Origin of the sequence: Bradyrhizobium sp. sGM-13 (assembly GCF_018398875.1) — a bacterium.
In the GTDB taxonomy this organism is placed as follows: Bacteria; Pseudomonadota; Alphaproteobacteria; order Rhizobiales; family Xanthobacteraceae; genus Bradyrhizobium.
In genome coordinates this window covers 1-115,034 of record NZ_JAGWDK010000004.1, presented here as the reverse complement: position 1 = coordinate 115,034, position 115,034 = coordinate 1, and the positions used below count along the sequence as shown (strand labels likewise).

Genomic DNA, 115,034 nt, shown 5'->3' with positions numbered 1-115,034 from the left:
ATGACACGGGAACCGCGGGCTTCAACATCGCCGTCGGCGTCGGCAAGATGATGAAGGACAAATACGGCACCGATGTCCGCGTGCTGCCGGCCGGCAACGACGTGGCGCGACTGGCGCCGCTGCGCGCCAAGCGCGCGGCCATGTCCGCGATGGGTTCCGGCACCTATTTCGCTCAGGAAGGCGTGTTCGAGTTCGGCACCAAGGAATGGGGTCCGCAACCGTTGCAGCTCGTGCTGTCCACGGTCGACTGCAACGCCGCCACGCTCGGCGTCGCCAAGGATACCGGTGTGACCGAGATCAAGCAGCTCAAGGGCAAGCGCGTGGGCTTTGTGGTTGGTTCGCCGGCGCTGAACCAGAACGCGCTCGCCATCCTGGCTTTCGGCGACCTCAAGCAAAGCGACGTCAAGGTCGTCGAGTTCTCGAGCTACGGCGCGATGTGGAAGGGTATGATCAACAACGACGTCGACGCTGCTTTCGCCACCACCATCACCGGCCCGGCGAAGGAACTCGAGACATCACCGCGCGGCATCATATGGCCGCCCTTGCCCCACAACGACAAGGCCGGCTGGGAGCGCGTGAAAAAGGTCGGCTCGTTCTTCTTCCCGCACGTCGCGACCTGCGGCGCCGGCATCACCAAGGACAAGCCGATCGAGCTCGGCAACTATCCCTACCCGATTTTCATGGTGTACGGGTCGCTGCCCGCCGACGAGGTCTATGCCATCACCAAGGCGATGATCACGGGCTACGATGCCTATAAGGATTCCGCGCCGGGCGCGGCCGGTCTTGCGGCCGACCGCCAGACCAAGAACTGGGTCGTTCCGGTGCATCCGGGCGCCGCCAGGGCGCTGAAGGAAGCCGGTCAATGGACCGACGCACAGGAAGCCTACAACAAGGAATTGCTGAAGCGCCAGCAAGTGCTGGCCGCCGCATGGACGGACTACGGCAAGTCCAGCCCGCCGTCGGATGACAAGGCGTTTCTCGACGGCTGGATGAAGGCGCGCGCCGCGGCGCTGGCAAAGGCGAATATGCCGAACGGCTTTGAATAGCGCTGCCGCACTCGCCTGGGGTCCAAGGCGAATACCGTCTAGGGGGAATGATGTCACCTGCTGCGAGTGATAGCGTAGCTGCGCCTGCAAAACGAATTGAGTTCGACGACCCGCATGCCAACATGCAGGAAGCCGAAGTCACGCGGGTGCGGACATTGCGCGGGGCGTGGCGCTGGACGCTGGTGGTTGCAACCGCGGTAACCATCCTGCTGTGCATCAACCAGCAATTCTCCCTGCGCTTCTTCCTCGGCTACACCCAGCTCAACACCGAGTATTTCTATCTCCTGATCGCGCTGATGCTGCCGTTCACGTTCCTGATCTTTCCGGGAACCGGGAGCGCGCCGCTCGATCGAATTCCCTGGTATGACATCCTGCTGTTTGTCGCCAGTTTCGCCTGCGCAATCCTCCTGATGCGCAGCGTCCGCAAGGCGGCAGAAGCCGGCTGGGAATTCGGCGGCGCGCCGACCTACGTGATCGTCGCCGGCGTCATCATGTGGGTCGTGCTGATGGAAGCGTTGCGGCGCACCGGCGGCTGGAGCCTGCTGCTGAGCGTGCTGCCGTTTACGGTGTACCCGCTGTTCGCCGACGCGACGTGGCTGGGGCCGTTTCGCGGCACCCAATCGACACTCGAACAAGCGACGGCGTATCACGTGCTTTCGGGCGAAAGCCTGCTCGGCATTCCGATCCAGGCCTTTGCTGATACCGTGATCGGCTTTCTGGTGTTCGGTACGGCCCTGATGATGACGGGCGCCGGGAAATTCTTCATCAACCTGTCGTTTGCGATGTGCGGCACCTTCCGCGGCGGCGCCGCCAAGGTCTGCATCTTTGCTAGCGGCCTGCTCGGCATGATGTCGGGCTCGATCATCTCCAACGTGCTGACCGCCGGCACTATGACCATTCCCGTCATGAAGAAGAGCGGCTTCCGCGCGTCCTATGCCGCTGCGATCGAGGCCTGCGCCTCGACCGGTGCGGTGCTGGCGCCGCCCGTGATGGGCGCGACCGCGTTCGTCATCGCGCAGTTCCTCAATGTCAGCTATGCCGAGGTCGCAATTGCCGCGATCATTCCGGCGACGCTCTATTATGTCGGCCTGTTCATGCAGGTCGACTCCTATGCCGCCCGCCACGGGCTGAAGGGCATTCCGCGCGCCGAGCTGCCGAAGGTATGGGATACGATCAAGGAAGGCTGGTACTACGTTTTCGTCATCGCGCTGCTGATCGTGATGCTGCTCTACTTCAAGCGTGAGAGCCACGCGCCGTTCTACGCCACTGCGCTTCTTTTGGTGCTGAATCAGCTCTTCTCCAAGGATACCCGCTGGACGCTTGGGACGATCAGCAAGTTCCTCGAGGTCAACGGCCGCACATTCGTCGAGCTGGTCGGTATCCTTGCCGGTTGCGGGCTCTTGATCGGCGCGTTCTCGATGACTGGCGTGGTCTCGAGCCTCGCCAACGACCTGTTGCGGATCGCCGGCGACAACGCGCTCCTGCTGCTCGTGATGTGCGCCTTCACCAGCCTCGTGCTCGGGCTCGGGCTGACGACGACGGCCTGCTATATCTTCCTCGCCATCCTGGTGGCGCCGGCGCTGGAAAAACTCGGCCTCAACCGCATGGCCGTGCACATGTTCATCTTCTATTGGGGCATGCTGTCCTCGATCACGCCGCCGGTCGCCATCGCCTCCTTTGCCGCGGCCGGCATCGCCGGCTCGCCAGCAATGAAGACGGGGTGGGAATCGATGTGGGTCGGCAGCATCATCTATTTCATCCCGTTCTTCTTCGTGCTGAACCCAGCGCTGGTGCTGCAGGGACCAAGCCCGTATCTCGAAGGGCTCGGACTGATGGCGCTGGCAGGCTTTGGCACGCTGTTCATCTGCGGCGGCATTCAGGGCTACCAGGTCTTTGTCGGCGATCTCAGAGCCGCCGGCGCGTTGGAATGGCCGCTTCGGGTGTTGTTCGTAGTTGGTGGCTTCGTGGTGGCGACGCCGGGCGGCGGGATCATGCCGCTCTCACAATGGCAGATCACCTCTCTTGGATTGGCGATCCTGATCCCGACCGTTCTGATCGCGCTCGTGCTGATACGGCGCCAAACCCTGGTGTCGGACCAGTTGCGCGCACCCTGATTGCGTTGCACAAGAGGAGGCGATGAAACCATTGCCTCTTCCGTTCACCGCAGGTCCCACGACTTGGACCAGCTCGAAGCCGCCCTTGCTGCGGTTCCTGCACGCGTGCCACGCCGAATTCGCTGACGAAACCAGTGGCGCGGTCGCCGATTACATCCCTGAACTCGGCAAGGCCGATCCTGCCCATTTCGGCATCGGCCTCGCCACCCTCGACGGCCATGTCTACGAAGTCGGCGACACGCAGGTCCCCTTCACCATTCAGTCGATGTCAAAGCCCTTCGTGTTCGCGCTGGCGCTCGACACGCTGGGGGCGGCACGGGTCGAGAGCGTCATCGGCGTCGAGCCGTCAGGCGATCCCTTCAACTCGATCCGCCTCAACGCCGAGAACCATCCCTTCAACCCGATGGTCAATGCCGGCGCGATCTCCTGCTCCGGCCTGATCCACGAGGCCAAGGGCGAAGCGGCATTCGAATACATCAGGCAGGCGCTGGGCCGGTTTGCCGGACGCGAGCTCGACGTCGACGATGCCGTCTATGCTTCCGAAAGCGCGACCGGCGACCGCAACCGGGCGATCGGCTATCTCCTGCGCACCAACGCGGTGATCAAGGAGAACGTGGCCGCCGTGCTGGAGGTCTATTTCCGGCAATGCGCCATCCTGGTAACGGCGCGTGATATCGCGGTGATGGCGGCGACGCTCGCCAACCGCGGTATCAATCCCGTGACCGGCGAGCAGGTGATGACGCCGTATGCCATCTCGCGCACGCTTTCGGTGATGACAAGCTCCGGCATGTATGATTATGCGGGAGAGTGGATCTACCGGATCGGCATCCCCGCCAAGAGCGGGGTTGGCGGCGGCATCCTCGCGGCGCTCCCGGCGCGGCTCGGGCTTGGCAGCTATTCGCCGAAGCTCGACAAGCACGGCAACAGCGTGCGCGGCATCAAGGTCTGCGAGGCGCTGTCGTCGCATTACGACCTTCACATGCTCAACCGCAGCGACGACGCACGCAACAGCATCATCGCCGACTACGACATCGGCAACAGCCCCTCGCGGCGCGTGCGGCGCCCGCAGGAGCAGAACATCCTTGCCGCGCACCACCAGGATGTCCGTGTCATCGAGCTGGTCGGGACGCTGTCGTTTTCAAACGTCGACTACGTCTCGCGCCAGCTTGCGGCTAGGCCGCGCCCGCAATTGGTCATTTTTGACCTGCGCCGCGTCACCGCCATGACCCGCGCCGGCGCCCGCCTGCTCGCCGAGGAATTCCGCGAGCTCGCCGCGCACCACGTCACGGTGGTTCTGTCCGGCATCAGGCGCTCGTCGCCGGACTGGAAAGCGATCGCGGAATGGACCGAAGGTCTCACCAACATCCGCAACTATTATCTGCTCGACGCCGCCATCGAATGGGCGGAAGACCAACTCGTCTATCGCTACGGCGGCGCTATCGATTTCTTCGAGGCGACCGAACTCTCCGAGCAATCGCTGCTGGCGGGACTGACGGAGGAGGAATTGACCGATCTCGCCTCGCTCGCTTCGATCGGGACCTATCAGGCGAGCGAAAAGATCATCACCGCCGGCGATCCCGCAACGTCGCTGTTCTTTCTCAGGAGCGGCGTCGTGCATGTCACCCTGCCCGACGGCATCCGCCTGGCGACGCTGACGGCGGGAATGCCGTTCGGCGAGATGGCGCTATTGGAGCCGCGCCGCTCCGCCGATGTGCTGGCCGATATGGCGGCCACCGCGTATGAGATCCCACTCCGCGATTTCGAACGTTTCCGAAAGCAGCATCCGCGCGCCGGCGAGCGGATCATGCGCAATCTCGCGCAATTGCTGGCCGATCGCCTGATCCTTGCCAATGCCCGCCTGAACCTGCTGACGTCGGGGTAGTCTTCCGTGTCCCGGACGCGATGCAGCGTGAAACGCTGCTCCGCAGAGCCGGGACCATCAACCGCAGGATGGACCCCGGATCAGCAGCGCACCGCTTTGCGCTGCGCAGCGTCCGGGGAACGCCGCGTGGCTTTCTCCCGTGCTACGCCCCCGCTTTGCCCCGCCCATTCTTTTCCGCGGCGCGGCGCAGCGCCTCCGCCAGCGCGCCGCCCTGTTCCTGCGGCTTGCGCGGCGACGACGACGTCATCGACGCCTTGGAATACTCGCGCATTTTGCTGTCCGACAGCTTGGGGCCCTTGTCGCCGATTTCGTCGTCGAGCCGCAGCGTCAGCGCGATGCGCTTGCGGGCGACTTCGACCTCCAGCACCTTGACCTTGACGATGTCGCCGGGCTTCACCACCTCGCGCGGATCCTTGATGAAATTTTTCGACATCGCCGAGATGTGCACCAACCCGTCCTGGTGGACGCCGATATCGACGAAGGCGCCGAACGCCGCGACATTCGTCACCGTGCCTTCCAGGATCATGCCGCGCTTGAGATCCTTGATCTCCTCGACACCCTCCTTGAACACCGCGGCCTTGAACGCCGGGCGCGGGTCGCGGCCCGGCTTTTCCAGTTCGCGAAGGATGTCAGTCACCGTCGGCAGGCCAAAGGTTTCGTCGACAAAGGCCTGCGGCTTCAACTGGCGCACGACATCGGCATTGCCGATCAGCGCCTTGATATCGCTCTTGGTCGCGGCGAGAATCCGGCGCACCACCGGATAGGCTTCGGGATGCACGCCGGAGGAATCCAGCGGGTCCTCGCCATTGTTGATGCGCAGGAAGCCGGCGCATTGCTCGAACGCCTTGGGCCCGAGCCGCGGCACTTCCTTGAGCTGCTTGCGCGACTTGAACGGCCCGTTGGCGTCGCGATGCTGCACGATGCTTTGCGCGAGCCCCGCACCGATTCCCGACACCCGCGCCAGCAGCGGCGCCGAAGCGGTATTGGCATCGACGCCAACGGCGTTGACGCAGTCTTCGACCACGGCATCGAGCGAACGCGCCAGCTTGGCCTCGCCGAGGTCGTGCTGGTACTGGCCGACGCCAATTGCCTTCGGATCGATCTTGACGAGTTCGGCGAGCGGGTCCTGCAGGCGCCGCGCGATCGACACCGCGCCGCGCAAGGTAACGTCGAGCTCCGGCAGCTCTTCTGAAGCAAAGGCCGAGGCGGAGTAGACTGACGCGCCGGCCTCCGACACCACGATCTTAGACATCTTGAGGTCCGGCAGCAGCTTGACGAGCTCGGTCGCCAACTTGTCGGTCTCGCGCGAGGCGGTGCCGTTGCCGATCGCGATCAGCTCGACGCGGTGCGCGACCGCGAGCTTTCCGAGCGTCGCCAGTGCCGCATCCCATTGCCGCTGCGGCTCGTGCGGATAGATCGTTGTGGTCGCCACCACCTTGCCCGTCGCATCGACGATGGCGGTCTTGACGCCGGAGCGGTAGCCGGGATCGAGCCCCATGGTGACGCGGGCGCCGGCGGGGGCCGCCAACAGCAGGTCGCGCAGATTCGAGGCAAAGACCCGTACGCCCTCGGTCTCGGCCGCGGTCCACAGCCGCATCCGCAGGTCGATGTTGAGATGCACCTGGATCTTGGTGCGCCACGCCCAGCGCGCGGTCTCCACCAGCCAGCGGTCGCCCGGGCGCTTCTGATCGGTGATGCCAAAGCGCTGCATGATCTTCAGTTCATATGCGCTGGGAACGCCGGCCTCGGGCACATTGGCCTCGGGCTGGATCTGCAGCTCCAGAATCTCTTCCTTCTCGCCGCGGAACAGCGCAAGTATCCGGTGTGAAGGCAGCTTGTGCAGCGACTGGTTGAAATCGAAATAATCCTTGAACTTCTCGCCTTCGAGCTTCTTGCCCTTGCGCACCGTGGAGAGCATCAGCGCGCTGGTCCACATCTCCTCGCGCAGCCGTCCGATCAGGTCGGCGTCTTCGGCGAATCGCTCCACCAGAATGGCGCGGGCGCCTTCGAGGGCGGCTGCGACGTCCGCCACCTGCTTTTCGGCGTCGACGAAGCCCGCCGCTACAACCGTTGGGTCGTTCTGCGGTTGGGTCAGCAACAGCTCGGACAACGGCTCGAGCCCAGCTTCCTTGGCAATCTCGGCCTTGGTGCGGCGCTTGGGCTTGAACGGCAGATAGATATCTTCTAGGCGGCCCTTGGTGTCGGCCGCCATAATCTGTGCTTCCAGCGCGGCATCGAGCTTGCCCTGCTCGCGGATCGAATCAAGGATCGCGACCCGGCGCGCTTCGAGCTCGCGCAAATAGGTCAGGCGCTCTTCCAGGGTGCGCAACTGCGCGTCATCGAGCCCGCCGGTGATTTCCTTGCGGTAGCGCGCCACGAACGGCACAGTGGCGCCGCCGTCCAGCAGTTCGACCGTCGCCGCGATCTGCTCCTCGCGAACGCCAAGCTCTTGCGCAATCTGTCGGTTGATATTTGCCACGCGACCTCTTTCCAAAGCCGATTGCGGCGGGACGACCGGCCGCGGGGACGCAGCTTATGGACCATCTCGGATTGATTTGCCAACCCGCCGCACGAAAGAAATTGATCTGTGGATCGGCCCATCGGTCAACAACGCGCATGCGGGATTCGCAGGGGAAAGCACGCCGAGATAGGGGTGGATTGATGGCCTTGTAATGTGTAAACGGGCGCTCCCTCCCGGAGCTCCCATGTCGATCTGCGGTCTTGATTTCGGAACGTCGAACACGACGCTCGGCACCATGGAAGGCCGGGCGCCGGTTCTGGTGGCGCTGGAGGCGGCGCACAGCACGATTCCCAGCGCGATCTTCTACGAGGCGGATGGCGGCGTTCTGATCGGCCGCAGGGCCATGGAATCCTATGTCGAAGGCACGGCCGGCCGCCTGATGCGCAGCCTCAAATCGGTGCTCGGTACCTCGCTGATCGAGGAAACCACCCGGCTGGGCCGAGCGCGGGTCAGCTTCCGCGATGTGATTGCCTATTACCTCGGCGCAATCAAACGTCGCGCGGAACAGGCCACAGCCCGCCAATTGCGCCATGTCGTCCATGGCCGTCCCGTGCATTTCGTCGATAATGCGCCAGACGCCGATCGCAAGGCGGAACAAACCCTGCGATCGATTGCGCAGGGGATCGGTTTCGAGGAGGTCACGTTTCAATTCGAACCGATTGCGGCGGCGCTGGACTATGAGCGGCAAATCACTTCCGAGGAACTGGCATTGATCGCCGATATCGGCGGCGGCACGTCGGACTTTTCGATCGTGCGGCTGGGTCCCGAACGCCACGGCAAGTCCGATCGTACAGCCGATATTCTCGCCAATGATGGCGTCCGCATCGGAGGCACCGATTTCGACCGTCAGCTCAGTCTCGGCGTGGTCATGCCGCTGTTCGGATTCCGCAGCGCTATGAAGCGCGCCGGGCTCGACGTGCCGTCGAGCTATTTTCACGACCTCGCCACCTGGTCGAACATCAACCGCATGTATGAGCCGCGCGTGATGGCCGATATCCGCCAGGTGCGGCAGCAGGCGGCCGAGCCGGAACTTCTCGACCGGCTGATCCGCGTGGTCTACGAGCAGCGCGGCCATACGCTGGCAATGGAGATCGAAGATGCCAAGATCGCCCTGTCCGAGAAGCACCGGGCGGACATTCCGCTGGAGTGGGTTGCCCCCGGTCTCAGCGCCAACATCGGCCGCCCCGACCTTGTCAGCCATACTAGGCAGTTGGCCGATCGCATCGCGGCGCGCATCAGGAACTGCCTCGTTCAGGCGGAATTGGCTGCTGAAGATATCGACTCCGTATTCCTGACCGGCGGCTCGGTAAAACTCGCCCATGTCCATAAGGCGATCACCCAAGCCGTGCCGTCAGCACGCATCGTCGAAGGCGACATCTTTGGCGCCGTCGGCAAGGGGCTGACGCTGGAGGCGCTACGGCGATACGGCCCCGCGAATTGAGATCAGCGGTTCGCGGACCCAACCGCCGCTCACCCCACCACTTCCGTCACGGGCTGCATGTCGATGGCAAAGGTTTCCAGAAATTTCGACGTCATGATGTAGAAGCCGACCGAAAGCTGCAGTTCGACCAATGCGGCCGGCGTCAGCTTGGCGGCAATCGCGTTGAAAGTTGCGTCCGTCGGCTTGTGACGCCTGACGATCTCGTCGGTGAAGGCGAGCGCGGCGCGCTGCACGTCGTTGAAGCAGGTCGCCGCTTCCCAGTTTTCCAGCGCCTCGTTCTGCTCGTCGGTCACGCCGACGTTCTTGCCAATTCGCTTATGGGCGACGATCTCGTAAGGCGCCTCGCACAGGATGCCGGTGCGGGTGATGGCGAGTTCGCGCACGATCGGGTCCAGTTCGCCCTTGTGCCTGATGGCCCCGCCCAGCCGGCAGTATTGTTCGAGGTAGCTCGGCGAGTGCGCCATCATCCGGAAGATGTTCGCATTGCGGTTTTTGCCGAGCAGTTCGCGGGTGCGATCGTTGTGCTTGGCAGGATCGCTGTATTCGATGCGGGCCATTCGTCACCTTGGGCTTTGGATTTTCTGATTTGCTGGCAGAGAGATCATGCACTGCAGCAGGGTGCCGATCAACCGTCGAAACGTTGCGGTAGCAGGTTGGACCTAGGCTCCAGCCGTCAAACACGCTCCAAAAAACTCCCTTTCTCGTGCACAAACCGGCTGCGAGCGAGCCAAATTGCCGCCTCAATGCTGGTCGATTCTCAGGACTGTCGATATTCGCTGAGTGGGGACTCAAAGGAGCGAATACTCGTCGCGGGGTGTTCCGAGTAAACCAAACTGAGCTCATCAGGCCTTCACGGGCAAGGATGACTCATGCCCAAGTCTAGGGAGTTAGGCATGAAGGAAGCCACCAGGAAGGCGGCCTCGGAAGCGCTTGCGCAGATGCTGGCGGTGACAGCGATGCTCGTCATCGCCAGCGTTGTGTTCTACTGGCACTGAATGTTGACGCGTCGAAGCACTCAGATTTTTTACCCGTTCCGCGTAATTCTGGGTTGCTTCGTTGCGTGAGCATTGCGCCTGACACTCACCTCGTTTTCTCGAAATACGGGACCAGCCTTCCCGCAAACAGCCGATAGCTCGCTGTAACTTCGTCGCCGATCGCGAGATCATTGGCGCCATGGGCCATCATGCGAAAGCCCTCGGCCGTATCAACCAGCACGATATTGTGGGGAACGTGCGCGCGGGTTTCCGGCGTCGCGGCGCGGCAGACCAGCGAGGTCGCATAGACCATCGCTCTCCCGCTGGCGCGCTTCTCGACCGGATCAGGTGCGCCACAGGCGGCGCAGAAGCTGCGGTGGAAATACTGCGCCTTCCCGCAAGCGCGGCAGGATTGATAGACGATGGCCTCAGCGCCCTTGGTCCAGTCGGCGAGTTTTTCGTTCATCGCACCCGCTCCAGGAACATACTGACGTGTGACGACAGCACGCCGCCATCGCCATGCAGCAGCGCGATCGAGGCATCGCGGACCTGCCGGGGGCCGGCACGCCCGGTCATCTGCAGATGCGTCTCGACGAGATGCGCCATCGCGCCACCGACGCCGCAATGGCCGTAGCTCAGTAGCCCGCCATGGGTGTTGAGTGGCATGGCGCCGTTGCGGCCAAAATGCCCTGCCCGCACGCGCGCGGCCGCCTCGCCGCGCCGGGCAAGGCCGAGATCTTCCAGCAGCATCGCCAGCGTGATGGTGAAGCTGTCGTAGACCGCGGCGTAACGCACGTCCGAGATCGCGAGACCGGATGCGGCCTTGGCCTTGGCGACCGCGATTTCGGCGCCGAGTTCGCTTAGAGCGGGCATGGCCGTGACGTGCTGATGGGTATGCGCCTGCGCGCAGCCGCGCACGCGAATGCCGGTCGAGCCGGTGCGTTCGCGGCTGACGACGAACGCCGCGCCGCCATCCGACACCGGGCAGCAATCCAGCAGCTTCAGCGGCATCGCCACCGGCTTTGAGGCCATCACGTCCGCGACCGTGATCGGCTCGTGGAACTGCGCACCGGGATGGGTCATCGCGTGGGCGCGCATCAGAACCGCGAACTCGGCGAGATCTTCCTCGGTGACGCCGTATTCGTGCATGTAGCGCGAGGCGACGAGGCCGTAATAGGCGGGGATGGTCGGCCCCAGCGGCACCTCGTAATCGGGGTGGCCGACCTGCGCCAGCGCCTGGATCGAGGCATCGCGGCTCTGGCCGGTGAGACGGTTTTCTCCGCCAACCACCAACACGTGCTTTGCCACGCCGGCGTCGACCAGATGGTGCGCCAGCATCGTCATGGCGAGCCCGGTGGCGCCGCCGACCTGCACGGCATGTGCGTAGGACGGCTGGATTCCAAAATGCTCGGCGAACACGGTTGCGAGCATGATGTGCGGCGACACTGTCGAGTAGCCGCAAAGAACGCCGTCGATCTCGGATCGCTTCAGCCCGGCGTCGGCGATGGCAAGCTCGGCCGCCTTGCTCATGAGATCGAGCGAGGACGAACCTTCGTGCTTGCCATAGGAGGTCAGTCCGACACCGGTGATGAAGCTCATAGTTGTTCCGTTTCCCTCACCGGACCATCTGAGCGCTTGCTTCCATCCTCAATACGACTTCGGCAGCCCCAGCACCTTCTCGGCAATAAAACTGAGAATGAGCTGCGGGCTGATCGGCGCGATGCGCGGGATCAGGGATTCCCGCAAATAGCGTTCGACGTGATATTCCTTGGCGTAGCCGAAACCGCCGTGCGTCATCACCGCCTGCTCGCAGGCGTGGAAGCCGGCTTCGGCGGCGAGATATTTCGCGGCGTTGGCGGCCGGACCGCACTGCATGCCCTGGTCGTATTGCCAGCCGGCCGAGAGCACCATCAGCCACGCAGCTTCCAGTTCCATCCAGTTCTTCGCTAAGGGGTGCTGGATGCCCTGGTTCATGCCGATCGGACGATTGAACACGATACGGTTCTTCGCATAGGCCGCGGCCCGCGACAGCGCGACTTGGCCGAGACCCACCGCTTCCGCCGCGATCAGGATGCGCTCGGGGTTCATGCCGTGCAGGATGTATTCGAAGCCACGGCCCTCTTCGCCGAGGCGGTCCTCGACCGGAATTTCAAAATTCTCGAAGAACAGTTCGTTGGAATCGACGGGCTTGCGGCCCATCTTTTCGATCTCGTGCACGGTGACGCGCTGCTTGTCGAAATCCGTATAGAACAGGCTCAAACCGTGGGTCGGGTTCTTCACCTCTTCCAGCGGCGTGGTGCGCGCCAGCAGCAGGATCTTGTTGGCGACCTGCGCGGTGGAAATCCAGACCTTCTGGCCGTTGACGACATATTTGTCGCCCTTGCGCCCCGCTCGGGTTTTCAACTGCGTGGTGTTGAGCCCGGTGTTGGGCTCGGTCACCGCAAAGCAGGACTTGTCGCGGCCGTCGATAATCGGCGGCAGCATGCGCGTACATTGCTCCTTGGTGCCGAACACGACGACGGGATTGAGCCCGAACACGTTCATGTGCACGGCAGAGGCACCCGACATGCCGGCCCCGGATTCCGCAATCGTCCGCATCATGATTGCAGCGTCAGTGATGCCTAACCCCGACCCGCCATATTCCTCAGGGATACAGATGCCAAGCCAGCCGGCGTCCGCCAGCGCGCGGTGGAAGTCGGCGGGGTAGCCGCCTTCCTTGTCCTTCTTCAGCCAATAGGCATCGTCGAAGCGCGAACAGATTTTGCCGACCGCATCGCGGATCGATTCCTGATTGGCGGATAGCGCGAAATCCATGTGTCCGTCCTATCTGTTTGGCACGGCCTTGGTGACACCATCGCGCACCAAAGCGGCAATTTCGTCCGCCGAGAAACCCGCTTCGCTGAGGATTTCGGCGCTGTGCTCGCTGAGGCGCGGCGCCAGCCGCTTCGTCTCAACCGGCGTTTCGGAAAATCGTGCCGATGGCCTCATGTTCCGGATGCGGCCCTCGGTCGGATGATAGACGACCGGGAAGAAATCGGTCGCGACGATGTGGGGATCGCCGAGCAGGCTCTCGAGATCATGCATCGGCATGACCGGCACGTCGGCCTTCTCCAGGATCGCCGACCATTCGGCGGTGGTTTTAGTCTCGAGGATGCGCGCCAGCTCGGCATAGACAGCGTCGATATTGGCGGCGCGGCCGGCGAACGTCGCAAATTTCGGATGGACGCGAAGGTCGTCGCGCCCGGTGGCATCAAAGAAATTCTGCCACTGCTTGTCGTTGTAGACGATGACGCAGATATAGCCGTCGGAGGTCTTGTAGGGCCGACGGTCCGGCGACAGGTGCCGGGCATAGCCGCCCTTGTCGAGCGGCGGCTCATAGGTGAGCCCGCCCATGTGGTCGCCCATCACGAAACCGGCCATGGTTTCGAACATCGGAATATCGACGCGCTGGCCGCGCCCGGTCCGGATACGATCGACGAGACTGGCGCAAATCGCGCCCACCGCGGTGACCCCGACGATACGGTCGACCAGCGCATTGGGCACATAGCGCGGCACGCCGTCTGCCGTTTGCGCCATCAGCGCCGGCAGTGCAGTCGCGCCCTGGATCAGGTCGTCATAGGCGGGTTTTGCTGCATAGGGCCCATCCTGGCCGAAGCCGAATACGCCGGCGTAGATCAGACGCGGATTGATTTTCGCGACCACGTCGTAGCCGAGGTTCAGCCGCGCCATCGCCTGCGGGCGCACATTGTAAACCAGCACGTCGGCGGATTTGATCAGCCGCAGCACAGCGTCACGCCCCGCCGGCTTCTTCAAATCGAGGCAGATCGAGCGCTTGCTGCGGTTGGTGTTGAGGAACACCGGCCCCATGCCGGGATGACGGGTCGGCCCGATCTGCCGCGTCACGTCGCCGTCGAGCGATTCAATCTTGATGACGTCAGCGCCGTAATCGCCGAGCATCTGGGTGGCATAGGGCCCCATCAGCACGGTCGTCATGTCGATGACCTTGATGCCCTCCAATGGTCCCATGGATCAGCCTGCTCCCGAATTGTCGTTCCGGCCAAGTAACGGCAGCGGATTGGGAAGATCAAGCGCGCCCGGCGTATGGACGTATGCGCGGGACACCAACAATGGATGTCGTCCCTGCGAACGCAGGGACCCATACGCCGTGTAGGCGGTGATTGCGGGAAGCTTTCGCCCTAACAGCGTGCCTCCAGCCTCACACTGTGGTTATGGGTCCCTGTGCTCGCAGGGACGACGAAAGTAGTGCTGGTTGGAGGTTACTTTTTCGACCTGGCGTCGCGTTCCCGGGTCAGCCGTTCCAGCTCTTCATTTTGCTGACTGAGCCGGTCGGCGATGCGCGCTTCGTTCCGTTCGCCGGAGGCCGCGGCAGCCTGTTCGATCAACTGGCGGATGTTGTCTTCCAGAATCCTGATCCGGTTGTTCAGTTCTGCCTCTGACATCGAACGTTCGTTGCTCATAATGCACGCTCCGGAAAACTGTAGGGTGGACAAAGCCACCGGGTCGCGAATGCGCGCCCGATGACAGGCTCCGCGTGCCCACCAGTCTCACCTCTCGGCACTCATGGTGGGCACGGCGCAAGCGCGCCTTTGCCCACCCTACGATAGCACGTTCGCGGTTACTTCGCGGGCTCCAGCACGGAGACGTAGTTCGCCACCGCCGCGCCCCCCATATTGAAGATGCCGGCAAGTTTTGGATTATTGAGCTGCATGCCCTCGGGCGCCTGGCCGACGAGCTGCATCGCGGTCATCACGTGCATGGAGACGCCGGTGGCGCCGATCGGGTGGCCCTTGGCTTTCAGGCCGCCGGACGGATTGACCGGCAGCTTGCCGTCCTTCTGGGTCCAGCCCTCTTTGATGGCGCGGGCGCCCTGCCCACGCGGCGTCAGGCCCATCGCTTCATATTCGATCAGTTCGGCGACGGTGAAGCAGTCGTGGGTTTCGACAAAAGAGAGATCCGAGAGTTGAACGCCGGCCTGCGCCAGCGCGCGCTGCCAAGCCGCCGTGCAGCCTTCGAACTGCAGGATGTCGCGTTTGGACATCGGCAGGAAATCCTGCGCATGCGCGGTTGCACGGAAATTCACCGCCTTGCCCATCGTCTTGGCGGTTTCTGAATCCGTCAGCACCAGCGCTGCCGCGCCGTCCGACACCAGCGAGCAGTCGGTGCGCTTCAGGGGGCCGGCGACATAGGGATTCTTCTCGCTCTCGGCGCGGCAGAACTCGAAGCCAAAATCCTTGCGCATCTGCGCATAGGGGTTGGCGACACCGTTCTTGTGGTTCTTGGCCGCGATCATCGCCAGCGCGTCCGACTGGTCGCCGTATTTCTGGAAATAGCTTTGCGCGATCTTGCCGAACACGCCGGCAAAGCCGCCGACGGTATCGCCATCCTCGGGCAGATAGGACGCCTTCAGGAGGTAGCGTCCGATATCGGCCGAGGGCGTTCGCGTCATTTGCTCGACGCCGACCACCAGCACGATCCTCGCGGCGCCCGAGGCGATCGCCCGGATACCCTGGTGAACCGCCGCCGAGCCGGTGGCGCAGGCATTTTCGACCCGCGTAGCCGGCTTGAAGCGCAGTTTCGGGTCGGCTTGCAGCACCAGCGAGGCGGTAAAATCCTGCGGCGAGAAGCCGGCATTGAAATGGCCGAGCACGATCTCGTCGACGTCTTCGGCCGAGATGCCGGCGTCGGCAAGCGCATCGGTCGCAACCTTGACCACGAGGCTCTCGACGGTTTCCGCGTCGAACTTGCCGAATGGCGTGTGCGCCCATCCGACGATGCTGGCTGTCATGGTCGTTCTCCCTATTTCGTTCTGAAGACTTATGTAGCCTATCGGGGAATAGACTTCACGCCGGTTTCAGCGATTTCATGGTCCGCGCGCACATGGCGGTTATGCCGACCCAGTTCCCGGACCGGATGTCCGCTGCCGGACAAAGCCAGGAACCGCCCACCGCCACCACATTCGGCTCAGCCAACCAGATTGCGGCATTGGCCTCTCCGATGCCGCCGGTCGGGCAGACCCTGATACTCAGAAACGGCCCGGCCAGCGCCCGAAGTGCCTTGATACCGCCGGACTGTTCCGCTGGAAAGAATTTAACGATGTCGAAGCCGGCCGCCAGCGCCTGCATCAGCTCGGACGCGGTCGCGATCCCCGGGGCAAATGGCAGGTCGCTCGCGGCGGCGGCTTTCAATAGCTCCGGCGTCGCGCCCGGGCTGATTCCGAATTTGGCCCCGAGCGCGCGCGCCCGGGCCAAGTCGTCGGCGTTCAGGATCGTGCCAATGCCGACGATGGCCTCCGGCACCTCTGCGATCATGGCCTTGGCGGCGTCTGCGGCAACCGGCGTCCGCAAGGTGACTTCCAGCACGCGCACCCCGCCTGCCACCAGCGCGCGCGCCAGCGGCACCGCGTCTTCCAGCCGTTCGATGGTGAGCACAGGGATCACCGTCGCAGACTTGAAGATCGTGGCGAGCTGTTCCTGCCTTGTGGCTGCGATCATGGAGGAGCCTTGCGAGAGGTAGCGGGAATGAGGTCGGGCGGCATCGCTGCACGCGGGATGATCGCCCCGGGATGGCATACCACAACGCCGGCAAGGCGGTGTCCCGTCCACGCGGCCTCAACCGGGTCCGCGCCGGCAAGGCGCGCGGCAACATAGGCGGCGGCAAAACTGTCGCCCGCCGCCGTGGTATCGACAACGGGCGCTTTCAAGGGTTCCGCCTCCGTCCGATGTAGGACGCCTTCAACACGCAGAACCGTCGCGGGTTTGAGCAACTTCAACACGACCTCCACGCTGGGTATGCGTGATAGCAAGTCATCGTCGCTTTCGTAGGGAAAGAGCGGCAACAAATCTTCAAGCGAGGCCAAAACGATGTCAGAAATCTCAAAGGCTTCACGAAAGACCGCACGCGCGATATCCGGATCGGGCCAGCCGCGTGCACGAAAATTAGTGTCGAACGCAAAGCGCGTTCCCCTCTCCCGCGCCCGCTTGACCGCCGCGAACAGCCGCGCCCGCCCCTCCGGGCTGTAGAGCGACAGTGTAATGGCCGAGAGATAGATGACATCGTAGCTGGCGAGCGCATTCAGTATCTCCGGTGTCTCCGGTAGATCCATCAGGCTGCGCGCGGCGGCGCTGTCGCGCCAGTGGAAGAACCGGCGTTCTCCCTTGTCGTCGGTCTCGATCATGTAGAGACCCGGCAGTTTGCCGGGCAGCCGTATCACCCGTGCGGTTCCGACCCCTTCTGCGGTCCAGCCCGCGATCATCTCGTCACTGAGAGGGTCATCGCCAAGCGCGGTGATGTAATCGGTGCTGGTGCCGAGGCGCGCGAGATAGACGGCCGTGTTGAGCGTGTCGCCGCCATAGCCGCGCGAAAACAGGCCAGCTTGAGTGCCTTGGGCCTGCTTCAGTTCGATCATGCATTCGCCGATGCAGGCTACCTTGCTCATGACCGCATCCGCATGAACGGGCGAGAAATCAACTCAGGCCGCGAAGTTGCCGCCGAGCTCATCCTCGATATGAATCCGGATAATGTCGTCGAACGTCTTTTCCGCGGTGGTGAAGCCGAGCTTCAGCGCGCGATCGGTGGAAAAATCCCGCGGCCAACCAGAGACGATACCGATAATGGTCGGATCGGGCACGCGCTTGATGCGCGCGGTGACGTTCCTGCCGGCGACGCGGTCGAGCGCCGCGATCTGTTCGCCGACGGTCACCGACATGCCGGGCATAGTGAGATTACGCCGCGGCCCCATCGCGTCGAGATCCATGGTGCCGGCGTGGACCAGAAAGCCCACCGCCGATTTTGGCGAGGCGTGCCAGTGCCGCACGTCTTCGGAGACCGGCAACACGGCCTCCTCGCCGGCCAGCGGCTCGCGAATGATGTTGGAGAAGAAGCCGGAGGCCGCCTTGTTCGGCTTGCCCGGCCGCACGCAGATCGTCGGCAGGCGGATCGAGATGCCGTCGAGCAGGCCCTTGCGGGTGTAATCGTTGATCAGGAGTTCGCAGATCGACTTCTGCGTACCATAGCTCGTCAGCGGGGTATGGAAGAATTCGTCGCCGATCTTTTCCGGGAAAGGCGCGCCGAACACTGCGATCGAGGACGTGAACACCAGCCGCGGCTTGTAGCCGCCGCCGGCGTGGCGGATGGCATCGATCAGGTATCGCGTGCCGTCGAGATTGATCCGGTAGCCCTTGTCGAATTCGGCCTCGGCCTCGCCGGAAACGATCGCGGCGAGATGAAAGATCACGTCCGGTCGATGCGCGATCAGCGGCTCCGCCGCTCCGGGATCGGCGAAATCGGAAGCCACGACTTGAATCGGGATCGACGCGTTGGGCTTGGTGGGCGCCACCACGTCCTGCAGCGTCATTCGGGTGATGTCGTGCTTGCCGAGGCGGCCGTCGCGCAGCAACCGTTCGGTCAGCTTGCGGCCCACCATGCCGGCGGCGCCGAGAATCAGAATGTGCAAGACCCCTACTCCCTCTTCATACTTGGTCGTCCCGGCCTTGAGCCGGGACCCATACGCCGCGGCCGATGCAATCAAGATGGGATGTTTGACGGCTTCGTCTCAACAATTGCCGCCGGTGGTTATGGTCCCTGCTTTCGCAGGGACGACTAGCGATAGCTTTGCTATTTCTTGATGCGGACCTTACGCGCTTACTCTTTCACGGCTCCCGTCATGGCCGACACATAGTGCTCGACGAAGAAGGCGTAAAGGATGACGAGCGGCAACGAGCCCGCCAGCGCACCCGCCATCAGCGAGCCCCAGCGATAGATGTCGCCATCGACGAATTCGTTGACGATTGCGACCGGCACCGTCTTGTTGGAGGTCGATTGCAGGAACGTCAGCGCATAGATGAACTCGTTCCAGCACAGCGTGAAGCAGAAGATGAACGCCGAGATCAGTCCGGGAATCGCCAGCGGCAGCACGATCTTGATCAGGATCTGCCAACGGCTGGCACCATCGATCAGCGCGCATTCCTCCAGCTCGAACGGGATGGTCTTGAAGTAGCCCATCAGCAACCAGGTCGAGAACGGGATCAGGATGGTCGGATAGGTCAGGATCAACGCCATCGGCGAGTCGAACAGGCCGTACTGGAACACGACGGTCGCCAGCGGAATGAACAGGATCGACGGCGGCACAAGATAGGCCAGGAAGATCAGGCCGCCGACCATATTGGCGCCCTTGTAGCGTAGCCGGACGATGGCATAGGCCGCGAGCACGCTCGCGATGATCGACAGGATGGTGGCGCAGACCGCGACATACATCGTGTTCCAGAGCCACATCGGATAGTGGCTTTCGAACAGGAGCTTGTAAAAGTGCTTGAAGGTCGGATTCCAGGTCCAGAACGGGTTGTACTTGTCGAGATCGAGCAACTGCTCGTCCGGTTTGATCGCCGTCAGGCCCATCCAGTAGAACGGGAATAGCAGCACGATGACGATGATCGACAGCGGCAGATAGAGCGTCACCAGCCGGCGCGGCACCGACTGCAGATAGCTCATGCCTTCGCTATGATCGTCCTTCGCGATCGTTGGCGCCGAGCTATGCAGGACGGCCTTGAGATCAATCCGTGAGGTGGGGAGATCAGTCATTGTTTTCCCCTTGCTGCCACTTGCGGCGCTGCAGGCCGAACCAAGACACCATGATGGCGGCGAGGAGGAACGGGATCATCGCGCTCGAGATCGCCGCGCCCTCGCCCAACTGACCCGCGATGATCGCGCGCTGGTACGACAGGGTCGCCATCAGATGCGTGGCATTGACCGGGCCGCCCCGCGTCATCGCCCAGATCAACTGGAAGTCGGTGAAGGTGAACAGCACCGAGAACGTCATCACGACGGCGATGATCGGCGTCAACAGCGGATAGGTGATGAAGCGGAACATCTGCCAGCGCGACGCGCCATCGAGCGTCGCGGCCTCATAGAGCGACGGCTGCACGGTCTGCAGGCCGGCGAGCAGCGTGATCGCGACGAACGGCACGCCGCGCCAGATATTGGCGAAGATTACGCAGATACGCGCCCATGTCGTGTCGCCGAGGAAATTGATGTTCTCGGTGATCAGCCCCATCTGCTTCAACGACCACGAGATGATCGAGAATTGTGAATCGAAGATCCACCAGAATGCCAGCGCCGACAGCACCGTCGGCACGATGAAGGGAATCAGCACCAGCGCGCGCAGCATCGCCTTGAACGGCATGTTCTCGTTCAACAGCAGGGCCAGATAGAGCCCTATTCCGAATTTGATGGCGCTCGCGATAAACGTGTAGAGAAGCGTGTTGAATACCGAAAGCCAGAAAATCGCGTCATCCCACAGCCATTCGTAATTCTCGGTCCCGACATACTGCCCTACCCGGCCGATACGGGTATCCGTGAATGAAAGCCAGATACCGAGGCCAAGCGGATAGGCCAGAAAGAAGATCAGGAACGCCAGCGCCGGCACCATGAACCAGAAGCCCAGCCAGTTACGGTTGTGCTTGAGCTGGTCCCACGCGCTGGCCTCGCGGATCTCCGTCTTGGCGCGTCGTGGCGCGATTGCGATGTCAGCCATGCCTGATGTCCCGATTACTGCTTCTTGCTGCGCGTGATTTGCCGGAAGCCGTCCCCCGCTTTTCCAGATCACGCCCGTATTGACGGAGCGGACGGCGGCACCCGCCGCCCGCTCCGGTTCCTCAGCGATAGATGCGCTTCAATTGCCGTTCGGCTTCCGCGATCGCCGTCTTGGCATCCTTGGCGCCGGTTGCATAATTGGCGAACATGTCGACCACAAGGAAGTCGGCGATCGCAGTCGCCGCCTTCTCGCCGGGCGTACCGATGCCGGACGCGGGCAGCGCGCGCTTGCTGGCCTGGCTGAACACCTGGTTCTTCGGATCCGCCGTCCAGACCGGCGAGTTGTCGTAGGCATTCAGCGTGTGCGTGAGATAGCCCCGCGCACCCGACAGCCACTTGTCGTAGTTTTCCTTCTCCAGCATGAAGGCAATGAAAGCCTTCGCGGCGTTCGGGTATTTGGTGAACTTGAACGCCAGGATCGGAACGCAGAGCTGCAGTTCAGTCGGCTTGCCGACGGGACCGACCGGCCAGAGCGCGTGATAGGTATCTTCCGCGAGCTCCTTCTTGGTCGCATCGTCCTTTGCCGCGACATAGATCGAGATGCCGTTAGCGGTGCAATGCAGTTCGCCGGCCAGGAACGCCTTGTTGTTCGACGAGTCGTTCCAGGACGCGACGCCGGGAATGAAGGTCTCGGACAGCGCCTTGCAGTATTCGAGCGCCTTCACCGTCTCGGGCGAGTTGATGATGACCTTATTGTCCTTGTCGACGGTGTAGGCGCCGTGCCCCCAGAGGATCCAGTGCAGCCAGGCGTTGGCGTCGCCCGAGGCGTGGCCGAGCGGGAAACCGGCCGGGGTGTTGTTGGCCTTGAGCTTCTTGCACATCTCAAGGAAGCCCGGAAAATCCGTCGGGAATTCCTTGTAGCCGGCCTTGTCCAGCGACGACTTGCGGTAGGTCATGTAGCCGCCGACGGTCGCAACCGGGATGCCGAGCCAATTGTTGCCCTGCTTGCAGGTCACCGCCGCGGCCTCGGTCCAGCCGCCATATTTCTTGCCGAGATAGTCGGCGACGTCGTTCATCTGCAGCACCTGCGCCGGGAACAGTTGCGGCAGCGTATGCAGGCCCCAGGCGAGGTCGAGGCCCGAGCCGGTGTTGGCGGCAACGGACGCCTTCGGCTGCACGTCCTCGAACGACTCCGAGAATACGTTCATTTCGGTGCCGGTCGCAGCCTTGAACGCGGCGACCATCGCATTGAACGCATCGTCTTCCGCCGGCACGAAGCGCTTCCAGCGCATCACCGTGAGCTTGGCGCCCGGCTCCGCCTTCCAAGGCGAAGCCTGCGCCCAGGCCTTGGCGAAATCGAGCAGTGCGGGTCCGGTCAGCGCGCCGGCTGCCGCCAGCGCAGTGCCGCCTTGAAGCAGAGAGCGGCGAGTAAAATCCTGCATAGTCATCCTCCCTTTGAGTATTTTTTGGTTATTGCTCAGCCCATTTGGTTATTGCTCAGCCATTCAGTCGCTTGCCCGTCGTCTCGTCGAACAGGTGCACGAGCGCCGGATCCGGCTTGAGCCGGACCTTGTCGCCCGGACTGAATTGATGCCGTTCGCGGAACACGGCGACCACCTGCTCTCCGCCGAGCTTGGCAAAGACCTGGGTTTCCGAACCGGTCGGCTCGACCACGACGATCTCGGCCTCGGCGCCGTCATCGGCGATGGTGAAATGCTCGGGCCGGACGCCGTAGACCGCCGGCTGGCCTTCCGAATTGGCGGGCGCCGTCTTCAGCGGCAGCTTGACGCCGTTCGGGCCTTCGAAGCCGGCGACGCCGTTCGACTTCACCTTGCCTTTAAGGAAATTCATTGCCGGCGAGCCGATGAAGCCCGCGACGAACTGGTTGGCCGGGGTGTCGTAGAGTTCGAGCGGGGTGCCCATCTGCTCGACGATGCCGTCATGCATCACCACGATCTTGTCGGCCATCGTCATGGCCTCGATCTGGTCGTGGGTAACGTAGACCGTCGTGGTCTTGAGCCGCTGGTGCAGTTCCTTGATCTCGGTGCGCATCGCAACGCGCAGCTTGGCGTCGAGGTTGGACAAGGGCTCGTCGAACAGGAACACTTGCGGGTCGCGCACGATGGCGCGGCCCATGGCGACGCGCTGGCGCTGACCGCCCGACAATTGCCGGGGATAGCGATCGAGCAGCGGGGTCAGCGCCAGGATTTCCGCGGCGCGCTTGACGCCAGTCGAGATTTCCTCGGGCTTGGCGCCGCGCAGCTTGAGCGAAAAGCCCATATTGTCGGCGACCGTCATGTGCGGATAGAGCGCGTAGTTTTGGAACACCATGGCAATGTCGCGCTCTTTGGGCTGGACATTGTTGACCACGCGATCGCCGATCGAAATCGTGCCGGAGGTGATGTTTTCGAGGCCTGCGAGCATCCGCAGCAAGGTCGACTTGCCACAGCCGGAGGGGCCGACGAGCACGACGAACTCGCCATCCTCGATCGGAATCGACACGCCGTGCAAAACTTCAAAGTTTCCGAACGACTTGCGCACGTCGCGAATCTGTACCGACGACATCGAGCTCTCTCCCCTCAATTTTTGCTTTGTGGCGCCACAGACGGGCGACGACGCCATGCTGTCTTTTCGACTCTAATGCCGGAAGTCGAATTCAACGGTCATTATCATCCGCAGTTTGGCGGCTTTTAGCAATCCGATGATAGCGCTGTCAATAATTGTTCAAACGTCTAATTTGTTGTGATATGAGCGCAAGATGGGACGAAAACAGACAAAGTCTGGCAAAATCCGCCTCACCGAGGTCGCCAAGCTCGCTGGCGTCAGCCCAATTACGGCATCACGTTTTTTCAGGAACCCCGAAGCGCTGTCGCTTAGCAAGCGGGAACGCGTCGACAGCGCCGTGAAGGAACTGGGTTACGTACCCAATCTCGCTGCGCGCGCGCTGGCCTCGCACCGCACCGAAGTCATCGGCGTCGTCATTCCTTCTCTCACCAACAACGTGTTCGCCGATGTGTTGCGCGGCATCTACGATTCCTCCGAAGGTAGCCGCTACACCATTCAACTTGCCAATACGCGCTACAGCATCCTGCAGGAGGAAAAGCTGCTACGCCTGTTTCGGGCGCAGAAGCCTGCGGGATTGATCGTCACCGGCATCAACCAAACCGCGGAATCGCGCACGATCCTGGAGTCGATGAATTGCCCGGTCACGCAAATCATGGAGATCGGCGACAGTCCTGTCGACATGATGGTCGGCTTTTCGCACTACGACGCAGCTTCTGCGGCGATTTCGCACATCCTCGAGCAGGGACGCCGCCGCATCGGATTTCTCGGCGCGCGAATGGACCCCCGCGTGCAGCGGCGGTTCGAAGGGTATCGTGATGCCATGAAAGCGGCCTCGCTGTTCGACCCGAACCTCATCGTCACCACTTCCGTGCCCACCACCGTCACGCTTGGCGGAACGCTGTTCGCCGACCTCCTTGCCCAGACGCCCGATATCGACGCGGTCTTCTGCGTCAATGACGACCTCGCACTCGGCGTTCTCTTCGAATGCCAGCGTCGGCAGATATCGATTCCCCGTGACTTGGCCATTGTCGGCTTCAACGACCTTGAATTCACCGCCGCCGCGGTTCCCTCGATCACGAGCGTACGAACCAATCGCTATGAAATGGGCCGGCACGCCGTCACCATGGTGATTGACGCGATCGAGGGCCGTCGCCCCCAGACGCCGGTGCTCGACCTCGGCTTTCAGTTGGTCGTCCGTGAAAGCTCAACGCGACAAAGCACCGTGATGGCCGGATCTGTCGGCATAGATTGAGCGCGGATAGAAAATGGTAGCGCTATCTTTTGGCCCGAACTAAGATCGGTTGCTCAATAGGACACGGGCGAAGCGCGTTGCAGCGGATGAAATTTTCAGCATGGTGCAATCGCCGCCGTGATTTTAGCCGCCCACGAGCTTGCAGTGCGGGAGGAACCAATGAAAAAGAACGACAACAAGACTGCCACCAATGGCAAGGGCCGAAGACTACGTTCCCTCGAGTGGTTCGATAATCCGCATAATCCGGGAATGACCGCGCTCTATCTCGAGCGCTACCTCAATTACGGCCTGACCCGGGAGGAATTGCAATCCGGCAAGCCGATCATCGGCATCGCCCAGACCGGCAACGACCTCTCCCCGTGCAACCGCCACCATCTCGAACTGGCGCATCGCGTGCGCGAGGGCATTCGGGCCGCCGGCGGCATCGCCATGGAATTCCCAACGCATCCGATCCAGGAGACCGGCAAGCGGCCGACGGCAGCGCTCGACCGCAACCTCGCCTATCTCGGCCTGGTCGAAGTCCTGTTCGGCTATCCGCTCGATGGCGTGGTGCTTACCACCGGCTGCGACAAGACCACGCCGGCCTGCCTGATGGCGGCGGCGACCGTCAATCTGCCCGCGATCGTGCTCTCGGGCGGCCCGATGCTGAACGGCTGGCACAACGGCGAGCGCACCGGCTCGGGCACCATCGTGTGGAAAGCCCGCGAGATGCTTGCCGCCGGCGAGATCGACTACAACGGGTTCATCGAACTCGTGGCGTCCTCAACCCCCTCGGTCGGCCATTGCAACACCATGGGCACCGCCTCGACCATGAACTCGCTGGCGGAAGCGCTTGGCATGTCGCTGCCGGGCTGTGCGGCGATCCCCGCGCCACATCGCGAGCGCGGCCAGATCGCCTATGAGACTGGAAAACGGATCGTCGAGATGGTCTGGGAGGATCTCAAGCCCTCCGACATCCTGACGCGGAAGGCGTTCGAGAACTGCATCGTGGTGAATTCGGCGATCGGCGGCTCGACCAACGCGCCGATCCACATCAACGCACTGGCGCGGCATATCGGCGTCGAGCTCTCGATCGACGACTGGCAGAAGCACGGCCATGACATCCCGCTCTTAGTGAACATGCAGCCGGCCGGCTTCTATCTCGGCGAGGAATACCATCGCGCCGGCGGCGTGCCGGCGGTGGTGCGCGAATTGATGGCGCACAAGCGCATCCACGAAGACGCCGTCACGGTCAACGGCCGCACCATCGGCGAGAACTGCCGCGAGGCGCCAAAGCCCGACGGCGACGTGATCTGGAGCTACGACAAGCCGCTGGTGAAAGATGCGGGCTTCCTGGTACTGCGCGGCAACCTGTTCGATTCCGCAATCATGAAGACCAGCGTGATTTCGAAGGAATTCCGCGACCGCTATTTGATCAATCCGAAAGACCCGAATGCGTTCGAGGGGCGCGCCATCGTGTTCGAGGGACCGGAGGACTATCACGACCGGATCGACGATCCCTCGCTCAATATCGACGAGCACTGCGTGCTGTTCATCCGCGGCGCCGGGCCGATCGGCTATCCCGGCGGCGCCGAGGTCGTCAACATGCAGCCGCCGGCGGCGCTGATCAAACGCGGCATCCTCTCGCTGCCCTGCATCGGCGACGGAAGGCAGTCCGGCACTTCGGGTTCGCCCTCGATCCTCAACGCCTCGCCCGAGGCCGCCGCCGACGGCGGACTGGCGATCTTGCGGACCGGCGACAAGGTTCGCATCGACCTCAACACGGGCGATGCCAACATCCTGATCTCGAGCGATGAATTGAAGAAGCGCCGCGCCGAGTTGAAGGACAAGGGCGGCTTCCCCTACCCGGCCCACCAGACGCCGTGGCAGGAGCTCTACCGCTCGACCGTCGGACAGCAGGCCACCGGCGCCTGCATGGAGCTCGCCACGCGCTATCAGAATATCGCCGGCACGGTCGGCGTGGCGCGGGACAATCATTAGGTAGCGCCGTCATTGCGAGCGGAGCGAAACAATCCATGCCTTCGCGCAGGAAAAAACGGATTGCTTCGTCGCTATCGCTCCTCGCAATGACGAAGAAAAAGAGGAAAAGAAAAACATGTCAGATCGACTGAAGGGAAAGCGCGCTGTTGTCACCGCCGCAGCGGCGGGCATCGGCCGGGCATGCGCAATAGCATTCGCGCGCGAAGGCGCCACGGTCATCGCCACCGACATCAATGAAAGCGGCATCGCCACCCTGGGCAAGGAAGGCGTCGCCGAGACGGCACGACTTGACGTTCGCAGCACCGCCGAGGTCGACGCCTTCGCCAAGCGCATTGGAAAGATCGACATCCTGCTCAACGCGGCGGGCTTCGTGCACCACGGAACCATCCTGGACTGTTCGGAAGAGGACTGGGACTTCTCGTTCGACCTCAACGTCAAATCCATGCACCGGACCATCAAGGCGTTTCTGCCGGCGATGCTGGCGGGCGGAGGCGGCAGCATCGTCAACATCTCGTCTTGCGCGGCGTTGAGGCCACCGGCCAACCGTTATGTCTACAGTGCGTCCAAGGCGGCGGTTTCATTGCTCACGCGCGCGGTTGCGCTCGACTTCATCACCCAGGGCATCCGCTGCAACAGCATCTGCCCCGGCACCGTGGAGACACCCTCGATGCTCGACCGCGCCGCGGCCGTCGGCCCGCAGGGCAAAGAGATGTTCATCGCCCGCCAGAAGATGGGGCGGCTGGGCAGCGCAGAGGAAATCGCGGCTATGGCGATCTATCTTGCGAGCGACGAAGCCGCGTTCACCACCGGTGTCGACCTCGTCGTCGATGGCGGCTACATGCTCTGACGTCCACGCTGTCAAAGGCTTCCAGCATGAACAAGATCGATCTGAACGGCCGTTGCGCCGTCGTCACCGGCGGGGCGCAGGGTTTTGGGCGCGCGATCACCGAACGCTTCGTCGCATCGGGTGCGAAGGTCGCGATCTGGGATTTTGACCTGCCGCTCGCGGAAAAGACCGCCAGGGAAATCGGCCCGGCCGTATCCGCCTTCAAGGTCGATGTCTCCGACCTCGCCGCCGTCGAGAAGACCCGCGATGAAACGCTGAAGGCGCTCGGCAGGATCGACATCCTCGTCAACAATGCCGGCGTCGCCGGCGTCAACAAGACGGTCTGGGAGACCGATCTTGAGGAATGGCGCAAGGTGCTGCGCATCAATCTCGACGGCCCCTTCATCTGCTGCAAGGCGGTGGTGCCTGCGATGCTGCAGCAAAAATACGGGCGCATCGTCAACATCGCTTCGATCGCCGGCAAGGAAGGCAATCCCAACGCGGCGCATTATTCGGCCTCGAAGGCCGGCCTGATCGCGCTAACCAAGTCGCTCGGCAAGGAACTCGCGCAGCATGACATCCTCGTCAACGCGGTGACGCCGGCGGCGGCGAAAACCGCGATCTTCGACCAGCTCACCCAGCAGCACATCGATTTCATGCTGTCGAAGATTCCGAAGGGGCGCTTTGTCCTGGTGGAAGAACTTGCGGCGATGGTGGCGTGGCTGTCGTCGGAGGATTGCGCGTTCTCGACGGGCGCCGTGTTCGATATTTCCGGCGGCCGGGCGACGTACTAGGAGCGGCCATGACCAGAGAAGGCGGATGCCTGTGCGGCGCAGTCCGGTTCAAGACCGAGGGCGAGCCGCTCAACGTCCGCATCTGCCACTGCCGCAACTGCCAGAAGGCGATGGGCTCGCCGTTCTTTGCCCGTGCGCTGTTCGACCAGCGGGCACTTTCGGTCGAGGGCGAAACGGCGCGTTATCCGTCGTCCGCGGCGCTCGACCGGGTGTTCTGCAGAGTTTGCGGTACCAGGCTGTTTTCCCAGCGCACCAACGGCGCCGTGGTCGGCGTCGCGCTTGCGGCGTTTGACGACCGCAACGCCTTTGCACCGACTGAGCACATCTGGGTCTCGGAAAAGATGGCCTGGGTGCGCCTTGACGACGGCCTGCCACGATATCTGGAGACGGTTCCGTAGCCCGATGGAGCGCCAGTGCAATCCGGGATCGTTCGCATGCGGATGGACCGATCCCGGATTGCGCTTCGCTCCATCCGGGCTACGATGCCACGCAAACCGAGGCAGATCGATTGAACATCTCACTCTACGCCATCTCCGTCTGGATCCTCCCGCTCCTGATCGCGATCACCTTCCACGAGGCCGCCCACGCATTTGTGGCGTATCGGCTCGGGGACAAGACCGCCTGGGAGCTTGGCCGGGTCAGCTTCAACCCCTTCAAGCATATCGACCCCTTCGGGACCGTCATTCTCCCCGGCATTCTGCTGCTATCGCATTCGCCGTTCCTGTTTGGCTATGCCAAGCCAGTCCCGGTGAATTTCCGGAACCTTAACCATCCCCGGCTCGACATGGTCTGGGTGGCGCTAGCCGGCCCCGCCACCAACATCGCCTTGGCGCTTGTGACGGCTTTGGCCTTCCACGCCCTGCCTTTGGTGCCGGCGGAAGCCGCCAAATGGACGGCGGACAACCTCAAAAACGCCTTCCTGATCAATATCGTGCTGGCGATTTTCAACATGATGCCGATCCCGCCGCTGGACGGTGGCCGGGTCGCCGTTGGACTCTTGCCGCGGGTGCTGGCTTACCCGCTGTCGCGGCTGGAACCGTATGGGATGCTGATTTTGATCGGCGTTCTGATCCTGCTCCCTATCGTCGGCGCGCAGCTCGGCCTAAATCTTGATGTTATTTCGGCGATACTGCGGACACTGACCGGTTATGTGATCAGCGCGCTTCTCTTCATCACCGGCAACGCTTAAGCTTCAGATAGAAACGAACCCCCAAGGGAAGAACCGACCCGGGCCATGGCGACCAAAGCTGCCGATATGTTGATCGCACGACGCGCCGATACCCGCGCGAGGGCAGATTTCGCAACCTGGAAAATGCTGGCCAAGCTCAACGGATTTTCCGCCCTGCCCGCCGAGGCGCAAAGCTTTCTTGAAGGCTACCAGCAGTTGCTTCTTGCGAGGATGACCGAGGCGGACGCTTCCGAGGCCACCATCCAACTCATGTACAAGAGCTACTATGCGGAGATGGGTGGCTCCGGAACGCCACCCGAGATTCCTTCGCGCGCGAGCGAGCCGGCCACTGACAGCGGCAACGTCACCGCGTTTCGCCGCCCGCCCGCCCGGCCGAAACAGCAGGCTGTCTCCGGACCGGCTGCGAAACCGCGACTCCCGGTAGCGCTGATCTTTATCTGCCTCGCCATCGTCTACGTCAGCATCCGCTACTTCTGGCGCTGAGCTTCGAACAAAATGATTGCGTCGGCCACGCTCGATTGGCGCGGCGACCATGGTGCCGAATCCACCCCTCTACCGTCCGGAAAAATGTTGCAGTTTTCACGGCCACGCCGCGTAGGATGGACCGCTGCGTGCGTGCTCCAGTCGGATCTGCCGGCGATAGCTGCCCGGTGATGCGCCGCAATACTTGCGGAAGAAGCGATTGAAATAAGCGGGATCACGGAAACCCAAGCCATATCCGATCTGCTCGACCGGAAGATCGAGCTGCTGCAGACGCGTACAGGCTTCGCGCACCAGGCGCTCGTGGATGATCGCGCGAGGGCCGCAGTTTTTCTCCCGCTGGCAATGGGCGTGCAGCTTGTCGGACGTGACGCCGAGCGCGTCCGCATAGCGCGCCACCGGCCAGCCGTCGCGGTAATGCAGTTCGACCATTTGCAGGAAATTGCCGACCAGCGCCGGACCGCCGCCACGCGCTGCCACCTCGTGACGCTCATCATGCGAGGCGCTGAGCCGGCAGAGTTGCAGACACAGTAACAGCAGATGTGAGGCGATCAGCGTCGCGCCGCCGAACCCGGGCGCGCGCAACTCCGCCACGATCGCGCGGCAGGATTCGGCGATGGTGTCGAGATGTGGAGGAAGCGTCTCGCCGGCAATCAGCGCAACGCGCTCAGTGGTTCTGCGCAGATGCAGCGCCTCGGCGCTGCCCGCGATAATCTTGATCAGGAAGGCATCGTCCACCGACAACAGGAAGCCACGCGCGCCGGGACCAACGTGCAGCGCTGCATCGGTGCTGCCCGGCAGCCAGAGCAGCGCCGGCGCTTCGAGTGCGACACCGGTTCCGTGCCATGAAGCCCGGCCGCGGTCCGATTGCAGCAACAAGAGATGCGCCCGGCGCTCCGCCTTCTGGCGGATGACCCACGATCGAGCCGCTAGGGCGGCCGAAAACTCCTCCGCACGTACCGCCAGCGCGACGCCGACCGGCAGTCCGTTCAGCCCTGGTGATGCCGACATGCCCAAATCTCTTAAGTAATTCGCTCCTGAGCAATCCGCCGCCAGTGAAGCGGAAGATTTGCCAGAAAAGTACAATCTTTCCCCGGTTTCGTCCAATTCCAAGCATCAGGCAACCTCCCCTAACGTCAGGGCGATCACGAGCGCCAGTTCAATGGCGCCGGTCGACGCACCCTGGGAGGAGAAGATGATGACATTCTTGACGCGGCGCACCGCCCTGCTGGCGGCCGCCACCTGCGCCGCTACGCTCGGCCTGACTGCCATCGCCGAGGCGCAAACCTCGATCAAGATCGGCTACGCGATTTCACGCACCGGCCCCAACACCGGAGGCGCCGCGGTCACCACCATCCCCAACTACGAATTGTGGGTGAAGGAAGTGAACGCCGCCGGCGGCATCAAGCTCGGCGACAAGCGCGTGCCGATCGAGGTCGTGCAGTACGACGACCGCTCCAATGCCGAAGAGGCGGTGCGCGCGCTCGAGCGGCTGATCAACCAGGACAAGGTCGATTTCATCCTGCCGCCATGGGGCACCGGCCTCAACCTCGCCGTCGGCCCGACGCTCAACCGCGAAGGCTATCCGCACCTCGCCGCCACAGCCGTGACCGACCGCGCGCCCGAACTCGCCAAGCGCTGGCCCAACAGTTTCTGGCTGCTCGGCACCAGCGCGGACGCCGCAAAATCGCTGGTCGAATTGCTGAACAAATTGCGCGACGAAAAGAAGATCGGAGACACCGTGGCAATGGTCAGCATTGCCGACGGCTTCGGGATCGATCTGTCGTCGGCGGCGCGACCGGCGCTCACCAACGCGAAATTCAAGCTCGCTTACGACAAGAGCTATCCGATCGGCACGCAGGATCTGGCGCCGATCGTGAACGAGATCAAGGCGCTCAACCCCGATGTCTTCATTGCCTTCAGCTATCCGCCGGATACGCTAGCGCTGACCGAGCAATCGCGGATCGCGGGCCTTAATCCAAAAGTGTTCTATACCGGCGTCGGTACCGCCTTCCCGCTCTACAAGCAAAAATTCGGCAAGAACACCGAAGGCGTGATGGGCATCGGCGGCTGGAGCGGCGACAGTCCGGCGATCAAGGACTATCTCGCCCGCCACAAGGCCGCCGCCAACGGGGCGGAGCCGGATCGCTGGGCTAGCGCGGTCACCTACGCCAGCCTGCAGATGCTGCAGCAGGCGATCGAACGCGTCGGCAAGATCGACCGCGCCGCCGTGATAATGGATCTGCAGACCGGCACGTTCGACACCGTGATCGGCAAGGTCAAGCTCGAGAACAACATGCCGACGCGTTACTGGTGGGTTGGCCAGTGGCAGGACGGCGAGTTCTATGGCATCGCACCGGCGAAGAACGAAGGCGCGCGAGCCGCGATCGTCCCGAAGCCGGCGTGGGTGGCACCGTAACGTCAAGATTGAGACGCGGCCAGCACGCCAATGACCAACGCCATTCTGACCGGCCTGATGCTGGGCGGCATGTATGCGCTCATCGCCATGGGGCTCACGCTCCAGTACGGCGTTGCGCGCATCATGAACCTCTCCTACGGCGAGTTCCTGATCGCCGCCGCCTTTGCATCGCACTGGCTGTTCACGGGCTGGGCGATCAGCCCGTTTGTCGGACTGGCGCTGGTCGTCCCCCTCGCTTTCGTGCTGAACTTTGCAATCTACAAACTGCTGCTGACGCCGTTGGTGCGACGCGCGCCCAACCGAGATGCGCTCGAGGTCGATAGCATTCTCGCAACCTTTGGCCTCACCTTCGTCATTCAGGGCTCGATGCTCGCGCTGTTCGGCGGCGCTTATTACAGCTATTCGTTCCTGGCCTTCCCGGTGCAGTTTCTCGGCGAGACGGTCGCGGCCAACCGCCTCGCCGCGCTTGGGATCACCATCCTGCTCGGTCTGGCGCTGTATGCCGCGCTGACGCGGACACGCGCCGGCACGGCGGTACGCGCCGTCGCCGTCGATCCTTTCGCCGCCCAGCTTGTCGCCATCAATGTGCCGCAGGCCTCGGCCCTGACATTTGCATTGGGTGGCGCGCTGGTCGCCGCCGCCGGCGTCTTGGTCAGCACCTTTCTCACCTTCAGCGCGTCATCGGGCGTCGTCTTCACGATGAAGGCCTTGATCGTCGTCGTGATGGGCGGCGTCGGCAACATGCTGGGCTGCCTGGTCGCAGGCCTGGCGCTTGGTCTCAGCGAGGCGCTGGTTGCCTCCTATGTCGATCCCGGCCTCACGCTTGCAGTCAATTTCGCGCTGTTTCTCGCCGTTCTGCTGGTGAAGCCCGCCGGCCTGCTTGGCAGGGCGACGCGATGAGCGCGCGTATCGCCGGCTTCGGTGCCACAGCGCTCGCAGCGCTTGCGCTGCTGGCGCTCGTTCCGCGCCTCGGCAATGCCTACTACCTCGCGCTTGCCATCAGCCTTTTGCAATACACCGTGCTGGCGACGGCCTGGGGCATGTTCTCTGGGCCCACCCGCTACGTCTCATTGGCAACCACCGCCTTCTTCGGTGTCGGCGCCTATACCGTTGCCGTGCTCGGCGAGATCTTGCCATGGCCGCTCGTGCTGCTGACCGCAGCGGCGCTCGGCGCCATTGTGGCTGGCATCGTCGGGCTCTCGACGCTCCGCTTGAGCGGCGTGTATTTCGTCATCTTCACCTTTGGACTGACCGAACTGATCCGCCAGCTCGTGGTCTGGTTCGAGGTCAACAAGTCGCGCGTGCTCGGGCGCTATGTCTTCGTCAACATCACCCAAGCCGATATCTACTGGCAATTGCTGGTGCTGACCGCCGCGGTATTCCTGCTGGGCTGGCTGATCGCGCGCTCGCGCCTCGGCTTTGCGCTGCGGGTGATCGGCGAAGACGAGACCGTCGCAAAGCATTGCGGGATCAACACCACCTTTGCCAAGGTCGCCCTGTTCACGATCAGCGCCACGGTCATGACGCTGGTCGGCGCAATCATGGCGCCGCGCTGGACCTATATCGAACCGTCGATCGCCTTCAATTCGATGATCTCGTTTCAGGTGCTGATTATGGCGCTGCTCGGCGGCGCGCACCGGCTGTGGGGGCCGGTACTTGGCGCCGTGCCGCTGACGCTACTGTTCGAACTGCTAAGTGCGCGCTTTCCGAACACGTTCACCATCATCCTCGGCTGCATCTTCCTGCTGATCGTCTACATGCTACCGAGGGGCGTCGCGGGATTGTTCGAGAAGCTGTCGACGACAGCGGGCGGCAAACCCACACAGCGGGTGGCCGCATGAGCCAGGACAGCGGAACACCCGTGCTGACGATCAGTGGGTTGCGGCGTGCGTTCGGCGGGCTCGTCGCAGTCAACGATCTCGACTTTACGGTCGCCCAAGGCGAAATCATGGGCCTGCTCGGCCCCAATGGGTCGGGCAAGACCACGGCGCTCAATCTGATCTCGGGCGTGCTGCGCCCCGATGCCGGCACCATCCGCCTGATGGGCCAGAACATCGCGGGCCTTGCGTCGTACCGGATCGCGCGGCTCGGACTAGCCCGGACCTTCCAGCTCGTCCGCGTGCTCGACGGCATGGATTGCCGCGAGAACATCAAGGCGGGGTTGGCGTTCCAGAGACCGCACCTGCCCGCCTCCGAGGCAGAACTGCGGATCGACACGCTGCTTGATCGCGTCGGTCTTGCCGGGCACGACCGGCGGCCCGCGGCGGACCTCACCTATATCGACCGCAAGCGCCTGGAGCTCGCACGCGCCCTCGCGGCAAAGCCGCGGCTATTGCTGCTCGACGAATGGCTCGCCGGCCTTAATCCATCCGAGCTTGCGATCGGCATCGACCTGATCCGAGCCTTGCGGGCTGACGGCATCACCATCGTGCTGGTCGAGCATGTGATGAGCGCGGTTCGCGCGCTGTGCGACCGCTGCATCGTCATGAGCAGCGGCCGCAAGATCGCCGAAGGCGCCACCGCGGATGTGCTGAGCGATGCGGCCGTCGTGAAGGCCTATCTTGGCGGGGTAGCCGTCGATGCTTGAGGTCAAAAATCTCAGCCTCGCCTACGGCCTGCACCGCGCGCTCGACGGCGTCGCCCTCAGCGTCGGCCGCCGTGAGATCGTAACGATCCTGGGCGCCAATGGCGCCGGCAAGACTTCGCTCCTGAAAGCCATCGCAGGCGTCGTGCGTACGCTTCCCGGCAAGCAGGTGAGCCTCGGCGGCCGCGATATCTCCGCGCTTGCCGCCCACGACATCGTCGAAAGCGGGCTGGCGCTGGTCCCGGAAGGCCGCGGCATCTTTGGCGACCTCACGGTGAAGGAAAATCTTCTACTCGGCGCCAACCCGAAGCGCGCCCGCGAGGGTGAAGCGGCGCGGCGCGAGCAGGTGCTTACCCTGTTTCCGCGCCTGCGCGAACGCGCCGCCCAGATCGCGCGCACCATGAGCGGCGGCGAACAGCAGATGCTCGCGATCGGCCGCGCGCTGATGTCCAATCCCGATATCCTGTTGCTCGACGAGCCGTCGCTCGGGCTCTCGCCCGCGATGGTGCAGGAGTTGTTCGCCACGCTGCGGCAGGTGCGGGAGGGCGGCGTCGGATTGCTGCTCGTCGAACAGAACGCGCAGGAGAGCCTGCGGATCGCCGATCGCGGCTATGTGATCGAGAACGGTGTCATCGTCGGACACGGCACTGCCGACCAGTTGAAAGCCGATCCCGCTGTCCAGCGCGCCTATCTCGGCGGCGCTCCGCCGGCCACCGCATCATCATCGTAACGCCACGCGCGAGGAGAGAAAGCCATGTATGAAATTTCGCTGCTGCTCGATAGCAAGGATGTCCCCGCATCGAACGGCGCGACGTTCGATCGCCTCAACCCGGTCACCGGCGATCTCGCAAGCCGCGCCGCGGCAGCCCAGATCGCGGATGCGAAGCGCGCCGCCGACACTGCGGCCGCCGCCTTCCCCGCATGGTCCGCTACCGGCCCGAACGCGAGACGCGCGGTCCTGTTGAAGGCTGCCGATCTTCTAGCATCGAAGGCACCCCAGTTCATCGAGTTGATGGCGGCGGAGACCGGCGCGACGGCCGGCTGGGCCGGCTTCAACGTTCACTTAGCCGCCGGCATGCTGCGCGAAGCGGCGGCCATCACCACGCAGATTTCGGGCGAAGTCATCCCCTCCGACAAGCCGGGCTGTATCGCGATGGCGGTACGCCAGCCCGCCGGCGTGGTGCTGAGTATGGCGCCGTGGAACGCGCCGGTCATTCTCGGCGTACGCGCCATCGCCCTGCCGCTTGCCTGCGGCAACACCGTGGTGCTGAAGGCCTCCGAAATCTGCCCGGGCACCCACCGGCTGATCGCCGAATGCCTGCGCGATGCCGGCCTGCCGCCGGGCGTGCTCAACGTTATCACCAACGCGCCTGAAGACGCCCCTGCCCTGATCGAGACGCTGATCGGCCACCCCGCCATACGGCGCGTCAATTTCACCGGCTCGACGCGCGTCGGCCGCATCATTGCGCAGGTGGCGGCCAAGTACCTCAAGCCGGCGCTGCTCGAACTCGGCGGCAAGGCGCCGATGATCGTGCTCGACGATGCCGACATCGACGCCGCCGTTGCCGCCGCAGCGTTCGGCGCCTTCATGAACCAGGGCCAGATTTGCATGTCGACCGAGCGCCTCGTCGTCGACGAGAAGATTGCCGATGCCTTCGTAACAAAGCTCGCGGCGAAAGCCGGATCGCTCGTCGCCGGCGATCCGCGCAAGGGTAACGCGCCGCTGGGATCGCTGATCGGCACCGATGCCGCGGCCCGCATCCAGGCCTTGATCAACGACGCCGTCAGCAAAGGCGCCAAGGTGGTCGCAGGCGGGCGCAGCGAGGGCACGCTGATGTCGGCAACCGTAATCGACGGCGTCAACTCGTCGATGCGGATCTACAGTGAGGAGTCGTTCGGTCCGGTGGTCTGCGTCGTGCGCGTCAACGGCGCGGACGAAGCCGTTCGCGTCGCCAACGACACTGAATACGGGCTATCGGCAGCGGTATTCGGACGCGACATCGCGCGCGCGTTCGAGGTCGCCAAGCGCATCGATTCCGGCATCTGCCACGTCAACGGGCCCACGGTTCACGACGAGGCGCAGATGCCGTTCGGTGGCGTCAAGGCGTCGGGCTATGGCCGCTTCGGCGGCAAGGCCGGCATCGCCGAATTCACCGAATTGCGCTGGATCACGATCGAAACCGGGCCGCAGCATTATCCGATCTAACGCCATGGCAGGAATGCGGGGCGTCAGCTCTTGTTCTTGACGCGGAAGATCACCGGCAGCGTGAATGTCAGGCCTTCGTCGGCGATGATAGGCGGCGGCATCGGCACCGGATCGGAGCGGCGCACCATCGCTAGCGCCGCCTCGTCGAAGGCCGGATCGCCTGACCCCTTCTCGATATCGGTCGAGAGCACGCGGCCCATGCGGTCGAGCGTGAACCGAATTTGGATTTCGGCGGATTTTTGCTGCCGCTCCTTCGGGTAGCGCTTGTGCTTGTCGAGATGCGCGACCAGCTCCTTTTGCCAGGTCGCGCGCACGCGTCGTGCGCTCTCGCCGGTGCCGATCACCGGTGCGATGGAACGCTGTCCTTCCGGAATGGCCTCTGAACTCGGCGTCGCGGTCGCCTCGGAGGCAACCGACTCGGTCGACGCCTGCGTCTGCACCGCTGCGATCTTCGGGTCGTCCTCTTTCGGCTTCTTCGATTCGTTCTCCGTCACCACCCGGTCGGCCTCTTCAGGCTCCGTCGGCTTGTCCTGCGGCAACTCGGTTTCCTTGACCTCGGCCTGCTGCTCGGCGAGCTGCGGCGACGCCGCGGAAGCATCGGTATCCGGACCCGGCGGCAGATCGGTCACCTCGCGATGAACAGAGGCCATTTCGAGCCCGATCTCGATTGCCGACGCGCCGAGCGCGTCATCGGCTTCTTCGGTCTGCAAATGCGCGATCGCCAGTGCCGCTCCGCCAATGTGGAGCGCGAGCGCAATCACCGCGGCGGAAATCCAGAGCCGCCGCGAAGGCTTTTGCTCGAGGCCGGTCAAGGCTTTGCCGGCGCCGCTTGCGCCGCCGCTGTTTCGGGAACGCCTTCGAGCGCCACCAGCTTGATTTTGGAATAGCCGCCGGCGCGCAGGATTTCGAGCACGTCCATCAATTCGCCATACGGCACGGCGCGGTCAGCGCGCAGGAAGACGTGGCGCTCCTTGCTGCTGTCGGGCATAGCATCGAGCGAGCGCACCAGGTCGACGCGCTTGACCATGTTTTCCCCAATCGCAACCGAGAGGTCCGGCTTGATGCTCACATAAGTCGGTTTGTCCGGCTTCTTCTGCGGGGTTGCGGTCGACGTCGGTAAATCGATCGGCAGGTCGACGGTCGACAAGGGCGCTGCGACCATGAAGATGATCAGGAGGACGAGGATGACGTCGATGAACGGCGTGACGTTGATCTCGTGCGATTCCGCGAAATCGCTGTCGTCATCGAGGTCGTGTTCTGCGATTGACGCGCCCATCGCCTACTCCGCCGCCGCCGCGCGCGAATGCGAGCTACCGTGCGAGCTGATGTGCGTGCGGTCGAGATCGCGCGACAGCAGCCGTCCCGCGGCGCCCGATGCACGGCTGACCAGTTCCATGTAGCCCTTGGTCACCCGCGAAAAGTGATTGTATATGATGACAGCGGGGATCGCGGCAACCAGGCCGATGGCGGTGGCGAGCAGCGCCTCGGCGATGCCGGGCGCCACCACGGCGAGGTTCGTGGTCTGCGATTTCGAAATGCCGATAAAGCTGTTCATGATGCCCCAGACCGTGCCGAACAGGCCGACGAAGGGCGACGTCGCGCCGATGGTCGCCAACAGCCCCATGCCGAGCCGGATCCGCCGCGCCTCGGCGCGCACGATTTCCGAAAAGCTCGACGCGGCGCGTTCCTTGATGCCGGCGTCGCTCGAGATACCCGCCGACAGCCGCGCCTCGCGCATCGCTGCCGCAAGGAAGGCCGACAATACGCTGCCCTTGGCGCCCAGCGCGAATTGCGCTTCCGCCAGCGACCTCGCGTCGGCGATCTTGGCAAGCGCCCTGCGCAGCTTGCGCTGGACGACGGTCAGCTCGAACATCTTGGCGATGAAGACGGTCCAGGTGACGAGCGAGGCAAAGGCGAGACCGATCATCACGGCCTTCACCACAACATCGGCATCCTTGTACATGGACCACGGCGACAATTCGCGCGGCGCAACCGTCGTTGCCTTCAACGAGGTACCTTCTCGCCCGGCCGGCGCGGCGGTCGCGTCTGAGCTTGCGGTTGGTGTAACCGGCGCGGCGGCTGCCGTCGGCTGAGCCGGCTGGGTTGCCTGGACCGGCGCCGCTGGGGCTTGCGAAACCGCGGGCGCCTGTTGAACCGGGGACGCAGACGGCGCTGCGGGTGCGACATTCTGCTGGGCCCAGGATGGCGCCGCCAGCGACAGCATGGCCAGCGCCGAGATCACAGCCAATGTCGTCGCGCGAGAAAGAGACATATTCATACTTAGGCCCAGTAGCGGATAAGGTTATGATAGATACCGGTCAATTTGACCGTTTCAGGGTCGTCTCGCCCAGGCCGCTCCACCAGGGCCGGGATCGAATATCGAGATCGAAGATCAGGCTGCGGGCGTAGCCATCCCGTATCATGCTCTGCAGCCAGAAAAAAGCGCCCCCGCATACCTCGCGTGACCGGCGTAACCAGATGCAAACGAGGCGCAAGATAACGCACGAACTCCCCGGCCGCGAGCTTGATTTTGTCGGAACCGCGGGGGTTCTCCGCCATCAACTCACTGCCATCTTCCTCCGGTCCGACAGGACATGCCGCTAACGAAATTCAGTTCGCGGCAGCCGACGTGCGGCGGACAATCCTGCGCCGTAGGTACCCAGCGAAAATTCTGCGGTCAACGCGGTTGGGGCAAGACGTCGCTTGAATCCATCCAGATCAAAACGATTCTAATTTGCGGTCTGTTCGACAGCCATCAATGAGATTGCGAGCCACGCGGTCGTCATGCCGATCCTCACGCGTGCGCTGCCGCAACCTTTCCAATTGTTTAGGATTCTCAAGCGCTCGTGCATGTACGCCCCGAGGGCGCCGAGACAATATCTGTCTCCGCAGGGAACCGTTCTGGGTGCCATTGCCTGTCTTCCGAAACACGTAGGTCGGCATGTCGAGATCAAGCACCATCCGTTGGGTCTTGTTGGTCGCAGCGATTGCCGGGCTGGGCTATTTGGGCTGGCAGCGATTCCACGGCGAGGAACACCTGGCGCAGGCTGACGCCGGGAAGCGCGCGCCGGCCCGCACGGCCGTCCCCGTCAAGACTGCCCTGGTCGAGAAGGCCGATTTTCCGGTCTATCTGACCGGGCTTGGCACCGTGCAAGGTTTCAACACCGTCGTCGTCCGCACCCGCGTCGACGGCCAGATCAACAGGATCGCGTTTCAAGAGGGCCAGTTCGTCAAGGAAGGCGATACCCTGGCCGAGATCGATCCGCGGCCGTTCCAGGCAGCCCTCGATCAGGCCAAGGCCAAGAAGGCGCAGGACGCCGCCAATCTCGCCAATGCCAGTCTCGACCTGCAGCGCTCTACCAGGCTCGGCGAATTCGCGACCCGGCAACAGACCGATACGCAGCGCTCGACCGTCGCGCAACTGACGGCGCAGGTTGAGGCCGACACGGCGGCGATTTCCAACGCCCAAACCCAGCTTGATTACGCCACCGTCAAGGCACCGATTTCCGGTATCGCCGGGCTGCGCCAGGTCGATGTCGGCAATATCGTCAACGCCGCAACCCAGACCGGCATCGTCACCATTGCCCAGATCGAGCCGATCGCGGTGATCTTTACCGCGCCGGAAGACCAGTTGCCGGATATCAGAGCCGCGCTGGCCGCCGGTTCACCCAAAGTGATCGCCCTCTCCACGGACGGCAAGCGGGAGCTGTCCACCGGCACGCTTTCGCTGATCAACAACCAGGTCGACACGTCGAGCGGGACGATCAGGCTCAAGGCGGTATTCGACAACAAGGATCACGCGCTGTGGCCCGGCCAGTCAGTTTCGACGCGGCTGCTCGTTGCGACGCTGAAAAACGCCACCGTGATTCCGGATGACGCTGTTCAGCATGGCGCCGATGGTCTCTACGCCTACGCGGTCAACCAGGACAACAAGGCCGAGCTCCGCAAGATCAAGGTGACGCGCTCGATCGACGGCCGCTCGGTGGTCGATGAGGGACTTTCGCTCGGCGAGCAGGTGATCACGGCAGGTCAATTCAAGGTTCAGCCCGGCTCGCTCGTGACCACAGCGGTCGCCAGTTCCGATCCGGCCCAAGCCAAGGTTGCCCAGGAATGAGCGGCGGAATCTCCGCGCCCTTCATTCGCTACCCGATCGGCACCTCGCTGATGATGGCCGGCATCATGTTCATCGGCCTCGTGGCCTACCCGCTGTTGCCCGTCGCCCCGCTGCCGCAAGTCGACTTCCCGACCATCCAGGTCACTGCCAACCTGCCGGGCGGCAGCCCGGAAACCATGGCCTCGTCGGTGGCGCAGCCGCTCGAGCGCCAGTTCGCGCAGATTCCGGGCGTCGCGCAGATGACGTCTACGAGCTATCTCGGTACGACCGCAGTCAATATCCAGTTCGATCTCAACCGCTCGATCGACGCGGCCGCCAACGACGTGCAGGCCGCGATCAATGCGGCCAGCGGCCAGTTGCCGAAAAACCTCCCCTCGCCCCCGATCTACCGCAAGGTCAACCCGGCGGATTCGCCGATCCTGATCATGGCGGCGACTTCGGACACACTGCCGCTCACGACCGTCAGCGACTCCGTGGACGCCCAGCTCGCGCAGCAGATCAGCCAGATCTCAGGCGTCGCCCAGGTCATCATCGGCGGCCAGCAGAAGCCGGCGATCCGCATTCAGATCGACCCGGCGAAACTCGTCGCCAAGGGCCTGTCACTGGAGGACGTGCGCAGCCAGATCGCGATCACGACCGTTGACAGCCCCAAGGGCAATATCGACGGCGAGCGGCGTGCTTACACCATTTACGCCAATGATCAGCTCACGGATTCCAAGGACTGGAACGACGTCATTATCGCCTATCGCAATGGCGGTCCGTTGCGGATCCGCGATATCGGCCGGGCCGTCACCGGTCCGGAGGACGCCAAGCAGGCGGCCTGGGCCAACGGCAAGCGCGGCGTATTCCTGGTGATATTCAAGCAGCCCGGCGCCAACGTCATCGAGACCGTCGACCAGATCAAGGCGACGCTGCCCCGGCTGCTCGCTGCGCTCCCTCCGGCTATCAAGGTCGAGGTGATGAGTGATCGCACCACGACGATCCGTGCCGCGGTCGAGGACGTCCAATTCACCATGCTGCTCACGATCGCGCTGGTCGTGATGGTGATCTTCATCTTCCTGCGCAATTTCTGGGCGACGGTAATCCCGGCGGTGACGGTGCCGTTGGCGCTGCTCGGCGCCTGCGCGCTGATGTGGGTGTGCGGCTATTCGCTCGACAATCTTTCGCTGATGGCGCTCACCATTGCCGTCGGCTTTGTGGTCGACGACGCCATCGTGATGCTGGAAAACATCACGCGGTACATCGAACAAGGCGAAAAGCCGCTGGCCGCTGCCTTCAAGGGCGCCAGCGAAATCGGCTTCACCATCGTTTCGATCAGCATCTCGCTGATCGCGGTGCTGATCCCGCTATTGCTGATGGGGGGCATCATCGGCCGGCTGTTCCGCGAATTCGCAGTTGTCCTCGCAATGACCATCTTCGTGTCGATGATCGTGTCGCTGACGCTGACGCCGATGATGGCCTCGCGCTTCCTGCGCGCGCATGGCGAGGTCAGACACGGCCGGTTCTATCAATGGAGCGAGCGCGCCTTCGATGCGATGCTGCGCTTCTACGAGCGCGGCCTCGATCTCGCGCTGCGCTGGAAGTTGACGACCCTGATGATCTTCTTCGCCACGCTCGGTCTGTCGGTCTATCTGTTCGTGATCATCCCGAAGGGCTTCTTCCCGCAGCAGGACAATGGCCTGATCACCGCCACTTCGGAAGCCAGCCAGGACATCTCATTCGCCGACATGAAGCGTCGTCAGGAGGAACTCGGAAGGATCGTGCAGGCCGACCCTGATGTGGCCTCGGTCGCGATGGCGATCGGCGGCACCGGACGTGCCGGCAATAACGGCAATCTCTACATCACGCTGAAGCCGCGCGACGAGCGCAAGGCATCCGCACAGCAAATCATCGCGCGCCTGCGTCCGCAGCTCGAGAAGGTCGATGGCGCCCGTCTCTATATGCAGGCGGCTCAGGACGTTCGCCTCGGCGGCCGGCCGACGCGAACCCAGTTCGAATTCACGCTACAGGACGCCAATTTGGCCGAGCTGAACGAATGGGCGCCAAAAATCCTGGCCAAGATGCAGACGCTGCCGCAGCTTCGCGATGTTGCGACCGACCAGCAGACCAACGGCACCACGCTCGAGCTGAAAATCAACCGCGACACCGCCGCGCGTTACGGCATCCAGCCGCAACTGATCGACGACACGCTGTATGACGCGTTCGGCCAGCGCCAGGTGACGCAGTACTTTACGCAGCTCAACACCTACAAGGTGGTGCTCGAAGTGCTGCCGGAATTGCAGGGCAGCCTCGACACCCTGAACAAGATCTACCTGAAATCGCCAACCACCGGCGACCAGGTCCCGCTTTCGACCTTTGCCACCTGGACCAGCGTGCCGGTGCGGCCGCTGTCGATCAGCCATCAGGGCCAATTCCCGGCAACCACGATCAGCTTCAATCTCGCGCAGGGCGTGGCACTGGGCCAGGCCACCAACGCGATTCAACAAGCGATGGTCGAGCTTGGCGCGCCGACGACGCTCAATTCGAGTTTCCAGGGTACGGCGCAGGCATTCCAGCAATCGCTCGGCACGGTGCCGCTGTTGATCCTTGCAGCGCTCGTGGTGGTGTACCTGATCCTCGGCATTCTCTACGAAAGCTACATCCACCCGCTCACGATCCTGTCCACGCTGCCGTCCGCCGGCGTCGGTGCGCTTACCATCCTGATGCTGTTCGGATTCGATTTCAGCCTGATTGCCCTGATCGGGATCGTGCTTCTGATCGGCATCGTGAAGAAGAACGGCATCATGATGGTCGACTTCGCGATCACGGCCGAACGAGACGAGCAGCTCGAGCCCGAAGCCGCGATCCGGAAGGCGGCGCTATTGCGATTCCGCCCCATCATGATGACGACGATGGCGGCGATGCTCGGCGGCGTACCGCTGATGCTCGGTACCGGCACGGGATCGGAAATTCGCCAGCCGCTCGGTTATGCCATGGTCGGCGGCCTGCTCGTCAGCCAGGCGCTGACGCTGTTCACGACGCCGGTGGTCTATCTCTATCTCGACCGGCTTTCGAACGCGTTTGCCCGCTGGAGCCGTTCGACCGGTTCGCACCATGATGAGCATCCGGACGCACACGGCTCGGTCAAGCAAGCGGCCGAATGACTTGACTTTGCCCAGCAACCGACACATCCGAAGGTAGTTTCCTTCGGAGCCGGTTCAGTGAAAATTTCAATCAAACTAGCGGTTGTTGCCGCAGCGCTGCTCGGCATGTGCGGCCACGGCCAAGCCCAGGCGCTCAAGACCAAGAATGCTGCGCCCACGGCGCAGGCAACGCCAGCTCCGGCCGCTGGCTCGGTCGAGGGCGCCAATACATCCGCGCCTCCCGGCTGGGTTGCACGGTGCAGCAGCGCCAGCCGCGGCGCGCCACTCGAATGCGCGATCGAGCAAAGCGCCGTCCTGACCAAGACCGGTCAGTTGATCGTGCTGATCAGTATCCGCGTATCGGCCGAAACCCGCGCACCGGTCGGTATCGTGCAATTGCCGCTCGGGCTCAACCTGCCGGCCGGAGCCAAGCTCCAGGTCGACGACGGCATGACGTCCGACCTGCAGGTTCAGACCTGCGAGGCACGCGGCTGCTACGCCAACGCCCAGATTTCGCCGGACATGCTGGCCGCATTGAAATCCGGCAAACAGTTGAAGGTCTCGTTCCAGAATATGGCCAAGGAAGCGATTACGATTCCGATGCCGCTGGCGGATTTCGCCGCGGCTTATGAGAAGATTAAGTAGGCCACTCGTGCCACCCGTCATTGCTCTAGATGCGGACCCGGTGGCTCCTCGCAATGACGGTAGCTACTGCCGCGCCATCTCCGCGGCGCCCACGCCGCCGCCATCCAGCTTCTGGTCGGCATGCATGTCGACCGTCACCTTCAGCAACCGCCCGGTGAATTCGAACGGCAACAAGTACCGCCCGCGGCACCCTGCAATTCGTTGGAAAATGCCCCTCCTTCCACGCTTGCCAAGGCCCAGACCGAGCGAGTAGAACGACGCACCAGCGAAAGCGGCGATTTGCAAAATCCCGCTCCAGCCGATTGCCCGGACATCCCATCTAAGGCATTGATGTCATTGAGCAATTCTTGGGGAATGGTGTAACGGTAGCACAACAGACTCTGACTCTGTTTGTCTTGGTTCGAATCCAGGTTCCCCAGCCATTTTGGTTTAACTTCAGCAAAATTAATAGCTTAGGTGGATTTCGGGCGGGCTGAGAGGCCGGCATCCGTAACAGTTTTCCGGTGCATTTTGCCGTGACAGCGCGGCAGGACGTCAACGGCGAAGACCTGTACTTTTCGCGCGTAAGTCTTGTCCTTAAGTACGACTGAAGTAGTTGCGCGACTAATATTAGTAACGCGAAAAACTATAGAGAAAACAATCAGTTTGCCCTGATCTTTTTATTAGTGCAATCTATTCGAGATCGACGCGAATACTGCTCGTCTACTGAGCAACAACCGATCAAGCGAGCACACCGGGGAATAACTGAACGGACCGCATGGCGTGGTCTGATATCCTTGGATTTTCGCTCTTTGTCTCTGACTTCAACGATTCAAAAACTCTTCGGCCTCGAACGTAAATCGGGCACCGCATCACCGGATGCGTGGTTGCTGGATACGTTCAGCGGCCAAGCAACCAGTTCGGGCGTCACCGTCACGCCGCGAACCGCGATGCAATGCGCGCCCGTGCATTGCGCCGTGCAGTCGACCTCCGAAGCGATCGGCCAGCTTCCAGTTCACGCCTATAAGCGCGGCGCGGATGACGCGAAGGACCGCGACCGCGACCGCAACCATCCCGCCTATGTCCTCCTTCACGATGCGGCCAACGAATGGACGCCCGCAGCAAAATTCCGGGAAGAAATTACCCGTGACGCCCTGCTCCACAAGCACGGCGGCTTTGTCTTTATCAACCGCGTGGATGGCGGCAAGCCATTCGAGCTGATCCGGATCGACCCCGAAGAAACGCCGGTCAGCGTCACCTTCGAAGGCGGCGAGCCGGTCTACCTCTGTCCTCTACCTGCAAGAAAACTTCCCTTGGCTCGTGGGATCACACCGACGATCGTATAAAGTTGGTCCAGGCTACAGTTGCCCTACAGATTTGGGAGAACGCTACCTCTTGGACATTTAACCTGCCCCAGCCGGACATTGATAAAGCACTTTCTCATCCCCGGGGTTTCATTGGTTCGGGCCTTTAACAGAGCTTTGATGCGCAAGCTCGGCTTTAGACCTAACTATCTATTCTCCGGACATAACCAAACATGGCCGGCTTCACTTGCACGGCGCTATCCAAGCCGATGACAGCCAGCGTCCGTCGATTGAGGACGCTATGAAAGACGCTTGGGGTGTATGGAAGGGTCGCGGAAAGGAATATCAGATCGATTGGAATCCGCAGCACTGCGACGATGGATGGCCGGGGTACTTCCTAAAGGCCCGCGCCCGCGTGAAAGATAAGATTGGAGAACACACCTACGTCATTGCCAAGGAACTGCGCCGGCGGGCAAAGTTCGTCCACAACGAAACTCGCCAAATCATTAACGAACGGAGAGACGCATGAGCATCTTTGGTGCGACACAGTTTGCAGTCTGCCTTTCCAGCTTTCTGGCGTTAGCAACAGCGGCACACGCGCAGGACAGCCTACTAGCTCAAATTAGAGCTTGGGACACTATACCCGAACAGCCTAGCCTCAAGATGATGTGCTCCAATTCCCTGCGTTATCCGACGACGCTAGCCGATCTCAGAAAACGGAACGCCACGGTCGTAGCAATGATGCGGTGGGGCCAACAAGAAGCAGAGCGGACCGCCGCAGAGCTTCCCTCCGAGACTCTGTTACCGGTCGGCACGCAACTCGGCATTCTAACCCTAATTCGTCGTATTCACTTCGACGCGCCTATCTATGAACAAATACCGGGAGGATTTCCGCAATGGACCTATCGGTCCTGCCTAAAGGGAAAACCTCTGAATTAGTCGTCATACCCAAGTTTATTTTCATTCCTCCATGTAAGCCAGCACTTACAAATCTCGCTTGATGCGATTCAAGAATTCCGGCGAGCTCATAAGCCAGCGCTTACATTTTCGGGCCAATGCCCGCTCCGCCCCCGCTTGAAACCCGATTCCGAGTGTGCGAGTCGGGAATCGTTGCATCACCAAATGGGCTGAACATGACCGAAGAGATTTTCCTGAATGACGATCAATATACACGACTGGTTGAACGGCTGGCGAACCTGGAGCCCTGCCCGTTTGCCGGAAAAATCACCCCGGATCAGATCAAGATCGCGCTTGGCGAGGCTGGCGACATCTGGCCTGCGGAAATCTATGGCGACGTGGTCGCGGCCTGGCTTGAGGAGTGTGAGAAACTGCGGGCCATGGAATGACATTATGGAAAATTGTTTGGTTGATCCGAATACCCCAGAGGAACGCGCAATGACGACGAGATTTAAGATTCATCGCGATCGATGGTCGCTTGAGGAAGTTTGGGAGAAAGAGGGTGACCGCCCCGGGCGCGGAGCGTTCGCCCTTGTGCTTGACGACGAACATTTTCCCTACTTCAGATATCCGCAATCGAGGCATATTGCTGACGCGCTCACGGAGGCTGCCAAAGGTCAAGATACCAAACCGGTCGCGCTTCAAGATGCAACTATCCAGATTCGCCCCGCTCCGAATGGAGCAGTGCAGATCACCACGCCAGCGGGCAGAGAATGCCAGTTGAGCATCAATGAAGCTCGGCAGTTGGCAAGAGACTTAATCGAGCCGTTGGCTCAGACTCTTTCTGGGCCACCAGATTAGGGGCACTCAACCAAAGAGGCGCGGGAAACCGCGCTTGCGCCTCGCCACTCGCTCTGATTGAATCGATTGAAGGGGAATCACCTAAACTGGGGTTATGGCAGACCCGCTTTCAACCGCGACCAGGGCTACGAAGCGCAATTTGCTTGTCACTTCCGTGCTCGCAATCAGCGCCAATGCATTCAGCGTGTCGATCGAGAAGATACCTATCGGCGGACTGTCGATCAATTTCGACGGCCGCTTGTTTGCGTTTCTGCTCCTGGTAGTCCTTCTGTATTTCTTCTGTACCTTCGTGGTCTACTACACGATCGATATGAAGAACTTGGAGCGCACCGCTCACGAGGAAGGGAGCGAAAAATCGTATAACCTAAGAGTGGGCGGCTTCCATGAAAGCTACAAGGATAGGACGATCGGGACTCTGCAGCAGATTGTTGGTCCCGACCTTCGCGTGATCTCGCACTATGACTATTCCTTCGAGGAACCAGAACCAAGACACGAACGGGGCTATCGGCTCCTGGTCCTCGACTCTTCAGGAGGAAAATGGAACGAAATCACGCCGTCTACACATCCGGAAGAGTGTGGGAAGCTTGATCAGCACTTCCATAGATGGAGGTCCCGGTACGCGAAGGCTGCTGTTTGGAATCGTCGCCGCACCAAGGTCAGACTAAATGTCGTCAAGCTTACTTACGTAATCCGCAACTACATCCTCGATGGTGCAATCCCAGTCCTACTTGGATCAATTGCTATTCTAGCGATCTTCGGCGCAATCGACCTTGGATGGATCAAAAATTGGCTGCCTCACATGAGGACGATCTCTGCCCCTCAAATCACAGCGGACTAAATTCCGATCTCGACGTTTCGATTGTGCCCGGAAGCCTCAACGGCCCTTCATACGTGCGACCGTTCCGGTCGGATAAAGAGCCCCGCGGAAGTTGAGAGACCACAGAAAGCCGATGGCGTCGCAGCTGGGCGCCTTAGTGAGATCGCGCATTTCCAAGGGTTTGGAATAGCGTTTGTCGCCACCAATCGCTTTCGATCTGATCGAGCACGGCGAGATCGAGCATGGGCCGCAATGTGCTGCCTTTCGGCAGCACGATCGCATAGCTCTCGCTGCTGAAGCTGGTGTCGACAATACGAACCGAGGCCGAGAAGTCTTTCCGCGCGACCCAGGTCAGAAGCGGCTTGTCATGGACGAAGGCATCGATCGTGCCACGACTCAATGCAGATAGGCCGCTTTGAAGGTCTGGAAACGCTCGAAAGGAAAGCTGCTGACGAGTGAGGTAGTCGGTCGTCGCAGAGTTGGCGACGGCGCCGACGCGCACGGATCGCAGGTCGTTGAAACCGTGAACGGCGCCTTCGAGCCCTCGGCGCGTGAGCGTGGAGGTGATGCCTGCGGTGAACACGGCTATGGCGATAACGGAAGCGATCATCCACCCGGTTGCGACGATCCGCCCGGGAAGCGTTGCTGGCGCATTCTGGGCGGCGCCTGCCTGTGTCATGGCAATGGTCGACCACCAAAAGCTGGAGCCGAGCCCCTTGGCTCCCCCGCCGAAATGTTCCGTTTTCCGGCGTTCCAACAGCCAAATAAGGAAGCCGACCGCCATCGCAAAGCAAAGCAGCACCGTGACAGCCTGGAAAAACCCGAAGGAAAGAAGCGCCCTCCCGATCGACACCCAGGCACTTTCATGGATCGGCACCGCAATCCCGAGTCCGGTGTTGTAGAAGGGTTGGGTAAAATCGACGCTGCGTGCGCGCGCAGCGGTCACAGTTACCGCTGCGACACCAGCGTCGAGGTTGCCCTTCGCGATTTCATCCAGCAGATCCTGCACGTTCTGGGTCTCGACTAGGCGAAAGCGTAGATGCGCTCCAGCAGCGATCTTTCTCCAGAGTTCGATGCTGATACCGCTCCAATTCCCGTTCGGCTGCTTCATCGCGAAGGGCGGCGCTTCCTTAGTCGCCACTACCAATTCTCTGTCGGGGATTGTGCCTTGGGCTCGAACCGCGCCGCAGCCGAGTGCAAGCACCGCCAGCAACAGAAGGCATAGCAGGACCGGTCGACGTGACGAGATCGCTGGCTCGCCTTGCGAGCCCTGATCTCGCTGCTCAAAACGTCTAACGGATTCTTGAGCGATATCCAGCCGGTCAGATGCATCGCAGTGCGAGACTGCAGGAGGTTCCTCGAACGAACTCATAGCGGACCTCAATTATCGAGATCGAGCGACGAAAGCATTGCTATTTGGCGGCATTTCGTCTGCCGGCGGGCGCCAACCAGCTCGCCCATTGCGGAACCTTTCCCTTGGCGCCCTTCCCCGCGATCACCTGCTGGCATCTACCATGCGCAACAATGCTGGAAGTCCGCGATGACTTAGACGCGCCGTCTGGGCCGCATGCCTGAGGCAAGCGGATGACCTACCTTCAGTAACGAGTCGGTGCGCATTTGACGGAAGCATTTTCCCGATCTCGAACCGCAGTGCTCGATGGCGCGCGCATTACCCGCCCGCCACCACCGGCAACTCCGCAATCATGCGAATGCCCGGCCGTCTCCGCCAATGAATTTGTGATGGTTCAACCGCCAGCTTCAGCCCCGGCCAGCGCGTGAACAACGCCTGCAGCGCGCACATTCCTTCGATCCGCGCAAGCTGGTGGCCGAGGCAGAAATGTATTCCCGTCCCGAACGCGAGATGCCGGTTCGGCCGCCGCTCGAGATCGAGGCGTTCGGGACCCTCGTTCGCCTGCGGGTCGAGATTGGCCGCGACGATCATCGCCATGACCCGATCACCCTTCTTCAACTTCACGCCGTCCACATCGACGTCATGGCGCACATAGCGCGGTTTTGAAAATTGCACCGGCGAGACGAAGCGCAAAAATTCTTCCACCGCAAGGCCAGCGCGGCTCCAGTCCGCGACCAGCCAATCCCGCCGCGCAGGATCTTTCAGCAATTCGAACACCGATCCGCTGATCAGATGGGTGGTGGTCTCGGAGCCCGCCCCCAGCAAGAGAAACACCATCGAGACCATTTCGTCCGGCGTGATGCGCCCGCCTTCCTTCTCGACCCGCACAAGCTCGGCAATCAATCCTTCGCCGCCCTGTTCCCGGGCGACCTGCAGACGCGCTTTCAGATAGCGCCGCATCTTCATCATTCCGCCGATCAACCGCAGAAGGCCGAACGCGTTGGTGAGATTCGCGATTGAATTGGCCCAGGCGATGAATTTCGGCCGGTCGGCCGACGGCAGGCCGAGTAGTTCGCAGATCACCGCAAGCGGCAACATCCGCGCATAACGCTGCACCAGATCGGCGGGGCTTCCCGCCGCAAACAATTTATCGGCGAGGCGATCGGCGATGGCGCGGATGTGTGGTTCCATGTCCATGACGGCTCGGCGACGGAACGCTTCGTCGACGATGTCGCGCAGCCGCGTGTGATCCGGCTCGTCCATTGTGAGCATGTTGTTGGCGAGTACCCCGATCATCTTCGGCATCCACCAGGGCAAGCCGACGAGCGAGCCACCCTCCTTGCGCAGCGTGAAGGTCGGGCTGTCCTTCAGCACGCGCGCCGTCGCCTCGTAGGTCGTGGTTACCCAGAGCCGGCCCAGAATGGGAAACTTTGTCGCGACGACAGGTCCGGATGACCGCAACAGGGCCACGCCTTTCTGGGGATCACGAAGAAAGGCCTCGCTGGAAAAATCCACAAGCTCTGCCATCGACCACCCACGACGTCATTCGCACGTTCGCATCAAGATGGTGCGTAACATCGCGGCCGCAAGGCCGGTCATCTTCCCCATTTCTAAACGTCCGCTGGCCGATGGCGGGCAAACGTCGCCTTACACCGGCGGCGTGCCGTGGGTGTGAAACGACTCGATCGTCTTCAATCCCCAGGCCTGCCCCTTCTTGCGCTCCTCTTCGGTCCAGACAATCGGCTTCCAGTCGGGCGCGAGAATGAGCCGGGCCCCAGCATTGGCGACTTCGACGCGGTTGCCGCCGGGCTCGTAGACGTAGAGGAAGAAGGTCTGCTGGATCGCGTGCTTGTGCGGACCGGTCTCGATGTGGACGCCGTTCTCCAAAAAAATGTCGGCAGCGCGAAGAATCTCCTCGCGGCTGTCGAGCGCGTAGGTGACGTGATGGAAGCGTCCAGCCTTGCCATAGTGATCGCGGGTATAGGCGAAGTCGTAGCTCTTGTTCGACATTGTCATCCACATCGCGGCTTCCGTGCCGTCGTTCAGCACGATCTGCTCGGTGGGGCGTAAGCCCAGATAGTTCTCGAAGAAGAGCCTGTTCGCCTTGATGTCGACGGCCAGGCAATTGAGGTGATCGAGCCGGCGAACATTGACGCCACGCGCCGGAAAGCGCTGCGCCTGGTTCTTTAACGCCGGCTTGAGTTCGGGCGGCGCCTGATACCACTCGGTCTCGTAATAGAGCTCGACGATATGGCCGTCGGGATCGCGACAGCGGAACGTCGGCCCCTGCCCCATATCGCCATCGATCCAGCCGATATCGAAGCCGGAGCCTTTCAGCGCGGCAACGCGACGCTCCAGCGCCTGCGGGCTGCGCGCGCGCAACGCCATGTGCTCCATTCCGGCAGTTTTCGAGGCCGTCAGCTTCAGCGAGTAGCGCTCATAATCGTCCCAGCCGCGCAGGTAGACCGATTCGCCCTTCTGGCCGCTGACGGTCATGCCCATGACGTCGACGAAGAATTTCAGGCTCTCGTCCGGCTTCGGCGTCAACAATTCCATGTGGCCGAGATGGGCGAGATCGAAGATCGGCTCGGGGGTCATTGTCGTCTCCATCCTAGCGCAGCGCTCGCGTCACGTCGTCGAACAGTTCGTCCGCGCTGAGCGCATGTGGAATGAGCTTCTGCTGGGCTGAATAACCGATAATCAGCTCTAGTGAGCGCTGCATCTCATCCGTGGTGAAGCGCGGCGCTGCCGGCGAGACCGCGGCGGACTCGGCAAGCAGCCGATGCACCTCCCGCACAGCGTCCGGATGTTCCTCCGACAATCTCCGGCTCACCACCACCATGTGGTTGATCGGCACTACTCCGTGCTTCCCAAACCAAGCCTTCTCTTCAGCAGCGACATCGGCAAACAGCGGCTTCAAATCCGGATGATCCGATTTCTCGCCGAGCACTGCATCGAGTTCGCCGTCGATCAGCATCTGGACAATTTGCTTGCCCGCGGGCGCCCGCCTGGTCGTATCGACGAATTCGGCGACATGCGCGTCCTCGAATGTCACCCAGTCGATCGAATCGAGATCGACACCATAGTCATTGGCAAGGATGCCGCGCAGCCATGCGCCGGTGGTCGTCGTGAAGGAGCGGATGCCGACCCGCTTGCCATTGAGGTCGCGCGGCCCGAGCTTGCCCGCGTTCGCATTGTAAAGCGCATGCCCGTGCTGAAACCGCGCCAGCACAACATCAGGCAGCAGCACCATCGGCTTGCCGAAGGACTTCGCCATCAGATAGGTGACGATCGCCATCTCCGAGATGTCGAACGCCCCCTCGCGAACCATCGGCTTGAAGCCTTTGTTCGTCGGCGAATACTGCGCAAAATCGAACGCGACCAGATCCGACCTGGTCGAGCCATTCTTCAGCGCGGTCGTGCCGGGATGGTCGCCGAGCAAGGTGCGCAGGCGCATCGCCATCTCAGTCCTCCTCCAGCTCGTCGACATAGACGAGCCCGGCCTTCGCCAGCGGCTCGCGCATCTTGTACATATCAAGCCCGAGCACGCCCGCGGCGAGTTGCTTGCGCTTGCCGTCTTCGTCGGCTACGCGCTTCTCGCCCTTGACGACGACATCGGCGGCGTCCTTGCGTCCTATCACCACGACGCCATCGTCATCGGCGACGACCACATCGCCCGGCACCACATTGATCCCGGCGCAAACGACGGGAACGTTGACGGCGCCGAGCGTCGCCTTCACCGTCCCCTTGGCCGAGATCGCCTTCGACCATACTGGAAAGCCCATTTCGCGAAGCGATTTGGCGTCGCGAACGCCGGCATCGATGACAAGGCCCTTGACGCCGCGCGCCATCAATGAGGTGGCCAGCAGATCACCGAACATGCCGTCGGTGTTGTCGGTCGTGCAGCCGACCACCAGAATATCGCCGGGCTGGCACTGCTCCACCGCAACATGGATCATCCAGTTGTCGCCGGGCTGCGCCAGCACGGTCACGGCGGTGCCTGCCGTCTCTGCACCGCTCCACACCGGGCGCATATAGGGCTTCATCAGCCCGAAGCGGCCATAGGCCTCATGCGCGGTGGCGACGCCGAGCGCGCCGAGCCGTTTCACGAACTCGGGCTCGGTGCGCTTGATATTGCGGACGACGACCGTCTTCATGCCAGCTCCTCCATCGCCATCGGAAACAGCCGCTGATAGGCCTCGCCATAGGTCATTGGCTTGCCGGTGTTGCGGCCACCCTGCACGCCCCGCTGCAGCGCGACCCGCTCGTAATAGGCCCACAGGTGCTTCTGGGCCGCGAGAATTTCGAACGTCTTGCGCTTGATATCCCAGACCTCGTCGATGTTGAGGATCACCTGCGGCTTGAAGTTGCACATCTCCGGCTGATGCGGCTCGAACAGGAACACCGGCGGCGCCGAATAGGTGTATTTGGCGCCGGGCTTGTGACCCATCGCCTGCGCGACCACGCGGGTTTCCTGCGCGAAGTGCGCCGCGTTCGGATGATCGAAATTATAGGGATCCTCCAGCGCATGGGTCAGCACGAAGGACGGATTGAGCTCGCGGTAGATATCGACCATACGGTCGAAATGCTTATCCGTCAGCCGCAGCGGATAATCTCCGGCGTCGAAGAACTCGATTTCCGCGCCCAGCATCTCCGCCGCGCGCTGCGCCTCGTCGCGCCTTCCGGCCTTCACCTTGTCCATCGTCGCGCCGGACTCTTTCCAGGCGAACTGGCTTTCGCCGCGCTCGCCGAATGAGAGGCACGCGATCTTGATGCGGTAGCCCTTCCTCGCGTGCAGCGCGATCGCGCCGCCCGCGCGCCAGACGAAATCACCGGGATGCGCCGTAACCACGAGGCCCGTTTTTCCAGCATTGCTCATGATCGGGATTTCCTCCTTCGATTGTTGCACATTGCCGGCCGCACCGGCAGCATGACTACTGTTTGGCAATTCCGGCCCGCTCGATCACATCAGCCCATTTGTCGATATCGGCCTTCAGCCGTTCCTGGATTTCCTCGGGCGAGCTGGCCTTGGCTTCGATGCCGAGATCGAGCGCGCGCTTCTTCAAGTCGGGCGTCTCGAGCACGTCGCGCAGCGCGGCGTTGAGCGCCCTGATCACCTCCGGCGGCGTGCCCTTCGGCGCAAAGATCGCGTTCCAGGACCGCGCCTCGAAATTCCCGCCGCCGGCTTCCTTCACCGTCGGCACGTCGGGCAGGAACGTGGTGCGCACCGGCCCCGAAGACGACACGGCAATCGCCGCCTTGTCGGCAATATGCGATCGCACTGCGCTGTAATTTTCGATCGCCATCTGAATATCGCCACGCAACAGCGCGATCAGCACCTCGGGCGAACTGCGGAACGGCACGATCGTAACATCGACGCCGGCGGTCGATTTGAACAATTGCGCGGCGAGGTTCTGGGTCGATCCGACATTGATGGTGCCGACATTGAGTGTGCCGGGCTTTTGCTTCGCTGCCTTGATGAAGTCAGCCATCGCGGGATACGGCGAACCGGCTTGCGTCACGAAGATGAAGTCGAAATAGCCCATGCTCGAAACCGGAACGAAATCGGTCACCGGGTTGAACGTCAGGTTCTTGAACAGCGATACGGAAATCGCGGTGCCATTGCTGAACAGCGCCAGCGTATGGCCGTCCGCGGGCGCGGACAGCACAGCGCGCACCGCGTTGATACCCCCGGCGCCCGGCATGTTCTCGATGACGAAGCGGTGACCGAGCTTTTCGCCGAGTGTTTCGGTAACGAGCCGCGCCGTGACGTCGGCGACGCCGCCCGCGCCGAACGGCAGGATCAGCCGCACCGGTCGGTTCGGATAGCTTTGCGCGCGGGCGATTTGCGGCAGCAACAGCGCTGCCGCCAGCGCCGCCATGCCGGCGAACAACGCGTGGCGCCGGCTTAAGCAATACTGCTGTCGTTTGTTCGCCATCGCACGCGCTCCTTCAAAACTCGAACAGCCGCGCCGGATTGTCGACCAGAATCTTCTGCTGCAGTTCCGGTTCCGGGGCAAACAGCGGAATGAGATCGACCAGATCGCCATCGTTGGGCATCACCTTCACATTGGGATGCGGCCAGTCGGTTCCCCAGATCACGCGCTCCGGCGCCGTCTCGACGATGCGGCGCGCGAACGGCACCGCGTCGTGGAATGGTGGCCCGCCGGAGGACACCCGCTCGCAACCGCACACCTTCACCCAGCATTTCTCGTCACGCTTCATCAGGTCGATCAGCGTCCGGAACGGAAGCTGGTCGAGACCGTCGGATGCTTTGACGCGCCCCATGTGATCGATGGTGTAGCGCAGCGGCAATTTTGCCAGCATCTCGGCATATTCAGGCAAGTCGATCGCGTCGAAATGCAGGTCGATGTGCCAGCCGAGCGGCGCGACCATCGCGACGATACGATGGAACGCCGCCATGTCGGGCACCCCGCCGAGATGACGGACGAAGTTGAAGCGGCAGCCGCGGAAACCTCCCTCGTGCAGCTCGCGAAGGCCGCGCTCGGTGATGGTATCGTCGATATTGGCGACAGCGCGAAAGGTCCCGTTGCTGACGGCAATGGCATCGAGCGCCACGCGATTGTCTGTGCCATGCACGCTGGCATTGACGATGACGGCGCGGCCGATTCCGAGCTTCCTGTGCAGCGCCCGGAAATCCTCGAGCGGCGCGTCCGGCGGCGTATAGGGCCGTCCGGGTGCGTAAGGATATTTGTCGCCGGGGCCGAAGATATGGGTGTGCGCGTCACACGCCAGCGCCGGAAGCTTGAACTTCGGCGTTCGCGTGTTGGGATCGGGTCCGGGAATTGTGGGCTTGTTCATGGTGCCTTCTGCAGTGCTCGGTTCGGGCAGGTCTAGTCGGATGGATTTTCTTTCCGCTTTCGAACGGCACCCACCGCGTGCGGTTGTGTTGGCTTGATCCGGCGTGACGCGCCGTCGACATGATCGACGTCGGATGCCTGCAACGAGGCGACCGTCGCCGAGACGATCTGCTCGATCGCTTCCGCCATGTCGGCACCATCGGCTTCGCCGCGGGACAGCCGCGTCACCCGCTCCGGGTTGACGAGGGTGTAATAGAGCGCGCCGAGCAGGAACTGCGACCGCCACACGATCGTCGTGCGCGGCAGATGCGGCAGGCTTTCCGCGATGGCATCGATGAATGCGTTGGTGGTGTCGTCGAAGATTTCCGCGATGATGCGCCCCACCACCGCATTGCCTTCGGCCGACATCACCGCGCGCAGCCGCGTGAATCGCGCCCCGCCGCCGGCAAGATCGCTGCTCGACGAAAACGCCGGCTGCACATAGGCGCGCACGATCGCTTCCAGCCGGTCCTGAATGTCGCGCACGCGCTTTGCCGCGACCAGCAGTTCGATGCGGCGCTTGTTCATCGGGCCGCAATGCCGCTTGTAAATTTCGAGCAGCAGCCCGTCCTTGCTCTTGAAGTGATAGGTGATGCTGCCGGGGTTGGCGCCCGCCTCCAGCGCAATGTCGCGGATCGACACGGCATTGAAACCGCGCGTCGAGAACAACAGCTCGGCCGCGCTCAGGATGGCTTCCCGCATATTGGGGTTTCGCGTCATGGCATTTGCTTTCCGCTCTCGAGTTTTGTACGTTTGTACAAAATATCAGGTCTAGTCAACAAACATCTAAGTGGACGGGCCAACCACCGCGACAGGCCGAAATGACAAGGGAGAGCCGCCTGATGGCGCAGCGCCACCAGGTTGGCACGCATGAATTTCTCTAGTGATACGCCCAGCAAACGAGGACCTTTTCTCATGATCCCACGCAAAGCATTCATCCGCACCATCGTCGCCGCCGCCCTGTTTTCGCTGGCCGGCACGAACGTGTATGCGGAGCCGTTCCCGACCAAGCCGGTGCGAATCCTGGTGCCCTACGCTGCCGGCGGCGCGGTCGACGTGCTGGCGCGCACGCTCGGGCAATCGCTGTCGAAGACCTGGGGGCAGCAGCCCGTCATTGAAAATCGTCCGGGCGCCGGCGGAATCATTGCCTCGCAAGCGCTCACGCAATCGGCGCCGGACGGCTACACGCTGATCCTGGTCGCCAGCGGCCATCCGCTGAACCAGTTCTTCTATCCAAAATTGCCCTACGACACCTGCAAGGACTTCACCGCCATCAGCGAGATCGCCTATTCGCCGCTGGCGATCGTGGTATCCAAAACCAGCTCAGCGAAGAATTTGCGGGAGTTGCTGGCGACAGCGCGGGCAAGGCCGGAGTCATTGTCATACGGCATGTCCGGCAACGGCACCTCGGCGCATCTGGCCGGTGAGCTCCTCAACTACATGGCCAAGGTGAAGATCCAGGCGATCCCCTACAAGGGCGGTGCCCCTGCCCTCACGGCCGTGATCGCGGGCGAGATTCCCATGAGCGTCAACCCGCTGCCCGAAGTGGTCGGCCAGCTCGAAGGCAACGCCGTGCGCGCCCTTGCTGTGACGACAGCCCAGCGCTCGAAGGCGTTGCCCGATATTCCAACGGTCGCGGAAGCCGGCCCGGCTATGACGCCTCGGTTTGGTGGGGTTTTCTCGGCCCGGCCGGCATGGCGCCCGACCTGGTTGCCAAGATCCACGCCGACCTTGCCGCCGCCTTGAAGGATTCGGTAGTTCTGACCGCGCTGGAAAAAATGGGCGCCACGCCGGTCGGCAATTCGCCCAAGGATTTCGATGCCTTCATGCGCGCCGAAGCCGCGAAGTGGGAGCCGGTGCTGAAGGAGGCGAATATCAAGGTGCAGTGAGATCGTCGAGCCGGCTTGCGCGGTCAGATCATCGCGCATTCGCCGGTGCATGCACGTGCCAGAGATCGGCGCGCCAGTGCAGCACGATCGCCAGCATCAGCGCCAGACCAGCCGCCGCATAGACCGTGCCGGTCGCCGCAAATCCGATCTCGTCGATCAGGCTGCCGGCGGCCAACAGGCCGATCGGCAGGCCGTAGATCACCATCATGCGCACGCCCATCACCCGGCCGCGGAAATTCTCGGTCGCGGTCCGCATCAGGATGACGGCGATCGAGATCATGGCGAGGCTTTGCGAAAAGCCCGCCACCACCAGGCACACGATCGCGGTCGGCACTGTCTGCATCTGCACAAACACCAGCAAGGTCGCGTACCAGACGACGGTGGCGCCGATCATCAGCCGCGCCACCCGGATATCGCGGATCAGGCTCAACACGATCGAACCGGCCAGCGAGCCGATCGCAAAACTTGCCGACAGATAGCCAAGCCCGGTCTGGTTGGTACCGTAGATCGCCTTGGCGATGTAGGGCAGCAGGCCGTTGGAGAGCGGATAGGCCGTGAGGTTGGCCAGAAAGGCCACCCAGAGCGCGGCCTGCATCCGCGGCGTGGTCCAGACATAGGCGACCCCCTCCTTGAGATCGCGCAGCGGCGAACGCTGCAACGCCTCGCCAGAAGCCTCGCCCGCCGCGTGCGACTTTGCCGGCGCTACGATGCACAGCGTCAGCGCGGTCGCGGTGAGATAGAGGCAGACGATCGCCATATAGGCCGGCCCCATGCCGAGCGAGGCAAACAGGCCGGCACCGCTCAGCGCGCCGGCGATTCGCGCGGTATCCATCGTCGTGCGCGAGATGCTGATCGCCCCAATCAACTGGCCATGCGGCATGATGGTCGCAACCAACGCGCCACGCACGCCAAGATCCGATGGGCGAACGATGCCCATCACGGCTGCGATGACAAAAACAAAAATCGGCGCGAGGTGGCCGGACAGCGCCAAGGTCATCAGCACGGCCGCCAGCACCGCGTAGGTCGCGCGCATCGCGCCTAACAGATCGCGATGACCGATGCGGTCGCCGACGACGCCGAACATCGGCGCTACCAGCGTACCGACATAGCCGAGTGAGGCGAACAGAGTAAGCAGCAGGACCGAACCGGTCTCGACCAGCACGTACCAGCCGAGAATGAGCAGCTCCATCTCGAATGCACACGAGGTGAGCAGATCAGCCGGCCATTGAAAGCGGTAGTTCCTGACGCGGAATGGTGCGAGCGCGGAAGATCGCGCAGGCTCGCTCAAGATGCGTTGTCGCGATTCATCGCGGTCCACCCTGCCCTGTTTCTTGTTATGAAGAACTGGATAGCAAGCTGGACCCCTCGTTTCAAGCAGCCGCGTTTCGAGCAGACGACGTCTTAAGGCAGCCGACATGGCCCTGGCGCGGTACGAGAGCATTCATCGCCGATCGGATGTCCTCTCCTTCGAAATGGTAAACGAAAGATTAATTCGCAGCAGCGCTCGCGCGACCCAGCAAATGCGAGAAAACCCTGATTTTCCAAGCCTAACTCGCAATCGGAGCGTGAGATCGGACTCCGCTGCAAATACGCATCCTGACCGGGATGCCGCTGATTTAGCTGATACGGAACCACGCCGGTTTAACCGTTTCGCTAGTCGGGACCGCCCATAATGCTGGCCAGACCCCAATTCATGAGATCCAGGTTCAACACCGTGACATCCTTCGGACGTGTGATTTCCGTGCGCGGCTCCCTCGCCCGGGTCGGACTTCTGGCGACAGGCCAGATGCCTCTTTCCGAAGTGCGCGCCACCGTCGGCCGCTTCATCAGTATTCGCTGTGCGACAACCACCACCATCATCGCCATGATTACCGAGGTGTCGTGCGAGAATCAGCCAAGTTCTGATGAATACATCGCGACCGCATCGGTCGACCTGCTCGGCGAAATTTTCGGCGGCGACCGCCCGAAATTCCAACGCGGCGTCACCAATTATCCGACGATCGGCGACGCCGTCGACCTCGTCACCGCCCAGGACCTTCGCACCGTCTATGCGCCGAGCGGGTCGGACCAGATCAATGTCGGCACCCTGCAGCAGGACCGTTCGGTGATCGCCTATGTCGACGTCGAGGAGATGCTCTCCAAGCACTTCGCGGTCCTCGGCTCCACCGGCGTCGGTAAATCGACCAGCGTGTCGCTCCTGCTCAACGAGATTCTGAAGGCGCGGCCGAACCTGCGGGTTTTCCTGCTCGACGTGCACAACGAATATGGCCGCTGCTTCGGCGATCGCGCGGTCGTAATGAACCCGCGCAATTTGAAACTGCCGTTCTGGCTGTTCAATTTCGAAGAGATCGTCGACGTGCTGTTCGGCGGCCGCCCGGGCGTGCCGGAAGAGCTCGACGTCCTGGCCGAAGTCATTCCGATGGCGAAGGGCATCTATACCCAGTATCAGAACTCCGACCGGCTCGGGCTCAAGCGCATGGATCCCAAGTCGGGCGTCTACACCGTCGATACGCCGGTGCCATATCGCCTCGTCGACCTGATCTCGCTGATCGACGAGCGGATGGGCAAGCTGGAGAACCGCTCCTCGCGCATCATCTATCACAAGCTGATCTCGCGCATCGAGACCGTGCGCAACGATCCGCGCTACGCCTTCATGTTCGACAACGCCAATGTCGGCGGCGACACCATGGCGGAAGTCATCAGCCATCTGTTCCGGCTGCCTGCCAACGGCCGGCCGATGACCATCATGCAGCTCGCCGGCTTCCCCGCCGAAGTCGTGGATTCCGTGGTGTCGGTGCTGTGCCGCATGGCGTTCGATTTCGGCCTGTGGAGCGATGGCGTGTCGCCGCTGCTGTTCGTCTGCGAAGAGGCGCATCGTTACGCCTCGGCCGACCGCAACATCGGCTTCGGACCGACGCGCAAGGCGGTGTCGCGCATCGCCAAGGAGGGGCGCAAATACGGCGTCTATCTCGGCCTCGTCACCCAGCGCCCGGCCGAACTCGACGCCACCATCATTTCCCAGTGCAACACGCTGTTTGCGATGCGCCTTGCCAACGACCGCGACCAGGCGCTCTTGCGCTCGGCGGTCTCGGACGCCGCCGCCAACCTGTTGTCGTTCGTGCCCTCGCTCGGCACCCGCGAAGTCCTGGCCTTCGGCGAAGGCGTGGCGCTGCCGACGCGGCTGCGCTTCAAGGAGGTTCCGGTGCATCAATTGCCGCGCAGCGAAGCCACGATCGCCACCGTGCCGTCGGTTTCCGCCGGCCACGACATGCATTTCGTCTCGGCCGTGCTGGATCGCTGGCGCGGCGCCACCTCGCACCGCGACGTGCCGAACGATCCCTCGATCAACGATCGCCCTGCCGCCCGCGTCATGACGCCGGTCGAAGCGCCGATGCTGCAGCCCTCGATGGGGCTCGATCCCGACCGCTTCTCGCTGCTGAAAAGGCCGCTGCGCTGAGGCATAACAGTTTCGCGCGATTGCTCCGCGCGGGGCGGTGTCCACTTCTCCCGAAACGCTATATGGTTCCGGCAACGCCGCATCCCGCGGCCATCAGCCGGAACCCTTTCATGTCCAAGCCTGCCGCCAAACGATTTCAGCCGCCCGCCATCGACAAGCTGCCGGAGGATATCCGCACGCGAATTCTCGCGGTGCAGGAGAAGTCCGGCTTCGTGCCGAACGTGTTCCTCACGCTGGCCTACCGGCCCGACGAGTTTCGCGCCTTCTTTGCCTATCACGACGCGTTGATGGAGAAGGACAGCGGGCTGACCAAGGCCGAGCGCGAGATGATCGTGGTGGCGACGTCGGCCGCCAATCAGTGCCACTACTGCGTGATTGCCCACGGCGCGATCCTGCGCGTCCGGGCGAAAAACCCCGTGATCGCCGACCAGATCGCGGTCAACTACCGCAAGGCCGACATCACGCCGCGGCAGCGCGCGATGCTCGACTTCGCCATGAAGGTGAGCCGGGCGGCCAATGAAGTCTCCGAGGCCGATTTTGCCGAGGTCGCCGGCCAGGGCTTTTCCGAGGACGACATCTGGGACATCGCGGCCATTTCGGCCTTTTTCGCGCTGTCGAACCGGCTGGCCAACGTCACCGCGATGCGCCCGAACGACGAGTTCTATATGATGGGGCGGCTGCCGAAACAGGACTGAGCCCCGCGTCGTTACGGTTCCATCAGACGTTGCGGAGATGGATGGCTGTCCTGCGGTTTGCAAGATTTCATGTTGGACGCGCTGCCGCCGTGCTAAAAGGGCAGCGGGATTTTTCGTCGGACGAACGCAGTGAAAACCCAGCGGCCCATTATCACGAACGATGAGCACGTCGTGCTCAAGTTCCGGCCGCGTACCTCGGCCCACCCGCCTGGCGGGCGGGAAGAACCTGCCCAGGCCACCAGTCAAGTCAAGGGGCCGCAAACCGCGAACGATCTGTCCCGCTACGAACGGTCGCGCGACGAGGGCGACGACTTCCGTCACCGCATGCTCGCCAACATCGCAGCACTCGCCTTCACCGTGGCCCTGACCGCGATCGGCATCTGGCTTGCGGTAAGCATCGCCGATCTCCGCAAGACCCAGGATTGCGTCCTGATGGGCCGCCGCGACTGCGCAAGGATTTCGGTGGCGCCGCAGGGGTAGGCTCCTGTTTCGATGTTCAAGCGACAAAAGCCGTCATACCCCGCGAAGGCGGGGTATCCAGTACGCCGCGGCTTATCGGTCTAATCACTACTGTCTCTGGAATACTGGGTCACCCGCCTTCGCGGGTGACGACAACTGAATGTGTGAGGGCGTTCTCGCGACACAATGCGCCCGAGCTTTTGCAAATCGTTCGCCCCAAAAGTGAGAGGGCGCAGGGAATGCCGGGTGCTTTGCTGCACCCGCGGTCTCGTGTGCAAATGCACTTAAGAAGTGCGCACACGAGCATACAGGTACAGCCGGAGCAGCCCGGCATTCCCTGCGCGATGGGTTTACGGCTTATGCCGCGCTCTCCCTGGAGACGAATTCCTCTTGCCTCCGTCGCCGACAGATTAGCGATTCATCGAACCCGGTCGGGTTTCGAAAAACCTCCGCCGGCTTGACACCAGCCACGGGTGCCAGGACCACACGATTTTGCCGTACGCAGCTTCCTCTGCCAGGGACTTCGACCGGCCAAGTGCGTGCCAGCCGAAGTCTTGGCGGAGGCGTTTAAGCGCCGTACGTCCTGCGCGCTGGGTTCACTCACGGATAACCGCCCTGCGACCACATCCACGCGCCCGACGCTGCCGCGTCCACCGCAATCCGTCCCAACGTTCGTGACGATGGCCAACGCCCCTCTTCTTCGGGACGGGATGGGCCGAGTTGTACGCGTGATTTGGGTTTGCTGCGAAGCGTTTTATTTTTGCCCGCGCGACTGGACGGGGCAAATCAGTTTGAAACTACTACTGAAATTCGCGCATTCGCGCAGCGCCCTTTGGCCCCGATCGATTGCCCATCCGTCACCAGGGCGAGAATTAGATGCACCGTGGGCGCGATTGCCGTTACGTTAGGTAAACACAAATACAGAAAAAACGAGGGAGGCTATGGTGAGACTTTCAATCGCGACCGCAGGCTTTGTTCTCGCAACGCTCCTTTCGATTCCGGCGCTGGCACAGACGAGGGCTCTGGTGACTGAAGAGATGATGGTCAAGACTTCAGATCCCGGCATCGAGATCTATGTGCGCAACAAGCGGCCGGCGGACATGACGACCTTCCACCCGGAGCAGACCGTGCTTTACGTTCACGGCGCGACCTATCCTTCGGAGACGGCGTTCGATCTCAAGCTGGATGGCCTGTCCTGGATGGAATACATCGCCGCGCGCGGTTACGACGTGTGGCTGCTCGATCTGCGCGGCTACGGCAAGTCGACGCGTCCTCCCGAGATGGCCGACAAGCCCGAGGCCAATCCGCCCATCGTGACCGGCCAGACCGCGGTCAAGGATATCGGCACCGCCGTCGATTTCATCCTGCAGCGGCGCAACATTCCGCGCCTCAACCTACTCGGCTGGTCCTGGGGAACGACGCTGATGGCGACCTACACCACGCAAAACGCTTCGAAGGTCGAGCGTCTCGTTCTCTACGCACCGTCCTGGATCCGGCAAACGCCTTCGCTCGTCCAGGCTGGCTCCGGCAAGCTCGGCGCATACCGCATGGTCAACCGCGATCAGGCGAAGGAGCGCTGGTACACCGGCGTGCCCGAGGACAAGAAGGCCAGCCTCATTCCCGCCGGCTGGTTCGACGCCTGGGCCGACGCGACATTCGCCACCGATCCGGTCGGCGCGGCGATGAATCCGCCGGTCGTTCGCGCCCCGAACGGCGTCGTACAGGACGGGGCCGAATTCTTCGGTGCCGGGAAACCGTACTACGATCCCGCCAAGATCACGGTGCCAACGCTGTTGGTCGGCGCCGAATGGGACCGCGACACGCCGCCCTACATGGCGCAGACGCTGTTTCCGCTTCTGGTGAACTCCCCGGGTAAACGCTACGTGGCGCTGGCGGAGGGCACGCACTCCATCATCATGGAGCGCAACAGGCTAAAACTGTTCGAGGCAGTGCAGGCATTTCTGGATGAGGCGAAGCGATCGTGAGAAGAAAAAGCAAGACGTATGGCGGATTAGCGATAGCGTAATCCGCCGTTTCGGCGGCGACGCGTATTGGGCCGCGTAGGATGGGTGGAGCGAAGCGATACCCATCAATTGCGGCCCCGAGACGCGATGGGTTTCGCTGCGCTCTACCCATCCTACGGGCTGTCTGCTGCAGCAAGTAGCCGCATGAGCGCATGCGACATGCGGGACCGCTGGCCGCGGATTTCGCGGGGCCTGTCATCACCGCGCATTCGCGCGACCCGTTGGCTCCATCCGGGCTACGCTCGCTACGAGGGCGTTTACCGGGTCCGTTCGTTCACGATGAGCGTCGCCGTTCGCAACGCCTGCTCATAGCTCTTCAACTGGGCCTGCGAATACGCCTGCATAGTTCGCAGTTCGTCCGGCGTCTTGTTCTTCAACTGGGCGAAGCTGGGCGATAGCGACATTTCGCTGTCCGCTGCCGACCCCTTCTCGCGAAGCGCGAGCACGCTCTCGATCCGCTGCAATGCGAGTCGGTTGCGCTGCGCTCCCTTCTCTGCATGTACGGCGTAGTGCTGCAGCCTGTCGGTCGACATGTCGCGAGCGCCCTCCTCATCGCCTTCGATCAGGCGAAGCAATTGCTCGTCGACGATGTCGGTGCAGAGGTCGATACATTCGTCGCAGATGAACACGGCAGGTCCCGCGACCAGCTTATTCACCTCGTCCTGGTTCTTGCCGCAGAACGAGCAATAGAGGAGTTTGGCTCGTGATGCCGGATTCCGCAGCCTGCCCGGCCAGCCGGACGGTGGCCGGGCTGCATCGATCTTGGCGGAAAGGATATTCCAGTTGTCGTAGCCGAACGCTTTGGCGATCAACTCCAGGGATTCGCTGTGCGTGGTTTGCACAGCCTTGGCAGTCAAGGCATCGCGCAGGGAACGCGCCATGGCTTTCGCATCGCGGAAATCGCGCATGAGAGCACCCGTATCGGCGAACGGAGGAGATCGGTGCCTGCCTTGCCGACCCGTTCGCCAATAGCGAGGGCCGAAATATCAGATACGTTCACCATCCCAACGGGCGCAGGCGGCCGGTGTATCAACCGGTCGTTATAGTTGGCTCGGCCGCGGTCGTTGTCAACCCAATGATGAACGCGCCTCATCGTCCCTTATCGGCCTGCGCTTTCTCACCTTAACTCCGCCGCCCGCAACGGCGCGCGACTCAGTTCGTTGCCGGCGGCGATTGCTTTTCGCAACAGCCGCATCAACTCGGCGCCCTCCTTTTCAGTGAGACCGCGTAGCATGAGGCGCTGGGCTGCCTCGACGGCCGGCGTGATGGCGCGCAGTGTGCGCTTTCCCGCTTCCGTAATTTGCAATTCGCGGGCGCGACGATCGCGGGGGCTCGCGTGACGCACCAGCAGGCCCTTCTGCACCAGGCGGTCGACCACGCCCGTGATGGTAGTGCGGTCATAGGCGATGAGGCCAGCCAACGTCACCTGATCGATCCCCGGGTTCATCTTGATGGCTGCCAACGCAGCGTACTGAACCGGCGTAAGGTCGAAGCCCGCCGCCTCGACCTCGGCCAGGAACACGGCCACCGCGATCTGCTGGAAGCGGCGCGCCAGATGGCCGGGCATCTCATTGTTGTCTCTCACCAAATTCTCCAAGGTAAACTCAAAGGCAGGCTTGGAGTTGACAAGCATACTGATAATCAGCATGCTGATCAATACGTCCGTGCGCTTTGGTCGCGGAATCTGCCGGGAGTCAAGTGACCGACGCCATAGATGAAGGATAATCCAATCGGTCAAAATCAACTCCGGTCGGCCAAGGACGGGAGGAGCAGGTCTGATGCAGTTTCACCTGAATGGATTCGAGCCAGGCGACCCCGAAATCGCCGACCCAGTCGAGCGGATTTTGCCCTCCGGCACATCCGGACCGGTTCCGGCGGAAGTCGACGTCCTGATCGTCGGCTGCGGGCCGGCCGGCTTGACGCTAGCGGCGCAGCTTTCAGCGTTTGCCGACATCAAGACCTGCATCGTCGAGCAGAAGCCGAGCCGGCTCTTGCGCGGCCAGGCCGACGGCGTCGCCTGCCGCACCATGGAAATGTTTCACGCCTTCGGTTTCGGCGAGCGCGTGCTGAAGGAAGCCTGCTGGATTACGGAAACGACGTTCTGGAAGCCGGACGATCGCAAGCCCGAAAGCATCGTGCGCGGCGGCCGGGTTCAGGACGTCGAGGACGGGCTGTCGGAGATGCCGCACCTCATCCTGAACCAGGCGCGCGTGCATGATTGCTACCTCGATGTCATGCGCAAATCGCCCACAAAGCTCGAGCCCCACTATTCACGTCGATTGCTGGATCTTTCGGTCGCGTCGGCGGCGCGGTTCGAAGACGACGCGGTGACCGTGCGTCTCGAGCGGCTCGATGCCGGGCATGAGGGCGAGATCGAGACCATCAAGGCACGCTACGTCGTCGGCTGCGACGGCGCGCGCAGCACGGTGCGCAAATCGATCGGGCGCGAGCTGCGCGGCGATTCCGCCAACCATGCCTGGGGCGTGATGGACGTCCTTGCCGTGACCGACTTCCCCGACATCCGCTTCAAGGTGCTGATCCAGTCCGCCCGCGACGGCAGCATCATCGTAATCCCGCGCGAAGGCGGCTATCTGGTCCGGCTCTATGTCGAACTCGCCAATCTCGACGCCGGCGAGCGGGTCGCCAGCCGCAACATCACGCCAGACGATCTGATCGCGAAGGCGCGGCGGATCCTCAATCCGCATACGCTCGATGTGAAGGAAATCGCCTGGTGGTCGGTCTACGAGATCGGCCAGCGGCTGACCGATAAGTTCGACGACGTGCCGGCGGAAGAGACCGCAACGCGCCTGCCCTGCGTGTTCATTGCCGGCGATGCCTGCCACACCCACAGCCCGAAAGCGGGCCAGGGCATGAACGTCTCGATGCAGGACGCCTTCAATCTCGGATGGAAGCTCGCCTCCGTTCTGCGAAGGCGCAGCGCGCCGCATCTCTTGCACAGCTATTCGGCGGAACGGCAGGCGGTAGCGAAAGAGTTGATCGACTTCGATCGCGAATGGGCCGCGATCCTTGCGTCCGCCAAGGGTGACAACAAGGGCGCGGATGCGGCGAAAACCCAGGATTATTTCGTCCGGCACGGCCGCTATACCGCGGGAACGGCGACGCACTACCGTCCCTCCGTCATCACCGCCGAACCAAACCATCAGCATCTCGCCAAGGGCTTCGTGATCGGCACGCGCTTTCACTCCGCGCCGGTCGTGCGTCTTTCGGACGCCAAGCCGGTTCATCTCGGCCATGTCACGAAGGCAGACGGACGCTTCCGGCTTTTCGTCTTTGCCGGCGCGGGCGATCCCGCGGCCACCATCTCCCCTGTTCGCTCGCTGTGCGATTTCCTGAGCGAGAATCCAAAATCTCCGGTGAAGAGACACACGCCCGCGGGCGCCGATATCGATTCAGTGATCGATGTCCGCGCCGTGTTCCAGCAGTCGCATACCGAACTCGCTATCGCGACGATGCCCCCGCTCCTCCTCCCGCGCAAAGGACGTTACGGGCTCATCGACTATGAAAAAATGTTCTGCCCCGATCTCAAGGCCGGCCACGATATCTTTTCGATGCGCGGCATCGATCGGGATAACGGCTGCATGGTCGTGGTGCGGCCGGACCAATACGTCGCGCATGTACTTCCGCTCGATGGCCATGCCGAGCTTGCGGCCTATTTCGACGGATTCATGCTGCGGGCCGGTTGAACGTAGCCCGCATGAGCCAACGGGTCGCGCGAATGCGCCCAGCAACGAGCGCAAGCGCGCTCGCGGAGTGATGACAGGCTCCGCGAGATGCGGGATGGACCAACCCGGACGTCGCTTCGCTCATCCGGGCTACGCTTGCTCACCCGGAACCAAAACCGGCTTTCCTGCCCATAAATCGGTCGGCGATCCCCTCGCCCCCCTCCATTGAACTCAGCGCCCTGCTCCGATATACGGGCACTCGACTCCGGCCGAGGGAATGGGCCTTCCGGGGCCGTGCACCCGCCTCCTCCAAGCCGTTCCGGATTTTCTCCAGTATATCAAAGGCTTAATGATGTCTTCCACATTCGATCAGATCGCCAACATTATCGCGGAGACCTGCGACATCCCGCGCGACACGATCAAGCCGGAGAGCCACGCCATCGACGATTTGGGCATCGACAGCCTGGACTTCCTCGACATCGCCTTTGCCATCGACAAGGCGTTCGGGATCAAGATGCCGCTCGAAAAATGGACCCAGGAGGTCAACGACGGCAAGGCCACGACCGAGCAGTATTTCGTGCTGCAAAATCTCGCCGATCGCATCGACGAGCTGGTCGCCGCCAAGAATGCAGCCCCGGGCGCCTAATCGCCCGCCATGGACCTTGATTACTTTAAGCTCATCGACCGCGTCGTCGACCTGAACCTCGACGAGAAGAGGATCACGGTCGAGGCGCAGGTGCCGGCCGCGCACACCATCTTCGAGGGACACTTTCCGGGCTTTCCGACCATGCCCGGCGTGCTCTTGACCGAAGCGATGGCGCAGAGCTCCGGCTGGCTGCTGCTTGGACTCCTGAAATTCGAGCGCATGCCGTTCCTCGCCATTGTGAAGGAAGCCAAGATGCGCGGGTTCGTCAGCCCCGGCTCATTGCTGACGATCGAGGCGAAGCTCGAGCACGAAGGTTCCGGCTTTGCCGTCACCAAGGCGAAGGGCCGCGTCGGCAAGGAATTGAAGTGCAGCGCCGAAATCACCTTCGGCCTCACGCCCTTCCCCGACCCCACCATGCGCGTGCATATGGACGCGATGGCCAACAAGATCGGCTTCCCACTGCAGGCAATCACGAATGACTGAGCCAAAATCCGCGGGCGCCAAGGAAGTCTGGATCACCGGCATCGGCATCGTCTCCTCGCTCGGCGAGGGGCTGGACGCGCATTGGGATGCGCTGAACGCCGGCAAGATCAACATCGACGACAAGCGGTTCGCGCCCTACATCGTGCATCCGCTGGCACCTGTTACCTTCGACGCGCAGATCCCGAAAAAGGGCGACCAGCGCCAGATGGAAGCCTGGCAGCGCATCGGCACCTATGCTGCGGGGCTGGCGCTGGATTCAGCCGGCGTCAAAGGCAACAAGGAAATCCTTGGACGGATGGACATGATCGTGGCCGCCGGCGGCGGCGAGCGCGACATTGCGGTCGATGCGTCAATCCTGAGTGCCGACGCCAAGGGCAATTCGAGCCCCGGCTTTCTCAACGAACGGCTGATGAACGATCTGCGGCCGACGCTGTTCCTGGCGCAGCTCTCTAACCTGCTCGCCGGCAACATCGCCATCGTGCACGGCGTCTGCGGCACGTCGCGCACCTTCATGGGTGAGGAAGCCGCCAGCATCGACGCGGCGCGGATTGCGCTGGCACGGATCGAAGCCGGCCAAAGCGACATCGCGCTGGTCGGCGCCGCCCATAATGGCGAACGGTCCGATCTTTTGGTGCTCTATGAATTCGGCGACTTCAACCTGACCGAAAAATTTTCGCCGGTGTGGCAACGCGAGGAGAGAGGCGGGTTCGCGCTCGGCTCCGCCGGCTGCTTTCTGGTGCTGGAAGCGCGCGAGCACGCCGAAGCCCGCGGCGCCAAGCCTCACGCCAAACTGACCAAGGTCGTTGCTGACCTTGCGCAGCGCAAGCAGCCACGCGCGGTGACCAAATCGCTGGAGGCGCTGTGGCCGAAGCTCGGCGTCGGCGACAGCGGCGCCCTGATCACGGGCGCAACCGGCGTCGAGCCGGTGACGTCGGACGAGAAGGCCTTTTTGCGCCAGCATCCCGGCTTTGCGGTGCGCGCCACCGGCACGATGTTCGGTCACACGCTGGAGACGCAGTTTCCGCTGGGGCTGGCGCTTGCCGCACTCTCGATCTCCCGTGGCGCGCTGTTCCCGCCCAACGACCCGACCGGCCTCGAGGTTGAAAAGGCAGGCAGCCCGGACCAGATTATCGTGGTGGGGACCGGTCACTGGCAGGGCGAAGGCATGGCCCTGGTCGAGGCCATCAAGTAGAGCGTCGCCGAAAGACCGCTTTCGGCACCGCCAGAGCAAGCAATGAGCGCGAGCGCGCTTTCAGTTACGGCGCAACATCGGGGGAACCATGTCAGCACCACGCGATAAACTCGGCAGGCCGATCGTCGTCGTCACCGGCATGGGCGTGGTGACGTCGCTCGGCGCCGGCAAGCAGGACAATTGGGCAAAGCTGACCGCAGGTGAATCCGGCATCCGCACCGTGACGCGCTTTCCGATCGACGGCCTGAAAACGACCATGGCCGGCACCGTGGATTTCGTCACCGTCGATCCGTTCTCGTCGACCGGCCTCAGCGAACGTCTCGCCGAGATGGCGACCGGGGAAGCGCTCGAACAGGCGGCGATCGGCGCCAAGGCCGACTTTCCCGGACCGCTGTTTCTGGCAGTTGCGCCGGTCGAGGTCGAATGGCCGCAACGGCTCGAACTCGGACGCGCGGTCGGCAAGACCGAATTCGGCTACGAGGATATGCTGCGCGTCAGCGGCGGCGGCCGGTTCACAGCCTACCATCGCCGCTTCATGTTCGGCTCGATAGCGAGTCACCTGGCCGAAACGTTCGGCACCAAGGGATCGCCGATCTCGCTCTCCACTGCCTGCGCCTCCGGTGCCACCGCGATCCAGCTCGGCGTCGAGGCGATCCGCCGCGGCGAAGCCGATGCGGCGCTGTGCGTCGGCACCGACGGCTCGGTGAACCCGGAAGCGATGGTGCGATTCTCGCTGTTGTCGGCGCTGTCGACGCAGAACGATCCGCCGCAGGCCGCCTCAAGGCCGTTTTCCAAGAACCGCGACGGTTTTGTGATGGCGGAAGGCGCCGGCGCGATGGTGCTGGAGAGCTACGAGTCCGCAATCGCGCGCGGCGCCAAAATTCTCGGCGTGGTGGCCGGCTGCGGCGAGCTGACCGACTCGTTCCATCGCACCCGCTCCAGCCCGGACGGCAAGCCGATCATCGGCTGCATGCGCAAGACACTGGCCGATGCGGGCCTCGAGCCGGAGCAGATCGACCATATCAACGCACACGGCACCGCGACGCCGGAGAACGACAAGATGGAGTACAACACGACCGCGGTCGTGTTCGGCGATCATCTGCCGAAGATTCCGGTGTCCTCGAACAAGTCGATGGTCGGGCACACGATTTCCGCGGCCGGCGCGGTGGAAGCCGTGTTCTCGCTGCTGACGCTGGAGCATCAGCGAATTCCGCCGACCATCAATTATGAGATTCCGGACCCGGCCATCCTATTCGACGTGGTGGGCAACAAGGCGCGCGACGCCAAGGTCACCGCCGTGATGTCGAACTCGTTCGGTTTCGGCGGGCAAAACGCCTCGCTGATCCTGACGCGCGAACCGGTGTAGCGAGCTGGCTATTTCTTAAATGAAACGCCTGCTCCTACGCACCAAGGCGCGCCTGCGCGACGCCGCCAAGCCGGTGGCGGAAACAGCCGTCGGCGCGCTGACGATCGCGCTGTTGCGCACCACGCGCTATTTCGATCCGGACAAGACCGCCGATTTCTTCGGCCGCGTCACCCGCTTCATCGGCCGCAGGCTGCGCGAGGACCGCATCGGGCGCGAGAATCTCAAGGCCGCCTTCCCCGAGAAATCGGCCGAAGAGATCGAAACCATTTTGGCCGGCGTCTGGGACAATCTCGGCCGCATCGGCGCCGAGTTCGCCCATCTCGATCACATCTGGGATTACGACCTCGATCATCCGGAGAAGCCGAGCCGTATCGAGTTCCCCCCGCGGACCAAGGAAATCTTCGATTCGTTGCGCGACGACGGGAGGCCTGCGATCATCTTCGCGAGCCATCTCGGCAATTGGGAAATCCCGGCGCTCGGCGCCGTCGCGCACGGGCTCGATTGCGCCATCCTGTTCCGCCGGCCGAACATCGAGGCCGCCGACCGCGCCATCGAAAAAATCCGCGCCGTCAAGATGGGCACGCTGGTGCCGGCCGGCCGCGAGGCGCCGCTCAAGCTGGCGGAGGCCCTGCAGCGGGGCCAGCATGTCGCGATGCTGGTCGATCAGTACCTGGGCAACGGCGTCGAGGTGACGTTCTTCGGCCGCAAAACCAAGGCCAACCCGACGCTGGCGCGGCTGCTGCGGCAGGTCGAATGCCCCGTGCACGGCGTGCGCATCATCCGCCTGCCCAACCACCGTTTCCGCGCCGAGCTGTCCGAAGAAGTCAAGCCGGTGCGTGACGCCTCCGGGCAAATCGACATCCAGGGCACGATGCAGGCGGTGACATCCGTGGTCGAAGGCTGGGTGCGGGAATATCCGGACCAGTGGCTGTGGCTGCACAGACGGTGGCGCTAGGTCCGCAACCGTCTCTCCCCGTCATTGCGAGCCAACGGGTCGCGCGAATGCGCGCCCGATGACAGGCTCCGCGAAGCAATCCATCTCTCGACTAGCTGAGGCATGGATTGCTTCGTCGCTTCGCTTCTCGCAATGACGAGGAGCAACGCTCCCTCGCTTCCCGGTTGGGGCCTATCCGCCGAACAGGCCGAGGCTCCAGGCCTTCATCGCGACCGTCGATGCCAGGACGACAATGATCTGCAGCAGCGTGCGCGTTGAGAAGAAGGTGAGGATGTTGGTCATGTGATGCTCCCGGAAGGGAGCTATAGATTCTGGCTCGGGTTTCGGCAACAGGTGTTTGTTTGGGGCGCGCAGTCCGGATGAGCATTCGTAGGGTGGGCAAAGCGAAGCGTGCCCACCATTCCTGACGGTGATCTCGGATAGATGGTGGGCACGGCGCTTGCGCGCCTTTGCCCACCCTACAATCTTCGTCGCTTCGCTCCTCGCAATGACGGTGGATAGACGCGCCGGCGCCGTCGTCATCTCCCCGTCTTCACCCTGGTCCACAGCCGGTTGATCACCCGCTGCGTCGCGGGGTCGCGCGCCTTGATGACGAACAGCTTTTTCTGCGTCGCCTCGTCCGGATAGATATTCCTGTCGTTCAAAATCTTCGGATCGATCAGCTTCTGGCTCGCGAGATTGCCGTTGGCGTAAGACAGGAAGTCCGAATTCTTCGCCGCGACCTCCGGGCGGTAGAGATAGTTGATCAGCTCGTAGGCTTCCGCAACGTTCTTGGCATCCGCAGGAATCGCGAGATTGTCGAAGAACATCTGCGCGCCCTCTTTCGGGATGGTGTAGCCGATCTCGACGCCGTTTTTTGCTTCCGCCGCGCGGCTGCGCGCCTGCATCACGTCGCCCGACCAGCCCACCACGAAGCAGATCTCGCCCGACGCCAGCGCGCCCAGATATTCGGAAGAGTGAAACTTGCGGACGTTGGGCCTGACCTTGCTGACGAGATCGGCGGCCTTTTCCAGATCGGCCTGCTTGGTGGAGTTCGGATCGATGCCGAGATAACTCAGCGCCGCCGGCAGAATGTCGTCGGCGGAATCAAGCATATGGATGCCGCAGTCTTTGAATTTTGCGAGGTTCTCCGGCTTGAAGACGATATCCCAACTGTCGATCTTGGCGTCGGGCCCGAGAATCTTCGCGGCCGTCTTCACGTTGTAGCCGATCCCCGTGGTGCCCCACATGTAGTTGGCGGCGTAGTCGTTGCCGGGATCGTAGGTCGCAAGCTGGCTGGTCACCACCGGCCAGGCATTGGCGAGGTTGGGCAGCTTCGACTTGTCGAGCTTGAGGAAGACTTTCGCGGTGATCTGGCGCTGCAGGAAATAGCCGGTCGGCACCACGACGTCGTAGCCGGACTTTCCGGCCAGGAGGCGCGTCTCCAGCGTCTCGTTGGCGTCGAACGTGTCGTAGACCACCTTGATGCCGGTTTGCTTGGTGAAATCCTCCAGCACCCCCGGCGCCATGTAGTTCGACCAATTGTAGAAGTTCACGGTGCGCTCCTGCGCCCAAGCGGGTGAGAGCGACAGCGCGACCGTCATCACACCGATCAGGCAAAGCGGGCTTCGGATTGGAGCGCGCATCCTCTACCTCTTGCGACGGCCGTGCACCGCGTCCGACAGGCGTTCCAGTGCGGTATCCAGCGTTTCATCCTTCTTGGAAAAACAGAACCGCACCACCGACGTCACTGCATCCTGTTCATAGAAAGCCGACACCGGGATCGCGGCGACCTTGTAGTCGCTCACAATGCGCCTGCAGAACTCGACGTCTGTCTCATTCAGCCCAAGCGGCGACAGATCGACGGTGAGAAAATACGTGCCCTGCGACTTCAGCACGGGAAAGCCGATGCTCTCCAGTCCCTTCGTCAACCGGTCCCTGCTCCGCGCCAGCTCCTTGCGCATATCGTAAAAATATTCGTCCGGCTTGCCGAGGCCATAGGCCACCGCCGCCTGCAGGTTCGGCGCGGTGGTGAAGGTCAGGAACTGGTGCACTTTGGCCGCCACCCTGAGCAGCGGCGGCGCGGCGCAGACAAAGCCGACCTTCCATCCCGTCAGCGAAAAGATCTTGCCGGCGCTGCCGACCTTGATGGTGCGGTCGCGCATGCCCGGGATCGTGATCAGCGGGATATGCTCGCGGCCGTCGAAGATCACGTGCTCCCAGACCTCGTCGCAAATCGCGATGGTGTCGAACTTCTGGCAGAAGCGCGCCAGCAGTTCGAGGTCTTCGCGGGGATAGACGACGGCCGCCGGATTGAGCGGGTTGTTGAACAGCACCGCCTTAGTCTTGGGATTGAAGACGCTGGCCAGCATCTCTTCCGTCAGTCGCCAGCCCGGCGGCTCGAGCCGCAGCAGGCGCGGAATGCCGCCGGCCTGGCGGATGATCGGCAAATAGCTATCATAGACCGGCTGGAACACGACGACCTCATCGCCGGGTTCGACCACGGCGAGAATGGACGCGGTCAGCGCCTCGGTGCCGCCCGAGGTCACCATCACTTCCGTCATCGGATCGAGCGAGAGCTTGTGCCAGCGGCCGTAATGAGCGGCGATCGCCTGCCGGAGTTCCGGAATGCCCATCATCGACGGGTACTGGTTGTAGCCGTTCAGGGTCGCATCGGCCGCGGCGCGGCGGATGTCCTCCGGCCCGGGATCGTCGGGAAAGCCCTGGCCGAGATTGATGGCGTTGTTGTCGCGCGCCGCCTGGGACATCGCCTCGAACACGGTGACGGGAAGGTCGGCAAAGACCTTGTTCATGGATGTCATGGGCAGATCAGCCGCCGGTCTTGGTCGGCAATCCCGCAGCCTTCCAGCCGATGATGCCCCCTGCCAGATGCTTGTCGTAAGGCAGCCCTGCCGCCTGCGCCGCGAGCGAAGCCGTCACCGAGCGCTTGCCCGAGCGGCAGGCGAAAACCACCTGCTTTCCCTGCGGTTCCGGAATGGCCGCCGGATCGAAGCTCTGGAGCGGAACGACCACTCCATCCGGATAGGCCTCCACCGCCACCTCATTGGGCTCGCGGACATCGACCAGAAGATAGCGCCCTTCCGCCATCCCCTTGGAAACGTCTTCCGGCGTCAAATCGTGCACCTGATGGTCCGCCACGCAATATCCTCCTGACAACTTGCCGCGCGGGCTCCGACAGGCCCGGCCAAGCGGGCGCCAAAGTCGCCCCTCGCGCGGTGAAAATCAAGCGCCGCGAACGGTTTAAAGCGCCGTTCGAACCTCCGGCCTCAGCTTCGCCGGGGCGGCTATAGAAGCTGCTTCGCAATGGGCCAAGCCCCACTCGGCGACTGAGGACCATTCGCCCGGTAACCTCGACGAAGGTAGAATGCCATCGCGTTCGAACTGGCTTCGGCCCGCACCGCCCGAACGCCTTGCTCGCACATCAGCCGCTCGAACATCTCCAGTAACCCCGCGCCAACGCCCCGGCCGGCAAATTCCGGGGCGGAATAGAGTCCCTCCAACCAGCCGCCGCGAATGGCCCCCCATCCGGCTACGATGCCGTCCAGCTCGGCCACCCAGACTTCCAGCTCACGCAGCTTTTGCTCCATTCCGGCGCGCGTGAGCTTCGCAGCCCACGCCTGCGCTTCGGCAACCGGCATTTTTGGCGGCGCAAGCTCAAGGATCGATCGTCGTCGAATATCGTAGAGATCGCTTGCGTCCTTGCGCGTCGCCAGACGGTGAACGGCACCCATATCACCTGCCTTGAGTCAAACGGACCTGCCGGGCCCTTGGCAAGACCCAACACGCCCTAACCGTTGGTTGCGGCCGCCGATGACCATTCCTTGTCGACTGCGTCGACGATCGCGAGCTTCACGGCCCACGCCACACGTTGCGTGGCCCAATCGCTGTCGTGCAGCCTGTGTTCATCGTTCGGGTCGACCATCCGGTCGAACGAGACCTGCTCGACCTGATGCAAGCCCTTCATGAATGCGAAGCGGCGAAACACATTGACGCCCGCGTCCTGCGCCAGTTCGCTGATCGCGCTGACCATCGCCATCGCCTTGTCCTTCTTGGCCGGCGTCAGCACGGCCGGCACATATTGGAGGTCCATCAGGATGAGGTCGGCCTGCGTTTCGTCACGCAGCTTGACAAGTCCATCGCGGATCGCCCGGCAAGTTTCGTCGAAAGAGGGAGGCGGAGGATTGTGGTCCAGTCTTTGCCAGACTGCATTCGTCCCGACCTGCCAGATCACCAGATCGGGCTTTTCGGCGATGACGTCGGTATCGAACCGCTCGAGCTCGATCGGCGCTTCCTGGCCGCCGACTCCCTGGTTGACCATGGTGATCCTGCCTTTCGGATATTGGGCCTGAAGAAGCGACAGCAGCCGTTCCGGATAGGGTTTGATCTTGCCGTCGCCCGCCGTGGTCGACGAGCCGATCGCGACGATCTTGGCCCGTCCTCTGGCGAGGCTCTGCGCAAAGTTGGCCAGGCCGTGCTCGAAGGGAATCGGCTCAACCGGGATCTGTGAGGGATCGCTGTCCATGGGTCACCAGTCTGCTAAAGCCGAGACAACGTGAGGTGGAAGAAGAATAGCGCGCCTCTGCGAGATCGCCTAGCTTTGCGGCGCGGATCAGCCGCGCCGATGCGATGAGACCTTGCCATGGGGTGCGCTAACAGCCGATAGGCCGCTCGGATGTCTCGCGCCACAGGTGAGCCAGTTCACATCAAGATGAAATCGGAAGGAATAAAATGCCCATGCCCACCTGGCGTGAACCAACACTCCATCGCGTGGGCGGCAAAAAGGAGTCTTCCGATGAAATCCGTTTTAGGAATGTCGGCAGCTACTCTGCTGCCGGGCATCATCGCTGCCGCGATGTTGGGCGCGCCAGCGCGCGCCGATGTCGTCACTGACTGGAACGTGACCACCGGTGCCCTGGTGGCCAATGACCTCGGCAACAATCCCAAACTGCGCACCTTGGCCATGGTGCATGTTGCGATGTCGGATGCGATCAATACCGTGCATAACCGCTACACCCGCGTGGTCGCGACCGTTCCGGCTGCTCCGGACGCGTCGGCCGAAGCCGCGGCCGCGGCGGCCGCGCGGCAGATCCTTGTTCAGATCTACCCAACCAAGAAAGACAAGATCGAAGAGGCCTACGCGGCATCGCTCCAGGCGATCCCGGACGGGTCCGCCAAGACCGAGGGCATCAAGCTGGGTATGGCGGTCGCCGACGCAGTACAGGCCGACCGCGCAAACGACGGCACCAACGCTCCGGACACTTACCGGCCGCACACTGCCCCAGGGGTATGGGTGCCGACCACACCGCCGATGCGGGAGCAATACGCGCGCGCAAAGCCATGGGTGTTTGGGAGTGCCCACCAGTTCCGGCCCGGCCCGCCGCCAGCACTGTCGAGCGCCGAGTGGGCGCGAGACTACAACGAAGTCAAGAGCCTCGGCGGCACCAAAAGCACGGCGCGTACCGCTGAGCAGACCGAGGCGGTAAAATTCTGGGAAAACATTAATTTCGGCCCGGCATGGCAGGCGGCGGCGCGCGAGCTCGCCATGAAGCAGGAGATGCCGCTTGCCGAATGTGCCCGCCTGTTCGCGCTGCTCAACATGAGTCTGGCGAACGCCTACATCGTCAATTGGGAAGCGAAGTACACCTATAATTTGTGGCGCCCGGTCACCGCGATCCGTAACGGCGATCAGGACGGCAATGATGCCACTGAGCGAGATGCCGGCTGGACCTCCTTCAACCCGACGCCGATGCATCCGGAATACCCCTCGCAGGCGACGATCAACGCAACGATCGCGTTGGCGGTTCTGGAATCAATGTTCGGTCCCGTGAACGCCATTCCTTTCACGGCAACCGACGTGCGGGATGCGAAGCGGACGCGGCAGTTCGCCAGCCTGGCCGATATGGCCGAGGAGCAGAAGAATGTCCGCGTCTGGGGCGGCGTGCACTATAGATTTGCGATCCGCGCCAGCGAAGACGTGGGCCGAAAGGTCGCGGCCTACATGATCGAGAACACGCTCAAGCGGGCGCGTTGAGCGCTTGAGTTGATCGCGCGAAAGTCCCGGATGAAAATCCGGGGCTTTCACCGATGTTCGAATGTGGCGCTTAATCGACGCAACATCTCAACGGAGGGCGAGCGGCCGCAGCGTCGTGCCGGCCACGGTGCCGCGGATGGCGTTTGTGGTCAGGATATAGGCGAACTCGTAGACACGATCGGCGGCGAGCTGCTCGAGGTTATTGAACTCCAGGATGTGCACGCCCTGCTGGACCAGCAGATAGACGTGGACCGGGATGAAGCTGCCGCCAACGGCCTGAGAGTCGGCCGGCTTTGGCGGCCCATATTCGAGCCCGGATGTATCGGAGCCGAGCACAAGCGCGCCCTTCTCCTCGACGAGCCACTTCGCGGCTGTCAGGCCGATGCCCGCCGAGTCGTGCTGGCCGATTTTGGCATGGTCGCGGCCGTTCTCGCCCCAGTAGCGCGCAGTTCCCGTGCGCAGCAGAACGACCGTGCCCGGGGTGACGTCGACGTTCTGCGCCTTCAACGCGCCCTCGATGTCAGCGACAGTGATCTCATAGGAAGACGGAAGGGCCTCCACGTTCTTGAAGCCCGCAACGTCGACCAGGACGCCCCGCGCAACGATCGGCGGGATCGTGGTCACGTCAGCCTTGCGAACGCCGAAGTCGCCGCCCCACTCGTCGGACGTGAAACCGTTGTAAAACTCGTTCTTCGGTCCGTGCGTGATGTGGCCGAGCCCATCAATCTGGGTCGCCACGTTGTCGTTCATGAAGATCGCGTTGCTATGCCAGGCGGTGATGCCCGTATTGCCGCCCTCCGGCGTGGTGAACGGCAGATCCTTCTGGCTCCTCACGCCCGCGGGCGACCGGAAACTCATGATTTCGCCCGGGCTGTGGCCGGGCCATTTGTATGAATAGCGGTCGTACGGAAGGCCTAGATCGTAGACCTTACCCTGTGTCACGAGCTTCAAGGCGGCCAAACGAGATGCATCGGTCATCTCGTTGAGGTTTCCGACCTCGTCCTGAGGCCCCCAAACCCAGCCCCACCCTTTTCCTTTTGACCACTTCTTCATGCCACCGTCCTGCGCATAGCCGCCGCCGGCGGCGAGTGCGAGAACGGTCACGGCGAGCAGGAATCGCGAAACTACCTTCATGGAATCCTCCCGGAACGACATGGATAGCTTAGCTTGGCCAGTCTAGGCCTGAGCCGACCGTGGGATCAACGAGATTGTCGGGTCAGCGCCGCCACGCCACGGAGAACAGGAACGTGAGCTCGCAGCACTTTGCGAACCTCACGCGATGTCCAACCTCGAGCCCAGAATACGCACCAACGCGGGCATTGGCCGATGACTCTGAACTTGGGTTCACGCCCTGGCCCAGTCCGAGCAGCAATTTGAATTTGGGACAGCTTCGTTGTCCGTGTGTGGACGCGCAATGCAACTTGTCTCATTGCCGTTGAACCTTCGCGAGGCTCCCGTGACATTGAGGGGCTTTCGGGACCACTGGAGGTTCTGATGACGAGGCATCGAACGATTACTGGGTTCGTGGCTGTCGCGCTGCTCGCTGTCGTGGCAACCGCCGCTACTATGAGGTCGCACTCGCCCGAGGGTACTGTCGTCTCCGCCGGCACGAATGGCCTTACGGTTGACGCGAACGAGCTCCCGACTGCGAGTTTTGACGACCGATGGTCCGCGATGTCTCCTTCGACAACGGACGCGCCTGAGCGCGACATTCGCTGAGTACCGCCGCAATCGGCCTACTTGGCGAAAATTGTAGAGAAGCCGAGCGACGCTTTCGCGTGACGGGGCGCGGATGCGCATGCGGACGCGGATGCGCGCACGACAAGGCGGGTATTCTTGTTGCCAGACAGGTTATCGTCACACGACGCCTTGATTTCTACACTTTTTGAGCAACAAATTGCGACACACAAGTCTTGGAGGACACGCGATGATGGGGCGTGGGCTCGCGTTGTTACTGGTGGGGCTGCTCGGCGGCTGCGTGCAAACGACGCTTGCGCCGTCATCGAACGCCAGTTTGACCCCTAGGGACCGGCAGTTACTCGCCCACGCGCCTTACGCGCAAGCGAGCATTCCGGAGACCTACCGCCGACATATTGTCGACTACACGCGCAAAGAGCTGCCGGGCACCATCCTGGTCGATACCAACGCCAAGTATCTGTACTACGTCCTGCCGGGAGGCAAGGCGATCCGCTACGGCGTGACTGTGGGAGAGGAAGCGCTGGCGTGGTCCGGCGTCGCAACCGTTGGCCGCGTGGCTGAATGGCCGGATTGGATCCCGACGGCGGAGATCCAGGCCCGGCTCGGCCCCTACCCGAAGCGCGTTGCAGGAGGTCCGGCCAATCCGCTGGGCGCGCGGGCGATCTATCTTTACGAAGGCAATAAGGACACCCTATACCGCATCCACGGCACCAACCAGCCGGAATATATCGGTCAGGCCATCTCCTCCGGCTGCATCCGCATGCTCAACGAGGACGTCATCGATCTCGTTAATCGGGTGAAGCTCGGCGCGATCGTCGTCGTCCTCCCGCCGGGTCGGAGTGCGTAGCGAGTTGCGCAGCGTGAGGCGCCACTGCGCTGTTCGCAGTTCTTCGTCCCACCCACGCCGCGCGCGAAATCTGCGTCATTGACTCGCGTGAGGCATCTGCAGCTTGGCGATGCGGTCGTCGGCGCGGCGGAGCCGCCGACAAAGCTCGCGGTTGATATTCTGAATTACCATCACATACGCATGGATGTCGGTTTTGTAGCACGTGTAGAGCTTTTGTGCCGTGAGCTCGTACAGCACCGTTGGGCTCTCCGCGACGACGGTGGCTGATCGGTTCTGCATTTCGATAAGCGTCATTTCGCCGAAGAAATCACCGGGCCCGAGATCCGCCATGCGAATCACGCGTCCGGCATCCGCCCGCTTGCTCACCACGAGCTGGCCAGAGTGAACAATGAACATGGAGCGCCCCGGTTCTCCTTCCGCGACGACAGTGGCACCGGCGTCGAAGCGGCGTTCGACCAGCATCGAAATCAGGAGATCGAGGCCCGCATCTGAAAGGCCACCGAAGAAAGGTGTGGCGAGCAAGAACGCTTTCAGATCGGCGGAGCTGACAGCCATCGATAAATATACTCCCGCTCCTAGAGGTAGACCGAGAGCACCGTTTGAGCGGGACGTCACCGGCCTTGCGGGCGCCGACCGATTCCTAGCTTGGTATCAAACTTTTCAATCGGCCGCATAGAACGCCTCCCGGACGGGATTCGAAATGGGACCGGAGCCAATGATCGCCGTCTGGGTCATGACTACGCCGATGACGCGGTTTGTCGGATCGATCCAAAACTGCGTGCCATAGATGCCGCCCCATCCATAGCTACCGGCCGGAAGACGGCTCTTGGCTGCGGCGGGATCAGTCAGAATCCCAAAGCCCAGCGTGAAGCCCCAGCCGGGCCCGCGAATCGTCGGCATGTTGCCGGTCGCGTTCTGCGTCATCTGCCGGACCGTCTCAGCGCGGAGCACCCGCACGCCGTCAAGCTCGCCCTCGTTCAGCAGCATCTGCAAGAACCGCACGTAGTCACCGATAGTGGCACTCATGCCGGCGCCGCCGGAATTGTACGCCGTCGGAGAGAAGGCGCGGTTCGGGTCGAGGCTGGCAGTGCCCTTGGTGGGTGGGAACGGCACCGCCTCAGGTCCCATCACGGGAACGTAGCCTGTGCCGAGTGCGCCCGTGACCTGTGCGGGTCGCGTCACCTGCACGAAGCGTGAGCGAACGGTCTCAGGCACGTTGAACACAAAGCTCTCGATGCGCAAGGGCTTTGCAATGCGCTCGGTGACAAAGGATTCCAGGCTGTTTCCCGTCACCTTCTCGATGACGGCGCCGAGCACGTCCGTCGCAAGCGAGTATTCCCAGCCCGTACCAGGCTGATAGCCAAGCGGAACGGAGGCGAGACGCTGCATTGCTTCAGCGGTGGTTACTTCGGGCTGATCTAGCCCGTCGGTCACGCGCGCGTCGCGATATGCATCCACGAGCCGGGGATTATTGATGAAGTTATAGGAGAGCCCGGCGGTATGGGTCAGCAGTTCGCGGATTGTCGGGGGCCTGTTGGCCTGCCCCTCGGCGCCGTCGGGCCCTCGCACCCGAAACTTGGTGAACTCGGGGAGGAAGCGGCTAACCGGATCATCCAGGCCAATTTTGCCCTGCTCGACAAGGATCATCGCCGCCACCGAGGTGACAGCCTTCGTCATTGAGGCAACTCGGAACATGTCGTTTGCGCCGATCGGCGCGGTACTCCCAACCTCGCGAACGCCGACGCTGCGGCTGTAGACCGGGCGGCCGTCTTGGAGGATCAGCACCACGATACCCGGAGTGCTGCGGCCTTCCACCAAACCCCGAAGGACTTCATCGAGCTTGGCGTTGCGCGCCTCGGGCGAAAACGCCTGGGCCACCGGGACGGGGCTGAGCGCGAAAGCTATTGCTGCGGCCCCAAGCAGTCGGATGACAAGACGACGTGAGATCATGATATCCCTCCCGTGGACCTGTTCTGACGCCGCCATTCTGCAGCCCCTTCAGGTGGGAAGCAATGTCTAGCGCATGTCCGCGTTTGCCTCATTGTGGCCGGTCCGAGCACAGCGCAGGGACATCTGCTCCAGCCACGAATAGCTCACTTTGCTTCTCGCAATCTGCAACCTCATGCAGCCGGGTTGGACCGGATCTGCCGGGCTTGAACGGTCTCGTCTTGTTCCAACGGCAGGGAAAATTGAAACACTGCGCCCCGCGGTTCGTTCGCGCTCGCCCACATCCGTCCACCGTGAGCCTCGACCATCGAGCGGCAGATGGCGAGGCCCATGCCCATGCCCTTGGCCTTCGTCGTATAGAAGGCCTGGAACACGCGCTCGACATCCGCCGGGTCCAGGCCCGGGCCGGAATCGCGAACCGTGACGAGCACGCCGCCCGCGACCTCCCTCTCGCTACTGATCCGCAACGCGCCTGCCCGCTGGTCGACGCCGTCCATCGCTTCAATGGCATTGAGGATCAGGTTTAGAATTACCTGCTGAAGTTGGGTGCGATCGCCTTTCACCATAGGCAAGCCCGGCGCGAGGTCGGTCTGCAGCAAGATGCCATGCTTGAGCACTTCGCTCCGGGTCAGCACGACCATTTCGAGGATGGCTTCATTGAGGTCGAACCGATCGTTCCGCGGCGGCACCTTGTTGATGAGGGCCCGGATCCCGTTGATGACGTTGCCGGCGCGCTTGCCGTCCTCGACGATACGACGAAGGGAATCCCGAACCTCGCCGAGATTGGGCGGTTGAGCGCTGAGCCAGCGCAGGGCAGCCCCGGCATTGGTAACCGTCGCCGCGATCGGCTGGTTGACCTCATGGGCAATCGAGGCCGTCAATTGACCCATCGTGGTGACGCGATTGGCGTGCGCGAGTTCCGCCTGCATGGCGCGCAAGGCTTCTTCGGCCCGCCTGCGTTCGGTGATGTGCCGCCCGACACCGCGGTAGCCGACGAAGCGTCCCGTCTTGTCAAACACCGGCAGCCCGGAGACGGACACGTAACGCTTGCTGCCGTCGGGGCCAGCTCGCGCAAGCTCAAAATCGCGAAACGGCAAGTGGGCATCGAGCGTTTCCCGGTGCTTGCGCCAGGCCTCTTCATCCGGCTCCAGGTAAGGCACTTCCCAACGGGTCTTGCCGATCTCGGCGCCCGGCGCCGGCGCGTCGGCAAGGCTCTCCGCGAACTCCTGGTGAGTGAAGCGATGTTGCGCATCAGTCTCCCAGTACACGTCGAAAGAGAACTGCACGAGGGTGCGAAAGCGTTCCTCGCTCTGCCGCAGTGCCTCTTCCGCCCGCTTGCGCTCGGTCAGATCGAGGACAAAACTAACGCCTTGATCCGGGCTTTGTTCGAACATCACCCCGCCGAGCAGCACGGGCACGCGACTGCCGTCCTTCCGAAAATACTCTTTCTCGAATGGCTGGACGGTCCCCATCCGCTTCAGCTCCGCCACCGTGCGTGAATCGCGGTCGCGCCATTCCGCCGGCGTCAGGTCGGTCCGGCTCAGGCAACCCGAGGCAAGATCCTCCCGGTTGTAACCCAACATACGGAGAAATGCGTCGTTGGCCTCAAGAATGCGACCTTCGAGATCCCAAATGATGATGCCAACGATGTTGGCGTCGACCAGGTGCCGGATCTTCTTGTCGCGCGCGAGGAGATCGCCGTGGAGCGCGATGTTCTCCGCGATCGCCTTACGCCGTCTTATCGCTTCGAGCCGTGCAAGCGCCAACGCCACCACCGCCAGGACTGCGACAATGACGATCGCGGTCGCGATCAGCCAGGCTTTGCTTTGTTCGAGTGCCTCGGCGCGCTTCTCCTGATCCACGAGCAGGAAACGCTCGTGGTCCACCATCTGGTCGATTTGCGACCTTATCTCGTCCAGGCTGCGGATCATGGTCAGCGCCGCCAGCCCGGAGGTGCTGGCCGTCTTGACGATGTCATCGATCTCACGCAGCTTGGCTGCAACTGTCAGCGCCAGATGTCCGGCACGATGGTTCTGCAATGGATCGTTCGCGACGAGCGCCTGGAGCGCCTGCGCGTCTCGTCGTACGCTTTCGTCGGAGACGCCGTAAGCCTTGAGATATGAGGGGTCGAGAGTCAGCAGATACCCGCGTCTTTGGGCCTCCACGTCGGCGATGACCGCCCGCAGCCGATCCAGCGTGTCGAGCACCTGATGGCTGCGCTCGTGTGCAAGACTCACCGCTTGTCGCTCCTGCCAATATCGAAGGCCGAGAAAACTGGTCGAGACCACGACAGCCAGAACCACCGCGACGACCACCAGCGTCAGCGGACGAGCAAACCACCGAAAGGACTGGGTCAGAGGGACTGACATTAGCCTTAAGTCTTCGATGCTCGCGTGAGCGGCTCTTTTCTGATGCCGATGAAGAGTATTGCCAGTATAGTAAAAATACAGGCGCAGTCTGCGTAGTTTAGATAGGAACCGGCACGCTCAACCCTGCAGATTGCACCGGCTTAGAAGCCCGTCAGTCCCCTCGCAAGGGGCCAGAACGTCACGGGTAGGATCGCTCGGCTGTTGTGAAGGCCACTCCCCGCCAGGAGCAACCACATGGCTCCAAATGAAATGGTGCAGGGTGAAAAGCTTCCGAGCCGTCCCGGGTCGGCCAGCCGGCGCAGCTTCGTCAAGGGATTGGGCGCAGCGGGTGTCGCCCTGCCGGCCCTCGTCATCCTGCCGCGGTGGGGTTTCGCAGAGGATGTCGCCGGTGTCTATGCGCACGCTGCGATAGATTGGAAACAATTTGCCGGGCAGACGATCACGCTCGCAGGCGCGATCCATCCCTGGTCGAACGCGATCACACCGCTTCTGTGGGATTTCACCAAGCTCACCGGTATCATCGTCGTCACCGACTTCCGATTGGAGACCGCGTACATGGGCGCGCTGCCGATCCAACTCGCCCGCGGCAGCAGCACACCCGACGTCTTCATGTTTACGGCCTATGGCCAGGGCATCTCAAAAGGATGGCTCGAGCCGTTGAACGCCTATTATTCCGACCGGTCGCTGACCGATCTCGGCTGGTATGATGAGAGCGATCTTCTCAAGACAGCCCGAACCTTTCCGTTGTGGCGGGACGGCGAGCGCTACGCCTGCCCGATCACTTCCGAGGCCGTGACCTTGTTCATCAACGGCGACGCGCTGGCAGCCAAGAATCTGCGCGTTCCCCAGACTTTCGACGAACTCCTCACCACCGCCAACGCGGCCAAGACCAATGAGATGTCGGGGATCGCGATGCGGGCGCAGGCCGGCGGCAATTCGTCCGTGCCGGCCATGAGCTTCGTGTTCTCCTACGGTGGGGACATGGTCAAGGACAACAAGGCCGCTTTCACGAGTCCGGAGGCCATCGCGGCCGTCGAGATGTACGGTCGATTGCTCAGTCAAGCCGGACCTAGCGGTGTGAGCGGCTATGAATGGTACCACGTGCTGGACGACTTCCTGCAGCGCAAGACGGCGATGGCGATCGACAGCAGCAACTTCGCTACCGACATCTCCAATCCAGCCAAAAGCCACGTTGCCGGGCGGACTGTGTTCGCCGCCTTTCCACATGCCCCCGGTCGCACGTCCGTGCCCTTCATGTCGCACTGGCAGGCCTGCATCAATTCCCATTCAAGAAACAAGCGGGCGGCGTTCTTGTTTCTGATGTGGGCGACAAGCAAACCGACCTCGCTGCGGACCGCCGCAGCCGGGCTGGCGACGACACGCGTGTCGGCCTGGTCGAGCGAGGACTTCAAGAAGGCGTTCGGCGCACAAGCCGCCGAGGCGGCGCTGACCAACTTGCAGAATGCCGACGTCGACCGCGCCAAGGCGATCCTTTTCCATCCGCTCTCGAGACCCATCCTGGACGCTTTCATGATTGGCGTGAATGAAGTGGTCACCGAAGCGAGACCAGCGAAGATTGCGATGACCAACGCCGCCGAGAAGGCCAATGCGGCGATCCGCGGATAGCGGAGCTAGATCGTCACCTATGTTCCCCCTAGTTGCAGTGTGAGGCACCGTTGCGCTCCATGTCGCTGGCTGCAGTTCTTCGTCCCACCCCACAAGCTGTACGCGTAATCTGCATTCAGGCCCGGGATTTCAAAGCAATTACCTTTCGAACAAGATCGGCGAGGCTGTTGGCGCCCATCCTTTCCATCACCCAGGCACGATAATTCTCCACAGTCCGGGTGCTGATCCCCAGCTTGTGCGCGATCTCCTTATTTGACAAACCCTCCGCCACAAGTCGCATGACTTCAACCTGTCGTGGTGAAAGCTCGGCCACACGGGCTTGAAGGGCCGCGCGTTCTTTGTACTCGCTTCTAAGGCGGTTTCCGCTTTCGATCGCCTGCGAGATGCTGGCGATCAGCCGTTCATCGTCCAACGGCTTCTCGATGAAATCGAAAGCGCCTTGCTTGATCGCCTGCACAGCCATCGTGACATCGCCGTGCCCTGTAATGAAAATGAGCGGTATCGCTCCTGCATGCTCTTTCAGCTTCTGTTGCAGCTCGATACCTGACATCCCTGGCATGCGAATGTCCGAAACGACGCATTGGGGCGGTTCGGTGGCCAGCGCGTTCAAAAAGCTCTCCGCTGACGAATACGCTCGCACCGGTATCCCCCGCCCCTCAAGGAGCATGCTCAAAGAATGCAGAATTGCGTTGTCGTCGTCGATCAGAGCTATCGTCATGCAGCCGAGTCCGAACTGTGCACGGCTGGCAGCGTAAACGATGCTGTAGTGCCGTGCTTTGTGCTTTCAATCCGAAGCTCCCCGCCATGAGCTTCGATGACCGATCGTGAAAGCGAGAGACCTAGTCCCAATCCATCCGGCTTCGTCGTGGCAAAAGCAGCGATTGCGTCGTCCCCGAGATCGGGGTCAATTCCGGGACCATTGTCGCTCACGCGGATCGTGACCTTTCCATTCGGTCCTGTCACACCCTCGATCACGATCTTGCCATCATACCGGCCCGCGCCAGCCAACGCTTCGGCGGCATTGCGGACAAGATTCAAAATGACCTGCTCAATCTGCAAGCCATCCGCGAGCACCGGTGGGACATCCCGTCCAACCGACGTTTGACACCCGATGCCCCGCCGCTCCAGCTCGGGACCAAACACCGCGACTGCCTCTGCTACGAGCGTTGTGACACTGACGGCACTCGTCTCGATGCTCCCAAGCCGGATGAAATCGCGCAAGCGATTCACGACGGCCCCCGCTCGATCGACTTGCACGATCGCCTCCGCCGATGCTGTTGCGGCGGCTGCAGTATCAGGTGGCGTTTTCTCGACGGCCCGCTTGGCAAGCCGGACATAGTTGCCGATCGCGGTGAGCGGCTGGTTGATCTCGTGCGCGACTGCGGCGGCAAATTCTCCCATGGTTGCAAGCCGCCACGCGCGATGAAGGGCGTCCTGGTGTATTCGGAGCTGATGTTGTGTGCGCCGCTGCTCCGAAACCAGTACTCCGATGGCAAGGCCGGTCGCCGATAGAACGATCATCAGCGCCTGATAGGCAACGACATCAGTTCCGCTTTCATGTGACAGCTCGATCGCAGCGATCAATCCAATCTGAATGACGGCGAGGCCAAGCGTCACGCCCTCTAGACCGAACCGCACTGCGATCCAGACGACCGGAACGAAAAACACATAAAAAAGCTGGAAACGGAGCGCCTCGGTGAAGCCGAATAAGCCCCAGAGCCCGACAAGAACCAGGAAAAGAATTGCCGCAGCTTCCCACGAGACAACGGGAAAGCTCCGCCGCGTGAACACGATGAGAGCAAACGGCGTGAAGACGATCACGCCGATCAAGTCGCCGATGAAAGCGCGCAGCGATACCTGTGCGAAATCATGTGATGCAATGATCCCATGCAGTACAAGAACAAGTGCGTGTCCAATCGACACGAGCGCAATGCTGGCGGCAGCTATCGTCACGAGCCACAGCAGGGAGCTGCGGGACGACAATGAACGATCGAAGCGGAAGCGACGGTGCAGCAGCAGAAGCGCTGCCGAGCCATATCCGAGGCCCGTAATCGCCACGACAAGCAACTCAACGCCGGGCGGAAGAGGCAGGTCGCGAACCATCAGATCGGCAATCAGCGGCGCCGCAAACAGCCAAGGCATGTACGTGCCGCCGAACAGCAGGATCAGTGCGAAGCTGAGGCCGGTTTGCGGATTCCAGGGTGTGATGCCGAACGTGGCGAACGGATGGACGTAGCTGATCCAGTCGAGCAGCACGTAACTGACAAGATAGCCCAAGCCGATCGCAAGATACCAGCGCGACATCCGAAGCACCAGTGGACTGCCTGAGTCCATGTTTTCGAACTCCGGTTGCCGCATGATCACGTTACTCTGCGGCGCATGATATGCGCGATTAGGTAGTTTTACTCCGGGAACACCCACACCGCAAAAGCCCCGACGGTTTCGCACCGAATTGTTCGGAGGCAGCGTGGTCGTCAGTCTAGCCCGAGCGGAATGCGCACAAAAGGCGAGACTCGGTGCCGAACGAAACGTCCTTCGAAGTCGCGGCGGCGGCAATCTTTGCGATAGCTGTGCTGCATACCTTCTCGACGCGGTCGTTCGAGCGCATGGCGCATATTCAACCGCGCCATGCCGGGCTTTGGCATCTGCTCGCAGAAGTCGAGGTAGTGTTCGGGTTCTGGGCGGCGGTTCTGATTGCCTTCATGGTAGTGAAGATGGGCAGTACCGGCGCGCTCGCCTATCTTGAAAGCCGCAATTTTACAGAGCCGGCGTTTGTCTTCGTGGTTATGGTCATTGCCGCGAGCCGACCGGTCATCCAGATGGCGGCGGCCCTGCTTCGCCTCGTCTCGCACCTGATTCCCTTGTCGCAACCCACCGCGTACTACCTCTCGCTGCTCTCGGTAGGTCCATTGCTCGGCTCCTTCATCACGGAACCTGCGGCGATGACACTGACGGCGCTCCTGCTCCGCGACCAGTATTTTGCTGGCGGGGCGCCGAGAAAGTTCATGTACGCCACGGTCGGGGTCCTGTTTGTCAATGTGTCCATCGGCGGCACGCTGACGCCCTACGCCGCGCCTCCCGTGCTCATGGTTGCAGAGCAGTGGGGCTTTGACCTTGCGTTCATGTTGAAAACGTTCGGATGGAAGGCAGCACTCGCCGTGGCAGTCAATGCTGCAGGCGTCACGTTTCTGTTCCGAAACCATCTGCGGAAGCTCGCAGTGTCACCAGCAAAGCTGGATGTCCCGATCTGGAGTTCCGGAGTTCATCTTGCCTTTCTCGGCGCGGTTGTCGCCTTCAATCATCACCCGATCGTATTTCTCGCGCTCTTCATGTTCTTTCTCGGCTTTGCCGAGGCGTACAAGCGCTATCAGTCGCCGCTCATTCTGCGGGAAGGCCTGCTAGTTGCGTTTTTCCTGGCCGGCTTGGTGGTGATCGGCGGTCAGCAGAAATGGTGGCTGCAACCGCTTCTCAGCGACATGGAGCCAACCATGCTGTTCACGGGCGCCATCTTGCTGACTGCAGTGACTGACAACGCGGCCCTGACATATCTTGGCTCGCTCGTCGACGGCGTCTCCGACGAATTCAAATACTCCCTGGTCGCGGGAGCGGTGACGGGCGGTGGGCTCACGGTAATTGCAAACGCACCGAATCCGGCGGGATTCGCGATCCTGAAGAACAGCTTCGAAGACGGAACGATCAGCGCAGGCGGACTTGCCTTGGCTGCGCTCGTTCCAACCCTCGTCGCCGCTGCGGCGTTTCAGATGCTCCCGTGAATCTAGACGGAGATATGCATGACAAACCAGGCCACGACAACAACTGCACCCGGCGGCACCGGGCATGAAGTCGCCAGTTCGGCAACAAAATGCATGCGCTTTCTCGCCGTCGTCGATGGCAGCGAACGCACCAATCACGTTGTCGATTTCGTGGCCGCCATAGCCCAAGGCAAGGACAAAGTGGAGGCCATTATTCTGAACGTGCAGGATCGACATTATGAGGCTCGCCTGCGCGGCTATCAGAGTTTCAAGAAGGACGAAATCGAGGACCGTCTGATCAACGATGTCGGATTGCCTATCGTCAATGCTGTGAGCAAGCGATTGGACAAGGTGGGCGTCGTTTGCCTGTCGAAGGTCAAAATTGGCGATCCGCTGCCGACAATTCTCCGTTGTGCGACCGAAGACAAATGCGACGTTATCGTCCTGGCAGATCCGCAGCGGCAAAGCGTGCGGCGCTTGTTACGCGCCATGGGCTTGCCGCTTGTATCTTCCCTAATATCCCGCGTCATCACGGCCGCCTTGGTTCCGGTCGTGATTGTGAAATAGAAGTCCACGTCACCTAGCGGAACTCGATCGCCCGGTGCCCTCCTCCGCGTCCTAAAAATTGTGGTAGTGTCCCGGCGCGAAATCGCGGCGGAGTTGCCATGAAAGCCTTTGAGATATTCGCGATCTACGTAACGCCTTTCGTCATCATTGCGGTGGCAATCAAGCTTTTGATGAAGCGTTATGCCGTCGATCTGACCGACGTCCAAAATCAGGGCTCCAAGCCGAGGCGCAGATTTCTGCTCGGAGCTTGGTATTCAGACGAATAGGTACCCCTTGGCCGCGCGTGGGTGACGGCGTGAACGGGACTTCAGCTCGAGGTTGCCACTGCCGAGCGGCGTTCCACAAAAAAACAACAATCCGGTCAACTAATGGCGTGCATTGAGGAACGTGTCATGGTGCACCGCACCGACATCGCCGGGCGCAATACGGGGCAGGCAAATTCCGACGGCCTGTGCAACGATGGCCTGTGCCGCCCTGCGCTGAATGGCGCCCTTCTCGAAAACAACTTCTCACGCAGGCGACAAGACGTGCTGCCGTCTCGTCTCGACGCTCGCTCCGCCGGTCCATGCCATCTATCTCGAACTCCTGACCCTATGAGGCTCTGACACCAGAATATCCCGTTGCAAGGGTCGCGAGACAATTCGGCCCAACAAACAAACCACAAAGGGAGGACACAGATGACTTTCCATGAGCGATATGTCGTCGGCTGCGCCGCGGTGGCGGTGGCTGCCCTGGTTACTGTCTCGCCGACGCGCGCCCAAGTGCCGACGCAGCCTCAAGAGGCGGCCCTGAATGCCGAGGCGGCCCAGAACAACTGGCTAACCTATCACGGCACCTATAAGTCCTACCATTACAGCGGCCTCGACCAGATCAATACCGGCAACGTCAAGAATCTCGAAGTCGCGTGGATGCATTTTCCGGAGCGCGCCACGCGCGGCGTTCAGTCGACGCCGCTCGCGATCGACGGCGTGCTCTACTATTCGGGCTCCTATAGCCGCATCTACGCGCTTGACGGCGCGACCGGCAAGACAATCTGGGCCTACGCGCCGGAGCTCGACGAGGACCTGGTCTCCAAGCAGACCCACTCGCCCTACAACCGCGGCATCGCCATCGGACACGGCAATCTCTACGTCGGCACGGTCGATGGGCGCCTGATCGCGCTCAATCTGAAGGACGGCAAGCCGGTTTGGGATACGAAGCTCCTGGATTCCAAGAAGGTCACCGTCGGCTTCACCGGCGCGCCGCTGGTGGTGAAGGACATGGTAATCATTGGCGCCCAGGGCGGCGAATGGCCCGGTCGCGGACCGATCTTCGCTGTGGACGGCAAGACCGGACAGAAGAAATGGGAGTTCTTCACGGTCGCCGGCACCGAAGAGGCCAAGGCAACCTGGGGCGGTGACTCCTGGCGGACCGGCGGCGGCGGTGGCTGGATGCCCGGAACCTATGACCCGGAAACCAATACGGTGTGGTGGGGCACCGCCAACCCGGCGCCGCTCTACGACTGGGCGGGCGCGGACTGGAAAAAGAGCGGGCCGCGGCCGGGCGACAATCTTTATACGACATCGGTCATCGCGCTCGATCCCGATACCGGCAAGCTCAAATTCTATCATCAGGAGCTGCCGCACGATGCCTGGGACTTCGACTCCTCAGTGGGCGAGTTCGTCATGATTGAACGTGGCGGCAAGAAGCTCGTGGTGCACGCCAACAAGAGCGGCTACGTCTTCGTCTATGATCGTTCCAACGCCAAGGTCGAGAACGTCTGGCCGCTGGTAAAGAACATCAACTTCGTCAAGAGCATTGATCCGAAGACCGGCGCGCTGATCGGTCGCCGCGACCTCTCGGAAGGCAAGGTGGACCCGCCATTGTGCCCGGCCATCGCCGGCGGCATAAGCTGGAACTCCGGCGCCTACAGCCCCAAGAACGGGCTCTTCTACCGGATCGGGCAGGAGTGGTGCATGGAGCTGACCGTCGAGAAGACCACGCCGGTCCTGGAACCGATGGCCCAGCTCAACCTGGGAGCCACGTTCAAGTTTGTGCCGCCTCCGGACGGACCGGCCCGTGGTCATCTGAGCGCCCGCGATCCGGTCACCGGCGAGAAGAAGTGGGAGGTCAACTACAAGTACCCGCCGCTCGCCAGCGTTCTCGCCACTGCGGGAAATCTGGTATTCGTGCCGGACGCCGAAGGCGTCGTGCACGCCTACAATGCGGACACTGGCGAAGAGCTCTGGTCACGTAACAACGGCATCGGGCATAATGGCGGCATCATCAGCTACGTGGCCGGTGGCAAGCAGTACATCGCCGTACCGGCAGGCTGGGGCAGTCTGGTGGGCGACGAATTTGTCGCGCTCTTTGGCGAGCCCTTCAAGAGCATGTCGAAGAACACCGGTGCCCTGGTGGTCTACGCACTCAGACAATGACGATGGCGTGGGCGGCAGGGATTGAGCTCTCCCCTGCCGCCCTGCCGCCTAGTGCGTTGCCGCTCTTGCGGTCGATACATTGCCGCGCTGCGGTGAATACGGATGCTTGAATGCGGATACCGTTTGTAACTGTTGCTTGCCTGGCCATCATCTGGCCATGGCTGTCGACCGCCGCGTTTGCTCAGCAGTCAAACCCGGAGGAATCCGCCAGTCCTAAGGCGCAAGCCGAAGCTTCACCGAACGACCTCGATGGCCGGAAAATGTTCACAAGCAATTGCGGCTTTTGTCACCAGGATGGCGGCCGCCATGCTGGCCGGGGTCCGAAGCTGTCGAAGTCAGAGCGCAGCGACGAATTCATCGTCGAGCGTATTAAGAAGGGCAAGACCGGCGCTATGCCCGCGTATGGTGAGGTATTCAATGATGCCCAGATTGGCGCGCTTCTGGCCTACATTCGAGGGCTAGATGACTAGGGCCGCTTCTGCGGCGCGGAAACTGCGATATCGCCTCGCCCGATACGCGGCGAGCCTCTCGCTGCTGATGCTCTGGAATGTGACGGCGAATGCCCGCTCGCTGGAAGCCGTCATCGAGCGCGGCGCCTTGACGCTCTGCGCCAGCCCCAATGCGCTGCCGTTTGCAAGCAAGTCCGGACCGGTCCCGGGATTTCAGGTCGAACTCGGTGAGAAGATTGCCGAGCAACTCGGTGTCAAGCTGACGAAGGAATGGGTGGTCAGTGCGATCCAGTATCGCCGCGCCGATTGCGATCTCGTGCTCGATGTCATCGCCCGCAAGGATACGTCGCCCGCCGGCGGTGTACGGGTTTCGCGTCCCTATCATCGCAGCGGCGTCGTGCTCGCGGTGCGTAGCGATTCGCCGGCGTCGTCGCTGGCCAGTCTCGGTTCCGATCAGCGCGTCGGGGTACAGGTCGGCTCGCTGGTCTCCATGACACTCGCCAAGGCCGGCGCCGCCACCTCCCCGTTCGTCTTCGAGGACGACATGGTTGCAGCGTTGGCCAATCGCGAGATCGAGGCGGCCGCCGTCACACCGATGACGGTCGGCTGGTTCAACCTGCAGCATGCCAACAAGCCGTTGCGCCTGATTCCAGCGTTCGACAACGATTCTGATTTGAACTGGAATATTGCGGCGGGGTTGCTCCGCCCCGACGACAAGCTGCAACAGCGTGTCGATGCGGCGATCGAGGCGCTGCTGGCCGATGGCAGCATCGCGCGGATCTATGCTCGCTATGGCATCGAGCTGCGGCCTCCGCAGTGAGGCTATCGGTGTATTGTTATGGGACGTGCGCACCACGCACATGGCCGTGCTTGCGTGTTCCGCACCGAGATGACGCGTTTCACGGTAAACTGAGACCCGCCACAGGGCCTTTGTGCTAGTCTGGCGAAGGCAGGTTCTGCGTGTGTGCGGTCCAGAAGCATGCCAAGGGAACCAAAATGGCAGTGCATCTTTGCCGAGCGTGGTTGGCTGATTGCGCTGGCCGTCGCGGTGGGAATGTTGCTCGGCTTGGCCGGCCCCACCTCTGCACAGTTCTTTAATTTCGGCGGATATCAGCAGGGGCCACAACCGCAACGCGGCGGCGGCTGGTTTGGTAATGAACGCGGTGGCGGCTGGTATGGTAACGACACGTTTGCGCCGTACCAGGAGCACGCGCCGCAGCCCCGTTGGAACGGGCGGCAAGCGCCTCCGGCGCCGCGCGAGGATTTTTCAAAGGCGCCGCCGCCCGAGAAACGCAACACTGTATCGGAGCGCCACATACTCGTGCTCGGTGACGCCATGGCAGACTGGCTCGCCTATGGGCTCGAGAACGTCTATGCCGAGCAGCCTGAGGTGGGTGTGATCCGCAAACACAAGACAGTCTCCGGCCTGATCAAATATCAGCCGAGGGGCGATCCAGCAGATTGGGCCGCCGCCGCCAAAGGTATTCTTGCCGCCGAAAAAGCGGATGCCATTGTCGTCTTGCTCGGGCTTCATGATCGCACCGCAATCCGCGAGCCGGCGGTCGACAAATCCGACAATAAGGCTGGGAACAAGAAGGACGCCAAGGCGAAACCTGATGGCAAGGCTTCGAGCGCAAAGCCCGAGGCGAAGCCCGATGGCGCAGCCAAGGTGCCGGATCCCGAATTGCCGCCGGACGATGCCGCCGAAAACAGTGGCGCGCGGGCGGTGATTGAACCGGAGAGGAGCGCGCATTCGCCGAACGACATCCATGAGTTTCGCGAGAAGCGCTGGGTCGAACTCTACATGCAAAAGATCGAGGAGATGATCGGCGTACTCAAGTCCAAGGGTGTGCCAGTGCTGTGGGTGGGTCTGCCGGTGGTACGCGGCCCCAAGTCGACCGCCGACACGGCGTTTCTGAATACGCTCTATCGCGATGCGGCCGGCAAGGCCGGCATCACCTATGTCGATGTCTGGGACGGATTTGTCGATGAAACCGGCCGCTTCTTGCAGCACGGCCCCGATTTCGAGGGGCAGACCCGCCGGCTGCGCTCCTCCGATGGCGTGTACTTCACCAAGGCCGGCGCGCTGAAGCTCGCGCATTATGCCGAGCGCGAAATCAACCGCCTGTTGGCCGCGCGTTCCGCGCCGATTGTGCTGCCCACTGAGCCGGCTACGCCCGACGCCAGTGCGCGGCCGGATCAGCCGGCGCCGCGTCCACTTGCCGGGCCGATCGTTCCCTTGGCGCCCTCCTCTGTCGGCACGAATCAGTTGCTCGGCGATCCGGGGGCGCGGCCTGTGACGATGGATCCGCAAGCGGCGCGCGTCTTGATCACAGGGGAGCCTTTGTCGGCGCCAGCCGGTCGAGCCGACGATTTTGCCTGGCCGCGACGCGAAATCGGACGCGAAGGGGCCAAGGGTGAGACGCCAGTGGCATCAACATCGCTCGATGCCAACGCACGGGCGCCGGCGGCATCGCTAAAGCCGAAAAAGCAACGCCGCTAGAGTTAGACCAACAATCGCTTTTGCGGTTTCCAGAAAATTCCGAAAAGCCCGTTTGAGTGCATAGATGTGGCTCGATGACAACACCGGCATGAAATCGCGTTGCTGATGCCGTAATCGCCCTCGTCCGACTTGTATCTGCCCTCATTGGATTGCGACCCTTGCGTGTCGAATTCGGTGGGTGGGGTACGATATGTTTTCCATCGGCTGTGCCAGGACTTCGTTCGTCGACATCAACGCAAGCCTCATTCGCACTAGCGCGCCTTCGGGTTCGGTCTCTGGGCGAGCATGAAGCGCCGCGCGTTCATTGATGTTCTCGGCGGTATCGCTTCGCGATCTTGGCGCCGCGGCCGCATCATCATTGCCGCAATGGCCGCAATGATGCTTCTGCCGATCGAGGTCAGCGACGCGGGCTGGCTGTCGGACGTCTTCAAAGGCTCGTCAAAACAGGCCAAATCGCCAAAACAAAGCAAGCCGTCAAAGCACGTCACGTCGCGCAAACCAGCCACTTTGGCGAAGCGAGCCGCCTCGCCAAAGCGCCGCACCGTGAGGCTTGCGGCACTGGGGCCGGTTGCCCTGCCCTCTGCAGCTTTCAAACCGGCCACACCCCTGTGCGATCCCTCCAAGTTCCGGATTGTTCTGGATGTGGGGCACACTGTCGAATCGGAAGGCGCGATCAGCGCCCGCAACGTCTCTGAGTTTGTCTTCAATCTGCGCCTTGCGAAGCGGATCGAGGAGAAGTTGAAGGCCGAGGGCTTTACTGAGACCAGGTTGCTCGTGACCGAGGGCAAGGCGAGGCACAGCCTCTTCAAACGCGTCGCCGCCGCCAACAATCTTCCTGCGGATCTCTTGCTGTCGATCCACCATGACTCCGTGCCCAACAAATTCCTCGAGGACTGGGAGTTCGAGGGAAAGAAAAGCCATTTCAGCGACCGCTTCAGCGGATATTCCGTCTTCGTCTCCCGCAGCAACCCGGACTTCAAGACGAGTTTGGTCTTCGCCGAACTGATCGCCAAGGAAATGAAGGCTCAGGGCCTCGACTATGCCAAGCAATATTCCCAGCCCATCATGGGCCGGTACCAGCGCGAGCTACTGAACAAGGAGACCGGCGTCTATCGCTACGATGAGCTCATCGTGCTGAGAAAAACCCGGATGGCTGCCGTCCTGCTGGAAGCGGGCTCGATTATCAACCGGGACGAAGAGCTCAGAATGAGTTCGCCTGAGCGGCGGGACATCATCAGCAGCGGTGTCACGGCGGCGGTGAAGGCATTTTGCGAGCCCCGATGGGCCATCCTCGGTCCGCTCTGATGGCGCGGTAGCGTCGCATCTGAACCCCGCCTGCCGGCTTCAACCCTTTGACTGCTTCTTGACTTCGTCGAATGTGGAAAGCGCCCGTTCAAATTTTTCGTTGAACAGCCACATCGCATCGAGAATTTCGCGGTAGGTCGCGGATGTTTTGGCCCGGTCAGCTCGTCCAAACGTGAAAACACTGTTGTTTCGCAGATAGGCCATGATCTTCGGGTCGGAAATTCTGTAGTCGAGCAGGTTGCGCGAGCCGAGCGCAGACCTGGTCGGGCTCGGGATAATCTGGATCAGTTCAAACAGCTTCATTTGATCGATCGGATCCGGCAGCGTTTTCACGATCGCCGGTACTTGCGGGAAAATATCCGCGTGTGCGTTCATGAGGCCATCCCGCACGGCGGTCCAGTGGTTATACCGATGATCCAGATTGCCGGCCCGTGCCTCTTCCCTGTCGTCGCGGGCGTTCAGTGCGGGATCAAAGGCTGCGATCGACTTCTTTATCGCGGCCCATTTCTTCCGTCCAAGTTGATCTTCGGGCACGCCTGTTTGCAAGCTGCCCTTGTATTTGTTCGAGCGCGCATTCCCGATGTTCTGGTTGCCATTTGTCTCGGCAAAGAACAGGCCCACGCTGATACGGCCTGCTGCTTCGGCATTGGCCGCATCAAGGCCCTTGGCTCGCGCAATGGCCGTGCCCAGATCGACAACGTCCTTGAAGGGAGTATCCGAGTTTTGCGCGTTGGCGGGCGGCGCTTGCATCAGGTCAAAAAGTCTCCTGTACTCGTCGAGCAGCGGCTCATTGTCGGCGCTAAAATACGCCGGAGGGATTCCGTATTTATTGGGCCCGCCTATATTGGACGGAAGAGCGTCGGTGAGATCCTTGTACGTGCTGATCATGTTGTTGCGTGCAAGGTAGAGTGCCTGTCCTGGCAAGTTCGGTAGTCGCTGGTTCGAATTGATCTGCGCGCGCCGCTGGCCCAGGATCGACTCAAAGTTGCTCCGTGCATTATTGTATGTATTGAGCGCATCCGACTGTTTTTTGGTGAGTGCAGCCGGGTCGCCCATTGCAGGCGACATGAAGCTGAGATTGCCGATCGCGGCCGCCACAAGCGGGGTGACCATGCTGACGATAGCATTGGTGGCAACGGAACCCGGCGCCGTGAAGAAGATTCCGAGAGCAAGAGCTGCCGTGGGCGCAGCAGTATGGCTTTTTATCCCCATGGCCTAAGCGAGCCAGCGCTTGCGTCGCTTGTAGTGCTTCACATCGCGGAATGATTTGCGCTTATCCCCGGCGATGCCAAGATAGAATTCCTTGACATCCTCATTTGCGGCGAGCGCCGGCGCCTCGCCGTCCATCACCACGCGCCCATTTTCGAGGATGTATCCGTGCCTGGCGTATTTGAGCGCCATATTGGTGTTCTGCTCGGCGAGCAGGAATGTAACATTCTCCCTGACATTGAGATCCTTGACGATCTCGAAGATCTCTTCGACGATCTGCGGAGCAAGGCCCATCGATGGCTCGTCGAGCAGGATCATCTTCGGGCGCGACATCAGCGCACGGCCGATTGCGCACATCTGCTGCTCGCCACCCGACGTATAGCCCGCGGTGGAACCGCGTCGCTCCCCGAGACGGGGAAAATAGGCATAGACCCGTTCTAGATCCTCCGCGATCGCGGCCTTGCCGTCCACGCGCGTGAATGCGCCGGTCAGGAGATTTTCTTCGACGGTAAGGTGAGCGAAGCAGCGCCGCCCCTCCATCACCTGAATGCAGCCGCGCCGCACTAGATCGTTTGGCGACAACGACTGCACTTCGACACCGTCAAATAGGATTGAGCCCTTGGTGACCTCGCCGCGCTCTGAATGCAGCAGATTGGAAACCGCCTTCAGAGTCGTTGTCTTGCCCGCACCATTGGCGCCGAGAAGCGCGACGATTCCGCCCCGCGGCACATCCAGCGATACGCCCTTCAACACCAGGATGACGTGATCGTACACGACCTCGATGTTGTTGACCGACAGGAACGGCGCCGCCGCTTCTGTCGTTGTGGCGGCCTTGGGAATTGACACGCTGCTCCCTCCGAACTGTTACAGCTTCCGGAATACCCGGAAGGAAGCGAACGCTCCTTCCGGATCTCCGAGATATTTTCAGCTCTCTTTCGAGCAGTCGCGAGGCTGAATCTTCTTGTCCGCGGCATACTTCGCGGAAACTTCGTCAACGAGCGGTTCGGTCTCGGTTTGGTTGGCCGTGTACCAGTCGGAGATGATCTTCCAGCCCTTGCCGTCCCACTGTTGTACGCGCCCGTCCCGCGCGCCTTCGTGATCGGAGCAAGAAATCTTGATCGGCTTCAACATGCCCTCGAAACCGAGCTCCTTGAGACGCGCTTCCGAGAGATTGAGGTTCTCAAGACCCCAACGGACCTGCTCGCCCGTCAGCGGCTTCTTGCCGAACTTTTCCTGCGCCTTGCGGATCGCTTCCACCCCGAGCATGGCGTTCACCATGCCGCGGTTGTAGAGAACCTCGCCGATCTTGCCAGGCTCCGACGCGCCCATGCCCTTTGCATAGACGTACTTCTCGATGTCGGCATGCACGGGGAATTTGCCCGCGCCATGCTGAAGCATCAGCGCCTTGTAGCCGACGGCTTGATCGCCTGCGGGCTGCACATCCGGCTCTGCGCCCGACCACCAAACACCGATCATTTTGTCGCGCGGATAGGCAACGGCCGCCGCTTCCTTGACTGCCGTCCCGTTCATGACGCCCCAGCCCCAGACCAAGACATAGTCCGGCCGGTTCTGGCGGATTGACAGCCATTGCGACTTCTGTTCGACACCGGGATGCGTGACCGGAATCGGCGTGAACTCAAAGCCGTACTTCTTGGCCAGCACCTGCAGCATCGGGATCGGCTCCTTGCCGTATGGGCTGTCGTGATAGAGCAGCGAAATCTTCTTGCCCTTCAGCTTGTCGAAGCCGCCCACCTCCTTGGCGACGTGCTGGATCGCGATATCGGCCGCGGACCAGTACGTGCCGAGCAGCGGGAAATTGTAGGCGAACACGGCGCCGTTCTTGGAATCGGCGCGGCCATAGCCCATGGTGATAATCGGGATCTTGTCAGTCGTGGTCTTCTCGGTGAGGGCGAATGTGATGCCGGTCGACAGCGGATTGAAGAAGGCCGCGCCGGTAGGGCCCTTCCCCTTGAGGCGCTCGTAACATTCAACGCCTTTGTCGGTGGCGTAGCCGGTTTCGCATTCCTCGACCAAGAGCTTGACGCCGTTGATGCCGCCGTCGCGCTCGTTGACAAGGTTGTAGTAGTCGGCCACGCCGTTTGCGTACGGCACGCCATTCACGGCGTACGCGCCCGTTCGGTAGGATAGTATCGGGATGAACTGCTCGCTCTGAGCTGCAGCAGGAGAGGCAAACGCCCCGCCTGAAAGTATGGCTGCAGCAAGTAATAGTTTGTTGCGTACCATATAACTCTCCTCCTCGTTCAGCCCGTTTTTTCTGTACCGGGTCTTGTTTTCGCGGGCTTGCTTGCCTCCTATTGCCAACGACCGCCGCTCCGCATTGCGATCTTCGGCTTGCTTCGCACTACCCGCCCCTTCAGTAGGGAAACGGCCACAGTCTGAGCTTCTCCTTGCCAATCGATATGAGCCGGGCAAATCCATGTGGCTCCTTGATGAGAAGATAGCAGATCAACGATCCAAAGATGATGAATTCCAGATGAGTAATCGTCTCTGTCGACAGCGGCACACCGAGCTGGGTTGGAAGCAGGTTCAGCATGATGGGCAGGATCAGGATAAAGGCCGCACCGATGAATGACCCCATGATCGATCCCAATCCGCCGATGATCACCATGAACAGAAGCTGCAGCGAACGCTCGATCGAGAAGGCGAGCGGCTCCCACGAGCCCAGATAGACGAACGCCCAAAGTGCGCCCGCCACGCCGATGATAAATGAAGAGACCGCGAAAGCTGTAAGCTTCGCGTAGAGTGGCCGGATACCGATGAGCTCCGCAGCTATGTCCATGTCGCGGATTGCCATCCATTGTCTGCCGAGATTGCCGCGAACGAGATTCTTCGCCAGAAACGCGAACACCGTTACGAAGATCAGGCACAGCATATAGCGCTCGATAGGCGTGCCTACGTTCAGACCGAAGAAATCCAGCGTCGGTGCACTGACCGACCCCGACGGCGCATAATTGGTGAACCACGGCACCCGCAGGAACACCCAGTCAAAGAAGAACTGCGCTGCGAGTGTTGCGACCGCCAGATAGAGGCCCTTGATCCGCAGACTTGGAATACCGAAGAGGATGCCGACAACCGCCGCCGCCAGCCCGCCGAGCAAAATAGATAGCAGTACGGGCAACGGCGGGATCGAAATCGCAAAGCCAAGCCAGGCAAGCGGAATATGAACGCCGGTCCCCAACTTGTAGGCCGAGTAGGCGCCGATGGCCATGAACGCGCCGCTGCCCAGGGAGATCTGGCCGCAATAGCCGACAAGGATGTTTACGCCGATAGCGGCAAGCGCGAGGATCAGGAACGGCAGCAGAATGGCGCGAAGCAGATAGTCGCTGCCGAACGGCCAAATGTCGAAGTCGGCCAGCAGCGGCACGCCAATGAAGGCGATACCAAGCAAGATCGCGAGCGCCATACGGTCCTGGCGGATCGGGAAGATCGCCATATCCTCCGCGTAGGTCGTCTTGAATTGGCCTGCCTCGCGATAAAGCACAACTAAGTCCTCATCTCAGATGCGCTCGATGATCCGCTCGCCGAACAGCCCCTGCGGCCGCACGAGCAGCACCGCCAACGCCAGCACATAGGCGAACCAATATTCGATACCGCCGCCAATATGCGACCCCAGGAACACCTCGGCGAGCTTCTCGCCCGCACCTACAATAAGCCCGCCGACGATCGCTCCCGGGACCGAGGTAAGGCCTCCAATGATCAGAACCGGCAGGGCCTTCAGCGCGAGAAACGTGATCGAGAACTGCACGCCCAGCTTGGTACCCCACACGGTCGCCGCAACGAGCGCAACCAGACCGGCAACAAGCCAGACCACAAACCAGATCCAGCCGATTGGAATCCCGACCGACTGCGCGGCCATGTGATCGTCGGCAACCGCCCTGAGTGCGCGACCAGTCTTGGTTTGCTGGAAGAAGATCGCGAGACCCGCGACCAGAATGCCGGCGATAAGGCCGCCCCAAACATCAAGCTGGTTGACCAGAATCCCACCCGGAAAGTGACTTTCAAACAGGAGCCAGATGTCGGTTGGGAACAGCCGCAACGGGTAAACATCGGAACCGAAGATCATCTGCGCCGCACCCTCGAGGACGAATGTCACGCCAATGGTGGACATGAACAGCGTAAGAGCGTTCTGATTGACAAGAGGTCCAATCACGAACCGCTCGATCAGCCAGGCCGTTATCGCCATGATCACGGCGGCAAAGCCGATGCCGAGGACGATCGCAATCCAGATCGGGAAGCCGTTGGCCACGAGGAGATCGAGTGAACGAACCAGCGCCAGCCCGGCGAGCAACACCATTGCGCCTTGCGCAAAATTAAACACGCCGGATGCCTTGAAGATCAACACGAAGCCGAGCGCGACCAGCGAATACAAGACGCCAGACATCAATCCGCCGATCAGCACCTCGAGAAATTGCCCCAATGCGATCACACCATGCTCCCTAGTGCGCGATGCCGAGATAGGCGTCGATGACGCCCTGATTCTTCTTGACCTCATCCGGCGTTCCGTCGGCGATCTTCACGCCATGATCGAGCACCACCACGCGATGGGAGAGATCCATCACCACAGCCATGTCATGCTCGATCAGCGCGATGGTCGTGCCGTAATAATCGTTCACGTCGAGGATGAACCGCGACATATCCTTCTTCTCTTCGAGGTTCATGCCTGCCATCGGTTCGTCAAGCAGAAGGAGATCGGGCTCCATCGCAAGGGCGCGGCCGAGTTCGACGCGTTTCTGCAGGCCGTATGGCAAGCGCGCGACCGGCACCTTGCGGATCGGTTCGATCTCCAGAAAATCGATGATCTCTTCGACCCGGTGCCGATGCTCGATCTCCTCCGCCAGCGCAGGGCCGAAGCGCAGCATCTGCCACAGAAGGCCCCGCCGCATCTTCAATGTGCGGCCAGCCATGATATTGTCGAGCGCGCTCATTCCCTTGAACAGCGCGACGTTTTGAAAGGTGCGCGCGATGCCGCCTCGGGACGCCTCGAACGGTTGCATCTGGGCGCGGGTTCGTCCCTTGAAGGTGATGGCACCACGATTGGGATGATAGAAGCCGTTGATGACGTTGAGCATCGAAGTCTTTCCGGCGCCATTCGGTCCGATGATGGCGCGAATTTCACCTTTCCTGATGTCAAGCGAAACATCCCTCAGCGCTTTCACGCCGCCAAACGCCAGCGATACCCCCTCGACCTGAAGCAGGATTTCGCTCGCGTCCGGCATCCTCATGCGGCCCTCCCCAAGGGCTCCGTCGCGCCAATTGCCGGCATGTCGCGGATCTTGAGCCGCGCCGCAATCACGCCTTTGCGGCCGTCCTCAAAAGTGACTTCGGTGGAAATGTCGGCTTCATGCGAACCGTCGTAGAGCGCTGTAATCAATGGCCCGTAGCGCTCGGCGATGAACCCGCGGCGAACTTTCTGCGTGCGTGTCAATTCGCCATCGTCCGCGTCGAGTTCCTTGTGCAGAATGAGAAAGCGGCGAATCTGCGCGCCGGCCATCACCTTTTCCTCGGCGAGTGAGCGGTTCACTTCTTCAACGCTTTTCGTCACCAGGTCGTAGACCTGCGGATGCCCCGCCAGTTCCTGGTAGGAGCCGTAGGCAATGTTGTTACGTTCGGCCCAGCTCCCCACCGCAGTCAGGTCGATATTGAGAATGGCGCAAACGAACTCCCTGGAATCGCCGAAGGCGACCGCTTCCTTGATGCTGGGAAAGAACTTCAACTTGTTCTCAAGGTACTTCGGCGCAAATATCGTCCCGTCGGCCAGCCGGCCTACATCCTTTGCGCGATCGATGATCTTCAGATGTCCCGTCTTCTCGTCGAAGAAGCCGGCATCACCGGTCTTGACGTAACCGTCGGGCGTCAGAGCCTCCGCGGTTTTGGCCTGATCCTTGAAATATCGGACAAACATGCCGGGTGAACGGAATTGCACTTCGCCCGATTCCGCAATGCGAATGTCGACGTTCGGCGCCGCCGGCCCCACAGTATCGGAATAGATCTCCCCGTCAGGCTGACACGTAACGTAGAGGAACGCCTCAGTCTGACCGTAGAGCTGCTTCAGGTTCAATCCGATCGAGCGGTAAAACGCGAAAAGGTCCGGGCCGATAGCCTCACCTGCAGTATAGGCAACGCGCACGCGAGACAGGCCGAGAACGTTTTTGAGGGGCTCGTAGAGTATCAAGCGTCCGAGCGCATAGAGCAGCCGGCCTGACACCGGCACCGGCTTTCCGGTCAAAATCGATTCGCCATGCCGTCGCGCAATGCCGAGGAAGTAGTCGAACATACGCCGCTTGATTGGCGCAGCATCCTCCATGCGGATCATCACCCGCGTCAGCATGTTCTCGAAAACGCGCGGTGGAGCGAAATAGAAAATTGGTCCGATCTCGCGCAAATCCTGCTCGACCGTCTCACCGCTCTCGGGACACGCCATGCAGAAACCGGCGGCGAGGCCCTGCGCATAGTTGAGGTAATGGTCTCCCACCCAGGCGAGCGGCAGATAGGCAAGCGCCACGTCGTTCTCGGTCAACCTGTCGAACCTGACAGTATCCGTTACAGCGTCGATGCATCCTCGCGCCGACAGCATGACGCCCTTCGACGCGCCGGTCGTTCCCGAGGTATAGAGGATGATCGAGATGTCAGAACCTTCACCCTGACGGATGATTTCATCGATCTGCTCACCAAGCGCAGGGTTGCCCGCAAGCGCGGCCCGGCCGTCTTCGATGACATCGTGGATTGCGACCAACCGGCTGTGATCGTAGTCGCGGAGTCCACGGGGTTCATCGTAAACAATGTTGCGGAGATGCGGCACCCGGTCGGATACGGACAAAATCTTGTCGACCTGCTCCTGATCTTGCGCTGCAACAAACTTCACATCGGCATGGGCAAGGACATAGGCAAGCTCGTCAGCCACCGCATCCGAATAGACCGGGACCGGAATCGCACGCAGCGCCTGCGCTGCCATCATGGTCCAATAGAGCTTCGGCCGGTTGGAGCCGACGATGGCGATCGTGTGCCCTGGCTGCAACCCAATCCGCTGCAAACCCGCGGCATAAGCACGTACGATCCCGGCGACTTCGGTCCAGGTCCATGTCTGCCAGATGCCAAGATCCTTGTGCCGAAACGCCGGACGGTTGCCAAACTGCGCCGCGTTTCGCAGAAGCAACTTGGGGAACGTATCAAACGATCCGCCATCGGCCATGTCGGTCTCCACCCAAAAACCGGCACGTTGGTTCGCGCCTGCTTATGGTGATCTGCGCCCTTCAGGCAGCAGCCATGCGAGTTCCGCATGCTTCTCTTGAGAATACAATTGATCGAAAGTCCTACAAGCCCGGTTTGGCAGTCGCGGATGCGGCCAATTGTGTTGCCGCATGTCTCGACCCAATCACCCTATGATTGTGGGCTCAAAGCCGGACCTCCCGAGAATGTGGGCTATTGGCGCCACACGCAGATATCGCACGAAGTGTTTGTTTTCATCCGAAGCGGAAATTGAATTTGTGGATACAGATCCTGGTCAACACCGCCGCTCCTCGACCGCGCCCGCGAAGCTACTCCGCCGGCGCGGCCGTTTAACGCTTACGCAGCGCGAACGTAGCCGTAGCGCAGGTTCGAGGGCGCCTTGGCCGCCTGCGTATACTCGTTCTTGAGCGAAGCGAGGCGGTCCTCGGAATAGGCCGGCATCCTGGTGTTGTCGGCCGCTCTCAGCTTGATCTTGTAGAACCTGGTCGCGTTGCCTGCGAAGATCAGTTGCTTGGTAGCGCTATTGGCGTCGCCGAGCGGCGCAAAGCCGTATTTCTTCTGCATGTCCTCCGGGATTTCGAGCCGGCGCATCGCCTCGATCTGCCACTGCGGTGAGCCGTACCAGACGGAGTCGGTGCCCCACATCACGTGGTCTACCCCCATACCCTTGATCAACGTGCCGACCAGCGCGGCACAGAACTTGGGATGCGCCACTGCCGAATTGGCAAAGGACGTGCCGAGTTCGGCATAGACATTGTTGACGCCGAACTTCTGCGGGATTTCGGCGAGGTCCGTGGCCCACTGGATGCGGCCGGTCTGCTCGAACTCCGCCCACGCCTTGTCCGGCAGTTCGAGGAACGCCCGTAGCGCCGAGTGATAGATCACGAAGTTCATCTGCGGCCAATCCTTGGCAGCCTTTCCGATGTCCCATGCGGTTGCATATTCCCATACACCGGCGAACGACTTCTCGTAATCCGGCGGCAGCAGCCCCTTGTGGATGCACAACGTGTTGATGCCGGCCTTTACGGCTTTTTCGTAAAACGGATACATCACTTGCTCGTCGTCGAGCCGCCATGGGAACTTGGAAGGTGCCAGCGGATCGCCGATCGTGTAGGACTTCCAGGAATCCGGCTTGTAGACCTCGATCGCCTTGTCGACCTCCTCCATCCAGCCGGGCTGCTTTGGGGTGATGACGCTGTGCGCCAGCAGCCGGCGCGAGCCGGCGAAGTCGTTGATGAGTTCTCGTGCCTTGACAATCTGCTCATTGGAAAGAAGCCACCAGCTCGGATCGTCGAACGGCGCGCCGCTCAACAGCGCCATGTTGGTGTCGCTGTCGTAGTAGATCTCTTTCACATAGTTCTGGAACTTGTAGCGGGCGAGCGAGGAGACGCCCTCCTCCTTCATCTTCGGATTCCAGTGCTGGCTCGCAAAGTCCGCCAGCCCCAACAGCTCTTTGTGATCGAAGTCATCGCGCACGAAATGGGTCTGAACGTCGAAAATGAACTGGTCGGCAAGGCCTTGCGCGCGCGCCTGCATCAATTCGGGTTCTCGTGCCTCCGCAGGCGTGACTTGAAAAACATTGCCGTAAACGTCGTTCATGGCGAGGAACGCCGCCGCCATGCCGCAGCTCGTGTGCAGGAACTGCCTGCGGCTCAGGCCGAGGTGCCTGCCGTTCATGTCGGCGAGCTCGTTGATCCGGGCCTCGACCTTCTTTTGCACGGCGCTCTGCGGGGGCGGCAGATACTCGCCGTTGGAAACAATCTGCGTCGGAATCGGCGTTGCCGCCGATGCCGCCTCCGCGCCCGCGACAAGACGCTGCTCTCGCTCGCTAAGCCAGGTGCTCATTGTTCTCCTCCCTGTTTGTTGGGCCACGATGGTGCTGGTCGGTGCGCGCATCAGGCTTTGCGCGTTTGGCCACTCCCGATCAGTCAGGCGGACGAAATAGGCATACCTCCGTTCAACCATGCACGAGGCCATCACACTCGCCTCACGCGGAGGCCGAGTCTCTTCATCACGTCATTCTGTGAGGGTACAGACACACTTGAAAACTACTTGCGGTAGTGGCGCATCTTCGCCGAATTCAATGCTCAAATTTCCAATGGCGCAAGTAAAGTTATCCGGCAGTCATGCTGTCCCAAAGCGCCCCATTTGCGACTCGCAGGCTTGCCGAGTGAGCGCAAAGCGCCGTCGGCCTTACGGGGCGCTCGTTGAAAATGAAGCATCGTCCTTCGCGGACGGATGGAGGGGTCCAACCCGCGTCAATTGCCGGCCCTAGACTCGATCCCGTAGCCCTTTGACGCCTTCCCTTTCGGCGCAATGCTCGCAACAGAAGAACGTGCCGGACTTCTCCAATCCGTGCCCGACGATGCGGATGCCGCAATGATCGCAGGTCGGCGCGAGCGCATGAATGGCACACTCGAAACTATCGAAGGTATGCGCCTTGCCGTTCATGGTGACCTGAAAGGACTTGTCGTAGTCATTGCCGCAGGTTTCACATGTAGCCATGATATCCGCCCTCACTTACGACGCGGTCGCCCCTCGCATTGATTGAATTCAATATAACCGTGTTTCCAAAGGTTGGTTCCTCATCTTGAGCGCAACATCGACAATCCGGCCTCCGTTGACGCGGCACAATCGAGGAATCTCATCCGCCGGAGTTCGACAGCATCTTCTGGAGTATTGTCTCGACCGACTGCGGCGATATCCCAAGCTCGGCAAATCCAAGCATATCCGGCGATGACACGGTGTCGATTTCCATAAGCTCCACTTGATTGCGCGTGAGAAATGGAATCCGGAGCGTTTCGGAGGCCCATGCCAGTGCATGCCAAGCGACAAACGGGATTGGAAGCAGTCGAGGCGCAAGTCCGGCCTGATGCGCCACGGCTCTTAGCAACTCCTCGTAAGAGTAGATGCGAGGACCGCCGAACTCGAAGATATCAGGCGTCTCGGCGCGCTGCATGATCCGGCCAATCGCGTCCGCAACATCATCCACATAGGCCGGCTGCAATCTGGTCACGCCGCGGCCGAACATCGGATAGACGGGAAGCTGGCGGAGCAGCTTGAGGATGACGACGAGGAACGCGTCGTCCGGTCCGAACATCACCGCAGGACGGATCAAAGTTGCCTCGGGGAACGCGGCCCGCACCACCTGCTCGCCCTCGCCACGCTTTCGGATGTAGCGCGATGGAGAGGTGGCATCGGAGCCGATTCCTGAGATATGGACGAGTCTTTTGACGCCAGCTCTGTGCGCTTGAATGGCTACCCGCCGGGCGGCCTCGACGTGAACGGAATGAAAAGTCTCCGCTCCGCGCTCGACGTAAAGACTGACCGCATTCACCACGCCGTGAGCGCCGGCAAGCGCATCCGCGACCGACCGCTCGTCGTGAATGTTGGCCTCTACGGGTTGAAGTTGCGGATCATCAGCGCCAGGCAATGTGTAGCCGTGATCCGGATGCCTTGACGCGACCCGAACGGGAAATCCGCGTGAGCGCAGACGTTGAACGATGCGGCGGCCCAGAAAGCCGGTTCCGCCGAACACGGTGACGATCTGATCGTTCGTTGCCACCATGGCCCACTCGCCATTCATGTCGCAACTGCCCCATTATAACGGCTTCGAACCTTGCTGCGAGGAATAACTGCAAGTCTAGGATGAGGCCGAATCTCGCAAGGGTCTTTGCAGTCCGAGCGTGACCGCGATCCCGGCACTTACCGCGGACAAACGCGATTTCGGCTGCGAATCCTAGGGCGGACATCCCCGCGCAGGTCGTTGCCATCGCAACGGACCAAACAGCCGCTTAGGTGATTCTGCGAAGCGCCTCAGGGCGCAAGTGGTCTCAGCCCGAATTTGGATTTGGCGGTGCGCCGCACACGCCGCCGGACCATCCTTGTCGCATCATTGTTTGCCAAGTTCCGGCGTCTTGCTATGATCGAAAAAAATTAATCAAGATCGATAGGGAGAAGCGTCATGAGGACCGTGCTCCGTATTTTGGCGGCGACAGCAGCCTTGGCCGCGATGGCCATGCCAGCCGCGGCTCAAAACTATCCTGAGCGACCGATCAAGATGATCGTGCCGTGGGCGGCAGGCGGCGATACGGACAACATCTTCCGTCCATTTGCACCGCTTCTACAGAAGCACATCGGCCAGCCAATCGTGATCGCCAACGTCACGGGCGCCTCCGGCACCGTCGGGGCGCGCGAAGCCAAGGGCTCGCCGCCGGACGGCTACACGCTTTATGCGGTGCATGACTACATCCATCTTGTGCACTATGCCGGCGTCACAGACGTCAAATACAGCGACTTCGAGCCGATCTGCCTGCTCTCTGCGACGCCATCGGTCCTGACCGCGAGCCCCAAGACGCCCTGGAAGACCTGGGCCGAGCTTGCCGAGGACGCCAAGAAGCGTCCGGGCCAGATCACCGTGGGGGCTACCCTCGGATCGACCAGCCACATCTTCCCGGCGCTCATCGAAAAGGCAGCCGGCGTCAAGTTCAAGTACGTCTCCTATGAAGGCCTTGCGCCGCGCATGAATGCCATTCTCGGCGGCCATGTCGATCTGACGGATTCCAACCTGACGCAGAAGGGCAAGGTCGATGCCGGGCAGCTCAAGTTTCTTGCCATTGCTGCCGAAAAGCGCGATCCCGAAGCCCCTGACGTGCCGACGCTGAAGGAGCTCGGCATGGACATCGTCTACGCGGTTTTGCGCGGCCTGCTGGTACCAAAGGGCACGCCGGCCGCGGTGCGCGCCAAGCTGGATGAGGCCTGCGGAAAAGCCGCCAAGGAGGCGGAGTTCGCGGACGCGATGAAGAAGCAAGGCACGCGCGTCTCCTATCTCAACGCCGCCGAATACGGGCCGTTCCTCGACAAGCTCGACCGGGAGAGCAAGGTTATCATGACCGAGCTCGGTCTTGCCAAGCAATGAGACTTGGCCGCGATAGCCTTGCCGGGCTGATTTTTTTCGCGGTCAGTCTGATCCTGCTTGTGCAATCGTTTGGACTTCCGCAACTGCCGCTGGTGCCGGTCGGTCCCGGCTTCTATCCGCGCATCGTCCTGATCTTCATGGCCGTGACCAGCGCGGCGCTGGTCGTGCAGGACCTGCTTGCGCGGCGTGCTGAGCCAGCCGACGTCCCTGCTCCTGCGCAGCCGCAACGGGCCTATGGCCTGGTCGCGCTCTCCTTCGTCATTGTCGCGCTCTACTTGGTACTTCTGCCTCTGCTCGGCTATCGCATCGCAACCGTCCTATTCGTCGCGGCGTTGCAAGCGACGCTCGAGAGGCCGACGACCTGGCAGCAATGGGCGATCCTCGCGGCAATAGCGATTGCCACGTCAGCGGTGACGTACCTGGTCTTCGAGCGCTATCTCACGGTGCTGCTTCCCCGCGGTAGCTGGACAGACTGGTAGGCCATGTTCGAGCTTTTGGGACATGGGCTGCTGACGGTGCTGCAGTGGAATTATCTCGTTCCGCTGTTCGCCGGCACGCTCATTGGCGTCGTCGGCGGTGCACTGCCGGGCGTCACCATCACGATGACGATCATCGTCATCCTGCCGTTCACCTATGGTCTCGATCCGCTGCAGGGGCTGGCCGCGATGACCGGCGTCTATGTCGGCGGCTCCGCCGGCGGCCTGGTCACCGCGTGCCTGCTGGGAATTCCGGGCACGCCCTCGGCGATCGCCACGACCTTCGACGGCTTTCCGATGGCGCGGGGTGGCGCGCCGGGCCGGGCGATCTGGCTCGGTGTGTGGTCATCGTTCTTCGGCGGGCTGATCGGCGGCCTGTTCCTGATCCTGGTGACTGGTCCGCTCGCGGCCATCGCACTTCAGTTCGGACCGTGGGAGTATTTCTCGCTGTTCGTGCTGGCCATGGCAATGGTGGCGGGCCTGGCCGAGTCCTCGTTCATCAAGGGCCTGCTGTCGACCGCCATCGGCCTCCTGATCACCGTCATCGGCACGGACCCGATCGGCAGCGTGCCGCGCTTCACCTTCGGGTCCGAGTTCATCAGCGGCGGCTTCCCGTTCCTGCCGGTGCTGATCGGGATCTTTGCGTTCGCGCAGATCATGTCCGACATCGAGAAGCCAGCAGTTCCAAAGACGCCCGAGGCCGTTCTGGCCACGCAGCCGAGTCTTGGAGTTTCCCTTGGGGTTTCCCACTTCAAGGTGATCGGCGAAATCCTCGGCCGTCCGTTCCTGCTCCTGTGGTCGACGGTCGTCGGCATCCTGATCGGCGTATTGCCTGCGATCGGCGGCAGCGCCGCCAATATGCTGGCCTACGACCAGGCGAAGAAGTTCTCGCGCCACCCCGAGCGTTTCGGCACAGGCGTCCCCGAGGGCATCATCGCCTCTGAGTCGTCCAACAATGCCAATGTCGGCGGCTCGCTGGTGACCATCATGGCGTTCGGCATCCCGGGCGACGCCGTGACCGCCGTCATGCTGGGCGCCATGACGATCCATGGCATCCAGTCGGGGCCGCTGTTCGTCTCCCAGCAACCCGCCCTCGCCTACGGTATCTACGCCGCATACATTTTGGCCCACCTGCTGATGGTGCTGATCCTGGCCGCGGGCGCGCTGTTCATGCTTCAGATCACCCGGGTCAGGCTCGCGGTGCTTGCGCCCGTCGTGCTGGTGCTTTGCGTGATCGGTGCTTACGCGCTCAACAACACCATGCAGAGCGTGTATGTCCTGCTTATCTTTGGTGTGTTCGGCTATGCGCTGGTGAAAGGCGGATTTCCGCTGGCTCCGCTGATCCTCGGCCTCATCCTCGGCGACCAAATCGAGATCAACCTTATTCGGGCGATCATGACGGACGACAACCCGCTGCTGTTCTTCACACGGCCGATTTCCGGCGCGCTACTGTTCTGTGCGGCGCTCTCGGTCGCCCTGGCTGTGTGGCAGCACATGCGTCATCGGGCGCGAACCGCGCGTGAGGAAGCGCCCGACTTCTGACGCCGGGTTCGACTTTGCGATACGCGGGTGATCGAGAGCTCTACGTCCGATCACGGCCTTTCGCCGACATGCCGCCCATTCCGCTTGATGTTTGCATTTGAGGGTAGACCGGACGCACCGTTCAAGCAGACCGATTTGCGCTATTGACCCAAATGTATGGTCCGGCCGTGCGGTGCAAGAAGATTTCGATGATCCGGCAGATGCGGTCTTGCATCAATGTATCCGGCCTCTGCTTGGAGCGCAGTGCTCCGGGCCATCATGGATATCAGCGCGCATGTGATCTGGTTAGCGGACAGGCCTCAACCGGGCCATTTGGGTCACCAGCCCGGACGGTCACTTCAAATTCCCCCACCTGTGGTCGCGCAAACTCCCCCACTTGTGGAGCAGGACAAGAGGCTTTTAGGTTGACTGGGTTTTGCGTGCAAGGGCTTCGGCGGCTTCCTTGAGGCGGTAGCTGCGGCCGTCGAACTCAAGCAGATGACAATGGTGCATGAGGCGGTCAAGGATCGT

At 61.9% G+C, this 115,034-nt stretch carries 103 protein-coding genes, 1 tRNA gene and 4 pseudogenes (1 of these 108 running past the window's edge); 52 read left to right on the top strand and 56 right to left on the bottom strand.

Annotation, left to right across the window (positions count from 1 at the left end; all coding sequences use genetic code 11):
- The 3 genes in view from KJQ96_RS07085 to glsA are tightly spaced (at most 50 nt apart) and all read left to right on the top strand, a layout consistent with a single transcriptional unit that may run on beyond the window.
- A protein-coding gene (locus KJQ96_RS07085; protein ID WP_213285965.1) for a TAXI family TRAP transporter solute-binding subunit crosses the window boundary here: on the top strand, positions 1–1,046 show its 3' portion. The gene continues 118 nt to the left of window position 1, outside the view; the window shows 1,046 of its 1,164 coding nt (coding positions 119–1,164); its start codon lies off the left edge, out of view; it ends in the stop codon at positions 1,044–1,046.
- 50 nt (positions 1,047–1,096) lie between these two features.
- Positions 1,097–3,160: a TRAP transporter permease gene (locus KJQ96_RS07080; protein ID WP_213285964.1), complete on the top strand. Its 2,064-nt coding sequence runs from the start codon at positions 1,097–1,099 to the stop codon at positions 3,158–3,160.
- 22 nt (positions 3,161–3,182) lie between these two features.
- Entirely contained in the window at positions 3,183–5,042 is a 1,860-nt protein-coding gene (glsA, locus tag KJQ96_RS07075) for a glutaminase A (protein ID WP_213285963.1), read from the top strand.
- Between the two features lie 142 nt (positions 5,043–5,184).
- Here the strand turns inward: glsA and KJQ96_RS07070 are convergent, their stop codons facing one another.
- Positions 5,185–7,521, bottom strand: coding sequence for a Tex family protein (locus tag KJQ96_RS07070; RefSeq protein ID WP_213285962.1), 2,337 nt, complete (start codon positions 7,519–7,521; stop codon positions 5,185–5,187).
- A 226-nt stretch (positions 7,522–7,747) separates the two neighbouring features.
- Between KJQ96_RS07070 and KJQ96_RS07065 the strand changes: the two genes are divergently transcribed.
- Positions 7,748–9,004 carry an Hsp70 family protein gene (locus KJQ96_RS07065; protein WP_213285961.1) on the top strand — a complete coding sequence of 419 codons (1,257 nt, stop codon included), beginning with the start codon at positions 7,748–7,750 and terminating at the stop codon, positions 9,002–9,004.
- Between the two features lie 29 nt (positions 9,005–9,033).
- Here KJQ96_RS07065 and KJQ96_RS07060 read toward each other — a convergent pair whose 3' ends face one another.
- The 14 genes from KJQ96_RS07060 to KJQ96_RS06995 form a co-directional block, all read right to left on the bottom strand.
- Complete coding sequence (locus KJQ96_RS07060) at positions 9,034–9,561, bottom strand: carboxymuconolactone decarboxylase family protein (protein ID WP_213285960.1); 528 nt, start codon at positions 9,559–9,561, stop codon at positions 9,034–9,036.
- Between the two features lie 523 nt (positions 9,562–10,084).
- On the bottom strand, positions 10,085–10,444 hold the full coding sequence (locus KJQ96_RS07055) for a Zn-ribbon domain-containing OB-fold protein (RefSeq protein ID WP_213285959.1): 360 nt from the start codon (positions 10,442–10,444) through the stop codon (positions 10,085–10,087).
- The gene (locus KJQ96_RS07050) at positions 10,441–11,577 is read right to left on the bottom strand and encodes a thiolase family protein (RefSeq protein ID WP_213285958.1); all 1,137 of its coding nucleotides are present in this window, start codon (positions 11,575–11,577) and stop codon (positions 10,441–10,443) included. The genes KJQ96_RS07055 and KJQ96_RS07050 overlap by 4 nt, the downstream gene beginning before the upstream one ends.
- A gap of 48 nt (positions 11,578–11,625) precedes the next feature.
- The gene (locus tag KJQ96_RS07045; protein WP_213285957.1) at positions 11,626–12,792 is read right to left on the bottom strand and encodes an acyl-CoA dehydrogenase family protein; all 1,167 of its coding nucleotides are present in this window, start codon (positions 12,790–12,792) and stop codon (positions 11,626–11,628) included.
- Between the two features lie 9 nt (positions 12,793–12,801).
- A complete protein-coding gene (locus tag KJQ96_RS07040; protein WP_213285956.1) occupies positions 12,802–14,004 on the bottom strand; it encodes a CaiB/BaiF CoA-transferase family protein in 1,203 nt (400 codons plus the stop codon).
- 251 nt (positions 14,005–14,255) lie between these two features.
- The gene (locus KJQ96_RS07035; RefSeq protein ID WP_213285955.1) at positions 14,256–14,456 is read right to left on the bottom strand and encodes a hypothetical protein; all 201 of its coding nucleotides are present in this window, start codon (positions 14,454–14,456) and stop codon (positions 14,256–14,258) included.
- Positions 14,457–14,614: 158 nt separating this feature from the next.
- Positions 14,615–15,784 (bottom strand): acetyl-CoA acetyltransferase, encoded by a 1,170-nt coding sequence (locus tag KJQ96_RS07030; RefSeq protein WP_213285954.1) that lies wholly within the window; start codon positions 15,782–15,784, stop codon positions 14,615–14,617.
- Positions 15,785–15,839: 55 nt separating this feature from the next.
- A complete protein-coding gene (gene eda, locus KJQ96_RS07025; protein WP_213285953.1) occupies positions 15,840–16,490 on the bottom strand; it encodes a bifunctional 4-hydroxy-2-oxoglutarate aldolase/2-dehydro-3-deoxy-phosphogluconate aldolase in 651 nt (216 codons plus the stop codon).
- Positions 16,487–17,434 (bottom strand): sugar kinase, encoded by a 948-nt coding sequence (locus KJQ96_RS07020; RefSeq protein WP_213285952.1) that lies wholly within the window; start codon positions 17,432–17,434, stop codon positions 16,487–16,489. Before KJQ96_RS07020 ends, eda begins: the two co-directional genes overlap by 4 nt.
- 33 nt (positions 17,435–17,467) lie before the next feature.
- Positions 17,468–18,451 (bottom strand): D-erythronate dehydrogenase, encoded by a 984-nt coding sequence (denD, locus tag KJQ96_RS07015; protein ID WP_213285951.1) that lies wholly within the window; start codon positions 18,449–18,451, stop codon positions 17,468–17,470.
- Between the two features lie 188 nt (positions 18,452–18,639).
- Positions 18,640–19,575 (bottom strand): carbohydrate ABC transporter permease, encoded by a 936-nt coding sequence (locus KJQ96_RS07010; RefSeq protein ID WP_057846281.1) that lies wholly within the window; start codon positions 19,573–19,575, stop codon positions 18,640–18,642.
- Complete coding sequence (locus KJQ96_RS07005) at positions 19,568–20,527, bottom strand: carbohydrate ABC transporter permease (protein ID WP_213285950.1); 960 nt, start codon at positions 20,525–20,527, stop codon at positions 19,568–19,570. Before KJQ96_RS07005 ends, KJQ96_RS07010 begins: the two co-directional genes overlap by 8 nt.
- A 121-nt stretch (positions 20,528–20,648) precedes the next feature.
- Entirely contained in the window at positions 20,649–21,968 is a 1,320-nt protein-coding gene (locus KJQ96_RS07000) for an ABC transporter substrate-binding protein (protein WP_213285949.1), read from the bottom strand.
- A gap of 55 nt (positions 21,969–22,023) precedes the next feature.
- A complete protein-coding gene (locus KJQ96_RS06995) occupies positions 22,024–23,091 on the bottom strand; it encodes an ABC transporter ATP-binding protein (protein ID WP_213285948.1) in 1,068 nt (355 codons plus the stop codon).
- 193 nt (positions 23,092–23,284) lie between these two features.
- Between KJQ96_RS06995 and KJQ96_RS06990 the strand changes: the two genes are divergently transcribed.
- The 7 genes from KJQ96_RS06990 to KJQ96_RS06960 all read left to right on the top strand — a co-directional run bounded on the left by KJQ96_RS06990 (position 23,285) and on the right by KJQ96_RS06960 (position 29,615).
- A complete protein-coding gene (locus KJQ96_RS06990) occupies positions 23,285–24,343 on the top strand; it encodes a LacI family DNA-binding transcriptional regulator (RefSeq protein WP_057846277.1) in 1,059 nt (352 codons plus the stop codon).
- A 159-nt stretch (positions 24,344–24,502) separates the two neighbouring features.
- The gene (locus KJQ96_RS06985) at positions 24,503–26,323 is read left to right on the top strand and encodes an IlvD/Edd family dehydratase (RefSeq protein WP_213285947.1); all 1,821 of its coding nucleotides are present in this window, start codon (positions 24,503–24,505) and stop codon (positions 26,321–26,323) included.
- Between the two features lie 115 nt (positions 26,324–26,438).
- Entirely contained in the window at positions 26,439–27,170 is a 732-nt protein-coding gene (locus KJQ96_RS06980; RefSeq protein ID WP_213285946.1) for an SDR family oxidoreductase, read from the top strand.
- A 26-nt stretch (positions 27,171–27,196) separates the two neighbouring features.
- The gene (locus KJQ96_RS06975) at positions 27,197–27,943 is read left to right on the top strand and encodes an SDR family NAD(P)-dependent oxidoreductase (protein ID WP_213285945.1); all 747 of its coding nucleotides are present in this window, start codon (positions 27,197–27,199) and stop codon (positions 27,941–27,943) included.
- Between the two features lie 8 nt (positions 27,944–27,951).
- Positions 27,952–28,341, top strand: a complete 390-nt coding sequence (locus KJQ96_RS06970; RefSeq protein WP_213285944.1) for a GFA family protein — start codon at positions 27,952–27,954, stop codon at positions 28,339–28,341.
- Between the two features lie 110 nt (positions 28,342–28,451).
- Positions 28,452–29,132, top strand: a complete 681-nt coding sequence (locus KJQ96_RS06965; RefSeq protein WP_213285943.1) for a site-2 protease family protein — start codon at positions 28,452–28,454, stop codon at positions 29,130–29,132.
- A gap of 66 nt (positions 29,133–29,198) precedes the next feature.
- Complete coding sequence (locus tag KJQ96_RS06960; RefSeq protein ID WP_213286230.1) at positions 29,199–29,615, top strand: hypothetical protein; 417 nt, start codon at positions 29,199–29,201, stop codon at positions 29,613–29,615.
- A 96-nt stretch (positions 29,616–29,711) separates the two neighbouring features.
- Here KJQ96_RS06960 and KJQ96_RS06955 read toward each other — a convergent pair whose 3' ends face one another.
- Positions 29,712–30,623, bottom strand: a complete 912-nt coding sequence (locus KJQ96_RS06955) for a helix-turn-helix domain-containing protein (protein WP_213285942.1) — start codon at positions 30,621–30,623, stop codon at positions 29,712–29,714.
- Between the two features lie 187 nt (positions 30,624–30,810).
- Between KJQ96_RS06955 and KJQ96_RS06950 the strand changes: the two genes are divergently transcribed.
- Genes KJQ96_RS06950 through KJQ96_RS06925 form a run of 6 tightly spaced genes read left to right on the top strand, consistent with a single transcriptional unit; the run spans position 30,811 to position 36,821 of the window.
- On the top strand, positions 30,811–32,031 hold the full coding sequence (locus KJQ96_RS06950) for an amino acid ABC transporter substrate-binding protein (protein ID WP_213286229.1): 1,221 nt from the start codon (positions 30,811–30,813) through the stop codon (positions 32,029–32,031).
- Between the two features lie 30 nt (positions 32,032–32,061).
- Positions 32,062–32,931 (top strand): branched-chain amino acid ABC transporter permease, encoded by an 870-nt coding sequence (locus KJQ96_RS06945; protein WP_249733825.1) that lies wholly within the window; start codon positions 32,062–32,064, stop codon positions 32,929–32,931.
- Positions 32,928–33,872, top strand: coding sequence for a branched-chain amino acid ABC transporter permease (locus KJQ96_RS06940; RefSeq protein WP_213285941.1), 945 nt, complete (start codon positions 32,928–32,930; stop codon positions 33,870–33,872). The genes KJQ96_RS06945 and KJQ96_RS06940 overlap by 4 nt, the downstream gene beginning before the upstream one ends.
- Positions 33,869–34,618: an ABC transporter ATP-binding protein gene (locus KJQ96_RS06935; protein WP_213285940.1), complete on the top strand. Its 750-nt coding sequence runs from the start codon at positions 33,869–33,871 to the stop codon at positions 34,616–34,618. The genes KJQ96_RS06940 and KJQ96_RS06935 overlap by 4 nt, the downstream gene beginning before the upstream one ends.
- On the top strand, positions 34,611–35,345 hold the full coding sequence (locus KJQ96_RS06930) for an ABC transporter ATP-binding protein (protein WP_213285939.1): 735 nt from the start codon (positions 34,611–34,613) through the stop codon (positions 35,343–35,345). Before KJQ96_RS06935 ends, KJQ96_RS06930 begins: the two co-directional genes overlap by 8 nt.
- Positions 35,346–35,369: 24 nt before the next feature.
- Positions 35,370–36,821: an aldehyde dehydrogenase gene (locus KJQ96_RS06925; RefSeq protein WP_213285938.1), complete on the top strand. Its 1,452-nt coding sequence runs from the start codon at positions 35,370–35,372 to the stop codon at positions 36,819–36,821.
- Between the two features lie 23 nt (positions 36,822–36,844).
- On the opposite strand, the gene KJQ96_RS06920 is transcribed toward KJQ96_RS06925, so the two are convergent.
- The 4 genes and pseudogenes from KJQ96_RS06920 to KJQ96_RS06905 form a co-directional block, all read right to left on the bottom strand.
- A complete protein-coding gene (locus KJQ96_RS06920; protein WP_213285937.1) occupies positions 36,845–37,633 on the bottom strand; it encodes an energy transducer TonB in 789 nt (262 codons plus the stop codon).
- Complete coding sequence (exbD, locus tag KJQ96_RS06915) at positions 37,630–38,097, bottom strand: TonB system transport protein ExbD (protein WP_213285936.1); 468 nt, start codon at positions 38,095–38,097, stop codon at positions 37,630–37,632. The genes KJQ96_RS06920 and exbD overlap by 4 nt, the downstream gene beginning before the upstream one ends.
- 3 nt (positions 38,098–38,100) lie before the next feature.
- On the bottom strand, positions 38,101–39,099 hold the full coding sequence (exbB, locus tag KJQ96_RS06910; protein WP_213285935.1) for a tonB-system energizer ExbB: 999 nt from the start codon (positions 39,097–39,099) through the stop codon (positions 38,101–38,103).
- 2 nt (positions 39,100–39,101) lie between these two features.
- A pseudogene (locus KJQ96_RS06905) lies at positions 39,102–39,401 on the bottom strand (PKHD-type hydroxylase); the annotation flags it as partial.
- 361 nt (positions 39,402–39,762) lie between these two features.
- Here KJQ96_RS06905 and KJQ96_RS06900 point away from each other — a divergent pair.
- From KJQ96_RS06900 to KJQ96_RS06890, 3 genes are read left to right on the top strand one after another with little or no spacing between them, the layout of a single operon-like run.
- Entirely contained in the window at positions 39,763–40,935 is a 1,173-nt protein-coding gene (locus KJQ96_RS06900) for an efflux RND transporter periplasmic adaptor subunit (RefSeq protein WP_213285934.1), read from the top strand.
- Positions 40,932–44,078, top strand: coding sequence for a multidrug efflux RND transporter permease subunit (locus tag KJQ96_RS06895; protein WP_213285933.1), 3,147 nt, complete (start codon positions 40,932–40,934; stop codon positions 44,076–44,078). Before KJQ96_RS06900 ends, KJQ96_RS06895 begins: the two co-directional genes overlap by 4 nt.
- Positions 44,079–44,135: 57 nt before the next feature.
- Positions 44,136–44,702, top strand: a complete 567-nt coding sequence (locus KJQ96_RS06890) for an invasion associated locus B family protein (RefSeq protein WP_375293146.1) — start codon at positions 44,136–44,138, stop codon at positions 44,700–44,702.
- 63 nt (positions 44,703–44,765) lie between these two features.
- Here KJQ96_RS06890 and KJQ96_RS06885 read toward each other — a convergent pair whose 3' ends face one another.
- Complete coding sequence (locus KJQ96_RS06885; RefSeq protein ID WP_213285932.1) at positions 44,766–44,987, bottom strand: hypothetical protein; 222 nt, start codon at positions 44,985–44,987, stop codon at positions 44,766–44,768.
- 63 nt (positions 44,988–45,050) lie between these two features.
- Here KJQ96_RS06885 and KJQ96_RS06880 point away from each other — a divergent pair.
- The 7 genes from KJQ96_RS06880 to KJQ96_RS06850 all read left to right on the top strand — a co-directional run bounded on the left by KJQ96_RS06880 (position 45,051) and on the right by KJQ96_RS06850 (position 48,581).
- A tRNA-Gln gene (locus tag KJQ96_RS06880) sits at positions 45,051–45,124 on the top strand.
- Between the two features lie 369 nt (positions 45,125–45,493).
- Positions 45,494–46,027, top strand: coding sequence for a phage portal protein (locus KJQ96_RS06875; protein WP_213285931.1), 534 nt, complete (start codon positions 45,494–45,496; stop codon positions 46,025–46,027).
- A gap of 259 nt (positions 46,028–46,286) precedes the next feature.
- Positions 46,287–46,514, top strand: coding sequence for a hypothetical protein (locus tag KJQ96_RS06870; RefSeq protein ID WP_213285930.1), 228 nt, complete (start codon positions 46,287–46,289; stop codon positions 46,512–46,514).
- The gene (locus tag KJQ96_RS06865) at positions 46,511–46,924 is read left to right on the top strand and encodes a hypothetical protein (RefSeq protein WP_213285929.1); all 414 of its coding nucleotides are present in this window, start codon (positions 46,511–46,513) and stop codon (positions 46,922–46,924) included. The genes KJQ96_RS06870 and KJQ96_RS06865 overlap by 4 nt, the downstream gene beginning before the upstream one ends.
- 194 nt (positions 46,925–47,118) lie before the next feature.
- Positions 47,119–47,331: a hypothetical protein gene (locus KJQ96_RS06860; protein WP_213285928.1), complete on the top strand. Its 213-nt coding sequence runs from the start codon at positions 47,119–47,121 to the stop codon at positions 47,329–47,331.
- Positions 47,332–47,335: 4 nt separating this feature from the next.
- Positions 47,336–47,743, top strand: coding sequence for a hypothetical protein (locus KJQ96_RS06855; RefSeq protein WP_213285927.1), 408 nt, complete (start codon positions 47,336–47,338; stop codon positions 47,741–47,743).
- 94 nt (positions 47,744–47,837) lie between these two features.
- Complete coding sequence (locus KJQ96_RS06850; RefSeq protein ID WP_213285926.1) at positions 47,838–48,581, top strand: hypothetical protein; 744 nt, start codon at positions 47,838–47,840, stop codon at positions 48,579–48,581.
- A gap of 133 nt (positions 48,582–48,714) precedes the next feature.
- Here KJQ96_RS06850 and KJQ96_RS06845 read toward each other — a convergent pair whose 3' ends face one another.
- The 9 genes from KJQ96_RS06845 to KJQ96_RS06805 form a co-directional block, all read right to left on the bottom strand.
- Entirely contained in the window at positions 48,715–49,932 is a 1,218-nt protein-coding gene (locus KJQ96_RS06845; RefSeq protein WP_249733824.1) for a transporter substrate-binding domain-containing protein, read from the bottom strand.
- Positions 49,933–50,229: 297 nt separating this feature from the next.
- Complete coding sequence (locus KJQ96_RS06840; RefSeq protein ID WP_213285925.1) at positions 50,230–51,438, bottom strand: cytochrome P450; 1,209 nt, start codon at positions 51,436–51,438, stop codon at positions 50,230–50,232.
- A gap of 120 nt (positions 51,439–51,558) precedes the next feature.
- Positions 51,559–52,509, bottom strand: a complete 951-nt coding sequence (locus KJQ96_RS06835) for a catechol 2,3-dioxygenase (protein WP_213285924.1) — start codon at positions 52,507–52,509, stop codon at positions 51,559–51,561.
- Between the two features lie 13 nt (positions 52,510–52,522).
- Entirely contained in the window at positions 52,523–53,374 is an 852-nt protein-coding gene (locus KJQ96_RS06830; protein WP_213285923.1) for a hypothetical protein, read from the bottom strand.
- A 1-nt stretch (position 53,375) separates the two neighbouring features.
- Positions 53,376–54,068, bottom strand: coding sequence for a 4-carboxy-4-hydroxy-2-oxoadipate aldolase/oxaloacetate decarboxylase (locus tag KJQ96_RS06825; RefSeq protein ID WP_213285922.1), 693 nt, complete (start codon positions 54,066–54,068; stop codon positions 53,376–53,378).
- The gene (locus tag KJQ96_RS06820) at positions 54,065–54,790 is read right to left on the bottom strand and encodes a PIG-L deacetylase family protein (RefSeq protein ID WP_213285921.1); all 726 of its coding nucleotides are present in this window, start codon (positions 54,788–54,790) and stop codon (positions 54,065–54,067) included. The genes KJQ96_RS06825 and KJQ96_RS06820 overlap by 4 nt, the downstream gene beginning before the upstream one ends.
- Before the next feature lie 55 nt (positions 54,791–54,845).
- Positions 54,846–55,850, bottom strand: a complete 1,005-nt coding sequence (locus tag KJQ96_RS06815; protein ID WP_213285920.1) for a tripartite tricarboxylate transporter substrate binding protein — start codon at positions 55,848–55,850, stop codon at positions 54,846–54,848.
- Between the two features lie 13 nt (positions 55,851–55,863).
- Positions 55,864–56,733, bottom strand: coding sequence for an amidohydrolase (locus tag KJQ96_RS06810; RefSeq protein ID WP_213285919.1), 870 nt, complete (start codon positions 56,731–56,733; stop codon positions 55,864–55,866).
- Between the two features lie 32 nt (positions 56,734–56,765).
- A complete protein-coding gene (locus KJQ96_RS06805) occupies positions 56,766–57,491 on the bottom strand; it encodes a TetR/AcrR family transcriptional regulator (RefSeq protein ID WP_213285918.1) in 726 nt (241 codons plus the stop codon).
- Between the two features lie 195 nt (positions 57,492–57,686).
- On the opposite strand from KJQ96_RS06805, the pseudogene KJQ96_RS06800 reads away from it, so the two are divergent.
- A pseudogene (locus KJQ96_RS06800) lies at positions 57,687–58,660 on the top strand (tripartite tricarboxylate transporter substrate binding protein).
- 28 nt (positions 58,661–58,688) lie between these two features.
- On the opposite strand, the gene KJQ96_RS06795 reads toward KJQ96_RS06800, so the two are convergent.
- On the bottom strand, positions 58,689–59,948 hold the full coding sequence (locus KJQ96_RS06795) for an MFS transporter (protein WP_213285917.1): 1,260 nt from the start codon (positions 59,946–59,948) through the stop codon (positions 58,689–58,691).
- A 405-nt stretch (positions 59,949–60,353) separates the two neighbouring features.
- Between KJQ96_RS06795 and KJQ96_RS06790 the strand changes: the two genes are divergently transcribed.
- From KJQ96_RS06790 to KJQ96_RS06775, 4 genes are all read left to right on the top strand, one after another.
- Entirely contained in the window at positions 60,354–62,117 is a 1,764-nt protein-coding gene (locus KJQ96_RS06790) for an ATP-binding protein (protein ID WP_213285916.1), read from the top strand.
- A 110-nt stretch (positions 62,118–62,227) separates the two neighbouring features.
- Entirely contained in the window at positions 62,228–62,812 is a 585-nt protein-coding gene (locus tag KJQ96_RS06785) for a peroxidase-related enzyme (RefSeq protein ID WP_213285915.1), read from the top strand.
- A gap of 129 nt (positions 62,813–62,941) precedes the next feature.
- Positions 62,942–63,292: a hypothetical protein gene (locus KJQ96_RS06780; RefSeq protein ID WP_213285914.1), complete on the top strand. Its 351-nt coding sequence runs from the start codon at positions 62,942–62,944 to the stop codon at positions 63,290–63,292.
- Between the two features lie 923 nt (positions 63,293–64,215).
- A complete protein-coding gene (locus tag KJQ96_RS06775; protein ID WP_309142378.1) occupies positions 64,216–65,256 on the top strand; it encodes an alpha/beta fold hydrolase in 1,041 nt (346 codons plus the stop codon).
- A gap of 614 nt (positions 65,257–65,870) precedes the next feature.
- On the opposite strand, the pseudogene KJQ96_RS41960 reads toward KJQ96_RS06775, so the two are convergent.
- The 3 genes and pseudogenes from KJQ96_RS41960 to KJQ96_RS06765 form a co-directional block, all read right to left on the bottom strand.
- Positions 65,871–66,017, bottom strand: a pseudogene (locus KJQ96_RS41960) (ClpX C4-type zinc finger protein); the annotation flags it as partial.
- 33 nt (positions 66,018–66,050) lie between these two features.
- Positions 66,051–66,203, bottom strand: a pseudogene (locus KJQ96_RS41955) (glyoxalase superfamily protein); the annotation flags it as partial.
- 209 nt (positions 66,204–66,412) lie between these two features.
- Positions 66,413–66,880 carry a MarR family winged helix-turn-helix transcriptional regulator gene (locus KJQ96_RS06765; protein WP_213286224.1) on the bottom strand — a complete coding sequence of 156 codons (468 nt, stop codon included), beginning with the start codon at positions 66,878–66,880 and terminating at the stop codon, positions 66,413–66,415.
- 193 nt (positions 66,881–67,073) lie between these two features.
- On the opposite strand from KJQ96_RS06765, the gene KJQ96_RS06760 reads away from it, so the two are divergent.
- From KJQ96_RS06760 to KJQ96_RS06735, 6 genes are all read left to right on the top strand, one after another.
- Positions 67,074–68,999 carry an FAD-binding monooxygenase gene (locus tag KJQ96_RS06760; RefSeq protein ID WP_213285912.1) on the top strand — a complete coding sequence of 642 codons (1,926 nt, stop codon included), beginning with the start codon at positions 67,074–67,076 and terminating at the stop codon, positions 68,997–68,999.
- A gap of 331 nt (positions 69,000–69,330) precedes the next feature.
- Complete coding sequence (locus tag KJQ96_RS06755) at positions 69,331–69,624, top strand: acyl carrier protein (protein ID WP_028346689.1); 294 nt, start codon at positions 69,331–69,333, stop codon at positions 69,622–69,624.
- A gap of 9 nt (positions 69,625–69,633) precedes the next feature.
- Positions 69,634–70,107, top strand: coding sequence for a 3-hydroxyacyl-ACP dehydratase FabZ family protein (locus KJQ96_RS06750; RefSeq protein ID WP_213285911.1), 474 nt, complete (start codon positions 69,634–69,636; stop codon positions 70,105–70,107).
- Positions 70,100–71,299, top strand: coding sequence for a beta-ketoacyl-ACP synthase (locus tag KJQ96_RS06745; RefSeq protein WP_213285910.1), 1,200 nt, complete (start codon positions 70,100–70,102; stop codon positions 71,297–71,299). The genes KJQ96_RS06750 and KJQ96_RS06745 overlap by 8 nt, the downstream gene beginning before the upstream one ends.
- Positions 71,300–71,387: 88 nt before the next feature.
- Positions 71,388–72,665, top strand: coding sequence for a beta-ketoacyl-ACP synthase (locus KJQ96_RS06740; protein WP_213285909.1), 1,278 nt, complete (start codon positions 71,388–71,390; stop codon positions 72,663–72,665).
- Between the two features lie 19 nt (positions 72,666–72,684).
- Positions 72,685–73,620, top strand: a complete 936-nt coding sequence (locus tag KJQ96_RS06735) for a lipid A biosynthesis lauroyl acyltransferase (protein ID WP_213285908.1) — start codon at positions 72,685–72,687, stop codon at positions 73,618–73,620.
- A 518-nt stretch (positions 73,621–74,138) separates the two neighbouring features.
- On the opposite strand, the gene KJQ96_RS06730 is transcribed toward KJQ96_RS06735, so the two are convergent.
- The 5 genes from KJQ96_RS06730 to KJQ96_RS06710 form a co-directional block, all read right to left on the bottom strand.
- Positions 74,139–75,203 carry a polyamine ABC transporter substrate-binding protein gene (locus tag KJQ96_RS06730; RefSeq protein ID WP_249733852.1) on the bottom strand — a complete coding sequence of 355 codons (1,065 nt, stop codon included), beginning with the start codon at positions 75,201–75,203 and terminating at the stop codon, positions 74,139–74,141.
- Positions 75,204–75,248: 45 nt separating this feature from the next.
- The gene (locus KJQ96_RS06725) at positions 75,249–76,421 is read right to left on the bottom strand and encodes an aminotransferase (RefSeq protein ID WP_213285906.1); all 1,173 of its coding nucleotides are present in this window, start codon (positions 76,419–76,421) and stop codon (positions 75,249–75,251) included.
- Positions 76,422–76,428: 7 nt separating this feature from the next.
- Positions 76,429–76,707, bottom strand: coding sequence for a rhodanese-like domain-containing protein (locus KJQ96_RS06720; RefSeq protein WP_051379298.1), 279 nt, complete (start codon positions 76,705–76,707; stop codon positions 76,429–76,431).
- A gap of 197 nt (positions 76,708–76,904) precedes the next feature.
- On the bottom strand, positions 76,905–77,351 hold the full coding sequence (locus KJQ96_RS06715) for a GNAT family N-acetyltransferase (protein WP_213285905.1): 447 nt from the start codon (positions 77,349–77,351) through the stop codon (positions 76,905–76,907).
- Between the two features lie 56 nt (positions 77,352–77,407).
- Positions 77,408–78,142, bottom strand: a complete 735-nt coding sequence (locus tag KJQ96_RS06710; RefSeq protein ID WP_213285904.1) for a GDSL-type esterase/lipase family protein — start codon at positions 78,140–78,142, stop codon at positions 77,408–77,410.
- Between the two features lie 270 nt (positions 78,143–78,412).
- Between KJQ96_RS06710 and KJQ96_RS06705 the strand changes: the two genes are divergently transcribed.
- Positions 78,413–79,651, top strand: a complete 1,239-nt coding sequence (locus KJQ96_RS06705; RefSeq protein ID WP_213285903.1) for a vanadium-dependent haloperoxidase — start codon at positions 78,413–78,415, stop codon at positions 79,649–79,651.
- Positions 79,652–79,738: 87 nt separating this feature from the next.
- On the opposite strand, the gene KJQ96_RS06700 is transcribed toward KJQ96_RS06705, so the two are convergent.
- Positions 79,739–80,785 (bottom strand): cyclase family protein, encoded by a 1,047-nt coding sequence (locus KJQ96_RS06700; RefSeq protein ID WP_213285902.1) that lies wholly within the window; start codon positions 80,783–80,785, stop codon positions 79,739–79,741.
- Positions 80,786–81,578: 793 nt separating this feature from the next.
- Here KJQ96_RS06700 and KJQ96_RS06695 point away from each other — a divergent pair.
- The gene (locus tag KJQ96_RS06695; RefSeq protein WP_213285901.1) at positions 81,579–82,196 is read left to right on the top strand and encodes a L,D-transpeptidase; all 618 of its coding nucleotides are present in this window, start codon (positions 81,579–81,581) and stop codon (positions 82,194–82,196) included.
- A gap of 75 nt (positions 82,197–82,271) precedes the next feature.
- Here KJQ96_RS06695 and KJQ96_RS06690 read toward each other — a convergent pair whose 3' ends face one another.
- From KJQ96_RS06690 to KJQ96_RS06680, 3 genes are all read right to left on the bottom strand, one after another.
- Positions 82,272–82,751 (bottom strand): Crp/Fnr family transcriptional regulator, encoded by a 480-nt coding sequence (locus KJQ96_RS06690; RefSeq protein WP_213285900.1) that lies wholly within the window; start codon positions 82,749–82,751, stop codon positions 82,272–82,274.
- 105 nt (positions 82,752–82,856) lie between these two features.
- Positions 82,857–84,146: a serine hydrolase gene (locus tag KJQ96_RS06685; protein ID WP_213285899.1), complete on the bottom strand. Its 1,290-nt coding sequence runs from the start codon at positions 84,144–84,146 to the stop codon at positions 82,857–82,859.
- Positions 84,147–84,316: 170 nt separating this feature from the next.
- The gene (locus KJQ96_RS06680) at positions 84,317–86,512 is read right to left on the bottom strand and encodes an ATP-binding protein (protein ID WP_213285898.1); all 2,196 of its coding nucleotides are present in this window, start codon (positions 86,510–86,512) and stop codon (positions 84,317–84,319) included.
- A 234-nt stretch (positions 86,513–86,746) separates the two neighbouring features.
- Here KJQ96_RS06680 and KJQ96_RS06675 point away from each other — a divergent pair, with 234 nt between their 5' ends.
- A complete protein-coding gene (locus KJQ96_RS06675; protein WP_249733821.1) occupies positions 86,747–88,138 on the top strand; it encodes an ABC transporter substrate-binding protein in 1,392 nt (463 codons plus the stop codon).
- 115 nt (positions 88,139–88,253) lie between these two features.
- Here the strand turns inward: KJQ96_RS06675 and KJQ96_RS06670 are convergent, their stop codons facing one another.
- Both KJQ96_RS06670 and KJQ96_RS06665 read right to left on the bottom strand, forming a co-directional pair.
- A complete protein-coding gene (locus KJQ96_RS06670) occupies positions 88,254–88,856 on the bottom strand; it encodes a response regulator transcription factor (protein WP_213285897.1) in 603 nt (200 codons plus the stop codon).
- On the bottom strand, positions 88,853–90,472 hold the full coding sequence (locus KJQ96_RS06665) for an ATP-binding protein (protein WP_213285896.1): 1,620 nt from the start codon (positions 90,470–90,472) through the stop codon (positions 88,853–88,855). Before KJQ96_RS06665 ends, KJQ96_RS06670 begins: the two co-directional genes overlap by 4 nt.
- Before the next feature lie 182 nt (positions 90,473–90,654).
- Here KJQ96_RS06665 and KJQ96_RS06660 point away from each other — a divergent pair, with 182 nt between their 5' ends.
- From KJQ96_RS06660 to KJQ96_RS06625, 8 genes are all read left to right on the top strand, one after another.
- Positions 90,655–91,911, top strand: a complete 1,257-nt coding sequence (locus KJQ96_RS06660; RefSeq protein WP_213285895.1) for a putative Na+/H+ antiporter — start codon at positions 90,655–90,657, stop codon at positions 91,909–91,911.
- 18 nt (positions 91,912–91,929) lie between these two features.
- The gene (locus KJQ96_RS06655) at positions 91,930–92,457 is read left to right on the top strand and encodes a universal stress protein (protein WP_213285894.1); all 528 of its coding nucleotides are present in this window, start codon (positions 91,930–91,932) and stop codon (positions 92,455–92,457) included.
- Positions 92,458–92,555: 98 nt separating this feature from the next.
- Positions 92,556–92,723, top strand: coding sequence for a hypothetical protein (locus tag KJQ96_RS06650; protein WP_213285893.1), 168 nt, complete (start codon positions 92,556–92,558; stop codon positions 92,721–92,723).
- 411 nt (positions 92,724–93,134) lie between these two features.
- A complete protein-coding gene (locus KJQ96_RS06645) occupies positions 93,135–94,874 on the top strand; it encodes a PQQ-dependent dehydrogenase, methanol/ethanol family (protein WP_213285892.1) in 1,740 nt (579 codons plus the stop codon).
- A 110-nt stretch (positions 94,875–94,984) separates the two neighbouring features.
- Positions 94,985–95,344, top strand: coding sequence for a cytochrome c (locus KJQ96_RS06640; protein WP_213285891.1), 360 nt, complete (start codon positions 94,985–94,987; stop codon positions 95,342–95,344).
- Positions 95,337–96,143, top strand: a complete 807-nt coding sequence (locus tag KJQ96_RS06635; RefSeq protein ID WP_213285890.1) for an ABC transporter substrate-binding protein — start codon at positions 95,337–95,339, stop codon at positions 96,141–96,143. Before KJQ96_RS06640 ends, KJQ96_RS06635 begins: the two co-directional genes overlap by 8 nt.
- 159 nt (positions 96,144–96,302) lie before the next feature.
- Complete coding sequence (locus KJQ96_RS06630; RefSeq protein WP_213285889.1) at positions 96,303–97,826, top strand: DUF459 domain-containing protein; 1,524 nt, start codon at positions 96,303–96,305, stop codon at positions 97,824–97,826.
- Positions 97,827–98,111: 285 nt separating this feature from the next.
- Positions 98,112–99,131, top strand: coding sequence for an N-acetylmuramoyl-L-alanine amidase (locus tag KJQ96_RS06625; RefSeq protein ID WP_249733820.1), 1,020 nt, complete (start codon positions 98,112–98,114; stop codon positions 99,129–99,131).
- A 39-nt stretch (positions 99,132–99,170) separates the two neighbouring features.
- Here KJQ96_RS06625 and KJQ96_RS06620 read toward each other — a convergent pair whose 3' ends face one another.
- The 10 genes from KJQ96_RS06620 to KJQ96_RS06575 form a co-directional block, all read right to left on the bottom strand.
- Positions 99,171–100,199 (bottom strand): hypothetical protein, encoded by a 1,029-nt coding sequence (locus KJQ96_RS06620; RefSeq protein WP_375293150.1) that lies wholly within the window; start codon positions 100,197–100,199, stop codon positions 99,171–99,173.
- Between the two features lie 147 nt (positions 100,200–100,346).
- Complete coding sequence (locus tag KJQ96_RS06615; RefSeq protein ID WP_213285887.1) at positions 100,347–101,186, bottom strand: ABC transporter ATP-binding protein; 840 nt, start codon at positions 101,184–101,186, stop codon at positions 100,347–100,349.
- Between the two features lie 78 nt (positions 101,187–101,264).
- Positions 101,265–102,584 (bottom strand): ABC transporter substrate-binding protein, encoded by a 1,320-nt coding sequence (locus KJQ96_RS06610; protein ID WP_213285886.1) that lies wholly within the window; start codon positions 102,582–102,584, stop codon positions 101,265–101,267.
- A 130-nt stretch (positions 102,585–102,714) separates the two neighbouring features.
- Positions 102,715–103,842, bottom strand: coding sequence for a branched-chain amino acid ABC transporter permease (locus KJQ96_RS06605; protein WP_213285885.1), 1,128 nt, complete (start codon positions 103,840–103,842; stop codon positions 102,715–102,717).
- 15 nt (positions 103,843–103,857) lie between these two features.
- The gene (locus tag KJQ96_RS06600) at positions 103,858–104,787 is read right to left on the bottom strand and encodes a branched-chain amino acid ABC transporter permease (protein ID WP_309142377.1); all 930 of its coding nucleotides are present in this window, start codon (positions 104,785–104,787) and stop codon (positions 103,858–103,860) included.
- A gap of 10 nt (positions 104,788–104,797) precedes the next feature.
- Positions 104,798–105,583 carry an ABC transporter ATP-binding protein gene (locus tag KJQ96_RS06595; protein WP_213285883.1) on the bottom strand — a complete coding sequence of 262 codons (786 nt, stop codon included), beginning with the start codon at positions 105,581–105,583 and terminating at the stop codon, positions 104,798–104,800.
- Positions 105,580–107,550, bottom strand: a complete 1,971-nt coding sequence (locus KJQ96_RS06590) for an AMP-binding protein (protein WP_213285882.1) — start codon at positions 107,548–107,550, stop codon at positions 105,580–105,582. The genes KJQ96_RS06595 and KJQ96_RS06590 overlap by 4 nt, the downstream gene beginning before the upstream one ends.
- Before the next feature lie 374 nt (positions 107,551–107,924).
- Positions 107,925–109,433, bottom strand: a complete 1,509-nt coding sequence (locus tag KJQ96_RS06585) for an amidohydrolase family protein (protein WP_213285881.1) — start codon at positions 109,431–109,433, stop codon at positions 107,925–107,927.
- Positions 109,434–109,859: 426 nt separating this feature from the next.
- Positions 109,860–110,093 carry a hypothetical protein gene (locus KJQ96_RS06580; RefSeq protein ID WP_057842388.1) on the bottom strand — a complete coding sequence of 78 codons (234 nt, stop codon included), beginning with the start codon at positions 110,091–110,093 and terminating at the stop codon, positions 109,860–109,862.
- Between the two features lie 139 nt (positions 110,094–110,232).
- A complete protein-coding gene (locus KJQ96_RS06575; RefSeq protein WP_213285880.1) occupies positions 110,233–111,156 on the bottom strand; it encodes a complex I NDUFA9 subunit family protein in 924 nt (307 codons plus the stop codon).
- A gap of 396 nt (positions 111,157–111,552) precedes the next feature.
- Here KJQ96_RS06575 and KJQ96_RS06570 point away from each other — a divergent pair, with 396 nt between their 5' ends.
- The 3 genes from KJQ96_RS06570 to KJQ96_RS06560 are packed head-to-tail and all read left to right on the top strand — an operon-like array spanning position 111,553 to position 114,524.
- On the top strand, positions 111,553–112,506 hold the full coding sequence (locus KJQ96_RS06570) for a tripartite tricarboxylate transporter substrate binding protein (RefSeq protein WP_213285879.1): 954 nt from the start codon (positions 111,553–111,555) through the stop codon (positions 112,504–112,506).
- Positions 112,503–112,985 (top strand): tripartite tricarboxylate transporter TctB family protein, encoded by a 483-nt coding sequence (locus KJQ96_RS06565; RefSeq protein WP_213285878.1) that lies wholly within the window; start codon positions 112,503–112,505, stop codon positions 112,983–112,985. The genes KJQ96_RS06570 and KJQ96_RS06565 overlap by 4 nt, the downstream gene beginning before the upstream one ends.
- Before the next feature lie 3 nt (positions 112,986–112,988).
- Positions 112,989–114,524 (top strand): tripartite tricarboxylate transporter permease, encoded by a 1,536-nt coding sequence (locus tag KJQ96_RS06560; RefSeq protein ID WP_213285877.1) that lies wholly within the window; start codon positions 112,989–112,991, stop codon positions 114,522–114,524.
- Positions 114,525–114,923: 399 nt separating this feature from the next.
- On the opposite strand, the gene KJQ96_RS06555 is transcribed toward KJQ96_RS06560, so the two are convergent.
- A partial coding sequence (locus KJQ96_RS06555) for an ATP-binding protein (protein WP_249733845.1) occupies positions 114,924–115,034 on the bottom strand: 111 nt, incomplete at its 5' end.

Excerpts from the sequence above, each read along its gene's own strand:
- KJQ96_RS06755 (WP_028346689.1), top strand. The coding sequence starts at position 69,331 with ATGTCTTCCACATTCGATCAGATCGCCAACATTATCGCGGAGACCTGC.
- KJQ96_RS06675 (WP_249733821.1), top strand. The coding sequence starts at position 86,747 with ATGGCTCCAAATGAAATGGTGCAGGGTGAAAAGCTTCCGAGCCGTCCC.
- KJQ96_RS06870 (WP_213285930.1), top strand. The coding sequence starts at position 46,287 with ATGAAAGACGCTTGGGGTGTATGGAAGGGTCGCGGAAAGGAATATCAG.
- KJQ96_RS06995 (WP_213285948.1), bottom strand. The coding sequence starts at position 23,091 with ATGTCGTCGGTACAGATTCGCGACGTGCGCAAGTCGTTCGGAAACTTT.
- KJQ96_RS07065 (WP_213285961.1), top strand. The coding sequence starts at position 7,748 with ATGTCGATCTGCGGTCTTGATTTCGGAACGTCGAACACGACGCTCGGC.
- glsA (WP_213285963.1), top strand. The coding sequence starts at position 3,183 with ATGAAACCATTGCCTCTTCCGTTCACCGCAGGTCCCACGACTTGGACC.
- KJQ96_RS06715 (WP_213285905.1), bottom strand. The coding sequence starts at position 77,351 with ATGGGTGCCGTTCACCGTCTGGCGACGCGCAAGGACGCAAGCGATCTC.
- KJQ96_RS07050 (WP_213285958.1), bottom strand. The coding sequence starts at position 11,577 with ATGAGCTTCATCACCGGTGTCGGACTGACCTCCTATGGCAAGCACGAA.
- KJQ96_RS06690 (WP_213285900.1), bottom strand. The coding sequence starts at position 82,751 with ATGGCTGTCAGCTCCGCCGATCTGAAAGCGTTCTTGCTCGCCACACCT.
- KJQ96_RS06610 (WP_213285886.1), bottom strand. The coding sequence starts at position 102,584 with ATGGTACGCAACAAACTATTACTTGCTGCAGCCATACTTTCAGGCGGG.
- KJQ96_RS06925 (WP_213285938.1), top strand. The coding sequence starts at position 35,370 with ATGTATGAAATTTCGCTGCTGCTCGATAGCAAGGATGTCCCCGCATCG.
- KJQ96_RS06990 (WP_057846277.1), top strand. The coding sequence starts at position 23,285 with ATGGGACGAAAACAGACAAAGTCTGGCAAAATCCGCCTCACCGAGGTC.
- KJQ96_RS06705 (WP_213285903.1), top strand. The coding sequence starts at position 78,413 with ATGAAATCCGTTTTAGGAATGTCGGCAGCTACTCTGCTGCCGGGCATC.
- KJQ96_RS06960 (WP_213286230.1), top strand. The coding sequence starts at position 29,199 with ATGTTGATCGCACGACGCGCCGATACCCGCGCGAGGGCAGATTTCGCA.
- KJQ96_RS06930 (WP_213285939.1), top strand. The coding sequence starts at position 34,611 with ATGCTTGAGGTCAAAAATCTCAGCCTCGCCTACGGCCTGCACCGCGCG.
- KJQ96_RS06815 (WP_213285920.1), bottom strand. The coding sequence starts at position 55,850 with ATGGCGAACAAACGACAGCAGTATTGCTTAAGCCGGCGCCACGCGTTG.
- KJQ96_RS06640 (WP_213285891.1), top strand. The coding sequence starts at position 94,985 with ATGCGGATACCGTTTGTAACTGTTGCTTGCCTGGCCATCATCTGGCCA.
- KJQ96_RS06710 (WP_213285904.1), bottom strand. The coding sequence starts at position 78,142 with ATGGACAGCGATCCCTCACAGATCCCGGTTGAGCCGATTCCCTTCGAG.
- KJQ96_RS06895 (WP_213285933.1), top strand. The coding sequence starts at position 40,932 with ATGAGCGGCGGAATCTCCGCGCCCTTCATTCGCTACCCGATCGGCACC.
- KJQ96_RS06945 (WP_249733825.1), top strand. The coding sequence starts at position 32,062 with ATGACCAACGCCATTCTGACCGGCCTGATGCTGGGCGGCATGTATGCG.
- KJQ96_RS06650 (WP_213285893.1), top strand. The coding sequence starts at position 92,556 with ATGAAAGCCTTTGAGATATTCGCGATCTACGTAACGCCTTTCGTCATC.
- KJQ96_RS06685 (WP_213285899.1), bottom strand. The coding sequence starts at position 84,146 with ATGATCTCACGTCGTCTTGTCATCCGACTGCTTGGGGCCGCAGCAATA.
- KJQ96_RS06700 (WP_213285902.1), bottom strand. The coding sequence starts at position 80,785 with ATGAAGGTAGTTTCGCGATTCCTGCTCGCCGTGACCGTTCTCGCACTC.
- KJQ96_RS06625 (WP_249733820.1), top strand. The coding sequence starts at position 98,112 with ATGAAGCGCCGCGCGTTCATTGATGTTCTCGGCGGTATCGCTTCGCGA.
- KJQ96_RS06820 (WP_213285921.1), bottom strand. The coding sequence starts at position 54,790 with ATGAGCAATGCTGGAAAAACGGGCCTCGTGGTTACGGCGCATCCCGGT.
- eda (WP_213285953.1), bottom strand. The coding sequence starts at position 16,490 with ATGATCGCAGCCACAAGGCAGGAACAGCTCGCCACGATCTTCAAGTCT.
- KJQ96_RS07035 (WP_213285955.1), bottom strand. The coding sequence starts at position 14,456 with ATGAGCAACGAACGTTCGATGTCAGAGGCAGAACTGAACAACCGGATC.
- KJQ96_RS06720 (WP_051379298.1), bottom strand. The coding sequence starts at position 76,707 with ATGGCGGAAGGGCGCTATCTTCTGGTCGATGTCCGCGAGCCCAATGAG.
- KJQ96_RS06580 (WP_057842388.1), bottom strand. The coding sequence starts at position 110,093 with ATGGCTACATGTGAAACCTGCGGCAATGACTACGACAAGTCCTTTCAG.
- KJQ96_RS06595 (WP_213285883.1), bottom strand. The coding sequence starts at position 105,583 with ATGAGGATGCCGGACGCGAGCGAAATCCTGCTTCAGGTCGAGGGGGTA.
- KJQ96_RS07020 (WP_213285952.1), bottom strand. The coding sequence starts at position 17,434 with ATGAGCAAGGTAGCCTGCATCGGCGAATGCATGATCGAACTGAAGCAG.
- KJQ96_RS06970 (WP_213285944.1), top strand. The coding sequence starts at position 27,952 with ATGACCAGAGAAGGCGGATGCCTGTGCGGCGCAGTCCGGTTCAAGACC.
- exbB (WP_213285935.1), bottom strand. The coding sequence starts at position 39,099 with ATGAATATGTCTCTTTCTCGCGCGACGACATTGGCTGTGATCTCGGCG.
- KJQ96_RS06735 (WP_213285908.1), top strand. The coding sequence starts at position 72,685 with ATGAAACGCCTGCTCCTACGCACCAAGGCGCGCCTGCGCGACGCCGCC.
- exbD (WP_213285936.1), bottom strand. The coding sequence starts at position 38,097 with ATGGGCGCGTCAATCGCAGAACACGACCTCGATGACGACAGCGATTTC.
- KJQ96_RS07060 (WP_213285960.1), bottom strand. The coding sequence starts at position 9,561 with ATGGCCCGCATCGAATACAGCGATCCTGCCAAGCACAACGATCGCACC.
- KJQ96_RS06860 (WP_213285928.1), top strand. The coding sequence starts at position 47,119 with ATGACCGAAGAGATTTTCCTGAATGACGATCAATATACACGACTGGTT.
- KJQ96_RS07005 (WP_213285950.1), bottom strand. The coding sequence starts at position 20,527 with ATGGCTGACATCGCAATCGCGCCACGACGCGCCAAGACGGAGATCCGC.
- KJQ96_RS06620 (WP_375293150.1), bottom strand. The coding sequence starts at position 100,199 with ATGTCGCCTGCAATGGGCGACCCGGCTGCACTCACCAAAAAACAGTCG.
- KJQ96_RS06840 (WP_213285925.1), bottom strand. The coding sequence starts at position 51,438 with ATGGCAGAGCTTGTGGATTTTTCCAGCGAGGCCTTTCTTCGTGATCCC.
- KJQ96_RS06865 (WP_213285929.1), top strand. The coding sequence starts at position 46,511 with ATGAGCATCTTTGGTGCGACACAGTTTGCAGTCTGCCTTTCCAGCTTT.
- KJQ96_RS06575 (WP_213285880.1), bottom strand. The coding sequence starts at position 111,156 with ATGGTGGCAACGAACGATCAGATCGTCACCGTGTTCGGCGGAACCGGC.
- KJQ96_RS06645 (WP_213285892.1), top strand. The coding sequence starts at position 93,135 with ATGACTTTCCATGAGCGATATGTCGTCGGCTGCGCCGCGGTGGCGGTG.
- KJQ96_RS06655 (WP_213285894.1), top strand. The coding sequence starts at position 91,930 with ATGACAAACCAGGCCACGACAACAACTGCACCCGGCGGCACCGGGCAT.
- KJQ96_RS07040 (WP_213285956.1), bottom strand. The coding sequence starts at position 14,004 with ATGGGACCATTGGAGGGCATCAAGGTCATCGACATGACGACCGTGCTG.
- KJQ96_RS06805 (WP_213285918.1), bottom strand. The coding sequence starts at position 57,491 with ATGACGCGAAACCCCAATATGCGGGAAGCCATCCTGAGCGCGGCCGAG.
- KJQ96_RS06665 (WP_213285896.1), bottom strand. The coding sequence starts at position 90,472 with ATGGACTCAGGCAGTCCACTGGTGCTTCGGATGTCGCGCTGGTATCTT.
- KJQ96_RS06750 (WP_213285911.1), top strand. The coding sequence starts at position 69,634 with ATGGACCTTGATTACTTTAAGCTCATCGACCGCGTCGTCGACCTGAAC.
- KJQ96_RS06850 (WP_213285926.1), top strand. The coding sequence starts at position 47,838 with ATGGCAGACCCGCTTTCAACCGCGACCAGGGCTACGAAGCGCAATTTG.
- KJQ96_RS06680 (WP_213285898.1), bottom strand. The coding sequence starts at position 86,512 with ATGTCAGTCCCTCTGACCCAGTCCTTTCGGTGGTTTGCTCGTCCGCTG.
- KJQ96_RS06785 (WP_213285915.1), top strand. The coding sequence starts at position 62,228 with ATGTCCAAGCCTGCCGCCAAACGATTTCAGCCGCCCGCCATCGACAAG.
- KJQ96_RS06830 (WP_213285923.1), bottom strand. The coding sequence starts at position 53,374 with ATGGCGATGCGCCTGCGCACCTTGCTCGGCGACCATCCCGGCACGACC.
- KJQ96_RS06950 (WP_213286229.1), top strand. The coding sequence starts at position 30,811 with ATGACATTCTTGACGCGGCGCACCGCCCTGCTGGCGGCCGCCACCTGC.
- KJQ96_RS06985 (WP_213285947.1), top strand. The coding sequence starts at position 24,503 with ATGAAAAAGAACGACAACAAGACTGCCACCAATGGCAAGGGCCGAAGA.
- KJQ96_RS06725 (WP_213285906.1), bottom strand. The coding sequence starts at position 76,421 with ATGACATCCATGAACAAGGTCTTTGCCGACCTTCCCGTCACCGTGTTC.
- KJQ96_RS06935 (WP_213285940.1), top strand. The coding sequence starts at position 33,869 with ATGAGCCAGGACAGCGGAACACCCGTGCTGACGATCAGTGGGTTGCGG.
- KJQ96_RS06940 (WP_213285941.1), top strand. The coding sequence starts at position 32,928 with ATGAGCGCGCGTATCGCCGGCTTCGGTGCCACAGCGCTCGCAGCGCTT.
- KJQ96_RS07055 (WP_213285959.1), bottom strand. The coding sequence starts at position 10,444 with ATGAACGAAAAACTCGCCGACTGGACCAAGGGCGCTGAGGCCATCGTC.
- KJQ96_RS06570 (WP_213285879.1), top strand. The coding sequence starts at position 111,553 with ATGAGGACCGTGCTCCGTATTTTGGCGGCGACAGCAGCCTTGGCCGCG.
- KJQ96_RS06825 (WP_213285922.1), bottom strand. The coding sequence starts at position 54,068 with ATGAAGACGGTCGTCGTCCGCAATATCAAGCGCACCGAGCCCGAGTTC.
- KJQ96_RS06740 (WP_213285909.1), top strand. The coding sequence starts at position 71,388 with ATGTCAGCACCACGCGATAAACTCGGCAGGCCGATCGTCGTCGTCACC.
- KJQ96_RS06585 (WP_213285881.1), bottom strand. The coding sequence starts at position 109,433 with ATGAGCACCTGGCTTAGCGAGCGAGAGCAGCGTCTTGTCGCGGGCGCG.
- KJQ96_RS06560 (WP_213285877.1), top strand. The coding sequence starts at position 112,989 with ATGTTCGAGCTTTTGGGACATGGGCTGCTGACGGTGCTGCAGTGGAAT.
- KJQ96_RS06790 (WP_213285916.1), top strand. The coding sequence starts at position 60,354 with ATGAGATCCAGGTTCAACACCGTGACATCCTTCGGACGTGTGATTTCC.
- KJQ96_RS06635 (WP_213285890.1), top strand. The coding sequence starts at position 95,337 with ATGACTAGGGCCGCTTCTGCGGCGCGGAAACTGCGATATCGCCTCGCC.
- KJQ96_RS06695 (WP_213285901.1), top strand. The coding sequence starts at position 81,579 with ATGATGGGGCGTGGGCTCGCGTTGTTACTGGTGGGGCTGCTCGGCGGC.
- KJQ96_RS06980 (WP_213285946.1), top strand. The coding sequence starts at position 26,439 with ATGTCAGATCGACTGAAGGGAAAGCGCGCTGTTGTCACCGCCGCAGCG.
- KJQ96_RS06900 (WP_213285934.1), top strand. The coding sequence starts at position 39,763 with ATGTCGAGATCAAGCACCATCCGTTGGGTCTTGTTGGTCGCAGCGATT.
- KJQ96_RS06730 (WP_249733852.1), bottom strand. The coding sequence starts at position 75,203 with ATGACGGTCGCGCTGTCGCTCTCACCCGCTTGGGCGCAGGAGCGCACC.
- KJQ96_RS06565 (WP_213285878.1), top strand. The coding sequence starts at position 112,503 with ATGAGACTTGGCCGCGATAGCCTTGCCGGGCTGATTTTTTTCGCGGTC.
- KJQ96_RS06855 (WP_213285927.1), top strand. The coding sequence starts at position 47,336 with ATGGAAAATTGTTTGGTTGATCCGAATACCCCAGAGGAACGCGCAATG.
- KJQ96_RS06975 (WP_213285945.1), top strand. The coding sequence starts at position 27,197 with ATGAACAAGATCGATCTGAACGGCCGTTGCGCCGTCGTCACCGGCGGG.
- KJQ96_RS06630 (WP_213285889.1), top strand. The coding sequence starts at position 96,303 with ATGCCAAGGGAACCAAAATGGCAGTGCATCTTTGCCGAGCGTGGTTGG.
- KJQ96_RS07010 (WP_057846281.1), bottom strand. The coding sequence starts at position 19,575 with ATGACTGATCTCCCCACCTCACGGATTGATCTCAAGGCCGTCCTGCAT.
- KJQ96_RS06670 (WP_213285897.1), bottom strand. The coding sequence starts at position 88,856 with ATGACGATAGCTCTGATCGACGACGACAACGCAATTCTGCATTCTTTG.
- KJQ96_RS06955 (WP_213285942.1), bottom strand. The coding sequence starts at position 30,623 with ATGTCGGCATCACCAGGGCTGAACGGACTGCCGGTCGGCGTCGCGCTG.
- KJQ96_RS07030 (WP_213285954.1), bottom strand. The coding sequence starts at position 15,784 with ATGACAGCCAGCATCGTCGGATGGGCGCACACGCCATTCGGCAAGTTC.
- KJQ96_RS06835 (WP_213285924.1), bottom strand. The coding sequence starts at position 52,509 with ATGACCCCCGAGCCGATCTTCGATCTCGCCCATCTCGGCCACATGGAA.
- KJQ96_RS07045 (WP_213285957.1), bottom strand. The coding sequence starts at position 12,792 with ATGGATTTCGCGCTATCCGCCAATCAGGAATCGATCCGCGATGCGGTC.
- KJQ96_RS06810 (WP_213285919.1), bottom strand. The coding sequence starts at position 56,733 with ATGAACAAGCCCACAATTCCCGGACCCGATCCCAACACGCGAACGCCG.
- KJQ96_RS06845 (WP_249733824.1), bottom strand. The coding sequence starts at position 49,932 with ATGAGTTCGTTCGAGGAACCTCCTGCAGTCTCGCACTGCGATGCATCT.
- KJQ96_RS06760 (WP_213285912.1), top strand. The coding sequence starts at position 67,074 with ATGCAGTTTCACCTGAATGGATTCGAGCCAGGCGACCCCGAAATCGCC.
- KJQ96_RS07000 (WP_213285949.1), bottom strand. The coding sequence starts at position 21,968 with ATGCAGGATTTTACTCGCCGCTCTCTGCTTCAAGGCGGCACTGCGCTG.
- KJQ96_RS06590 (WP_213285882.1), bottom strand. The coding sequence starts at position 107,550 with ATGGCCGATGGCGGATCGTTTGATACGTTCCCCAAGTTGCTTCTGCGA.
- KJQ96_RS06745 (WP_213285910.1), top strand. The coding sequence starts at position 70,100 with ATGACTGAGCCAAAATCCGCGGGCGCCAAGGAAGTCTGGATCACCGGC.
- KJQ96_RS07080 (WP_213285964.1), top strand. The coding sequence starts at position 1,097 with ATGTCACCTGCTGCGAGTGATAGCGTAGCTGCGCCTGCAAAACGAATT.